112 protein-coding genes, 1 pseudogene and 1 riboswitch (2 of these 114 only partly in view) are annotated in these 111,297 nt (G+C 65.5%); of the genes and pseudogenes, 72 read left to right on the forward strand and 41 right to left on the reverse strand.

Annotated elements, in window-relative coordinates; genetic code table 11:
• A protein-coding gene (locus AZSP09_RS07775; RefSeq protein WP_172974719.1) for a tetratricopeptide repeat protein crosses the window boundary here: on the reverse strand, positions 1-1,515 show its 5' portion. The gene continues 36 nt to the left of window position 1, outside the view; only the first 1,515 of its 1,551 coding nucleotides appear in the window; the start codon lies at positions 1,513-1,515; the stop codon falls past the left edge of the window.
• A gap of 335 nt (positions 1,516-1,850) precedes the next feature.
• Between AZSP09_RS07775 and AZSP09_RS07780 the strand changes: the two genes are divergently transcribed.
• From AZSP09_RS07780 to AZSP09_RS07860, 17 genes and pseudogenes are all read left to right on the forward strand, one after another.
• Positions 1,851-2,837: an ABC transporter substrate-binding protein gene (locus tag AZSP09_RS07780; RefSeq protein WP_152089678.1), complete on the forward strand. Its 987-nt coding sequence runs from the start codon at positions 1,851-1,853 to the stop codon at positions 2,835-2,837.
• A 4-nt stretch (positions 2,838-2,841) separates the two neighbouring features.
• On the forward strand, positions 2,842-3,660 hold the full coding sequence (locus AZSP09_RS07785; RefSeq protein ID WP_014238471.1) for an ABC transporter permease: 819 nt from the start codon (positions 2,842-2,844) through the stop codon (positions 3,658-3,660).
• Between the two features lie 2 nt (positions 3,661-3,662).
• Positions 3,663-4,454 (forward strand): ABC transporter ATP-binding protein, encoded by a 792-nt coding sequence (locus AZSP09_RS07790; RefSeq protein WP_152089679.1) that lies wholly within the window; start codon positions 3,663-3,665, stop codon positions 4,452-4,454.
• Positions 4,455-4,597: 143 nt separating this feature from the next.
• On the forward strand, positions 4,598-6,430 hold the full coding sequence (locus AZSP09_RS20585; protein ID WP_152089680.1) for a sensor histidine kinase: 1,833 nt from the start codon (positions 4,598-4,600) through the stop codon (positions 6,428-6,430).
• Positions 6,431-6,449: 19 nt separating this feature from the next.
• The gene (locus AZSP09_RS07800; protein WP_152089681.1) at positions 6,450-6,809 is read left to right on the forward strand and encodes a 5-carboxymethyl-2-hydroxymuconate Delta-isomerase; all 360 of its coding nucleotides are present in this window, start codon (positions 6,450-6,452) and stop codon (positions 6,807-6,809) included.
• Positions 6,802-8,148: a sigma-54-dependent transcriptional regulator gene (locus AZSP09_RS07805; RefSeq protein WP_269473828.1), complete on the forward strand. Its 1,347-nt coding sequence runs from the start codon at positions 6,802-6,804 to the stop codon at positions 8,146-8,148. Before AZSP09_RS07800 ends, AZSP09_RS07805 begins: the two co-directional genes overlap by 8 nt.
• Before the next feature lie 94 nt (positions 8,149-8,242).
• A complete protein-coding gene (locus AZSP09_RS07810) occupies positions 8,243-9,412 on the forward strand; it encodes an ATP-binding response regulator (protein ID WP_172974720.1) in 1,170 nt (389 codons plus the stop codon).
• On the forward strand, positions 9,409-10,038 hold the full coding sequence (locus AZSP09_RS07815) for a response regulator (RefSeq protein ID WP_014238477.1): 630 nt from the start codon (positions 9,409-9,411) through the stop codon (positions 10,036-10,038). Before AZSP09_RS07810 ends, AZSP09_RS07815 begins: the two co-directional genes overlap by 4 nt.
• Positions 10,039-10,273: 235 nt before the next feature.
• Positions 10,274-10,633 (forward strand): response regulator, encoded by a 360-nt coding sequence (locus AZSP09_RS07820; protein ID WP_130459035.1) that lies wholly within the window; start codon positions 10,274-10,276, stop codon positions 10,631-10,633.
• Positions 10,634-11,190: 557 nt separating this feature from the next.
• Positions 11,191-11,490: pseudogene (locus AZSP09_RS20730) on the forward strand (methyl-accepting chemotaxis protein); the annotation flags it as partial.
• 295 nt (positions 11,491-11,785) lie between these two features.
• On the forward strand, positions 11,786-12,154 hold the full coding sequence (locus AZSP09_RS07830; RefSeq protein WP_014238480.1) for a response regulator: 369 nt from the start codon (positions 11,786-11,788) through the stop codon (positions 12,152-12,154).
• Positions 12,155-12,164: 10 nt separating this feature from the next.
• Positions 12,165-12,479 (forward strand): STAS domain-containing protein, encoded by a 315-nt coding sequence (locus AZSP09_RS07835; RefSeq protein ID WP_014238481.1) that lies wholly within the window; start codon positions 12,165-12,167, stop codon positions 12,477-12,479.
• Complete coding sequence (locus tag AZSP09_RS07840) at positions 12,476-14,695, forward strand: chemotaxis protein CheA (protein ID WP_152089685.1); 2,220 nt, start codon at positions 12,476-12,478, stop codon at positions 14,693-14,695. Before AZSP09_RS07835 ends, AZSP09_RS07840 begins: the two co-directional genes overlap by 4 nt.
• 58 nt (positions 14,696-14,753) lie before the next feature.
• Positions 14,754-16,925: a methyl-accepting chemotaxis protein gene (locus tag AZSP09_RS07845; protein WP_152089686.1), complete on the forward strand. Its 2,172-nt coding sequence runs from the start codon at positions 14,754-14,756 to the stop codon at positions 16,923-16,925.
• 11 nt (positions 16,926-16,936) lie between these two features.
• The gene (locus AZSP09_RS07850) at positions 16,937-17,455 is read left to right on the forward strand and encodes a chemotaxis protein CheW (RefSeq protein ID WP_152089687.1); all 519 of its coding nucleotides are present in this window, start codon (positions 16,937-16,939) and stop codon (positions 17,453-17,455) included.
• Between the two features lie 15 nt (positions 17,456-17,470).
• Positions 17,471-18,730 (forward strand): two-component system sensor histidine kinase NtrB, encoded by a 1,260-nt coding sequence (locus AZSP09_RS07855; RefSeq protein WP_152089688.1) that lies wholly within the window; start codon positions 17,471-17,473, stop codon positions 18,728-18,730.
• A gap of 245 nt (positions 18,731-18,975) precedes the next feature.
• Entirely contained in the window at positions 18,976-19,608 is a 633-nt protein-coding gene (locus AZSP09_RS07860; RefSeq protein WP_152089689.1) for a hypothetical protein, read from the forward strand.
• A gap of 103 nt (positions 19,609-19,711) precedes the next feature.
• Here the strand turns inward: AZSP09_RS07860 and ssb are convergent, their stop codons facing one another.
• Both ssb and AZSP09_RS07870 read right to left on the reverse strand, forming a co-directional pair.
• The gene (ssb, locus tag AZSP09_RS07865; RefSeq protein ID WP_014238487.1) at positions 19,712-20,206 is read right to left on the reverse strand and encodes a single-stranded DNA-binding protein; all 495 of its coding nucleotides are present in this window, start codon (positions 20,204-20,206) and stop codon (positions 19,712-19,714) included.
• A gap of 31 nt (positions 20,207-20,237) precedes the next feature.
• Positions 20,238-21,416 (reverse strand): MFS transporter, encoded by a 1,179-nt coding sequence (locus AZSP09_RS07870; protein ID WP_152090856.1) that lies wholly within the window; start codon positions 21,414-21,416, stop codon positions 20,238-20,240.
• 337 nt (positions 21,417-21,753) lie between these two features.
• On the opposite strand from AZSP09_RS07870, the gene aspA reads away from it, so the two are divergent.
• The 13 genes from aspA (at position 21,754) to AZSP09_RS07935 (ending at position 36,694) form a co-directional block, all read left to right on the forward strand.
• On the forward strand, positions 21,754-23,172 hold the full coding sequence (gene aspA, locus AZSP09_RS07875; RefSeq protein WP_152089690.1) for an aspartate ammonia-lyase: 1,419 nt from the start codon (positions 21,754-21,756) through the stop codon (positions 23,170-23,172).
• Between the two features lie 92 nt (positions 23,173-23,264).
• Entirely contained in the window at positions 23,265-24,578 is a 1,314-nt protein-coding gene (locus AZSP09_RS07880; RefSeq protein ID WP_152089691.1) for a dicarboxylate/amino acid:cation symporter, read from the forward strand.
• Positions 24,579-24,598: 20 nt separating this feature from the next.
• Entirely contained in the window at positions 24,599-24,949 is a 351-nt protein-coding gene (locus AZSP09_RS07885; protein WP_152089692.1) for a GlpM family protein, read from the forward strand.
• Positions 24,950-25,061: 112 nt separating this feature from the next.
• A complete protein-coding gene (locus AZSP09_RS07890) occupies positions 25,062-25,829 on the forward strand; it encodes a sulfite exporter TauE/SafE family protein (protein WP_152089693.1) in 768 nt (255 codons plus the stop codon).
• A gap of 74 nt (positions 25,830-25,903) precedes the next feature.
• Positions 25,904-27,787 carry a sensor histidine kinase gene (locus AZSP09_RS07895; RefSeq protein ID WP_152089694.1) on the forward strand — a complete coding sequence of 628 codons (1,884 nt, stop codon included), beginning with the start codon at positions 25,904-25,906 and terminating at the stop codon, positions 27,785-27,787.
• The gene (locus AZSP09_RS07900) at positions 27,784-29,133 is read left to right on the forward strand and encodes a sigma-54-dependent transcriptional regulator (protein WP_152089695.1); all 1,350 of its coding nucleotides are present in this window, start codon (positions 27,784-27,786) and stop codon (positions 29,131-29,133) included. Before AZSP09_RS07895 ends, AZSP09_RS07900 begins: the two co-directional genes overlap by 4 nt.
• 127 nt (positions 29,134-29,260) lie before the next feature.
• Positions 29,261-29,722: a type IV pilin protein gene (locus AZSP09_RS07905; protein ID WP_014238495.1), complete on the forward strand. Its 462-nt coding sequence runs from the start codon at positions 29,261-29,263 to the stop codon at positions 29,720-29,722.
• The gene (locus AZSP09_RS07910) at positions 29,671-30,285 is read left to right on the forward strand and encodes a GspH/FimT family pseudopilin (protein WP_232058868.1); all 615 of its coding nucleotides are present in this window, start codon (positions 29,671-29,673) and stop codon (positions 30,283-30,285) included. Before AZSP09_RS07905 ends, AZSP09_RS07910 begins: the two co-directional genes overlap by 52 nt.
• A complete protein-coding gene (locus AZSP09_RS07915) occupies positions 30,279-30,656 on the forward strand; it encodes a type IV pilus modification PilV family protein (RefSeq protein WP_014238497.1) in 378 nt (125 codons plus the stop codon). The genes AZSP09_RS07910 and AZSP09_RS07915 overlap by 7 nt, the downstream gene beginning before the upstream one ends.
• Positions 30,657-30,674: 18 nt before the next feature.
• Positions 30,675-31,796, forward strand: coding sequence for a PilW family protein (locus AZSP09_RS07920; protein WP_014238498.1), 1,122 nt, complete (start codon positions 30,675-30,677; stop codon positions 31,794-31,796).
• Between the two features lie 4 nt (positions 31,797-31,800).
• Entirely contained in the window at positions 31,801-32,433 is a 633-nt protein-coding gene (locus AZSP09_RS07925; RefSeq protein WP_050804331.1) for a pilus assembly PilX family protein, read from the forward strand.
• A 35-nt stretch (positions 32,434-32,468) separates the two neighbouring features.
• Positions 32,469-35,972 carry a pilus assembly protein gene (locus AZSP09_RS07930; RefSeq protein WP_152089696.1) on the forward strand — a complete coding sequence of 1,168 codons (3,504 nt, stop codon included), beginning with the start codon at positions 32,469-32,471 and terminating at the stop codon, positions 35,970-35,972.
• A gap of 53 nt (positions 35,973-36,025) precedes the next feature.
• Positions 36,026-36,694 carry an energy transducer TonB gene (locus tag AZSP09_RS07935; RefSeq protein WP_152089697.1) on the forward strand — a complete coding sequence of 223 codons (669 nt, stop codon included), beginning with the start codon at positions 36,026-36,028 and terminating at the stop codon, positions 36,692-36,694.
• 1 nt (position 36,695) lies between these two features.
• Here the strand turns inward: AZSP09_RS07935 and ispH are convergent, their stop codons facing one another.
• From ispH to tsaE, 8 genes are all read right to left on the reverse strand, one after another.
• On the reverse strand, positions 36,696-37,625 hold the full coding sequence (ispH, locus tag AZSP09_RS07940) for a 4-hydroxy-3-methylbut-2-enyl diphosphate reductase (protein WP_130459046.1): 930 nt from the start codon (positions 37,623-37,625) through the stop codon (positions 36,696-36,698).
• An 83-nt stretch (positions 37,626-37,708) separates the two neighbouring features.
• Complete coding sequence (locus AZSP09_RS07945) at positions 37,709-38,152, reverse strand: FKBP-type peptidyl-prolyl cis-trans isomerase (RefSeq protein ID WP_130459047.1); 444 nt, start codon at positions 38,150-38,152, stop codon at positions 37,709-37,711.
• A complete protein-coding gene (locus AZSP09_RS07950; RefSeq protein ID WP_152089698.1) occupies positions 38,152-38,712 on the reverse strand; it encodes a sulfite oxidase-like oxidoreductase in 561 nt (186 codons plus the stop codon). Before AZSP09_RS07950 ends, AZSP09_RS07945 begins: the two co-directional genes overlap by 1 nt.
• Positions 38,713-38,727: 15 nt before the next feature.
• Entirely contained in the window at positions 38,728-39,228 is a 501-nt protein-coding gene (lspA, locus tag AZSP09_RS07955) for a signal peptidase II (protein WP_014238505.1), read from the reverse strand.
• Positions 39,221-42,013: an isoleucine--tRNA ligase gene (gene ileS, locus AZSP09_RS07960; protein WP_152089699.1), complete on the reverse strand. Its 2,793-nt coding sequence runs from the start codon at positions 42,011-42,013 to the stop codon at positions 39,221-39,223. The genes lspA and ileS overlap by 8 nt, the downstream gene beginning before the upstream one ends.
• Positions 42,014-42,039: 26 nt before the next feature.
• Complete coding sequence (locus tag AZSP09_RS07965; RefSeq protein ID WP_152089700.1) at positions 42,040-42,963, reverse strand: bifunctional riboflavin kinase/FAD synthetase; 924 nt, start codon at positions 42,961-42,963, stop codon at positions 42,040-42,042.
• Between the two features lie 225 nt (positions 42,964-43,188).
• On the reverse strand, positions 43,189-44,556 hold the full coding sequence (locus AZSP09_RS07970) for an N-acetylmuramoyl-L-alanine amidase (RefSeq protein ID WP_152089701.1): 1,368 nt from the start codon (positions 44,554-44,556) through the stop codon (positions 43,189-43,191).
• A complete protein-coding gene (tsaE, locus tag AZSP09_RS07975) occupies positions 44,505-45,032 on the reverse strand; it encodes a tRNA (adenosine(37)-N6)-threonylcarbamoyltransferase complex ATPase subunit type 1 TsaE (RefSeq protein ID WP_152090858.1) in 528 nt (175 codons plus the stop codon). Before tsaE ends, AZSP09_RS07970 begins: the two co-directional genes overlap by 52 nt.
• Here tsaE and queG point away from each other — a divergent pair, their 5' ends adjacent.
• Positions 45,033-46,169: a tRNA epoxyqueuosine(34) reductase QueG gene (gene queG / locus AZSP09_RS07980; RefSeq protein ID WP_232058869.1), complete on the forward strand. Its 1,137-nt coding sequence runs from the start codon at positions 45,033-45,035 to the stop codon at positions 46,167-46,169.
• 7 nt (positions 46,170-46,176) lie between these two features.
• On the opposite strand, the gene AZSP09_RS07985 is transcribed toward queG, so the two are convergent.
• From AZSP09_RS07985 to AZSP09_RS08005, 5 genes are all read right to left on the reverse strand, one after another.
• Entirely contained in the window at positions 46,177-46,602 is a 426-nt protein-coding gene (locus tag AZSP09_RS07985; RefSeq protein WP_152089702.1) for a J-domain-containing protein, read from the reverse strand.
• A 12-nt stretch (positions 46,603-46,614) separates the two neighbouring features.
• Complete coding sequence (locus AZSP09_RS07990; RefSeq protein ID WP_152089703.1) at positions 46,615-47,463, reverse strand: sulfurtransferase; 849 nt, start codon at positions 47,461-47,463, stop codon at positions 46,615-46,617.
• Positions 47,463-47,819 carry an STAS/SEC14 domain-containing protein gene (locus AZSP09_RS07995; protein WP_014238513.1) on the reverse strand — a complete coding sequence of 119 codons (357 nt, stop codon included), beginning with the start codon at positions 47,817-47,819 and terminating at the stop codon, positions 47,463-47,465. The genes AZSP09_RS07990 and AZSP09_RS07995 overlap by 1 nt, the downstream gene beginning before the upstream one ends.
• 93 nt (positions 47,820-47,912) lie before the next feature.
• On the reverse strand, positions 47,913-48,770 hold the full coding sequence (locus tag AZSP09_RS08000; protein WP_130459055.1) for a DMT family transporter: 858 nt from the start codon (positions 48,768-48,770) through the stop codon (positions 47,913-47,915).
• Positions 48,771-48,880: 110 nt separating this feature from the next.
• Positions 48,881-49,990, reverse strand: coding sequence for an aromatic ring-hydroxylating oxygenase subunit alpha (locus tag AZSP09_RS08005; RefSeq protein WP_014238515.1), 1,110 nt, complete (start codon positions 49,988-49,990; stop codon positions 48,881-48,883).
• Between the two features lie 146 nt (positions 49,991-50,136).
• Here AZSP09_RS08005 and AZSP09_RS08010 point away from each other — a divergent pair, with 146 nt between their 5' ends.
• From AZSP09_RS08010 to folE2, 4 genes are all read left to right on the forward strand, one after another.
• Positions 50,137-50,403: an exodeoxyribonuclease VII small subunit gene (locus tag AZSP09_RS08010; RefSeq protein WP_152089704.1), complete on the forward strand. Its 267-nt coding sequence runs from the start codon at positions 50,137-50,139 to the stop codon at positions 50,401-50,403.
• Between the two features lie 47 nt (positions 50,404-50,450).
• Positions 50,451-51,359 carry a polyprenyl synthetase family protein gene (locus tag AZSP09_RS08015; protein ID WP_197739070.1) on the forward strand — a complete coding sequence of 303 codons (909 nt, stop codon included), beginning with the start codon at positions 50,451-50,453 and terminating at the stop codon, positions 51,357-51,359.
• Between the two features lie 43 nt (positions 51,360-51,402).
• A complete protein-coding gene (gene dxs / locus AZSP09_RS08020) occupies positions 51,403-53,256 on the forward strand; it encodes a 1-deoxy-D-xylulose-5-phosphate synthase (protein WP_152090861.1) in 1,854 nt (617 codons plus the stop codon).
• A 93-nt stretch (positions 53,257-53,349) separates the two neighbouring features.
• Complete coding sequence (folE2, locus tag AZSP09_RS08025) at positions 53,350-54,147, forward strand: GTP cyclohydrolase FolE2 (protein WP_152089705.1); 798 nt, start codon at positions 53,350-53,352, stop codon at positions 54,145-54,147.
• 215 nt (positions 54,148-54,362) lie between these two features.
• Here the strand turns inward: folE2 and rplS are convergent, their stop codons facing one another.
• From rplS to AZSP09_RS08050, 5 genes are read right to left on the reverse strand one after another with little or no spacing between them, the layout of a single operon-like run.
• On the reverse strand, positions 54,363-54,734 hold the full coding sequence (rplS, locus tag AZSP09_RS08030) for a 50S ribosomal protein L19 (RefSeq protein ID WP_014238520.1): 372 nt from the start codon (positions 54,732-54,734) through the stop codon (positions 54,363-54,365).
• Between the two features lie 16 nt (positions 54,735-54,750).
• The gene (trmD, locus tag AZSP09_RS08035; protein WP_152089706.1) at positions 54,751-55,560 is read right to left on the reverse strand and encodes a tRNA (guanosine(37)-N1)-methyltransferase TrmD; all 810 of its coding nucleotides are present in this window, start codon (positions 55,558-55,560) and stop codon (positions 54,751-54,753) included.
• A 37-nt stretch (positions 55,561-55,597) separates the two neighbouring features.
• A complete protein-coding gene (gene rimM / locus AZSP09_RS08040) occupies positions 55,598-56,146 on the reverse strand; it encodes a ribosome maturation factor RimM (RefSeq protein ID WP_152089707.1) in 549 nt (182 codons plus the stop codon).
• Positions 56,147-56,152: 6 nt separating this feature from the next.
• Positions 56,153-56,404 carry a 30S ribosomal protein S16 gene (gene rpsP / locus AZSP09_RS08045; RefSeq protein ID WP_014238523.1) on the reverse strand — a complete coding sequence of 84 codons (252 nt, stop codon included), beginning with the start codon at positions 56,402-56,404 and terminating at the stop codon, positions 56,153-56,155.
• A gap of 35 nt (positions 56,405-56,439) precedes the next feature.
• Positions 56,440-56,721 carry a hypothetical protein gene (locus AZSP09_RS08050; RefSeq protein WP_152089708.1) on the reverse strand — a complete coding sequence of 94 codons (282 nt, stop codon included), beginning with the start codon at positions 56,719-56,721 and terminating at the stop codon, positions 56,440-56,442.
• A gap of 201 nt (positions 56,722-56,922) precedes the next feature.
• Between AZSP09_RS08050 and AZSP09_RS19940 the strand changes: the two genes are divergently transcribed.
• The 4 genes from AZSP09_RS19940 to AZSP09_RS08065 all read left to right on the forward strand — a co-directional run bounded on the left by AZSP09_RS19940 (position 56,923) and on the right by AZSP09_RS08065 (position 58,086).
• Positions 56,923-57,099, forward strand: coding sequence for a hypothetical protein (locus tag AZSP09_RS19940; RefSeq protein ID WP_172974721.1), 177 nt, complete (start codon positions 56,923-56,925; stop codon positions 57,097-57,099).
• Positions 57,099-57,296, forward strand: coding sequence for a hypothetical protein (locus AZSP09_RS08055; protein WP_152089709.1), 198 nt, complete (start codon positions 57,099-57,101; stop codon positions 57,294-57,296). The genes AZSP09_RS19940 and AZSP09_RS08055 overlap by 1 nt, the downstream gene beginning before the upstream one ends.
• A gap of 179 nt (positions 57,297-57,475) precedes the next feature.
• Positions 57,476-57,790 (forward strand): hypothetical protein, encoded by a 315-nt coding sequence (locus tag AZSP09_RS08060; RefSeq protein ID WP_152089710.1) that lies wholly within the window; start codon positions 57,476-57,478, stop codon positions 57,788-57,790.
• Between the two features lie 80 nt (positions 57,791-57,870).
• On the forward strand, positions 57,871-58,086 hold the full coding sequence (locus AZSP09_RS08065; RefSeq protein WP_152089711.1) for a hypothetical protein: 216 nt from the start codon (positions 57,871-57,873) through the stop codon (positions 58,084-58,086).
• A 148-nt stretch (positions 58,087-58,234) separates the two neighbouring features.
• Here AZSP09_RS08065 and AZSP09_RS08070 read toward each other — a convergent pair whose 3' ends face one another.
• A complete protein-coding gene (locus AZSP09_RS08070) occupies positions 58,235-58,540 on the reverse strand; it encodes a hypothetical protein (RefSeq protein ID WP_152089712.1) in 306 nt (101 codons plus the stop codon).
• A gap of 12 nt (positions 58,541-58,552) precedes the next feature.
• Positions 58,553-58,771, reverse strand: coding sequence for a hypothetical protein (locus AZSP09_RS08075; RefSeq protein ID WP_152089713.1), 219 nt, complete (start codon positions 58,769-58,771; stop codon positions 58,553-58,555).
• Between the two features lie 434 nt (positions 58,772-59,205).
• On the opposite strand from AZSP09_RS08075, the gene AZSP09_RS08080 reads away from it, so the two are divergent.
• The 9 genes from AZSP09_RS08080 to AZSP09_RS08120 all read left to right on the forward strand — a co-directional run bounded on the left by AZSP09_RS08080 (position 59,206) and on the right by AZSP09_RS08120 (position 67,933).
• Positions 59,206-59,469: a hypothetical protein gene (locus tag AZSP09_RS08080; protein WP_152089714.1), complete on the forward strand. Its 264-nt coding sequence runs from the start codon at positions 59,206-59,208 to the stop codon at positions 59,467-59,469.
• Positions 59,466-59,705, forward strand: coding sequence for a major capsid protein (locus AZSP09_RS08085; RefSeq protein ID WP_152089715.1), 240 nt, complete (start codon positions 59,466-59,468; stop codon positions 59,703-59,705). Before AZSP09_RS08080 ends, AZSP09_RS08085 begins: the two co-directional genes overlap by 4 nt.
• A gap of 118 nt (positions 59,706-59,823) precedes the next feature.
• Positions 59,824-61,197: a hypothetical protein gene (locus AZSP09_RS20135; RefSeq protein WP_197739071.1), complete on the forward strand. Its 1,374-nt coding sequence runs from the start codon at positions 59,824-59,826 to the stop codon at positions 61,195-61,197.
• Positions 61,198-61,199: 2 nt separating this feature from the next.
• The gene (locus tag AZSP09_RS08095) at positions 61,200-61,553 is read left to right on the forward strand and encodes a DUF2523 family protein (RefSeq protein WP_152089716.1); all 354 of its coding nucleotides are present in this window, start codon (positions 61,200-61,202) and stop codon (positions 61,551-61,553) included.
• Positions 61,550-62,542: a zonular occludens toxin domain-containing protein gene (locus AZSP09_RS08100; RefSeq protein ID WP_172974722.1), complete on the forward strand. Its 993-nt coding sequence runs from the start codon at positions 61,550-61,552 to the stop codon at positions 62,540-62,542. The genes AZSP09_RS08095 and AZSP09_RS08100 overlap by 4 nt, the downstream gene beginning before the upstream one ends.
• Positions 62,539-63,768 (forward strand): type II secretion system protein GspD, encoded by a 1,230-nt coding sequence (locus AZSP09_RS08105; protein WP_152089718.1) that lies wholly within the window; start codon positions 62,539-62,541, stop codon positions 63,766-63,768. The genes AZSP09_RS08100 and AZSP09_RS08105 overlap by 4 nt, the downstream gene beginning before the upstream one ends.
• A 140-nt stretch (positions 63,769-63,908) precedes the next feature.
• The gene (locus AZSP09_RS08110) at positions 63,909-65,243 is read left to right on the forward strand and encodes a hypothetical protein (protein WP_152089719.1); all 1,335 of its coding nucleotides are present in this window, start codon (positions 63,909-63,911) and stop codon (positions 65,241-65,243) included.
• Between the two features lie 23 nt (positions 65,244-65,266).
• On the forward strand, positions 65,267-66,178 hold the full coding sequence (locus AZSP09_RS08115) for a tyrosine-type recombinase/integrase (RefSeq protein WP_152089720.1): 912 nt from the start codon (positions 65,267-65,269) through the stop codon (positions 66,176-66,178).
• A gap of 228 nt (positions 66,179-66,406) precedes the next feature.
• Positions 66,407-67,933 (forward strand): hypothetical protein, encoded by a 1,527-nt coding sequence (locus AZSP09_RS08120; protein WP_152089721.1) that lies wholly within the window; start codon positions 66,407-66,409, stop codon positions 67,931-67,933.
• Here the strand turns inward: AZSP09_RS08120 and AZSP09_RS08125 are convergent.
• The gene (locus AZSP09_RS08125) at positions 67,930-68,760 is read right to left on the reverse strand and encodes a YihY family inner membrane protein (protein ID WP_014238525.1); all 831 of its coding nucleotides are present in this window, start codon (positions 68,758-68,760) and stop codon (positions 67,930-67,932) included. The two genes, AZSP09_RS08120 and AZSP09_RS08125, sit on opposite strands and share 4 nt — an antisense overlap.
• A gap of 84 nt (positions 68,761-68,844) precedes the next feature.
• Between AZSP09_RS08125 and AZSP09_RS08130 the strand changes: the two genes are divergently transcribed.
• On the forward strand, positions 68,845-69,207 hold the full coding sequence (locus AZSP09_RS08130; RefSeq protein WP_014238526.1) for a DUF2069 domain-containing protein: 363 nt from the start codon (positions 68,845-68,847) through the stop codon (positions 69,205-69,207).
• A gap of 63 nt (positions 69,208-69,270) precedes the next feature.
• Here the strand turns inward: AZSP09_RS08130 and AZSP09_RS08135 are convergent, their stop codons facing one another.
• The 4 genes from AZSP09_RS08135 to AZSP09_RS08150 form a co-directional block, all read right to left on the reverse strand.
• Entirely contained in the window at positions 69,271-70,812 is a 1,542-nt protein-coding gene (locus tag AZSP09_RS08135) for a 2-isopropylmalate synthase (RefSeq protein ID WP_152089722.1), read from the reverse strand.
• A 166-nt stretch (positions 70,813-70,978) separates the two neighbouring features.
• Complete coding sequence (locus AZSP09_RS08140) at positions 70,979-74,086, reverse strand: efflux RND transporter permease subunit (protein WP_152089723.1); 3,108 nt, start codon at positions 74,084-74,086, stop codon at positions 70,979-70,981.
• 4 nt (positions 74,087-74,090) lie between these two features.
• Positions 74,091-75,242 (reverse strand): efflux RND transporter periplasmic adaptor subunit, encoded by a 1,152-nt coding sequence (locus AZSP09_RS08145; RefSeq protein ID WP_152089724.1) that lies wholly within the window; start codon positions 75,240-75,242, stop codon positions 74,091-74,093.
• A 16-nt stretch (positions 75,243-75,258) separates the two neighbouring features.
• Entirely contained in the window at positions 75,259-76,515 is a 1,257-nt protein-coding gene (locus tag AZSP09_RS08150; RefSeq protein WP_152089725.1) for a TolC family protein, read from the reverse strand.
• 76 nt (positions 76,516-76,591) lie between these two features.
• On the opposite strand from AZSP09_RS08150, the gene AZSP09_RS08155 reads away from it, so the two are divergent.
• Both AZSP09_RS08155 and AZSP09_RS08160 read left to right on the forward strand, forming a co-directional pair.
• Entirely contained in the window at positions 76,592-77,302 is a 711-nt protein-coding gene (locus AZSP09_RS08155; protein ID WP_152089726.1) for a response regulator, read from the forward strand.
• On the forward strand, positions 77,286-78,674 hold the full coding sequence (locus tag AZSP09_RS08160; RefSeq protein ID WP_014238532.1) for a sensor histidine kinase: 1,389 nt from the start codon (positions 77,286-77,288) through the stop codon (positions 78,672-78,674). The genes AZSP09_RS08155 and AZSP09_RS08160 overlap by 17 nt, the downstream gene beginning before the upstream one ends.
• Position 78,675: 1 nt before the next feature.
• On the opposite strand, the gene pssA is transcribed toward AZSP09_RS08160, so the two are convergent.
• The 5 genes from pssA to ilvB form a co-directional block, all read right to left on the reverse strand.
• Positions 78,676-79,440, reverse strand: a complete 765-nt coding sequence (gene pssA / locus AZSP09_RS08165; RefSeq protein ID WP_014238533.1) for a CDP-diacylglycerol--serine O-phosphatidyltransferase — start codon at positions 79,438-79,440, stop codon at positions 78,676-78,678.
• A 12-nt stretch (positions 79,441-79,452) separates the two neighbouring features.
• Entirely contained in the window at positions 79,453-80,097 is a 645-nt protein-coding gene (locus tag AZSP09_RS08170) for a phosphatidylserine decarboxylase (protein ID WP_014238534.1), read from the reverse strand.
• Between the two features lie 138 nt (positions 80,098-80,235).
• A complete protein-coding gene (gene ilvC, locus AZSP09_RS08175; RefSeq protein WP_014238535.1) occupies positions 80,236-81,252 on the reverse strand; it encodes a ketol-acid reductoisomerase in 1,017 nt (338 codons plus the stop codon).
• 29 nt (positions 81,253-81,281) lie between these two features.
• A complete protein-coding gene (gene ilvN / locus AZSP09_RS08180; protein WP_014238536.1) occupies positions 81,282-81,773 on the reverse strand; it encodes an acetolactate synthase small subunit in 492 nt (163 codons plus the stop codon).
• A 17-nt stretch (positions 81,774-81,790) separates the two neighbouring features.
• Complete coding sequence (gene ilvB / locus AZSP09_RS08185; RefSeq protein ID WP_152090862.1) at positions 81,791-83,491, reverse strand: biosynthetic-type acetolactate synthase large subunit; 1,701 nt, start codon at positions 83,489-83,491, stop codon at positions 81,791-81,793.
• Positions 83,492-83,707: 216 nt separating this feature from the next.
• Between ilvB and AZSP09_RS08190 the strand changes: the two genes are divergently transcribed.
• From AZSP09_RS08190 to AZSP09_RS08205, 4 genes are read left to right on the forward strand one after another with little or no spacing between them, the layout of a single operon-like run.
• Positions 83,708-84,247 carry an RNA polymerase sigma factor gene (locus tag AZSP09_RS08190; protein WP_232058891.1) on the forward strand — a complete coding sequence of 180 codons (540 nt, stop codon included), beginning with the start codon at positions 83,708-83,710 and terminating at the stop codon, positions 84,245-84,247.
• Positions 84,244-84,615, forward strand: coding sequence for a DUF3619 family protein (locus tag AZSP09_RS08195; protein ID WP_165397465.1), 372 nt, complete (start codon positions 84,244-84,246; stop codon positions 84,613-84,615). Before AZSP09_RS08190 ends, AZSP09_RS08195 begins: the two co-directional genes overlap by 4 nt.
• Positions 84,612-85,337 (forward strand): DUF3106 domain-containing protein, encoded by a 726-nt coding sequence (locus tag AZSP09_RS20140; RefSeq protein WP_197739072.1) that lies wholly within the window; start codon positions 84,612-84,614, stop codon positions 85,335-85,337. The genes AZSP09_RS08195 and AZSP09_RS20140 overlap by 4 nt, the downstream gene beginning before the upstream one ends.
• Entirely contained in the window at positions 85,337-85,816 is a 480-nt protein-coding gene (locus AZSP09_RS08205) for an RDD family protein (RefSeq protein WP_152089728.1), read from the forward strand. Before AZSP09_RS20140 ends, AZSP09_RS08205 begins: the two co-directional genes overlap by 1 nt.
• Before the next feature lie 97 nt (positions 85,817-85,913).
• Here the strand turns inward: AZSP09_RS08205 and lptG are convergent, their stop codons facing one another.
• Together lptG and lptF are read right to left on the reverse strand one after the other, a co-directional pair.
• Positions 85,914-87,020 carry an LPS export ABC transporter permease LptG gene (gene lptG, locus AZSP09_RS08210; RefSeq protein WP_152089729.1) on the reverse strand — a complete coding sequence of 369 codons (1,107 nt, stop codon included), beginning with the start codon at positions 87,018-87,020 and terminating at the stop codon, positions 85,914-85,916.
• On the reverse strand, positions 87,017-88,102 hold the full coding sequence (gene lptF / locus AZSP09_RS08215) for an LPS export ABC transporter permease LptF (RefSeq protein ID WP_152089730.1): 1,086 nt from the start codon (positions 88,100-88,102) through the stop codon (positions 87,017-87,019). The genes lptG and lptF overlap by 4 nt, the downstream gene beginning before the upstream one ends.
• A 101-nt stretch (positions 88,103-88,203) precedes the next feature.
• Here lptF and AZSP09_RS08220 point away from each other — a divergent pair, with 101 nt between their 5' ends.
• The 4 genes from AZSP09_RS08220 (at position 88,204) to AZSP09_RS08235 (ending at position 93,573) form a co-directional block, all read left to right on the forward strand.
• On the forward strand, positions 88,204-89,700 hold the full coding sequence (locus AZSP09_RS08220) for a leucyl aminopeptidase (RefSeq protein ID WP_130459068.1): 1,497 nt from the start codon (positions 88,204-88,206) through the stop codon (positions 89,698-89,700).
• 15 nt (positions 89,701-89,715) lie between these two features.
• Positions 89,716-90,147, forward strand: a complete 432-nt coding sequence (locus AZSP09_RS08225) for a DNA polymerase III subunit chi (protein ID WP_014238545.1) — start codon at positions 89,716-89,718, stop codon at positions 90,145-90,147.
• Positions 90,144-90,635, forward strand: a complete 492-nt coding sequence (locus AZSP09_RS08230; protein ID WP_043798442.1) for a hypothetical protein — start codon at positions 90,144-90,146, stop codon at positions 90,633-90,635. Before AZSP09_RS08225 ends, AZSP09_RS08230 begins: the two co-directional genes overlap by 4 nt.
• Positions 90,636-90,735: 100 nt before the next feature.
• Positions 90,736-93,573, forward strand: coding sequence for a valine--tRNA ligase (locus AZSP09_RS08235; RefSeq protein ID WP_152089731.1), 2,838 nt, complete (start codon positions 90,736-90,738; stop codon positions 93,571-93,573).
• 183 nt (positions 93,574-93,756) lie between these two features.
• On the opposite strand, the gene pabB is transcribed toward AZSP09_RS08235, so the two are convergent.
• From pabB to AZSP09_RS08250, 3 genes are all read right to left on the reverse strand, one after another.
• Positions 93,757-95,577, reverse strand: coding sequence for an aminodeoxychorismate synthase component I (gene pabB / locus AZSP09_RS08240; RefSeq protein WP_152089732.1), 1,821 nt, complete (start codon positions 95,575-95,577; stop codon positions 93,757-93,759).
• A gap of 62 nt (positions 95,578-95,639) precedes the next feature.
• On the reverse strand, positions 95,640-95,867 hold the full coding sequence (locus AZSP09_RS08245) for a sulfurtransferase TusA family protein (RefSeq protein ID WP_014235129.1): 228 nt from the start codon (positions 95,865-95,867) through the stop codon (positions 95,640-95,642).
• Positions 95,868-95,947: 80 nt separating this feature from the next.
• The gene (locus tag AZSP09_RS08250; RefSeq protein ID WP_152089733.1) at positions 95,948-97,435 is read right to left on the reverse strand and encodes a M48 family metalloprotease; all 1,488 of its coding nucleotides are present in this window, start codon (positions 97,433-97,435) and stop codon (positions 95,948-95,950) included.
• Positions 97,436-97,477: 42 nt separating this feature from the next.
• On the opposite strand from AZSP09_RS08250, the gene moaC reads away from it, so the two are divergent.
• Genes moaC through soxZ form a run of 3 tightly spaced genes read left to right on the forward strand, consistent with a single transcriptional unit; the run spans position 97,478 to position 98,802 of the window.
• Positions 97,478-97,972 (forward strand): cyclic pyranopterin monophosphate synthase MoaC, encoded by a 495-nt coding sequence (moaC, locus tag AZSP09_RS08255; RefSeq protein ID WP_130459073.1) that lies wholly within the window; start codon positions 97,478-97,480, stop codon positions 97,970-97,972.
• A gap of 32 nt (positions 97,973-98,004) precedes the next feature.
• Positions 98,005-98,475: a thiosulfate oxidation carrier protein SoxY gene (gene soxY, locus AZSP09_RS08260; RefSeq protein WP_152089734.1), complete on the forward strand. Its 471-nt coding sequence runs from the start codon at positions 98,005-98,007 to the stop codon at positions 98,473-98,475.
• 9 nt (positions 98,476-98,484) lie between these two features.
• Entirely contained in the window at positions 98,485-98,802 is a 318-nt protein-coding gene (gene soxZ / locus AZSP09_RS08265; protein WP_014235133.1) for a thiosulfate oxidation carrier complex protein SoxZ, read from the forward strand.
• A gap of 85 nt (positions 98,803-98,887) precedes the next feature.
• Here soxZ and AZSP09_RS08270 read toward each other — a convergent pair whose 3' ends face one another.
• Positions 98,888-99,091 (reverse strand): cold-shock protein, encoded by a 204-nt coding sequence (locus AZSP09_RS08270; RefSeq protein ID WP_014235134.1) that lies wholly within the window; start codon positions 99,089-99,091, stop codon positions 98,888-98,890.
• Between the two features lie 312 nt (positions 99,092-99,403).
• On the opposite strand from AZSP09_RS08270, the gene clpS reads away from it, so the two are divergent.
• The 5 genes from clpS (at position 99,404) to AZSP09_RS08295 (ending at position 105,411) form a co-directional block, all read left to right on the forward strand.
• Positions 99,404-99,721, forward strand: a complete 318-nt coding sequence (clpS, locus tag AZSP09_RS08275; protein ID WP_014235135.1) for an ATP-dependent Clp protease adapter ClpS — start codon at positions 99,404-99,406, stop codon at positions 99,719-99,721.
• The gene (gene clpA, locus AZSP09_RS08280) at positions 99,722-101,977 is read left to right on the forward strand and encodes an ATP-dependent Clp protease ATP-binding subunit ClpA (protein ID WP_152089735.1); all 2,256 of its coding nucleotides are present in this window, start codon (positions 99,722-99,724) and stop codon (positions 101,975-101,977) included. It begins immediately after the preceding gene.
• Between the two features lie 98 nt (positions 101,978-102,075).
• Positions 102,076-102,567, forward strand: a complete 492-nt coding sequence (gene rraA / locus AZSP09_RS08285) for a ribonuclease E activity regulator RraA (RefSeq protein WP_152089736.1) — start codon at positions 102,076-102,078, stop codon at positions 102,565-102,567.
• Positions 102,568-102,991: 424 nt separating this feature from the next.
• Complete coding sequence (gene aceA, locus AZSP09_RS08290) at positions 102,992-104,302, forward strand: isocitrate lyase (RefSeq protein ID WP_014235138.1); 1,311 nt, start codon at positions 102,992-102,994, stop codon at positions 104,300-104,302.
• Between the two features lie 221 nt (positions 104,303-104,523).
• Positions 104,524-105,411 (forward strand): DMT family transporter, encoded by an 888-nt coding sequence (locus AZSP09_RS08295; protein ID WP_172974723.1) that lies wholly within the window; start codon positions 104,524-104,526, stop codon positions 105,409-105,411.
• A 1-nt stretch (position 105,412) separates the two neighbouring features.
• Here the strand turns inward: AZSP09_RS08295 and AZSP09_RS08300 are convergent, their stop codons facing one another.
• Entirely contained in the window at positions 105,413-105,895 is a 483-nt protein-coding gene (locus tag AZSP09_RS08300; RefSeq protein WP_152089738.1) for a thioredoxin domain-containing protein, read from the reverse strand.
• 125 nt (positions 105,896-106,020) lie between these two features.
• Positions 106,021-106,125: riboswitch (glycine riboswitch) on the forward strand.
• Between the two features lie 265 nt (positions 106,126-106,390).
• On the opposite strand from AZSP09_RS08300, the gene AZSP09_RS08305 reads away from it, so the two are divergent.
• Both AZSP09_RS08305 and AZSP09_RS08310 read left to right on the forward strand, forming a co-directional pair.
• Positions 106,391-107,005, forward strand: coding sequence for a trimeric intracellular cation channel family protein (locus AZSP09_RS08305; RefSeq protein WP_014235141.1), 615 nt, complete (start codon positions 106,391-106,393; stop codon positions 107,003-107,005).
• Between the two features lie 134 nt (positions 107,006-107,139).
• Positions 107,140-107,571 (forward strand): CBS domain-containing protein, encoded by a 432-nt coding sequence (locus AZSP09_RS08310; protein ID WP_152089739.1) that lies wholly within the window; start codon positions 107,140-107,142, stop codon positions 107,569-107,571.
• Positions 107,572-107,610: 39 nt separating this feature from the next.
• Here AZSP09_RS08310 and AZSP09_RS08315 read toward each other — a convergent pair whose 3' ends face one another.
• Complete coding sequence (locus AZSP09_RS08315; RefSeq protein WP_152089740.1) at positions 107,611-108,519, reverse strand: LysR family transcriptional regulator; 909 nt, start codon at positions 108,517-108,519, stop codon at positions 107,611-107,613.
• 139 nt (positions 108,520-108,658) lie between these two features.
• Here AZSP09_RS08315 and AZSP09_RS08320 point away from each other — a divergent pair, with 139 nt between their 5' ends.
• The 3 genes in view from AZSP09_RS08320 to aceB are tightly spaced (at most 52 nt apart) and all read left to right on the forward strand, a layout consistent with a single transcriptional unit that may run on beyond the window.
• Positions 108,659-109,348 carry a haloacid dehalogenase type II gene (locus tag AZSP09_RS08320; RefSeq protein WP_152089741.1) on the forward strand — a complete coding sequence of 230 codons (690 nt, stop codon included), beginning with the start codon at positions 108,659-108,661 and terminating at the stop codon, positions 109,346-109,348.
• A complete protein-coding gene (locus AZSP09_RS08325) occupies positions 109,348-110,133 on the forward strand; it encodes a sulfite exporter TauE/SafE family protein (protein ID WP_014235145.1) in 786 nt (261 codons plus the stop codon). Before AZSP09_RS08320 ends, AZSP09_RS08325 begins: the two co-directional genes overlap by 1 nt.
• Before the next feature lie 52 nt (positions 110,134-110,185).
• On the forward strand, positions 110,186-111,297 hold the 5' portion of the coding sequence (aceB, locus tag AZSP09_RS08330; RefSeq protein ID WP_152089742.1) for a malate synthase A. Its footprint extends 487 nt past the window's final position; the window shows 1,112 of its 1,599 coding nt (coding positions 1-1,112); the start codon lies at positions 110,186-110,188; the stop codon falls past the right edge of the window.

The raw sequence follows: 111,297 nt of genomic DNA on the forward strand, positions 1-111,297 counted from the left end.
TTGGGCCACGGCGCTGTCCCAGTCGCCCCAGGCCGGCTGGCGGAAGAGGCGCAGGCTGGCGTACCAGGGTGTCGCCGCCCCCTGCCGGCCCCAGCGCCATTCGCCGCCGTGCTGCAGCAGCAGCCAGCAGGGGCGGCCGAGGGCGCCGGCCAGATGGGCCACCGCCGTGTCCACGCTGATGACCAGGTCCAGCTGCTGCACCAGGGCGGCGGTGTCGGCCCAGTCCTCCAGCCATTCATCCACCCGCTGCAGCTGGAGCAGGGCGGCCAGGGTTTCCTGGTCGGCGGCCGGGATCATCTGCTGCAGGCAATAGAAGCGGCGCCCCGGCCCCAGCAGGGGCTGCAGCTGCGCCAGGGCAAGTTTGCGGCCGGCATCGCCGTCGGCCTTGGCCGACCACACCAGGCCGATGCGCCTGCCCTGGAAGGCAGGCAGGACGGGCATCCTGGCGGCACGCTCCGGGGATGCCCGCAGATAGGGCGTCCCAGGCCCTTCTTCGGGACGGCACAGGCCCAGGGCCAGGGGCAGGCTGAGCAGGGGACAGTGCAGGTCGTGGGGCGGCAGGTCGCCGCCCATGGGCAGAATCTCGATTCCCGGCCCCAGGCTGGCAGCCAGGGCGGCCAGGGACGGAGGCAGCAGCAACAGCACCCGGGCGCCGAGGGCCGCCACCCGGGGCACGTAGCGCAAGAACTGCAGGGTGTCGCCCAGGCCCTGCTCGGCCCACAGCAGCACGGTCCGCCCCTCGGGGGAATGGCGGCCCAGCCACAGGGGAGCATTGCTGGGCAGCCAGGCGTCGGCCATCTGCCGGGTTTCCCAGCGCCATTCGTAGCGCTGCCAGCCCTGGCGCCAGCGCCCCAGGGCGAAGCAGCAGTGGGCCTGCTCCACCAGGGCCTCCGGGTGGTCGAGATGGAAGCACAGCAACTGCTCGTAGCTGGCGAAGGCGGCCTCCCAGCGGCCCAGGGCCTGCAGCACCCGGCCCCGCTGCAGGCGCACCTGGAGATTGCCCGGCTCCCGCTCCAGGGCCCGGTCCAGGGCCGCCAGGGCTTCCTCGTGCCGGTACAGGGCGGCCAGGGCCGCGCCCCGGCGGGCCTCCAGACCCCAGCAGCGGGGATCGAGCCGGCGGGCCTGGTCGAAGTCGGCCAGGGCGGCAGCCGCCCGGCCGGCGCCGAGGCGGATGTTGCCCCGCAGCACATGGAAATCCACGTTGTCCCGGTCGATCTCCAGCAGGGTGCCGTAGTGCTCCTCCGCCTCCTGCTGCAGCTGGCGGCACTGGGCCGCCGCCTCGCCGTCGTCCGGGGCGTCGCGCAGGTAGCGGCCGTAGGCGGCGATGGCTTCCTCGTAGCAGCCCAGCTCGCCCATCAGGCGGGCGCAGTTGAGGTGCAGGGGATAGAGCCGGGGATTGACCGCCAGGGCCTGCTGCAGGCAGCCCAGGGCGGCCTCGGTGCGGCCTTCCTGGCGCAGGCTGGCGCTGCGCCCCACCAGGGCGATGATCTGTTCCAGTCCGTCGATGTGCGACATGCGTTGCCGGCTCCCCGTGCTTGCCATGACCGGCGCCGCCGGCTGCGCCGGGACGCCACCGGGGCATTCTTGGCCCGGGGGATGTAAATACGGGTTAAGCCCCGGGTAAATCCGGGTTAAGACGACGGCCAGCCCCGTGCGGAATCCCGGAACGGCCGCCCCGGGGCGTGCGGCTTTCCGGAAAGTCTGGGGAGGCGCGGCACCCCGACGCCGAGCCAAATCTCTGCAAAAACAATCGCCTGCAAACTTTTCCGGCAGATGGCACGGTCCCTGCAAACAGGAGCCTCACAACCCGGCACTGCCGCCGGGGACATCCACCCTGTGAGGAGACTTCCATGCAACAACGCAAAGTTCTGGCTGCGGCCGTCACCGCCCTCTGTGCTTCCGCCCTGCTGGCCGCCGCGCCGGCCCAGGCGGAGGACGTGGTGCGCCTGGGCAACCTGAAGTTCGCCCACTACGGCGCCGTGTCCTACATGAAGGAGCTGTGCGCCAAGTACGATCTGAAGGTGGAGGAACGCATGTTCCCCAAGGGCCCGGACATCATGCCGGCCATCGTCGCCGGTGAGGTGGACATCGCCGCCCTGGCTTCCGACGGCGCCATCTCCGGCCGCGCCAACGGCGTGCCCATCTATACCGTGGCCGGCTTCGCCAAGGGCGGCGCCCGCCTGGTGGCCGGCGCCGATACCGGCATCAGGGACATCCAGGGCCTGAAGGGCAAGAAGGTGGGCGTCACCCGGGGCGGCGCCCACGAGCTACTGCTCTACGCCGAACTGGAAAAGGCCGGCCTGACCTGGTCCGACAAGCCGGGCAAGGACGTGCAGATCGTCTTCCTCGCCTTCGCCGACCTCAACCAGGCCCTGGCCGCCAAGCAGATCGACGCCATGTGCCAGTCCGAGCCCCAGTCCTCCCAGGCCCTCAACAAGAAGTTCGGGGTGGAGATCATGAAGCCCTACAACACCGCCATGGGCGAGCCGGTGCGCCTCCTGGTGATGACCGAGAAGCTCTACAACGAGAAGAAGGACGTGGCCCAGCGGGTCATGAAGTGCTTCGTCGAAGCCACCGCCCTGTTCAACAAGGACATGGCCCTGGCCGAGAAGTACGTGCGCGAGCAGATGTTCAAGGGCCAGATCAGTTCCCAGGACTTCAAGGACGCCATGGACAACGCCGATTACACCTACGACGTTTCCCCCGAGCACATCGACATCACCACCTCCTTCATGCAGAAGTACGGCGTCGGCCGCATGGCCAAGCCGCCCAAGGCTGCCGAGTGGGTCAAGCTGGACCTGCTGCAGAAGGCCAAGACCGAACTGAAGGTGAAGTAAGGCCATGCTGAAGAAACTGCAAGCCTTCGCCCACGGCGCCCTGGTGCCGGTGCTGGTGCTGATCCTGTGGGAGGCCGGCTCCCGGGCCGGCCTCTTCTCCGAGGTGCTGCTGCCCTCCCCCAGCGCCGTGGCGGTGAAATGGTGGGCCTACCTGCTGCCGACCCAGGACTACGTCCCGGGCAGCGGCAGCTACTTCACCTGGCTCATTTCCGGCGAGTTGCTGCACGACGCCTATTCCAGCCTCTACCGGGTCATCGTCGGCTTCATCATCGGCGCCGGCCTGGCCCTGCCCCTGGGCCTGGTGATGGGCGCCAACAACCGCATCTACGACCTGTTCAACCCTCTGGTGCAGATCCTGCGGCCGATCCCGCCCATCGCCTACATCCCGCTGGCAATCCTGTGGTTCGGCCTGGGCAACCCGCCGTCCTTCTTCCTCATCGCCATCGGCGCCTTCTTCCCGGTGCTGATGAACACCATCGCCGGGGTGCGCCACGTGGACGGCATCTACCTGCGGGCCGCCCGCAACCTGGGGGTCAATTACTGGACCATGTTCACCCGGGTGATCCTGCCCGCCTCCACCCCCTACATCCTGGCCGGGGTGCGCATCGGCATCGGCACCGCCTTCATCGTGGTGATCGTCTCCGAGATGATCGCGGTGAACGACGGCCTCGGCTTCCGCATCCTGGAAGCCCGGGAGTTCATGTGGTCGGACAAGATCATCGCCGGCATGATCACCATCGGCCTGCTGGGTCTGGCCATCGACACCGCCGTCAGCCGCCTCAACAACCACCTGCTGCGCTGGCACCGCGGCCTGGAGCACTAACCATGAGCGACATCCTGATTAAGGACGTGCAGAAGGTCTTCAAGACCCCCGGCGGCGACGTCACCGCCCTCAAGGACATCAACCTCACCGTCAAGCAGGGCGAATTCGTCTGCCTGCTGGGCCCTTCCGGCTGCGGCAAATCCACCCTGCTCAATGCCGTGGCCGGCTTCCAGCCGCCCTCGGCCGGCGAGATCGTCATCGAGGGCAAGAAGATCCTCACCCCGGGCCCGGACCGGGGCATGGTGTTCCAGGAATACGCCCTCTTCCCCTGGATGACCGTGGCCCAGAACATCGCCTTCGGCCTGCAGATCCAGAAGAAGGAGAAGGCCGAGATCGACCTGACGGTGGACCAGCTGTTGGACCTGCTGCACCTGAAGGACTTCCGCGACCGCTTCCCCAAGGACCTCTCCGGCGGCATGCGCCAGCGGGTGGCCATCGCCCGGGTGCTGGCCCTGGATTCGCCCATCATGCTCATGGACGAGCCCTTCGGCGCCCTCGACGCCCTCACCCGGCGCAACCTGCAGGACGAACTGCTGCGCATCTGGGAGAAGCTGAACAAGACCATCCTCTTCGTCACCCACTCCATCGAGGAGTCCATCTACCTGGCGGACCGCATCGTGGTCATGACCTACCGCCCCGGCACCATCAAGCGGGACCAGTACGTCACCATGCCCCGGCCCCGGGACCCCTCCAGCCACGAGTTCAACGAGTTGAAGCGGGAGCTGGGCCGCCTGGTGATGGAGGAGCAGCAGCGCCACGCTGCCGACGAGCTGAAGCTGGCGGCGATGGACTAGGCACCGCCGCGGGGGGCGGCGCTGCCGTCCCCCGCTTTTTTTCCCCGCTTTTCCCGTCTCCCTTCCTTTGCGTCTGGCCGCCGCCGGGTCCGGGCATTAGCATAGGCGGCTGCCTCCCAACCCTGACCGCGCCCCCACCCACCGTGTCCCTGCCGCCCCTGCCCGCCCCCGCCACCTCCAGCCGCCGCCGGCTGCTGCTGGGCACCGCCCTGCTCGCCGCCTGCCTGGTCTTCGGCTGGCTCGCCTACCAGGTGGCCCTGACCATCTTCCTCGATGGCGAACGGCAGAACGCCGCCCGCCACCTGGAGTTCTACGCCCTTTCCCTGGAAGCCACCCTGGCCCGCTACGAGGCCCTGCCCGGCCTGCTGGCCCTGGAACACAAGCTGCACGAACTGCTGGCCCAGCCCGCCGGCAGCGCCCAGGCCAAGGCCGCCAACGCCTATCTGAAGACCGCCCAGAGCGGCGCCGAGATCAGCGCCGCCTACCTCATTGACCGCCGCGGCCACACCCTGGCCGCCAGCAACTGGGACAAGGCGGGCAGCTTCGTCGGCCACAACTACGCCTTCCGTCCCTATTTCCGGGAAGCCATCAAGGGCAGCCTGGGCCGTTTCTACGGCGTCGGCGCCACCACCGGCGAACCGGGCTACTTCCTCGCCGCCCCGGTGCGGGACGGCAGCCACGGCCCCATCGAGGGCGTGGTCACCATCAAGGTGAACCTGGCCCCCTTCGAATCCGCCCTGGCCAGGAGCGGCGACACCGTGCTGCTGGCCGACGACGAGGGCGTCATCTTCCTCGCCCCCAAGGCCGAGTGGCGCTACCGCACCCTGGCCCCCCTCTCCCCCCTGGCCCGGGAACGGCTGGCGGCCAGCCGCAAGTACGGCGACAGTCCCCTGGAACCCCTCATCAGCGACCGGGCCCTGGAAGACGGCAGCGTGCGCCTGGCGGTGACCGACCGGCGCCCCCGGGACCTGCTCATGGAGAGCCAGGCGGTGGGCCACCAGGGCTGGCGCGTGGTGCTCCTCACCGACCCGGCGGAGGCCCGCCGCAGCGCCCTCGGCGCCGGTTTCACCGCCGCCTTCGCCCTGGCCTTCGTGCTGGCCCTGGCGGCCCACCAGAACCTGCGCCGCAAGCGCCGGGCCGAACTGCACCAGGCCCATGCCGCCCTGGAGGCGGCCATCGCCGAACGCACCGCCGACCTGACCCGCAAGGTGGAAGCCCTCAAGCAGGCCGAGGCGATCCTGCACCAGACCCGGGACACGGCGGTGCAGGCCGGCAAGCTGGCGGTGCTGGGCCAGATGTCCGCCGGCATGAGCCACGAACTGAACCAGCCCCTGGCCGCCCTGCAGACCTTCTCCGACAACGCCGTGGCCCTCATGGACCTGGGCCGCCTGGAGGAAGTGCGGGAGAACCTGGCCATGATCCGCCAGCTCACCGCCCGCCTGGGGCGCATCGTCACCCAGCTCAAGTCCTTCTCGCGCAAGGGCCCGGCGGAAAAGAGCCCGGTCCCCGTGGCCCGGGCCGTGGACAACGCCCTGCTGATCCTGGAACCGCGGCGGCGGGAGCTGCAGGCCGCCATCCAGGTGGCTCCCATCGCCCCGGAACTGGCGGTGCTGGCCGACACCACCCGCCTGGAGCAGGTGCTGGTGAACCTGCTGCGCAACGGCCTCGACGCCATGCAGGAGCGGCCGGCACCGCGCCTGCACCTGCAGGCCGAACGGCGGGGCTCCCAGGTGCGCATCGCCATCCGCGACGAGGGCCCGGGCCTGCCGCCGGAGGTCCTGGCCCACCTGTTCGAACCCTTCTACACCACCAAGCCCGTGGGCGAAGGCCTGGGCCTGGGTCTGGCCATTTCCCTGGCCATCGTCGAAGGCTTCGGCGGCCGCCTGGAGGGCCGCAACCGGCCGGAAGGCGGCGCCGAATTCGCTATCATCCTGGAAGCCGCCAGCGGCACCCAGCCAAACCCCACCCCCGCCTGACCCGCCCCGGAACCACGCCATGCCCCACCTGACCCTGGAATACAGCAGCAACCTCTCCCTGGACCCGGCCGCCAGCCTCGCCGCCCTCAACCGCTGCCTGGCCGACTCCGGCCTCTTCGAGGAAGCCGACATCAAGAGCCGGGCCCTGGCCCTGGAGATATTCTGCGTCGGCACCGCCGCCACGCCCCGGGCCTTCGCCCATGCCAAGCTGAGCCTCATGCCGGGGCGCAGCATGGACACCAGGAAGCAGCTGGCCGACAGCCTGCTGGCCGCCCTCTCGCCCCTGGTGCAGGCGGCACCGGGCACCGAGCTGCAGCTGTGCGTGGAGCTGTTCGAGATCGACCGGGCCAGCTATGCCAAGGAGAGCAGCCGTGTCTGAGGCCGCCGCCCTGCCGGTCTTTCTCGTCGAGGACGATCCGGCCGTGCGCATGGGCAGCGCCCAGGCCCTGACCCTGGCCGGCCTGGAGGTGCGCAGCTTTGCCGATGCCGAGGGGGCCCTGGCGGCCCTGGCCGCCGAACTGCCCGGGGCCGTGGTCAGCGACGTGCGCCTGCCGGGCAGGGACGGCATCGCCCTGCTGGGGGAGTTGCGCCAGCTGGACCGGGAGCTGCCGGTGATTCTGGTCACCGGCCACGGCGACGTGGCCATGGCGGTGCAGGCCATGCGCGACGGCGCCCACGACTTCATCGAAAAGCCCTTCACTTCCGAACATCTGGTGCGGGTCACCCGCCAGGCCCTGGAGAAGCGGGCCCTGCTGCTGGAAAACCGGCGCCTCAAGGAAGCCCTGCCGACCCAGGACGGCCTGCCGGTGATCGGCCAGACCCCGGCCATGCAGGAGGTGCGCCGTCTGGTGGCGGCCCTGGCCCCCACCGATGTGGACATCCTCATCAACGGCGAGACCGGCAGCGGCAAGGAAGTGGTGGCCCGGGCCATCCACAGCGCCTCCGGCCGGCGCGGCCCCTTCGTCGCCATCAACTGCGCCGCCCTGCCCGAGAGCGTCTTCGAGAGCGAGATGTTCGGCCACGAGGCGGGAGCCTTCACCGGCGCCGGCAAGCGGCGCATCGGCAAGATCGAATACGCCCACGGCGGCACCCTGTTCCTCGACGAAATCGAGTCCATGCCCCTCAATCTCCAGGTCAAGCTGCTGCGGGCCCTGCAGGAGCGCAGCATCGAGCGCCTCGGCGGCAATGCCCCGGTGGCGGTGGATTGCCGGGTGGTGGCCGCCTCCAAGGCCGACCTCAAGGCCCTGGCCGAGGCCGGCCAGTTCCGCGCCGACCTCTACTACCGGCTCAACGTGGTCAGCATCGACCTGCCGCCCCTGCGCCAGCGCCAGGAAGACATTCCCCTGCTCATGGGCCACTTCCTGCAGCAGGCGGCCAAGCGCTTCGGCCGGGAAGTGCCGGCCTGGGGCCCGGCCGAACTGGCCCGCTGGCAGGCCCAGCCCTGGCCGGGCAACGTGCGGGAGCTGAAGAACGCGGCGGAGCGCTTCTGCCTGGGCCTGGACCAGCCCCAGGCGGCATCCCCGGCGGGCAGCGCCCCGGGGGCCGAGCTGCCCCTGGCCCGGCGCCTGGAGCTGGCGGAACAGGGCTTCATCGAGGCCGCCCTGGCGGCCTGCCACGGCAATGTGGCCCTGGCGGCCGAGCGCCTGCAGCTGCCGAAGAAGACCCTCTACGACAAGCTGGCCCGCCTGCAGATCGCCGCCGACACCTTCCGCCGCTGAAGCCGCCGTCGAGCCCCTTGCCGGGCCCGGTCCGATGCCGTCAAAATGGGCGGCACAAGAAGCGGCCCCCAGGGCCACAAACCGGGAGGCTCCCGTGCCTGCGCGATTCGACAACGGCATCACCGGCACCATCCTGCTGGCGGACGATTCCGCCCTGGACCGCCATCTGTTCACCCAGCTGCTGCAGCGCTACGGCCACACGGTGCACGCCGTGGCCGACGGGGCCCAGGCCCTGGCCGCCCTCGACGGCCTGCAGCCGGACCTGGTGCTGCTGGACATCCGCATGCCCGACATGAGCGGGCTGGAGTTGTGCGCCAAGCTCAAGGCCGACCCGGCCACCCGGGACATTCCGGTGATTTTCATCAGCGCTGCCAGCGCCGTGGAGGATCGCATCCAGGCCTTTTCCAGCGGCGGCGTGGACTACATCGGCAAGCCCATCAAGAGCGAGGAAGTGCAGGCCCGGGTCACCACCCACCTGACCCTGCGGGCCCTGCGCCGCACCCTGGAACTGCGGGTGCAGGAGCGCACGGCGGAACTGGAAGTGGCCAACCGGCACCTCAGCGAGGAGATCACCGAACGCCGCCGCATGGCCCAGGAACTGCTCGAATCCCGGCAGCAGCTGCGGGACCTGGCCGCCCACGGCGAAGCCGCCATGGAGCAGGAGCGCAAGCGCATCGCCCGGGAGATCCACGACGAGCAGGGCTCCATGCTGACCGCCCTGAAAATGGACCTGACACTGCTGCGTCGGGAGCTGGGCGACGCCCCGCCGGCCATCGGCCAGCGCCTGGACACCATGCAGCACCTGGTGGAGGAGGCGGTGCGGGTGATGCGCCAGGTGGCCTCCCAGCTGCGTCCGGCGGTGCTCAACCTGGGCATCCTGCCGGCCCTGGAATGGCTCACCGAAGAATTCCGCCAGCGCACCGGCATCGCCTGCCACCTGCTGGCCGGGGACGACATTCCCCTGGACGACAGCCGGGCCACCACCCTCTTCCGCATCGTCCAGGAATCCCTCACCAACGTCACCCGCCATGCCGAGGCCAGCCAGGTGGACATCGGCCTGAGCCTGGAGGCGGAGCACATCCGCCTGGAGATCGCCGACAACGGCAAGGGCTTCGACCCCAGCCAGGTGGGCGGCAACTCCTTCGGCCTGCTGGGCATGGGCGAGCGCCTGGAGGCCCTGGGCGGCAAGCTGCGCATCGTCAGTGCCCCGGGCCGGGGCACCCGCCTGCACATCACCATTCCCCTGGCGGAGGAACTGCCATGATCCGCATCCTGCTGGCCGACGACCACAGCATCGTACGCAGCGGCCTCAAGCAGCTCCTGGCCACGGAAGCCGACCTGGAGGTGGCCGGCGAGGCCAGCCAGGGCAGCGAGGTCCTGACCCGGCTGCGCCAGGGCGGCATCGACCTGCTGCTGATGGACATGTCCATGCCCGGCATCAGCGGCCTGGACCTGATCCGCCGCGCCCATACGGAAGCGCCGGAGGTCCCCGTCGTCGTCCTCAGCATGCACAACGAGAGCCAGCTGGTGTCCCGGGCCCTGCGCGCCGGCGCCAGCGGCTACGTGACCAAGGACAGCGACCCGGCCATTCTCCTGGCGGCCATCCGCAAGGTGGCCAGGGGCGGCCGCTTCATCGACCCGGCCCTGGTGGACGCCATGGTCTTCGGCGCCCCGGAAGAGGCGCCGCCCCACGAGGCCCTCTCCGACCGGGAATTCGAGGTGCTGCAGCTGCTCAGCCAGGGCCTGGCCCTGGCCGCCGTGGGCGAACGGCTGCACGTCAGCGCCAAGACCGTCAGCACCCACAAGACCCGGCTCATGCAGAAACTCGGCATCGACAACAATGCCGAACTGGTGCGCTACGCCCTGCGCCACGGCCTGGGCCGGCCCTAGGCCCCGCCTCCGCCCTGTCGTTGCGCTGCCCGTTTCACGCCCTCCTCCCCGCCTCCTTCCCGCTTCCCCCTCCCATCCCCGACATGGCCGGCCCGCTGACGCGGGCACTCCCCTTGTAGGGTTTACCTGACCCCCGAATCAGGCTTGCCCTAAATCACATTCCGCCGTTGCCGACGGCGGCGCTTTGGCGTCTGGCGTGAAATACACCCATCGCAGCACGCCACGGACAAGCGCCATGAAAATCCTCATCGTCGAAGACTCGAAGCTGGTCAGCGAACGGCTGCGCCTGGCATTCGCCGACCTGCCCCGGGTGGAAACGGTGGTCACCGATCGCATCGACATCGGCCTGCGCCATTTCCGCCTGTTCCGCCCCGAACTGCTGATCCTGGACATCGAGGTGGCCGACGGCAGCGGCATGTCCCTGCTGGGCAAGGTGAAGCTGGAAGCGCCGGCCACCATCGTCGCCATCTTCACCAACCATCCCGGCTTCCGCCGCCGCTGCGCCGCGGCCGGCGCCGATTTCTTCTTCGACAAGTCCTCCGACTTCGAACCCCTGGCCAGTACGGTGCGCCACCTGGCGGAGGCCCGCCAATGAGCGCCCCCACCACCTGGACCCCGCTCGGCCTGGGACTGGCCGGCGCCGCCTGGTCCCTGGGCCAGGGCGGCAGCACGGCCGGCGGCATCGGCGGCGCCCTGCTGCTGGCGCTCGCCGGGGCTGCTGGCGCCTGGTACGGCCGGCAGCACAGCCGCCTGCTGCAGGAACGGCTGGCCGCAGCCCTGGCGGCCGGCGCCCGGAGCGAGGCGGAGGAACGCCAGCGCCAGGCGGGACTGACCGCCCAGGTGCACAGCATCGAGGGCCACATCCTGCCCATCTGGCGCAAGCAGCTGACCCTGGTCGGCGAGCAGACGGAAACGGCCATCGCCGCCCTCTCCTCCCGCTTCGCCGGCATCGTGGACGGCCTGGAAGCCAGCGCCCGGGCCTCCGACGCCTCGGTGGGCGGCAACCTGCTGCAGACCCTGGAGCACAGCCGCCGGGAACTGGATGCCCTGCTGGCCACCCTGGCCGGGCTGCTGGCCAACAAGCGCCGCATGCTGGAAGAGATCGGCCGCCTCGCCGCCTTCACCGACGAACTGGATGCCATGGCCCAGGGGGTCGGCCGCATCGCCGGCCAGACCAACCTGCTGGCCCTCAACGCCGCCATCGAGGCGGCCCGGGCCGGGGACGCAGGGCGCGGCTTCGCCGTGGTCGCCGACGCGGTGCGAGAGCTTTCCAACGAATCGGCCGGCACCGGCCGGCGCATCGCCGACAAGGTGCAGCTGGTCAATGAGGCCATCCACGGCGCCCTGCAGGCGGCGGACCAGGGCGCCCTGGCCGACGAGCAGGCCCTAGGCCAGGCCCAGCAATCGGTGGCGGGAATCCTCGAAGGTTTCCAGCGCGTCACCGGCGACCTGGCGGACACCGCCAACACCCTGCGCCGGCAGCACCAGGGCATCCAGCAGGAAGTGGCCGAATCCCTGGTCTCCCTCCAGTTCCAGGATCGCATCGGCCAGATGCTGGGCCACGTCCGCCAGGACATGGAAAGGCTGGAGCGGCACCTGGCCACCGGGCCGGAACACCTGGACGCCCAGGATTGGCTGGACAACCTGGCCAGCACCTACACCACGGCCGAGCAGCACGCCGTGCATGGCGGCAAGAGCAGCCAGGCACCGGCCGACTCCGACATCACCTTCTTTTAGGACCGCCCCCATGGCAAAGACAATTCTCATCGTCGACGACTCCGCCTCCCTGCGCCAGGTCGTCAGCATTGCCCTCAAGGGGGCCGGCTACGAAACCCTGGAAGCCTGCGACGGCCAGGACGGCCTGAACAAGCTCAAGGGCCAGAAGGTGCACCTCATCATCAGCGACGTGAACATGCCGGTGATGGACGGCATCACCTTCGTCACCGAGCTGAAGAAGCTGCCGGAGCACCGCTTCACCCCGGTCATCATGCTCACCACCGAAGCCGGCGACAGCATGAAGCAGCGGGGCCAGGCGGCGGGCGCCAAGGCCTGGGTGGTGAAGCCCTTCCAGCCGGCCCAGATGCTCACCGCCGTGACCAAGCTGGTCATGCCCTGAGGAGCGCGCCATGGAGATGAAGACCCATTCCGCCGACGGCGTCATGCACCTTGCCCTGCAGGGCGAATTCACTATCTACGACGCCGGCATCAAGGACGAGCTGCTGGCCCTGTGCGCCGGCCCCCGGGTGGAGATCGACCTGAGCCAGGTCAATGAGATCGACAGCGTCGGCGTCCAGCTCCTGCTGTTGGTCCTGCGCCAGGCCCAGATGCAGCAGCGCAGCCTGCGCCTGGTGGCCCTGCACCCGGCCGTCAACACTATGTTCGAGCTGTACGACCTGCACCAGACCTTCGGTCTCGACAACAACGGGGAGCTGCCGTCGTGAGTACCGATGACGTCCTGCAAACCTTTGTCGCCGAAGCCCGGGAACTGCTGCTGGGCATGGAGGATTCCCTGCTGGCCCTGGAACGGGACCCGCGGGACGGGGAGGCCATCTCCGCCACCTTCCGCGCCATCCACACCATCAAGGGCTCGGCCGGGCTGTTCAGCCTGGACCAGCTGGTGGCCTTCGCCCACGTGGCGGAAACCCTGCTCGACCTGGTGCGGGACGGCCGCGTCGCGGTGGACGGGGACCTCATCGCCCTGCTCCTGGAGTGCAGCGACTACCTGGGCTTCCTCATCAACCAGATTGCCGGCGACGAGGTAGCCGACGCCGCCGCCCAGGAAGCCCGCAGGCCCGCCCTGCTGGCCCGTCTCCAGGCATGCATCGCCAGTAGCGGCGCCCCTTCTGCCTCCCAGGCCGAGAGCCCCCGGCAGGCCCCGCCGAGCGCAGCGCCGGCCGCCGGCGAGGTGGCGGACCCGGTGCATAACGATGCCTGGCACATCTCCCTGCGCTTCGGCCCCGAAGTCCTGAAGAACGGCATGGACCCGGCCTCCTTCCTGCGCTATCTAGGCACCCTGGGGGAAATCGCTCACATCACCACCCTGTGGCAGCAGATGCCGGCGCCGGAAGCCATGGACGCGGAAAGCTGCTACCTGGGCTTCGAGCTGGATTTCCGCAGCGAGGCCAGCCGGGAAGCCATCGACAGCACCTTCGACTTCGTCCGGGACGATTGCCGCATCACCCTCCTGCCGCCCCGCAGTTCCATCGACGACTACCTCAAGCTCATCGCCGAGGCGCCGGAAGGGCTGGAGCGCCTGGGCGAGATCCTGGTGGCCAGCGGCGCCCTCAGCCAGGCCGAGCTGGAACGGGCCCTGGAGAGGCAGCGCCAGGCGGCCCCGCCGGCCCTGGGAGAGATGCTGATCCAGGAAGACGGCATTCCCGCCCCCGTGGTCCAGGCCGCCCTGGAAAAGCAGGCGAAAGGCCGGGAGAACCGCTCCGCCGCCACCCGCTTCATCCGCGTCGATGCGGAAAAGCTGGAGGACCTGATCAACCAGGTGGGGGAACTGGTCATCGCCGGCGCCTCCGCCACCCTGCTCTCCCAGCGCAACGGCGATACCGCCCTGATCGAAGCCATGGCCCAGGTGGGCCGCCACGTGGAAGAGATCCGGGACCGGGCCCTGTCCCTGCGCATGGTGGAGATCGGCGAATCCTTCAACCGCTTCCCCCGGGTGGTACGGGACGTTTCCCGGGAACTGGGCAAGGACATCGAGCTGGTCATCACCGGCGCCGAGACCGAGCTGGACAAGACCGTGGTGGAGAAGATCGGCGACCCCCTCATGCATCTGGTGCGCAACTCCATGGACCACGGCATCGAATCCATCGAAGAGCGCCTGGCCCGGGGCAAGCCGGCCCAGGGCCGCCTCAGCCTCCACGCCTACCACGAGTCCGGCAGCATCGTCATCGAGGTGGCCGACGACGGCGGCGGCCTGAAGCGGGACAAGATCCTGGCCAAGGCCATGGACCGGGGCCTGGTGGCGCCGGGCCAGGCCCTCACCGACCGGGACGTCTTCAACCTCATTTTCGAGCCCGGCTTTTCCACCGCCGAGCAGGTCACCAACCTCTCCGGCCGCGGCGTCGGCATGGACGTGGTCCGCCGCAACATCAGCGCCCTGCGCGGCAGCATCGACATCGAGAGCCAGGAGGGCGTGGGCACCACCATGCGCATCCGCCTGCCCCTGACCCTAGCCATCATCGACGGCTTCCTCATCCAGGTGGCGGACAGCGCCTTCGTCCTGCCCCTGGACCTGGTGCAGGAATGCATGGAACTGCCCGACGGGGAGCGCCTGCAGAGCCGGGGACAGAGCAGCCACTACCTGGACCTGCGCGGCGAGGCCCTGCCCTGCCTGCGCCTGCGCAACCTGCTCAACCTGGAAGGGGAAAGCAGCCAGCGGGAGAACGTGGTCATCGTGCAGTACGGCAACCGCCGGGCCGGCCTGGTGGTGGACCGCCTGCTGGGCGAGTTCCAGACCGTGATCAAGCCCCTCGGCCAGATCTTCCGCCACCTGCGCGGCTTCTCCGGTTCCACCATCCTCGGCACCGGCGAGGTGGCCCTCATTCTCGACGTACCCACCCTGGTGCACGACGCCAGCGGCCGGGAAGCCCGCTTGTTGGGCGAAAGCAACGCCGGCCAAGCCATCGGCAGCAAACAGCCTGCCTAGATTCAGCCCCCACGACGCCACATCCACAGACCGATTTCTTCGCCCGAAGGAGCATGCAATGACCCTCAAACAACGCCTCATCCTGCTGATCAGCAGCGCCGCCCTCGGCCTGATCGTCCTCGCCGGACTCTCGGCCTACCAGATCGAGCGGGTGTTCACCATCACCAACTACTCCAACGTCAATTCCTTGCCCTCGGTGCAGGTGCTGCAGGAAGCCTACGTACCCCTGGCCAATGTCCGGGCCCTGATGTGGCAGCACATCACCCAGGAAGATAAGGGCCGCATGGCTGAGGTCGAAGCCCGTATCAGCACCAACATGGGCAACCTCGAAGAGGCGCTGAAGCGCTACGAGGGCTTCATTTCAGACGAGAAGGACCGGCAGATGCTGCGCGACGACCGGGAGGCTCTGGAGGCCTATCGTCAGGTGCGCGAGCATGCGCTGACCCTCTCCCGGGAAAACCGCCTGGCCCAGGCCCGGGACTACCTCCTGGCCAACCAGGCCGCCATCACCCGCATCAACGACGCCTTCGTCGCCCACCTGCAATACAACCTTGACCTGGGCACCCAATCGGCCAAGGAGGCCGAGAAGGTTAGCGGCTCCGCCGAACTGCAATCCGCCGTACTCAGCGTGCTGAGTCTGGTCCTGGTGTTGGGCCTGGGCATTGTCATCATGCGCTCCGTCTCCCGCCAGCTCGGTGCCGACCCCGCCGTGGTGGCCGCCTGCGTCAATCGGGTGGCCCAGGGCGACTTCTCCCAGGAAATCGCTCTGGACGGCGTGGAAAAGGATGCGCTGCTGGCCAACGTGGCCCGCATGCAGGACACCATCCGCACGCTGATCAATGACATGAACCACATGAGCCGCGAACACGAGCTGGGCGACATCGACGTGGTTGTTCCCGCCGACAAGTACCAGGGTGGCTTCCGCGTCGTGGCCGATGGGGTCAACGGCATGGTGGCAGGACACATCGCCGTGAAGAAGAAGGCCATGGCCTGCGTCGCCGAGTTCGGCAAGGGCAACTTCGAGGCTCCCATGGAAAAACTGCCGGGCAAGAAGGCCTTCATCAACGACACCATCGAGCAGGTGCGCACCAACCTCAAGGCCCTCATTGAGGACACCTCCACCCTGGCTACCGCCGCCCTCCAGGGCCGCCTGGAAACCCGCGCCAATGCTGAACGCCATACCGGCGACTTCCGCCGCATCGTGGTCGGCATCAACGACACCCTGGATGCCATCGTCACCCCGCTCAACGAAGCCATGCGGGTACTGCAGTCGGTGGAGCAGGGCGACCTGACCCAGAGCATCAATGGCAACTACCACGGCAAGCTGCAAGACCTGAAGGACTGCGTCAATAGCATGGTGGGCCGCCTCAGCACCGTGGTCGCCGAAGTGCGCACCGCTGCCGACGCCCTCAGCAACGCCAGCGAGCAGATCTCCGGCACCTCCCAGGCCCTCTCTTCCGCCGCTTCCCAGCAGTCCTCCAGCGTCGAGGAGACCAGCGCCTCCATGGAACAGATGAGCAGCTCCATCAACCAGAATACGGAGAACGCCAGCGTCACCGACGGCATCGCCAGCAAGGCCTCCACCCAGGCGGTGGACGGCGGCAAGGCCGTCACCGACACCGTGGCCGCCATGAAGTCCATCGCCGCCAAGATCGGCATCATCGACGACATCGCCTACCAGACCAACCTGCTGGCCCTCAACGCCGCCATCGAGGCGGCCCGGGCCGGGGACCACGGCAAGGGCTTCGCCGTGGTCGCCGCCGAAGTGCGCAAGCTGGCCGAACGCAGCCAGGTGGCGGCCCAGGAAATCGGCCAGGTGGCGGGCAACAGCGTCTCCCTGGCGGAACACGCCGGCAAGCTGCTGGACGAGATCGTCCCCTCCATCAAGAAGACCTCCGACCTGGTGCAGGAAATCACCGCGGCCTCCAAGGAACAGGCCCTGGGCGTCGGCCAGATCAACAGTGCCATGTCCCAGCTGACCCAGACCACCCAGCAGAATGCGGCTTCCTCCGAGGAACTGGCGGCGACAGCCGAGGAAATGACCGGCCAGGCCGAGCAGTTGCAGCAGCTGATGGGCTTCTTCAACACCGGCCACGGCACCACCCAGCGCAACGTGCAGGTACGTGGCACCAAGAAGTCCGGCCAGGCACCGCGCCAGGCATCCCGGCAGGAAAGCTGGGAAAGCGCTTCTGCCGAAGTGGAAGCTGGCGGCGACTTCGTCCAGTTCTAAGGAGAATGGCCATGAACGCACCAGTCACCGCCGCTCCCGAGAGGGAGTCGGAAGCCCGCACCCAGTGCCTCACCTTCCAGCTGGGCAATGAGCTGTTCGCCGTGGGCATCCTCAACGTCCGGGAAATCATCGAGTACGGCCACCTGACGGTGGTGCCGATGATGCCCGACTCGGTCCGCGGCGTGATCAACCTCCGCGGCGCCGTGGTTCCGGTGATCGACCTGCGCCGCCGCTTCGGCCACGCACCGACCGTGGTCGGACGGCGCACCTGCATCGTCATCGTCGAGACCCCCACCGCCGAGGAAACCCAGGTGGTGGGCATCATGGTGGATGCGGTGAACGAGGTCCTGGACATCCCGGACACCCAGATCGAACCGCCGCCGGCCTTCGGCACCCACCTGCGCACCGATTTCATCCGGGGCATGGCCAAGATGGACAAGGGTTTCATCCTGGTCCTGGATCTCAACCACGTGCTGGCCGAGGACGATTTTCACGCGCTGGTCCAGGACAGCGAATGCGCCGCGGCCTGAGCAGGGAGGAACTCCATGGAACCGGACCACAACTCCGCCGGGGATTCGCAGCAGCAACAGGTGCTGGCCGCCTTCGCCCGCTGGAGCCGCACCTACGAACTGATCCTGCACTCGGCCAGTGAAGGCATCTTCAGCCTGGATACCAACGGCTGCATCACCTTCGCCAACCCGGCAGCCTCGCGTCTGCTGGGCTGGCCGGTGGAGGACATGCTGACCCGGCCGGTGGCCGCCGTGCTCTATGGCGACAAGCCCAATCCCCTGGCGGGGGAGGCGGAGTTCCAGCACCGCCGCCAGGTGTTCCTGCAGCGGGACGGTTCCAGCATCGTCGTCGAGTGCAACCAGGCCCTGATCCTGGAGGAGGACCAGACGGTCGGCGCCGTCCTCATGTTCAACGACATCAGCGAGCGGGAACGGGCCGAACGGGCCCTGCAGGACACCCTGTCCTCCCTGGAACAGACCAATCGCCGCCTGACCCAGACCCACGACCAGCTGCTCCATGCCGAAAAGCTGGCCGCCATCGGCCAGCTCGCCGCCGGCGTGGCCCACGAGATCAACACGCCCCTCGGCTACATCCAGAGCAACCTGGGCGCCATGGCCCGGCACCTGGAGGACCTGCTGACCCTGGTGGACGCCTACGAGAGCGCCGCCGCCGGCCAGCAACCGCCCGGCCGGGAGCGCATCGACCTGGACTTCCTGCGCCAGGACGCCCCCCAGGTGCTGGCCGAAACCCGCCAGGGCATTTCCCGGGTGAGCACGGTGGTACGCCATCTCCTGGAGTTCTCCAGCACCTGCGCCAGCGGCGAATGGCGCCAGGCCGACCTGGAAGCCATCTGTCGCACGGCGGCGGAACGGGCCTGCCAGAAGCGCCACAACTTCCGCCTGGAACAGCGCTACGACGCCCTGCCGCCGCTGCACTGCCTGCCGGAACGGCTGCAGCAGGCCCTGGAAAACCTCATCGACAATGCCCTGCTGGCCATCCCGGCCGAAGGCATGGTGCGCCTGCACGGCAGCTGCCCCGACGGCCGCCAGATCTGCCTGACGGTGGAGGACAACGGCTGCGGCATCGCGCCGCAGCATCTGGAAAGCATCTTCAATCCCTTCTTCACCACCCGGCCGGTAGGTTCCGGCGAAGGCATGGGACTCTCCGTCGCCGACACCGTCGCCCGTCTCCACGGCGGCAACATCGAGGTGGAAAGCAGCCCGGGCCTGGGCAGCCGCTTCACCCTATGCCTGCCACTTCAAAACAACATTCCTCAGGCAAAGGCAGCCGAATGATCAACCCAGGCCGTTGGTGCAACTTGAATGCAAGCCAATCGCCTCGTAATCAGTGGGGATGAGAGCAAGCCAACGCCAAAACATACCAAAGTCATATTGCAATAATCCGGCGACAGACTATTGTTTTCCAACTGCCGTCTGCCCGCTTCTCAACCGCTCAGACGGCGGGTCACCGGACTTCCCTGGATTGCCTTCATCATGGCCCCCCAGCCTCCGGCCTGTGCAAGATCACCAAGGAGGCAAACATGAGCAAGACCAACTACATCATCAGGAACAATCCCAACAACGGCCCGCTGGAAGCATTCACCATCGGCCCCAATGCCGAACTCTGGCATTCGTGGCAGTCGCCCACCGGCCCCGGCGGCTGGAGCGGATGGTCCAGCCTGGGCCGCCCAGCCGGCATCTTCATCAGCCAGCTGGAGGTGATCGGCAACGCTAGGGACAGCGGCCCCTTGGAAGCCTTCGCTGCAGGCTCCGACGGGGCCCTCTGGCATATCTGGCAGGGCGGCGGCCAGAAGGACAACTGGAGCAACTGGGAATCCCTCGGCTCCCCCAGTCCCAAAGCCCTGATCACCTCGGTGGAAGTGGTGGAAAATGCCGGCAAGGGCACCCTGGAAGCCTTTTCCATCGCCACCGATGGCGCCCTCTGGCACAACTGGCAATCTCCCAACGGCCCGGGCGGGTGGAATGGCTGGTCGTCCCTGGGACAACCGCCGGGCGGCATTGCCATCGGCCAACTGCTGGTGGCCGAGAACGCCGGCACCAGCGGTCCCCTGGAAGCCTTCGCCCTGGGTTCGGACCGGGCCCTGTGGCACATCTGGCAGGGTGGCGGCCAGAAGGACAACTGGAGCAACTGGGAATCCCTCGGCGTGCCCTGACCTGGACGGGCACCGTTCCCACACCGGCGTGCCGGTTGCAATGAAAAAGCCCGGAATCCGTAACGGATTCCGGGCTTTTTCATTGCAAGAGACTGGACGGCTCTTAGAAGGGAATGTCGTCGTCCATGTCGTCGAAAGACGGGGCCTTCTTCTTCGGCGCAGAGGCAGCGGGAGCGGAGGAACGGGGGCTGAAATCGCCGCCACCGAAGTCGTCGCCGCCGCCGTAGGAGGCACCGCTGCCGCCACCTTGGCCGCCCTGGCCGCCACGGCCGCCGAGCATCTGCATTTCGGTGGCTTCGATTTCGGTGGTGTAGCGTTCCTGGCCGTCCTTGTCCTGCCACTTGCGGGTACGGATGCGGCCTTCGATATAGACGGAAGAACCCTTCTTCAGGTACTGGCCGACGATCTCGGCCAGCTTGCGGAAGAACACCACCCGGTGCCATTCGGTGGCTTCACGCTTCTCGCCGGAATTGCGGTCCTTCCAGGTTTCGGTGGTAGCCAGGCGGACAGTGGCCACAGCGTCACCGTTGGGCATGTAACGGGTTTCCGGATCGGCCCCCAGATTGCCCAAAAGAATCACTTTATTGACTGCAGCCATCGATGTTTCCCCAATAGTAAAAATGTTGAATTCAGGCCGGGCGCTGCTGGGCGCGGACCGGCGGCTTCATGGTCAGCCCCAGGGCCAGCCAGACGAGACTCAGGATTCCGGTACACCACCACACCGCATCGCCCCCCAGACGTTGCGCCAGCATACCGCCGACGGCGCCGCCAAGGAACAACCCGAGAGACTGGGTCGTATTATAAATGCCAAGTGCCGCTCCCTTGGCTTCCGCCGGTGCGATACGGGAAATCAGGGAAGGCTGGGTCGCTTCCAGGATATTGAAGGCGACGAAAAAGGCGGTCAACAGCAGGGCCAGGGGCCACAGGCCCTGGCCGAAGAGGCCGAAACCGACCTGCACCAGGAGCAACAGGACCACGGCGCCGTTAAAGACCATTTTCATGCGGCCGTACTTCTCCGCCGCGATCACTGCCGGCACCATGAAGGCGAAGGAAACCAGCACGGCAGGCAGATACACCTTCCAGTGCTCGGCCAGGGGCAGGTCGCCGGTCTTGACCAGGGCGGCGGGGATCAGCACCCACATGGCGGTCTGGGTCAGGTGCAGGACGAAAACGCCGAAGTTGAGACGCAGCAGCTGGGGATGGAACAGCACGTCGGCAAAGCGGGTGCGGCCGCCATCCACCAGCACCTTGGGCGCCGGCGGCACCACCTTGTACAGGGCGACGATGGCCAGCAGAGCCAGCCCCCCGGTGAGAGCGAAGATGCCGGCCATGCCGATGGCGGCGTAGAGCAGGGGGGCCGCCACCAGGGAGAGGGCGAAGACCAGGCCGATGGAGGAGCCGATCATGGCCATCACCTTGGTGCGGTGCTGCTCCCGGGTGAGGTCGGCGGCCAGGGCGGTGACGGCGGCGGAAATGGCGCCGGCTCCCTGCAGCACCCGGCCGGCGATGATCATGGGCAGGTCGTCGGCGGCGGCCGCGATGAAGCTGCCCAGGGCGAACAGCAGCAGACCGAAGACGATCACCGGCTTGCGCCCGAAACGGTCCGAGGCGATGCCGTAGGGAATCTGGAACAGGGCCTGGGTGGCCCCGTAGATGCCGATGGCCAGGCCCACCAGCAGGCCATTGTCGCCACTGGGCAGGGTGTGGGCGTAGACGGCGAAGACCGGCAGGATGAGGAACAGGCCCAGCATGCGCAGGGCAAAGATGGAGGCCAGGCTGGCGCCGGCGCGGCGTTCCTCGGGGGTCATGGCATCGCCGGCGGGAGCGGCAGCGGTCAGGGGCTTGGCGGACACAGGGAGCAGGTAGGGATGGGGGGAAGAAGCAGGGGCGAATCTTAGCAGGTTTGCCCGGCGCCACGAAAAGCGCCGCAGCCCCACGGAGCCGCCGCCGGCCCATTCGTTCGGATTTCCGAACGCCATACCCGGCCCTTGTCCGGAAAGCCGAACGACACCCCCAAAACGACGGTCAAAATCCCATAAAAAAACAAGCAACTAAAAACCAGACTCGGCCCCCTCCCGATGGCACGGCCCGTGCTGAAGAACAGGGACCGCCGCCGAGCGGGCACATCAGAACAGAGGAGACACCATGAACCAGCCACACCGCGTCGAACACGACCTGCTGGGCGACCGCAAGGTCCCGGCCGAGGCCTATTACGGCGTCCATACCCTGCGGGCGGTGGAGAACTTCCCCATCACCGGCACCCCCATCTCCATCTACCCGGACCTGATCCGGGCCCTGGCCCAGATCAAGCTCGCCGCCGCCAAGGCCAACCAGCAGCTGGGTCTGCTGGACGCTCCTCTGGCCCAGGCCATCGTCGCCGCCTGCCAGGAGGTGATCGCCGGCAAGCTGCACGACGAGTTCGTGGTGGACGTCATCCAGGGCGGCGCCGGCACCTCCACCAACATGAACGCCAACGAGGTCATCGCCAACCGGGCCCTGGAAATCATGGGCCACGCCAAGGGCGAGTACCAGCACCTGCACCCCAACCAGCACGTGAACATGAGCCAGTCCACCAACGATGTGTACCCGTCGGCGCTGAAGCTGGCCACCTACGTCGGCATCTTCCGCCTGGTGGACGCCCTGGCCTACCTGCGCCGCACCTTCGAGCGCAAGGCCGAGGAATTCAAGGACGTGCTGAAGATGGGCCGCACCCAGCTGCAGGACGCGGTGCCCATGACCCTGGGCCAGGAATTCTCCACCTACGCCGTGATGCTGGGCGAGGACGAGGAGCGGCTGAAGGAAGCCGCCCTCCTGATCCGGGAAATCAACCTGGGGGCCACCGCCATCGGCACCGGCATCAATGCCCACCCGGACTACGCTCCCCTGGTCTGCCGCCTGCTGGCCGAGACCAGCGGCGTGCCGGTCATCACCGCCCCCAACCTGGTGGAAGCGACCCAGGACTGCGGCTCCTTCGTGCAGCTTTCCGGCGTCCTGAAGCGGGTGGCGGTGAAGCTGTCCAAGACCTGCAACGACCTGCGCCTGCTCTCCTCCGGTCCCCGCGCCGGCTTCGGCGAGATCAACCTGCCGCCGCGCCAGGCCGGCTCCTCCATCATGCCGGGCAAGGTCAATCCGGTGATCCCGGAAGTGGTGAACCAGATCGCCTTCGAGGTCATCGGCAACGACCAGACCGTCACCTTCGCCGCCGAGGCGGGCCAGCTCCAGCTCAACGCCTTCGAGCCCATCATCGCCCACAGCCTGTTCAAGAGCGTCAATCACCTGCGTCAGGGCTGCCTGACCCTGGCCGACCGCTGCGTGGACGGCATCACCGCCAACCGGGATGCCCTGCGGGCCCGGGTGGAGAACTCCATCGGCATCGTCACCGCGCTGAACCCGTACATCGGCTACGCCGCCGCCACCTCGGTGGCTGCCGAAGCCCTGGAATCGGGCAAGGGCGTGGCCGAGATCGTGCTGGCCCGGGGCCTCATGAGCCGGGCCGAGCTGGACGACGTGCTGCGCCCCGAAGTGCTGACCCAACCCCGCGCCCTGCCCCACCGCCAGGGCTGAAACCGTTTGCGCCGGCAGCCCGCTGCCGGCCCCGTTTTTTTTCTGATTTTTACTGATCTTGACCGCCGCCCCCGCGGCAACGGAGCCCTTCGATGAAAATGAACAAGCTCACCACCTGGATCGTCCTGGCCATGCTGGCCGGGGTCGGCGTCGGCTATGCCTGCAACACCATGGCCCCCGACGCCGCCAGCGCCAAGGAAATTGCCGGCTATTTCAGCATCCTCACCGACATTTTCCTGCGCCTGATCAAGATGATCATCGCCCCCCTCATCTTCGCCACCCTGGTGGCGGGCCTGGCCAACATGGGCGACGCCAAGGCTGTCGGCCGCGTCGGCGGCCGCGCCCTGGGCTGGTTCATCTGCGCCTCCTTCTGTTCCCTCTTCATCGGCCTGCTCTTCGCCAATGTGCTGCAGCCGGGCCACGCCTTGAGCGTGCCCCTGCCCGAGTCCGCCGCCGGCCTCAACCTGAAAACCTCGGCCCTCAACCTGAAGGACTTCATCACCCACGTCTTCCCCAAGAGCATCATGGAAGCCATGGCCGGCAATGAAGTGCTGCAGATCCTGGTCTTCGCCGTGTTCTTCGGCCTGGCCCTGGGCCACCTGCACAACCAGGCCGCCCGCTCCCTGGTGAACACCATGGACGAAGTGGTGCACGTGATGCTGAAGGTCACCGACTACGTCATGCGCTTCGCTCCCTTCGGCGTCTTCGGCGCCGTGGCCGGTGCCATCACCACCAACGGCCTGGGCATGCTGCTGGTGTTCGGCAAGTTCATGGCCAGCTTCTACATCGCCCTGGCCGCCCTGTGGGCCCTGCTGATCCTGGCCGGGTTCATCGTCCTGGGCAAGGATGTGTTCCGTCTCATCAAGCTGGTGCGCGGCCCCCTGCTGGTGGGCTTCTCCACCGCCTCCAGCGAGTCCGTCTATCCCAAGCTGATGGAACAGCTGGAAAAGTTCGGCATCAAGACCCGCGTCACCGGTTTCGTCCTGCCCCTGGGTTATTCCTTCAACCTGGACGGCTCCATGATGTACACCACCTTCCTGGCCCTGTTCATCGCCCAGGCCTACGACATCCCCATGAGCCTGACCGCCCAGATCACCATGCTTCTGGTGCTGATGGTCTCCTCCAAGGGTATCGCCGGTGTGCCGCGGGCCTCCCTGGTGGTGGTGGCCGCCGTGCTGCCCATGTTCAACCTGCCGGAAGCCGGCCTGCTGCTGGTGCTGGGCATCGACCACTTCCTCGACATGGGCCGCACCGTCACCAACGTGCTGGGCAATTCCATCGCCACCGCCGTGGTGGCCAAGTGGGAAGGGGCCATCGACCCGGTGAGCGAGGAGCTGGCCGAGGCCGAGGAATCCCTGCCGGTGCCGGAAGACGATTCCCTGGTCACCGCCAAGGCCGCTGCCTGATCCGTCCGGCCGGAGCCCACATGTTCGCCCTGTTCCTGAAGAGCCTGCTGGGGGCCCTGGCCGTCCTGCTCATTGCCCTGCTGTCCCGCAGCAAGAGCTTTTTCATCGCCGGCCTGGTGCCCCTGTTCCCCACCTTCTCCCTCATTGCCCACGCCATCGTCGGCAGTGAGCGGGGCGGGGCGGCCCTGCGCACCACGGCCATTTTCGGCCTGTGGTCCCTGCTGCCCTATGGGGTCTATCTGCTGGTGGTGGCCTGGCTCAGCCTGCGCTGCAGCCTGAGTCTGACCCTCGCCAGCGCCACCGCGGCCTGGCTGGGTAGCGCCGGCCTGCTGCTCCTGGCCTGGAGCCGCCTGTTCCCGCAAGGGAACTGAAGCATGTCGCGGGAGGCGCCCGGAACTGACCGGGGGCCGCCCGCCAAACGTTGTTTTATCCCTCCGCTTTAGGCCCGGCATACAATGCCGGGCACTTTTTTCCTTTATCGCCATGGATATCAACTGGTTCCTCCTCGCTCCCGCAGCCTTTTTCGCCGGCATGGTCGATGCCGTGGTGGGCGGCGGCGGACTGATCCAGATTCCCGTACTGCTTTCCCAGTTTTCCCAGACGGCCATCCCCACCCTCTTCGGCACCAACAAGGTGTCGTCCATCGCCGGCACCGGCGCCTCCCTCTGGCGCTACGCCCGGGCCGTCCCCATTCCCTGGGCCGTGGTCCTGCCGGCCACCCTGGCCGCCCTGGTGGGCGCCTGGCTCGGCGCCGCCGTGGTCGCCTGGCTGCCCCGGGAGGCCATGCGCCCCCTGGTGCTGGTGCTGATGCTGGCGGTGGCCATCTACACCTTCCGCCGCAAGGACTTCGGCCATAGCGCCAGCCGCGAGCTGGTGCCCGCCGACCGCTGGCGCGGCGCCCTCCTGGGCCTGACCATCGGCTTCTACGACGGCTTTTTCGGCCCCGGCACCGGCAGTTTCCTCATCTTCGGTTTCGTCCGCCTGTTCGGCATGGACTTCCTCAAGGCCTCGGCCAGCGCCAAGGTCATCAACGCCGCCACCAACCTTTCCGCTATCGCCTTCTTCGCCAGCCACGGCCCCATCCTGTGGACCGTGGGCCTGATCATGGCCGCCTGCAACCTGGCCGGGGCCCAGGTCGGCACCCTGCTGGCCCTCAAGCGGGGCGCCGGCTTCGTGCGCCAGGCCTTCCTCGTCGTGGTGGCCGTGCTCATCGTCAAGCTGGCCTGGGACATGTTCGCTCCGGCCGCCTGAGCCCCCGCAAAGGGCCCGGGACCGGCATAATCCGGAAATCCGAACGGGGCTTCCCGCCACCACCGCCACGCTCCATGCCACCCAGCCAGCGCCTCTTCCGCCTCGCCATCCTGCTCCTGGGCTTCGCCGCCCTGGTGGGCGGCACCAGCCTGCTGGCCTTCCGCTTCAGCCTGGCCATGGGCCTGGCCGAACTGCAAGCCACGGGCCGGCACCGGCTGGACCTCTACGCCACCAGCCTGGAGCGGGAAATCGACAAGTACGCCTACTTCCCCACCACCCTGGGGCTGGAAAAGGACGTGCTGCACCTGCTCACCACCCCCAAGCCCACGCCGGCCCAGATCGAGCAGCTCAATCTATACCTCGAGCAGCTCAACGAGCGGGCCGGCACCCTTTCCATCTACGTCCTCAACGTCAATGGCCGGGTCATGGCCACCAGCAACTGGCGCCGCCCGGATAGCTACCTGGGGGAAGACCTCTCCTTCCGCCCCTATTTCCGCCAGGCCATGGATACGGGCAGCGGCCGTTTCTTCGGCATCGGCACCACCCGGGGCGAGCCGGGTTACTACCTGACCTCGGCCTTGACCAACGCCCAGGGCACGGTGGGCGTGGCAGTGCTCAAGGTGGGCCTGCAACAGCTGGAAAAGACCTGGTCCACCGTGGAGGCTCCGGCCCTGGTAGCGGACGAGAACGGCGTGGTCATCCTGGCCTCGGTGCCGGACTGGAAATTCACCACCCTGAAACCCCTGGACGATGCCACCCGCCGTGCCTTCGACCAGACCCAGCAGTACAACCGCCGCGCCCTCAACCCCCTGGGGGTGGTGGAGCTGGCGGAACTGGACCACGGCGCCCGTCTGGTGCGCCTGCCCAAGGCCGGGCCGGAGATGGTTTCCATGTTCCCGGTGGCCGGCAAATTCCTGGCCCAGACCCAGCCCCTGCCGGGCACCCCCTGGACCATCACCGTTTTCTCCCATCAGGAGCAGGTGCGCGAAATCGCTGCCAACCGGGCCGCCCTGGCCGGCATCGGTGCTGCCTTCCTGTGCATCCTGGCCCTCATGTTCAACGAACGCCGCCGCCATGTGCGGGACCGGCTGGCCGCCCGGGAAGCCCTGCAGAAGGCCCACGACGAGCTGGAACGCAAGGTGGAGGAGCGCACGGCCGACCTCTCCGCCGCCAACACCCGCCTGCAGGAAGAAGTGGCGGAGCGCACCCGGGCCGAACGCACCCTGCGCGCCGCCCAGGACGAACTGGTGCAGGCCGGCAAGCTGGCGGTGCTCGGCCAGCTCTCCGCCGGCGTCGCCCACGAACTGAACCAGCCCCTGGCGGCCCTGCGCACCCTTTCCGGCAACGCCCGCAAATTCCTCGCCCGGGGCGACCAGGAAACCGCCGGCAGCAACCTGGAGCGTATCGGCGAACTGGTGGACCGCATGGGCCGCCTCACGGGCCAGTTGAAGTCCTTCGCCCGCAAATCCACCGGCAAGCCCCAGGCTGTGCCCATCCGCCGGGCGGTGGAGAACGCCCTGTTCCTGCTGGAACAGCGCCTGCAACGGGCCGGCGTGGTGGCCTGCATCGACCTGCCCGAGGAAGAGCTGCTGGCTTGGTGCGACCCCAACCGGCTGGAACAGGTGCTGGTCAACCTGGCCGCCAATTCCCTCGACGCCATGGCCGGCCGTCCCCAGCAGGCCCTGGATATCAGCGCCCGGCGCCAGGGCGAGCGCATCGAGGTGAAGGTACGGGACCAGGGCCCGGGCCTGGACGAGGAAGCCCGCAGCCACCTGTTCGAGCCCTTCTTCACCACCAAGGAAGCCGGCAGCGGCCTGGGCCTGGGCCTGGCCATTTCCGCCGGTATCGTCGCCGATTTCGGCGGCAACCTGACGGGGGACAACCACCCCGATGGCGGCGCCGTGTTCACCCTGGACCTGCCGGCCGCTCCCGCTGCCGCCCCTGGAGCCCCCTCATGAGCCAACAAGACTCCCTGCAAGTACTGCTGGTGGAAGACGATCCGGACGTGCGTCTGGGCTGCGAACAGGCCCTGCAACTGGAAGACATTCCGGTGAGCAGCGTCGATAGCGCCGAGAAGGCCCGCCGCCGCCTGACCCGGGACTTTCCCGGCATCGTCGTCAGCGACATCCGCCTGCCGGGCATGGACGGCATGGCCCTGCTCAAGGAGCTGCAGGCCATCGACCCGGAGCTCCCGGTGGTGCTCATCACCGGCCACGGCGACGTTTCCCTGGCGGTGCAGGCCATGAAGGGCGGCGCCCACGACTTCATCGAAAAGCCCTTCTCCCCCGACTACCTGGTGGAAGTGGTGCGCCGCGCCCTGGACAAGCGCCGCCTGACCCTGGAGGTACGGCAACTCAGGGCCCGCCTGGAAAGCCGGGATACCCTGGAAGCCCGCCTCATCGGCCGCTCCCCGGCCATGGTCAAGGTGCGCCAGCTGGTGGCGGACCTGGGCAACAGCGCCGCCGACATCCTAATCTTTGGCGAGACCGGCACCGGCAAGGAACTGGCGGCCCGCTGCCTGCACGAAGCCGGCCCGCGGCGGAACGGCAACTTCGTCGCCATCAACTGCGGCGGCCTGCCCGAAACTCTCTTCGAGAGCGAAATCTTCGGTCACGAGGCCGGCGCCTACACCGGCGCCGCCAAGAAGCGCATCGGCAAGATCGAGCACGCCAGCGGCGGCACCCTGTTCCTGGACGAAATCGAGTCCATGCCCATGGCCATGCAGATCAAGCTGCTGCGGGTGTTGCAGGAACGCAGCCTGGAACGCCTGGGCTCCAACACGCCCATTCCCGTGGATTGCCGGGTGATTGCCGCCACCAAGGCGGATCTCAAGGAACTCTCGGACCAGGGCCGCTTCCGCGCCGACCTCTACTACCGGCTGAACGTCGCCACCTTGCCCCTGCCGCCCTTGCGGGAGCGGAGGGAGGACATTCCCCTGCTGTTCGAACACTTTCTGCTGCAAGCCGCCGCCCGTCACGAACGGCCGGTGCCCGCCGCCGATCCAGCGCGCATGGGGTCCCTGCTGGCCTATGACTGGCCGGGGAATGTGCGGGAATTGCGCAATGTAGCGGATCGTTGCGTGCTGGGGATTGAGGCGGGGGTGGCCCCGTTCACCGCGGAGTCGCCCGCTCAAAAGCGCTCCCTGGCCGAAACCGTGGACAGTTTCGAACGGGCCCTCATCACCGAAGCCCTTGAAAGAAACCAGGGCAGTTTGGCGCGGACCGCGGAAGACCTGAGAATCGCCAAGACCACGCTACACGACAAAATCCGGAAATACGGCCTGGCCAACCAGCCATCGGGCTAACGGGTGACCGGGGCCGGGACTGGCAGGGGAAACCACTCATCAAGGTAAACTTGCCGATAGTCGGCAGGAATTGTATTAATCCCCGCCATATTCCAAATTAATGCTAAACGACCCGTAGGAGCTTCCCATGCCCAATGCCCCGCTTTCCTACCTGCCGCCCACCAATACTGGAAGTTCCCGGCAAGCAGGATTTTCTCTTATCGAACTCATGGTCGTGGTGGCCATCATTGCCATTCTGGCAGCCATTGCCATCCCGGGTTATCAGGACTACATCGTCCGCAGCCGCTTGACCGAGGCGACCTCCCTTCTCGCTGCCAAGCGGGTCCAAGTCGAGCAGTTCTATGACAACAACCGGACCTACGTTAACGCTCCCGGTTGTGCCGACGATGCCACCAGCAGCAAGAGTTTCACCTTCTCCTGTGCCAATGTGGCAGCCAACACCTATCGCCTTGAAGCGACTGGGAAGAGCACCATGTCCGGCTTTACTTTGCGGATTGATCAGGACAACAACCGCTCCACTCCTAGCGCAGGCTCCGGGTGGTCAGCGAACAACAACTGCTGGGTCACCAAGAAGGACGGATCGTGTTAGGCAGAGCCCCCCGCCATCTGCCTTTTGAGGCAGGTGCGACACTGATTGAGTTGGCTGTTGCACTGGTCATCTTGGCGATCTTGCTGACGTTCGGCATGCCAAGCTTTTCCGAATGGATTCAGAACGCCCAGATCAGAACAGCAAGCGAAACGGTGATGACCGGCATTCAATTGGCCAGGAATGAAGCAGTCAAGCGCAATACAGCGGTTGAATTCGTCTTGGGCAATCCCGGGGCACAGGGCGGAACAGGCTGGACAGTAAGAGAAGCCGCCAGCGGCACCATCATCCAGCAGACCACAGCGGGAGAAGGATCGCGCAATGCCATCCTGACGCCAACGCCAGGAGACGCCACGACAATCACCTTCAACAGCCTTGGCCGCCTGCCGGTTGCGATGTTGAACCTTGATGGATCTTCGATCATCACCAGAATAAATGTCGACGTACCGGAATCGGTACTGGCAGCAGACAAATCCAACGACATGCGCATCACCATCAGCACCGGAGGACAAGTCCGCCTCTGCGACCCCCACATCAGTGCTACGGGAGATCCCAGATCATGCTGACCCTCACTCCCCACCAACAACGCGGCTCGGTTCTACTGGAAGGACTGATTGCGGTACTGATTTTCTCTTTTGGCATCCTGGCGATCGTCGGCCTGCAAGCAGCCTCAACGAAAGCTGTCACCCAGGCAAAGAGCCGGGTCGACGCAGCATTCGTTGCCAATCAACGCATTGGTGAGTTGTGGGGAGACCGGGACAATTTGGGTGCGTATGCCGAAAGCAAAAAAGAGATCGATGCCCTGCCTAACGGAAAGCGCACCACAGAAATCAACGGCACGACCGTTACGGTAACCGTGGAATGGAAGATGCCGGGCGATGCATCGTCAAACACGTATTCCACCGTTGCCCAAATCGTTGGCAATCCACCGATTTGAGCGGCGTAGGAGAGTCACATGAGTCGGCATAACAAAAGCAGGGGTTTCGGCCTAGTTGAGATCATGGTGGGCATGGTCATCAGCATGATTGCCTCCATCGTGGTGTTCCAGGTATTTGCCTCCGCCGAGCGCCAGAAGCGGGGAACCACAGGTGCAGCCGACGCCCAAACCAACGGCGCCCTGTCCTTGAGCATGGTGGAAAGTGACGTCAAAGCAGCTGGTTGGGGCCTCGACGCACACACGTTCTCAGACTGCGACCGCGTCTTCAGTTATATCGATGACGGGGTATCCGCGCCCGGGGCAGTCCCGAATTTGCTCACGCCGGCCGTCATTTCTGAAGGTGGAACCGGGCCGGATCAGATAAGCATCCGTTACTTCGACAACCCTGCCAATGCGAACTACAAGTTTGCACTGACTGCGCTGACCACCAAGCCAGCGGCAGGCTCGGAATCCATGCGCGTCCGCAGTCTGTACGGCTGCACACCGACAGTTGCGGTACCAAAACCGCTAGCCCTCATTCAGCAGAGCGGCACCTGCACCTTGGTGCAAATCACCAAGGTAGAAAAGCCTACGCTGACCATCTGGACGGAAAGCGGCCTGGGCGCTCCTTCCTACAATCCACCGGGAGCCTATAAGCTTGCCAATGCTTGGCCGGCATACGACAAGGGAGCGGACTTGCAGTGTTTCCCGCAACTCAGCCAGAAGACCTACCGCATTACCAATGGGCAACTCGAATTGCAGGAACCGGACGCAAACGGGGTTCTCCAGACCTTCCAGATCGCTCCCGACATCCTCAGCCTGCAAGCCCAGTACGGCATCACGGACGTCTGTGCCGGCACTCCGTGCCCCCAGAAAATCACCGACTGGGTAGATGCAGGAGGAGCCTGGGCGGCCCCCCTGAGCAATGCCAACTCAAAGCGGATCAAGGCGTTGCGCGTCGCCGTCGTGGCGCGCAGCGCAGAGTATGAGAAGCCAGGTTCCGACGGAACCTGCAAAACAACGACAGAAGAAGCTGTGGCTGCCTGGTCTTCCTGGGCCAAATTTGACATCACCACATTCCCGGCTGATTGGCAGTGCTACCGTTACAAGGTGTTCGAAACGGTGGTGCCGCTACGTAACGTCATTTGGGGCAACGTGTGAGGACATGACCATGCCCAACCATATTCCGCCTTCACCACGAAGCCAGGAAGGCCTGGCCCTGTTTGTCGCCCTCATTGTGCTGGTTGCCATGTCGATCGCCGGCGTTGCCCTGATCCGTTCGGTGGATACAGGCACGTTGATTGCCCGCAATCTGGCATTTCAGCAGAGCGCCACCCTGAGCGGCGACCAGGGGATTGAGACGGCCCGCACGTGGCTATTGAACAACTCCAGCTCCCTCACCGGGGACCGACCTGGCAATGGCTATTACGCCACCAGCCAGGACATGCTGGACCTGACCGGCAACGTGACTCCCGGCGACACCAGTGACAACGTCAATTGGGACGGTCAGGGAGGCCCCACCACTCCCACTTGCCAAGCCAAGGACAGCGTTGGCAACACCGTCTGTTATGTCATCCACCGCCTGTGCGACACCACTGGTCCGTTGGACTCATCCACCTGTTCCACGCGGCAGTACATTCGCACAGATAGTAGCAAGGGGGTGGTCGGAGGCCTTTCGAACTACCAACCCCCCTCCTGGGACCCGGAAATTGCCTCAATGGGCGTATACCGCGTCACCATCCGGGTTTCCGGGGCGCGAAACAATATCAGCTACCTACAGGCCTTCATCGTCATTTGAGTTGCATTCGGTCGACGCACTCCAAGGAGTCGAACATGAACAAATCTCCCGTTTTATCCCCCTCGGTCCGCCTGCTTGCACTCGCCCTGGGCTGCACCCTGACAGCCACTCCCATTGGCATCGGTGCCGCGGAAACGCCGCTAGCCGACATTCCCCTGGCCAACGCCACTACCGAGAACATTCTGCCGAATATCTATTTCATCCTGGACAACTCGGGCAGTATGGACTGGGATTACATGCCCGATTACGTCAATGGCAGCTATTGCCGCAGTACGGGAACCAGTCTGACCAGTTGTACTAACGGCGATGCTCCTTATTATCTAAGCGCGTTCAATCGGGTCTATTACAACCCGATGGTGAACTACACTCCGCCTAAGAACGCCGACAATAGCGACAAGACCAATTACACCACCTGGACCAATGTCCCTTATGACGGTTACGGTATCCAGAGCGGCAGTTCGATCAACCTGGTTACCAACTATCCGGAACGAGTCGCCTGTAAAAATGGATGGGATGACGTCAACGGCAGCAACTGCGTATCCCAGATCGATGGCGCCAATGCCTATAGCTATCCCAACGGCACCTATAGCAACATCAAGACCCGCTACGGCGGCCCGTTCTACTACACGGCCACCGTCGAATGGTGTTCTGCCCAGGAAAGCAGCGGCCCGAGATTCGGCAAGGCCGGCACCTGTCAGTCCCAGAAATCCTCGACTTACAAATATGTCCGCTACAGCAACTGGAAACGGGTGAATATCGTTCCCAGCACCACCAGCTATCCCGGCCCCAACGGAACGACACGCACCTACGCCCAGGAGATGACCAATTTTGCCAACTGGCATGCCTGGTACCGGACCCGGATGCAGATGACCAAGACCGCCGTTGGACAGGCATTTGCCGATATCCGCGGCACCCCCAATACCAGCGACCCCCTCGACAAGAACTATTTCCACGCACGGGTCGGTTTTTCCACCATCAGCGACAAGGGGGCCACCGACAGCAATACTTTCCTGGCCATCAACAATTTTGACACCACCCAGAAAAACACCTGGTTTACCCGTTTGTACAAGGGAGACCCATCCGTAAACACACCGCTCCGGGGCGCCTTGGCCAAAGCAGGTCGAATTTATGCTGGCAAGCTGGGAGCGGACCCCATCCAGTATTCCTGCCAACGTAACTTCACGATTCTCTCGACCGACGGCTACTGGAATACCAACGACGAAACGTCTACCTATGGACCAACCAAGGAAGACGGAAAAACAGTGGTCGGCGATCAGGATGGAGTCGCTACTGCGACACGGCCTTCCTTCGACGCGCTGAAGAAAAGCAGCACCCTTGCCGACGTAGCCTACTACTACTATCACACCGACCTGCGTACCGACATGCCGAACAATGTTCCGCCGGCTGGTACCAAACTGGAGGAGGACGATGTAGCCACGCATCAGCACATGACCACCTTCACCATCGGTCTCGGTGTGGATGGCAACCTGACCTATCAGGATGGCTACAAGACGGCCACCTCCGGCGCCTACTACGACATCAAACAAGGCACCAAGAACTGGCCGGACCCATTGGATGCCTCGGATGAAGACCGTATTGACGATCTCTGGCATGCAGCCGTCAATGGCCGCGGCACCTACTTCAGCGCCCGCAACCCGGAAGCTCTGGTCAACGGCCTGGCCAGCGCGCTAGGGGCCATGGAGGCCAGCAGCGGCTCCGGCGCCGCAGCAGCAACGTCAGCCCTGGAACCGACGGCTGGGGACAATTACATCTATGTTGCCAATTACCGCACCGTTGCCTGGGAAGGCGAGTTATCTGCCTACACCATTGACCTCAGCACCGGCAACATATCCGCCAATGCCACCTGGAAGGCATCTCCTCAGCTCAACAGCAAAATTCCCGCCGTCGGCAACACCGACACCCGGGCTATTTATACCTCCAGTGGCAGCACCCTCAAGGCGCTGGAATGGGCCAATCTGACTGCGGCGCAAAAAGCATATTTTGATAACACCAAGCTCAGCCAATACCTGGACTGGAGTGCTGCCGACAAAAGCACGGCGACCGGCGAGTTGATGCTGAATTATGTCCGCGGACACAACCGCTACGAGGACCAGGAACGGGACGTGGCTTTTGGCAGCTACAACCGCCTCTACCGGGATCGCTCCACCGTCCTCGGCGATATCGTTCACGGCCAGCCGGTCTACGTACAGACTCCTTCCCTGGAGTTCCTGGATGCGGGCTATGCCGAGTTCAAGGCCGCCCAGGCAGGCCGGACCGGCATGGTTTATGTCGGCGCCAACGACGGCATGCTGCATGCGTTCGACGCTGCCACCGGTGCCGAGAGCTGGGCCTATGTACCGCCCATGATCATCAAGGACCTGTGGCGCCTGGCGGACAAGGACTACGCCACCAACCATCGTTATTTTGTCGATGGCCCCATCATCGTCACCGATGCATTCGTTGGCGGTAGCTGGAAAACCATATTGATCGGTGGATTGGGGAAAGGGGGGCGAGGGTACTATGCATTGGACGTAACAATCCCAAGTTCGCCCAAAGTGCTGTGGACATACTCTGCCGATAACAACCCAAATATGGGCTACAGCTACGGCTCCCCCTTGGTATCCAAGGTAGATGGGCGCTGGGTGGCCTTGTTGCCCTCCGGCTATAACAACATTCCCGAAGGTTCCAATTATCCGACCGCTGATGGCAAGGGCTATATCTTCATGGTGGATGCAGGTACCGGTGCCCTGATCAAGACCCTCTCGACCAACACGGGTAGCTCCGGCAATCCCAGTGGCCTCGGTCGCATCAACGTCAAGGCCGACGATTTTGCCAAGGACAATACCGCGGTGGCTGCCTATGGCGGCGACCTCTTCGGCAACATGTGGCGCTTCGACCTGTCAGCAGGCACAGTCTCCCCGATCATGACCCTCGGCTCGTCCCAAGCCATCACCGCTGCACCCGAGATTGGTGAAATTGACGGCAAAACGGTTCTTTTCTTCGGTACCGGCCGCTATCTGGGACAGGATGACCTGGACAACCCGGCCTCCCAGTCCTTTTATGCAGTAAAAGACGATGGCACAAGCACCATCAGCCGGGGCTCCATGGTTGCCAAGGTAGCCAACGGCACTGAGGTTGGCGGACCGGAGGTCAATTGGAACATCCATGGCGGCTGGTACCTGGATTTGCCGATGGGCAAAGAACGGGTCTATCTCAATGCCCAGCTCTTCTTCGGTACCGTCATGTTCTCCAGCATCGTTCCCGAAGCCAGTGCCTGCCAGCCGGGGGGCTCCAGCCAGCTTTATTTCCTGGACTACAAGAGCGGCGGCGGCGTAGACGGCGGCCGAGCCATCTACACCTTCACCTCGCCCATCGTCGGCCTGACTGTGATCAAACTGCCGGGGGGAACACCCAAAGTATTCACCATCACTGCCGACGGCAATCTCAAGGGCGGGGCAATGACCCTTCCCATCAGCACCGGCAACGGCGGCGGCAATCTCAGTGGCAATCGCATGATGTGGCGGGAGTTGGCCAACTGACCCTCCGCAGTCACTCTCCGGAAACAACCACATTACGCCCCGCAAGGGGCGTAATGCTTCTTCCCCTGATGCATCGACAACCGCTGGCCTCGGCCCTACTTCTTTCCTGCTGTCTGCATGTCTTGCTGCTGAGCCTCCCGCCGGGAACACTCGGTGACAGTCCTCGCCTTGCGCTTGGATTGGAAGCCAAACTTGGCAATGCATACACACCACTGCAAGTCCGGCTGGGGTTGACTGCCCCGCTCCCACCCATACGGGCATTAGAGGACAAACTACGCTTGCAGGCGCCGCCAGCCGCGGCGCCACAACTGACAACCGCCCCAGAAGTCGTTGAGAAAAATGCACAGGGAGGCGGTTCCGACGGCGCCAGTTCATCCGAGGGCGGGAAACCGGAAATCGGCATTCCGGTACCGTACTACTACCCCCCGGCGGAAGTGACCCAACGTCCGCACGTTGCCAGCCCGATCGATACCAGCGTGGTGGATGACGAAGAGGGGGCCGGCAAAGCCATTCTGGTGCTCTACATTAACGAGCAGGGCAAAGTGGACAAGGTGGAAACGGAAGCCACCCATCTCAGTGAGCGACTGAATGCCCTGGTCGCCCAGCAGTTCGAATCGGCCCGATTCCTGCCGGCAGAAAAGGACGGACAGCCGGTGAAGAGCCGGCTGCGCATTGAAGTGACGATTCGCCCCAGGCCGCCTCAAACCACGGCGGCCCCCTAAATCAGTTGCCCAGCAGTTCCTTGGGCAGGGGGAAGTTCACCTCCGGCTCCCCATCCCCCAACTGGCGCACATTGCCGGCGCCCAGCGCCTGCAGGCGGGAGATGACCCCCTGTACCAGGGTCTCCGGTGCGGAGGCGCCGGCGGTGACGCCAATGGTGTTCACCCCCTGCAGCCATTCGGCCTCAATCTGCTCGGCCCCATCCACCAGATAGCCCCGCACACCGCGCAGCTTGGCCACTTCGAGCAGGCGGTTGGAATTGGAGCTGTTGCGGGAGCCCACCACGATCACCAGGTCGCAGGATTCGGCCAGATGCTTCACCGCATCCTGGCGGTTCTGGGTTGCATAGCAGATGTCGTCCTTGCGCGGTCCTGCGGCATCGGGGAAACGCCCGCGAATGGCCTGGATGACGTTGGCGGCGTCGTCCACCGACAAGGTGGTCTGGGTGACGAAGCCCAGCTGCTCGGGGAACCGCACCATCAGCTGGTCCACATCCTCCCGGGTTTCCACCAGGTGCATGCCGCCATTGACGCTCTGCCCCATGGTGCCCTCGACTTCGGGATGGCCCTTGTGGCCGATCATGATGACTTCCCGCCCCTGTTCCCGCATCTTGGCCACCTCGTTATGCACCTTGGTGACCAGGGGACAGGTGGCGTCGAACACCTTGAGGCCGCGCCGGTCGGCTTCCTCGCGCACGGCCTTGGCGACGCCGTGGGCGCTGAAGATGACCGTGGCACCGGCAGGCACTTCGTCCAGTTCCTCGACGAAGACGGCGCCCTTGGCGCGCAGGCCGTCCACCACGAACTTGTTGTGCACCACTTCATGACGCACATAGATGGGCGCGCCGAAACGCTCCAGGGCCCGTTCGACGATGGCGATGGCCCGTTCGACGCCGGCACAGAAACCGCGGGGATTGGCGAGGATGACTTCCATGGATGACTCTCAGTTGGGCCGGGAGCCGCAGCTCCCGGCACCGGGGGTTGGACGCGGCGGGGCCAAGGCCCCGGGGCAAGCCTTTAGAGGATGCCGATGATCTCCACCTCGAAGCGCACGGACTTGCCGGCCAGGGGGTGGTTGAAATCGAAGAGGGCGTGGCTTTCCGTCAGTTCCCGCAGGAAGCCGGCGAACTCGGCACCCTCGCCGTCGTTGAACTCCACCACGGAGTTTTCCTTCAGTTCCATGCCCGGCGGCAGGGCTTCCCGGGCGATGCGCTCCACCAGCCGGGGATTGTGTTCGCCGAAGGCCTGGGCCGGTTCCAGCAGGAAGACGTGGCGCTGTCCGGCCACCTGGCCGAGCAGGCACTTCTCCAGGTTCTCCGCCAGCTGGCCGCTGCCCATCTGCAGGGTGGCGGGCTTCATGTCGAAGGTGTTGAGAATCTCGCTGCCGTCACCGGTGGTGACGCGGTAGTGCAGGGTGAGAAAGCTGTCCGGCTGGACCGTTGCTTGATCGACTTGGCTCATCAGGAATACCGCTCTTCTTTCCAGGGATCTGCTTCGTTGTGGTAGCCGCGCACTTCCCAGTAACCGGGACGGTCTTCGGCGTGGAATTCGATGCTGGAGAGCCATTTGGCGCTCTTCCAGGCGTAGCGTTTGGGTAGCACCAGGCGCACCGGGCCGCCGTGTTCGACGGACAAGGGGGCGTCGTCCACCGTGTGGGCCACCAGCACGTCGTCGTCCAGCAGCGCCGCCAGGGGCACGTTGGTGGTATAGCCGTCGTAGCTGTGCAGGGTGACGTGGCGGGCTTCCGCCAGGGGGCCGGCCAGATTCACCACTTCCCGGGCCAGCACACCCTCCCAGGGCACGTCCAGCCGGGTCCAGGTGGTGACGCAGTGGAAATCGCTAGTCCGCTGCACCTGGGGCATGGCCAGCAACTGTTCCCAGTCCAGCACCACTTCCTGGGTCACCAGGCCGAACAGGCGCAACTGCCAGTTTTCATGGTGGATGTCGGGATGGATGCCCAGGTCCAGCACCGGAAAATCGGTGACGTGGCGCTGGCCGGGAGGAATGCGGTGGTCGCTCATGAACGGGCCCTGACGTTAGGAAGCGGAAGAATCCGGATTCCCTTGGACAGGTTTACGCCGGATTTGCTCCCAGGCCAGCAAAATTGCCCCCACGGTGATGGCGCAGTCGGCCACGTTGAAGGCCGGGTAGTACCAGCCGGCCACGTGGAACTGCAGGAAATCCACCACGGCGCCGAAACGCACCCGGTCGATGACGTTGCCCAGGGCACCGCCCATGATCAGGGTCAGGGAGAAGCACAGCAGGCGCTCGGCCAGGTGCTGGCGCAGCATCCAGGCGATCCAGCCGGACACTCCCAGGGCCAGCAGGGTGAAGAACCAGCGCTGCCAGCCGGGCTGGTCGGCGAGGAAGCTGAAGGCGGCGCCCCGGTTGAAGACGAAGACCCAGTCGAAAAAGGGCGTCACGGTGACCGTGTCGCCGTAGTTCAGGCTCGCCAGCACCGCCCATTTGGAGAGCTGGTCGAGAACGATGACCAGGGCCGCCAGCCCGTACCAGCGGCCCAGGGAGGACTTAGGCACGTTCGCGTACCTCGCCCTCGCCGTGCAGGTTGCTGTCGCAACGGCCGCACAGTTCGGGGTGTTCCGGGTTGCTACCCACGTCCTCCCGGTAGTGCCAGCAGCGCTCGCACTTCTTCTGGGTGGAGGCCTCGGCGGCGATGGCATCGGCGCCCTGGGCCACGCTCACCTTGGAGCAGATGAGGACGAAGCGCAGGTCGTCGCCCAGGCTGGCCAGGGCCGCGTACTTGTCGCCCTCGGCGCTGATCCGCACTTCGGCCTGGAGGGAGGAGCCGATCTTGCCTTCCTCGCGCAGGGCCTCCAGGGCCTTGGTCACTTCGCCGCGCGCCTCCCGGATCAGGGTCCACTTGGCCAGCAGCTCACCTTCGCCGGCCTGGGCCGGCAGGTCGTGCCAGGTGTGGAACATGATGGACTGGTCCGCATCGCCAGAGAGGATCTGCCACACTTCCTCGGCGGTGAAGGAGAGGATCGGCGCCATCAGGCGGATGAAGCTCTGGGTCACGTGCCACAGGGCGCTCTGGGCCGAGCGGCGGGCCTTGGAGGCCGGCGCCGTGGTGTACAGGCGGTCCTTCAGGATATCCAGCCAGAAGCCGCCCAGGTCCTCGGAACAGAAGGTCTGCAGGGCCTGTACCACGCGGTGGAACTCGTAGCGGTCGTAGTCGGCCTGGGCCTGGGTCTGCAGCTGACGGGTCAGGGCCAGGGCGTAGCGGTCGATCTCGAACCAATCGGCCACCGGCAGCATGTCCTTGGCCGCATCGAAGTCGGCGATGTTGGCCAGCAGGAAACGCAGGGTGTTGCGGATGCGGCGGTAGGCTTCCACCACCCGGGCCAGGATTTCCTTGGACATGGCCAGCTCGCCGGAGTAGTCCGTGGCGGCCACCCACAGGCGCAGGATGTCGGCGCCCATCTTGTCCGAGACTTCCTGGGGCAGGATGGTGTTGCCCAGGGACTTGCTCATCTTGCGTCCCTGCTGGTCCACCGTGAAACCGTGGGTGAGCAGGGCCTTGTAGGGCGGATGGCCGTCGATGGCGGCGCCGGTGAGCAGGGAGGAATGGAACCAGCCCCGGTGCTGGTCCGAGCCTTCCAGGTAGAGGTCGGCCCGGGGGCCGGTGGCGTGGCCGTCGTTATGGGAGCCCCGCAGCACGTGCCAGTGGGTGGTGCCGGAGTCGAACCAGACGTCCAGGGTGTCGCTGATCTTTTCGTACTGGGCGGCCTCGGCCCCCAGCAGTTCGGCCGCATCCAGCTTGAACCAGGCTTCGATGCCTTCCTTCTCCACGCGCTGGGCCACTTCCTCCATCAGCTCCACGGTGCGCGGATGCAGTTCCCCCGTTTCCTTGTGCAGGAAGAAGGGAATGGGCACGCCCCAGTTGCGCTGGCGGGAGATGCACCAGTCGGGCCGGTTGGCGATCATGGATTGCAGGCGGGGCTTGCCCCAGGCCGGATAGAAGGCGGTGGCCTCGACCCCGGCCAGAGCCTTTTCGCGCAGGGACTTGCCATCCGTGGGCAGGCGGTCCATGCCGACGAACCACTGGGCGGTGGCCCGGTAGATCACCGGGGTCTTGTGGCGCCAGCAGTGCATGTAGCTGTGGCTGACATTGCCGTGGGAAAGCAGGCAGCCCACTTCGGACAGCTTGTCGCAGATGGCCTGGTTGGCCTTCCAGATGGAGAGGCCGCCGAAGAAAGGCAGCTCGTCCACATAGACGCCGTCGCCCTTGACGATGGAAATGATCTCGTCGTTGCCGCGGCCGTAATGGCGCCAGGCGTTGAAGTCGTCCACGCCGTGGGCGGGGGCGCAATGAACGATGCCGGTGCCCGCATCCAGGCCCACGTAGTCGGCCAGGTAGACGACGGAAACCCGGTCATAGAAAGGATGGCGGAATTCCAGGCGCTCCAGGGCCTTGCCCTTGACGGTCGCCAGCACCGTGCCTTCGCAGCCGTAGCGCTTCAGGCAGTCGGCCACCAGCTCCTTGGCCAGCACCAGCAGGCGGTCACCCGCGTCCACCAGGGCGTACTCGTGTTCGGGGTGGATATTGAGGGCCTGGTTGGCGGGAATGGTCCACGGGGTGGTGGTCCAGATCACGGCATAGGCCGGCTTGGGCAGGGCGTTGAGGCCGAAGGCGGCGGCCAGCTTGGGGGCATCGGCTTCGCTGACGGGGAAGGCCACGTCGATGGTGGGGGACTTCTTGTCGGCGTATTCCACCTCGGCCTCGGCCAGGGCGGAGCCGCAGTCGAAGCACCAATTGACGGGCTTCAGGCCCTTGAAGACATAGCCCTGCTTGACCATCTCGGCCAGGGCGCGGATCTCGCCGGCCTCGTTGGCGAAGTTCATGGTCAGGTAGGGGTTGTCCCAGTCGCCCAGCACGCCGAGGCGGATGAATTCCTTCTTCTGCACTTCCACCTGCTCGGCGGCGTAGCTGCGGCACAGTTCCCGCACCTTGTCGGCGGGCAGGTTCTTGCCGTGGGTGACTTCGATCTTGTGCTCGATGGGCAGGCCGTGACAGTCCCAGCCCGGCACGTAGGGTGCATCAAAGCCGGCCAGGGTCTTGGAGCGGACGATGATGTCCTTGAGGATCTTGTTCAGGGCGTGACCCAGGTGCAGGTTGCCGTTGGCGTAGGGAGGGCCATCGTGCAGGATGAACTTGGGCCGGCCGGCGCAGATCTCGCGAATCTTCTGGTACAGCTTCTTTTCCTGCCATTGCTGCACCCACTGGGGCTCCCGCTTGGGCAGGTCACCGCGCATGGGAAAGGGAGTGTCGGGAAGATTCAGGGAGTTCTTGTAGTCAGCCATAACAGCCTCAAATGCCTAAGGTTTTCTTAACGCTGGAAAAATGCGCGGGCGGCTTCCGCGTCCTGGCCGATCTGGGCCACGAGCGCGTTGAAGTCGGGGAATTTCATCTCGTCCCGCAGCTTGTGCAGGAAGGAAACGGAAAGGTGGGCGCCGTAGATGTCGCCGTCGAAATCGAAGAGGTGCACTTCCAGCAGGGGCTGCAGCTGGCCGCCCACGGTGGGACGCACCCCCAGGTTGGCCACCCCGTTGAGGGGCCGGCCGGCAGCGCCGGTGACGCTCACGGCGAAGACGCCGGTGAGCGGCAGGGGATTGTGCTTGATGCGGATGTTGGCGGTGGCAAAACCCAGCTGGCGCCCCAGCTTCTGGCCGTGCACCACGCGACCGTCGATGCTGTAGGGACGACCCAGGAGACGGGCGGCCCGGGCCATGTCGCCGGCCGCCAGGGCCTCGCGCACGCCGGAGCTGGAAGCCCGCTCGCCGCCCTGCACCACGCTCTCCATGGCCTCCACCTGGAAGCCGAAGGAGGCACCGGCGGCCTGCAGCAGGGCGAAATCGCCGGCCCGGCGGGCGCCGAAGCGGAAGTCGTCGCCGATGATGAGGTGGCGCACCCTGAGACAGCGCACCAGCACCTGCTCGATGAACTCGTCCGCCGTCAGGGCCGCGAAGACGGTGTTGAAGGGGCTGACGCAGGTGAGGTCGGCGCCGTAGTTCTGCAGCAGTTCCAGCTTCTCGCGCAGGGTGGTGAGCCGGGCCGGGGCCGAGGCCGGGTCGAAGAACTCACGGGGATGGGGCTCGAAGGTCAGCACCGCCGCCGGCAGGCCGCAGGCCCGGGCAGCCTGGCCGACGCGGGCAAGCAGGGCCTGGTGGCCAAGATGCACGCCATCGAAATTGCCGATGGTCAGCACCGTGGCACTGGGGGCCGGGGTTTTAACGCCGCGCAGGACGAGCATGGTGGAAGCCGGAATCCTTCTTATGCCCCGGGCGGGGCGCGAAAAAAGGCTGAATTATAACGGTTTTACCCCCGTCCTGCGGCACCGCCGCCCGCTCCGGGAGAGAACCGCCACAGGGGGCTGCCCGCCAGGGCAGAAGGGACGGCCCTGGACGGCATGGCCTGCCTGCAAAGGCCGTCCCGCCTGCCTCTCCGGGCAGGCATCAGAGACGGTGGGGACTTGGGCTCAGTCGAGCCGGGCCAGCCTGGATTTGGCCAGGGGCGGATTCTTGGCGAAGTACTGGCGGATGCCCTTGAGCATGGCCTCGGCCATGCGGTCCTGGTAGGCGTCGTCGTTGAGGCGCTTTTCCTCTTCCGGATTGCTGATGAAGGCCGTCTCCACCAGGATCGAGGGAATGTCCGGCGCCTTCAGCACGGCAAAGCCGGCCTGCTCCACGCTGGCCTTGTGCAGGGCGTTGATGCCACCGAGCTCCCCCAGCACGGCCTTGCCCAGCTTGAGGCTGTCGTTGATGGTGGCGGTCTGGGAAAGGTCCAGCAGGGTGCGGGCGAGGAAGGGGTCCTTGACGCCGATGTTCACGCCGCCGATGAGGTCGGCCTCGTTTTCCTTCTGGGCCAGCCAGCGGGCCTGGGAACTGGAGGCGCCCCGCTCGGACAGCACGAACACGGAGGAACCCCGGGCATCGGGCTTGATCCAGGCGTCGGCATGGATGGAAACGAAGAGGTCGGCCTGGACCCGTCGGGCCTTCTGCACCCGCATGTGCAGGGGCACGAAGAAATCCGAATCCCGGGTCAGCACCGCCCGCATATTGGGCTCGGCGTCGATCTTGGCCTTCAGGCGCTTGGCGATGGACAGCACCACGTCCTTCTCGTGGCTGCCGCCCTTGCCCACGGCCCCCGGGTCTTCGCCGCCGTGGCCCGGGTCCAGGGTGATGGTGACGAGACGATCCACCACCGGCTTGGTGTTGCGCTTGGCCGGTTCCGCCGGCCGGGCTTCCTGGGCGCGGCCCGGGGCCTGCTGGGTCTGGGACGGCGCCTCGGCCACCGGTTCGCGCCGGCCGGCCTCGGCGATGGCATCCAGCCCGTCGCCGTCCTTCTTGTCCAGCAGGGACAGCAGGGGATCGGGCGGATTGGCCGGATAGACGTCCAGCACCAGCCGGCTGCCGTACTCGCCCACCGGCTTCAGGGAAAAGACCTGGGGCTGCACCTCGGTCTTCAGCTCCATGACCAGGCGCACCACGCCGGGCTTGAAGCGGCCGGCCCGCAGCAGCTTGATGTAGGGATCGTCCGGCGCCACCTTGTTGGAGAGGCCGTCGAGGACGCTGTTGAATTCGATGCCCTCGATATCCACCACCAGACGCTCGGGATTCTTCACCGAGAACTGGGTGAACTTCAGGGGAGCGCCACCCGGGGCGTCATGCTCCAGGGTGACCCGGGTGTAATCGGCGGCGGGCCACACCCGCACCGAGAGAATGGAGGGCGACTTGCCGGCGGCGGCTCGGGCCAGGGGCGTGACGAGCAGGACCAGGGCGGCCCCGCCGGCCTTCAGCAGGGCCCGGCGTCGCTCGACAGGCGGGACATGAGAGCGTTTACGCATTGCTCACCTCCCGGAGAATGGGGTTGCAGCAGGAGATCACGGCCGTCATCGTCGCGGAAGCGGAAAGCCAGGACGAGATCGGGCGGCGGCACAAAGCCCGCGGCTTTGTCCGGCCATTCCACAAGGCACAGGGCCCCTTGGCGGAAATAATCATCCAACCCAGCATCGACAAACTCTTCCGGCGACTCGAAACGATAAAAATCAAAGTGATACAAGTATAAGCTCGAAAGTTTGTAAACTTCAACCAAGGCGTAGGTCGGGCTCTTCACCGGACCGGTGTGGCCCAGGGCCCGCAGCAGGGCCCGCACCAGGGTGGTCTTGCCCGCCCCCAGGTCCCCTTCCAGGTAGATCACCAGGCCCGGCCCGGCGGCCTGGGCCAGGGCGGCCCCCAGAGCCTGGGTCGCCGCTTCGTTCGCCAGCAGCAGACTTTGGCCTGGATTAAGGGATTGGGCAGCAGATTCGCTATGATCGGGCATATGGAACCAACGGAAGAAATGCAGCAAACGGGAGCCGGCACCCCCGCCCGCCCGGCGGCGGCAGGAGAAGCGACCCCGGACTGGCCCGGACTGGCCGCCCGCCTCAAGGCCTGGGGCCGGGAACTGGGCTTTGCCGAAGTGGCCATCGGTCGGGCCGAGATCGGCGAGGCCGGGCAGCGGCTGCTGGCCTGGCTCGAGCAGGGGCGCCACGGGAGCATGGATTATATGGCCAAACACGCCCCCCTGCGGCTCGATCCGGGCCAGCTGGTGCCCGGCGTGCAGACCGTCATTTCGGTGCGCCTGCCCTACCTGCCCCGGGGCGCCGAGCCCGAGCAGGTGCTGGCCGATCCGGCCCTGGGCTATGTGTCCCGCTACGCCCTGGGGCGGGACTACCACAAGGTCATCCGCAACCGCCTGCAGAAGCTGGCGGACCGGCTGCAGGCCGAGATCGGCGACTTCGGCTACCGGGTCTTTTCCGACTCGGCCCCGGTAATGGAGGTGGAATTTGCGCGTAAGTCCGGCCTGGGCTGGCGCGGCAAGCACACCCTGCTGCTGACCCGGGAGGGCTCCTGGCATTTCCTCGGCGAAATCTACACCGACCTGCCCCTGCCGGCGGATGCCGAGGTGAGCGATCACTGCGGCGCCTGTACCCGCTGCATCGACGTCTGCCCGACCCGGGCCATCATCGCTCCGTACCAGGTGGATGCCCGCCGCTGCATCTCCTACCTGACCATCGAGCTGGACGGCGCCATGCCGGAGGAACTGCGGCCCCTGCTGGGCAACCGCATCTACGGTTGCGACGACTGCCAGCTGTTTTGCCCCTGGAACCGCTTCGGCCAGCTGGGCGATGTGGAATTCACCCCCCGCCAGGGCCTCGATTCGGCGCGGCTCTCGGCCCTGATGGCCTGGAGCGAGGCGGATTTCCTCGAACGCATGGCCGGCAGCCCCATCCGCCGCATCGGCATTGAACGCTGGCGGCGCAACATCGCCGTGGCCCTGGGCAACGGCCCGGCGACGGAGGAAGCCAGGACGGCCCTGGCCGCCCGCCGGGAGGACGACTCCGCCGTGGTGCGGGAGCACGTGGCCTGGGCCGAGCGACAGCTGGAAAAGAAAACGCCGCCCACGGGCGGCGTCTGAAGCCTCTTCAGGCGGCGGGCCCGCGGCCTCCGCCGTCCCCTTCGCCCCTCTTCTCCCCATCCCCCACGCTTCCGGCGAAGCGCGCCTTGAGGCGCTCCCAGTAACGGTCTTCCAGGGACAGATTGACGGCGGCGCCACGGGCCAGGCTCAGCTGGCTCATCAGCAGGCAGAGGCGCTGCCAGGCGGGACCGCGCTCCACCTCGTCGAGCAGTTCCAGTTCGGCACGCAGTTGGGCGATCTCCCGCCGCAGCCCCACTTCCGGCGGGGCGTAGCCGGCATTCTTGAGGATGCGCTGGGCCAGGCGCTGGTCTTCCGGCACCAGCAGGTCGTCGCCCAGTTCCAGGGGCTGGCCGCTGCCGGGCAGGTCCGACAGCTCGCCCTTGGCCAGGGCCTCGTTGATGCGCTGTTCCGCCAGCAGTTCGAAGGCCAGCACCGCCCTGCCCTTTCAGCGCTCCACCGGCCGTGCCGGATCGGCGCACCACTCGCTCCAGGAGCCGGCGTAGAGCCGGGCACCGGGCAGGCCGGCGATTTCCATGGCCAGCAGGTTGTGGCAGGCGGAAACGCCGGAGCCGCACTGGTGCACCACCTGTTCAGGAGCGAAGGCGGCCAGGGCCTCTGTCCACTCCTGGCGCAGCTGGTCGGCCGGCTTGAAGCGGCCGTCGGGCCCCAGGTTGTCGCGGAAGAAGCGGTTGCGGGCGCCGGGGATATGGCCGCCCACCGGGTCGATGCTTTCGTTTTCGCCGCGGAAACGGTCCGGCGCCCGGGCATCGACGATGACCCGGTCCGGCCGGCCCAGGCCGGCCAGCACCTGGTCGGCGTCCAGCACCCAGTCCCGGGGCGCGGGCGTGAAGGTGCGGGCGGCAGGCTCGGGCATCTCGGCGCTCAGGGCGCCGCCGGCGGCAGTCCACGCGGACAGGCCGCCGTCCAGCAGGGCCACGGCCTCGTGGCCGAGCCAGCGCAGCAGCCACCACAGGCGCCCGGCCATCATGCCGCCGCAGTCGTCGTAGGCCACCACCTGGACCCCGGGGCCGATGCCGGCCCGGCCCAGGGCGGCGGCCAGGGTGGCGATATCAGGCAGGGGATGGCGGCCGTTGCGGCCGTTTTTCGCAGAGGAAAGGTCCCGGTCCAGATGCAGGAAGACGGCTCCGGGAATGTGCCCCCGGGCGTAGGCAGCCTCCCCGGCGGCCGGGTCGGCCAGATCATGGCGGCAATCCACCACCACCCAGGCCGGATCGCCCAGGCGGGCGGCCAGGGTGGCCCCATCCACCAGGGTGGTGTGGACGGCCGCAGGCATCAGATGACGTCCTGTTCGGCCAGCCAGGCCTTGGCTTCGGCTTCGTCAGAGAAGACGCGGATGCTGGCATCGACGAAGGCGCGGGAGAGCCAGGCGCTCCAGGTCACCCACTGGCTCTCGGTGATGACGGCGATGCGCTCGAAATCGTTGGCGTGGGCCTTGGAGAAGCGGATTTCCTCCAGGGCCGTGTCCAGGGTCACGTCGGCCATCTGGCGCAGATCGAAAAAGAGATTCACCGGGCCCTCGAACTTCACCTTGAAATTCACCAGTTCCTCGAACTCCTTGTAATCGGCCAGGGTGAATTCACCGAAAACGGCGACGGAAACCAGGTTGTCCTGGTGGTCGGTAACGATCATGGCTTGCTCCGTGTTGTTATGTGGATATGAGTTTAACTTGGAATGGGGCGGCCGGCGCAGCCATGGGCGGGCCCGGCGGCGCCGGGTGCCGGCCTAGTCCTGCTCCGCCGGATTGGCCCGGGAGAAGCGGGTGGCGGCCATGCCGGAGAGGACGATGATGGCGATGGCCAGCCAGGCGGCGAGGGAAAGCACCTCGCCCCAGAAGAGCATGCCGAACAGGCTGGCGAAGACCACCGCCGTGTAGGCCAGGCTGGCCGCCACCAGGGTGCGGCCCCGGCTGTAGGCCCGGGTCATGGCCAGCTGGGCCAGGGTGGCGAAGATGCCTACCCCCAGCAGCAGGCCGGCGCCGCGCAGGGTCAGGGGATGAAAGCGGAAGAAGAGCATCCACAAGCCGGCGCCGAGGGTGGACAGCAGGGAGAAGTAGAACACCGTGCGCCACTCCGGCTCCCCCTTCTGCCCCAGTTCGCGCACGTTGTAATAGGCCAGACCGGCGAGGACGCCGGAAGCCAGGCCCATCAGGCCGCCGGCCAGCTGGTCCGCATGGAAGGTGGGCTGCAGCAGCAACACCACCCCGGCAAAGCCGGCCACCAGGGCACCCACCAGGCTGGCTGGCAGGCGGGCACCGGAGAGGCCGGCGAGGAACAGGGCCAGGAACAGGGGCGAGGTGTAGTTGAGGGTCACCGCCGTCGCCAGGGGCAGCCAGGCGATGGCGTAGAAGTACAGCATGAGGGAGATGAAGCCGGAGACGCCCCGGTAGATCTGGAATTTCCAGTGGGGAGTGCGCGGATCGAGGCGTCCCCAGAGCATGGAGGCGCTCATCAGGGCCAGGGCGATGGCGTTGCGGTAGAAGACGATTTCCGCCGGGGAATAGCCCGCCTCGGCCGCCAGCTTGACGCACACGCCCATGCAGGCGAACAGGAATGCGGCGGCGACCATCCACAGGGATTGCATGGGCAGGAGATCCTTCGGCGATGAAGCCGGAAAAACAACGCCGCAGAAAACGGCGCGGGGGAAACAAAAGGGGCGCCCGCAGGCGCCCCGATGCTTGGGCTGGGAGAATTCTACTTCAGGTGGGGCTCGACGATGCGGCGGTAGAACTCATGGAAGTGCTGCATGCCGTCCTCGGTGGGAGACTGGTAGGGACCCACTTCGTTACGACCTTCCTTGAGCAGCTGCCAGCGGCCCCGGTCCATGCGCTCGCCGATGTCGTCGTCCTCGATGGCGGTTTCCATGTAGGCAGCCTGCTCGGCCTCGATGAATTCCCGCTCGAACTCGACGATTTCCTCGGGGTAGTAGAACTCCACCACGTTCATGGTCTTGTTCACCGACTGGGGGATGAGGGTGGACACCACCAGCACGTGGGGATACCACTCCACCATCACATTCGGGTAGTAGGTCAGCCACACGGCGCCCTGCTTGGGCTGCTCGCCCCGGGCGCCATAGAAGTCCTTGACCGCCTTCTGCCAGCGGCCATAGGGGGCGGAGCCGACCTTGTCCAGGTTGGTGATGCCCACCTTCTGCACGGAATACCACTCGCCGAACTGCCAGGTCAGGTCGTCACAAGTGACGAAGTTGCCCAGACCGGGGTGGAAGGGCACCACGTGGTAGTCCTCCAGGTACACCTCGATGAAGGTCTTCCAGTTGTAGTTGCACTCGTGCATCTCGACCCGGTCCAGCTTGTAGCCGGTGAAGTCGAATTCGCCCGCCACGTTCATGCCAGCCAGGTCGGCCTGGGCGTTGCGCGGCCCCTTGAAGAGCAGGCCGTTCCAGGAATCCAGCTTGCGCTTGTTGAGGTTGAGGCAGGGATTGGCAGGGAAGTGGGGCGCGCCCTTGAGGCTGCCTTCGCTGTCGTAGGTCCAGCGGTGGATCGGGCAGACGATGTGCTCCGCATTGCCGCTGCCCTGCAGCATGATGGCCTGGCGGTGGCGGCAGATGTTGGACATGTCATAAACCCCGTCCGGCTGGCGCACCAGCATGCGGCCGTGGTCGCGCCACTCCATGGTGCGGTAGTCGTGCACATTGGGCACCATCAGCTCGTGGCCGACGTACCCCGGGCCCTGCTCGAAGAAGAGTTTCATCTCCAATTCGAACATTTTTTCGTCGAAATACCATTCGACGGGGAATTGGCTAACGGCAGGAGCCAGTTTGGTGCTGGATGCGATGTCGGACATGTCCACACCTCCGGAAAAAGGCAATGGGTGAAAAATGAAGCAAAATCAACGAAGGCGGGATTCTACCCCGGCGCAAATTTGACCAAAAGCCCCGTGATACGGTATTTTTTGCATTTCCACCGGTTATTGATATGGATCAATCGCCCATGCCCGCTTCCACCAGCGCCGGCGGCCAGACCGGAACCCCTCCCGGCTCTCCCTCCTCCCCCTCCTTCGAAGAAGCCCTCGCCGACCTGGAGCGCATCGCCCAGGCCATGGAAAGCGGCAACCTGTCCCTGGAAGAATCCCTGTCCGCCTACAAGCGCGGCGTCGAACTGCTGAAACTGTGCCAGGGCCAGCTGGCCGATGCGGAACAGCGGGTGCAGGTCCTGGAAAGCGGTACACTGAAGGACTTGAACAGCCCCGAGGCCTGAAGGCACGGCCCCACCTGCGCCTTCGCACCTCTTCTCCAGGTTTTCCCATGGCATCTTCCGACGCTTCCGCCCTGCCCTTCCCTGACTGGATGGCCCAGACCCAGGCCCGCACCGAGGCCGCCCTGGGCCGCTTCCTGCCCGCCGCCGAGACCATCCCCCAAGGCCTGCACGACGCCATGCGCTACAGCGCCCTGGGTGGCGGCAAGCGGGTCCGCCCCCTGCTGGCCTTCGCCGCCGGCGAACTGTGCGGTGCCACGGCGGAAGCCCTGGACTGCGTCGCCTGTGCGGTGGAGATGATCCACGTCTACTCCCTGGTGCACGATGACCTGCCCTGCATGGACGACGACGTGCTGCGCCGGGGCCGCCCCACCTGCCACGTGCAGTACGACGAGCCCACCGCCCTGCTGGTGGGGGACGCGCTGCAGTCCCGGGCCTTCGAGATCCTGGCCACCCAGCCCTGGCCGAGCCCGGCCCAGGGCCTGGAACTGGTGCGCCTGCTGGCCCACGGCAGCGGCTCCTGCGGCATGGCCGGGGGCCAGGCCATCGACCTGGCCTCCGTCGGCAAGAGCCTCGACCAGCCCCAGCTGGAACTGATGCACGCCCTGAAGACCGGGGCCCTGATCCGGGCCGCCGTGCTCATGGGCGCCCACTGCGGCACGCCCCTGGCCGCTGCCGAACTGGAGCGCCTGGACGCCTTCGCCAAGCGCGCCGGCCTGCTCTTCCAGGTGGTGGACGACATTCTGGACTGCACCGCCAGCACCGCCACCCTGGGCAAGACCGCCGGCAAGGACGAGGCCGCCGACAAGCCCACCTACGTCCGCCTGCTGGGCCTGGAAACGGCCCGCCAGCTGGCCGACGACCTGCGCCGCGACGCCCTCGGCGCCCTGGAGGGCTTCGGCCCCCGGGCCCGGCGCCTGATCGAACTGGCCCACTACATCACGACCCGCAAGTTCTAGAGCGGGCCTTCGCGCATCCACCGAATTCGAGCGCCGCACCATGATGACCGCCACACCCCTGCTAGACACCATCGACAGCCCGGCCCAGTTGCGCCGCCTGGACAAGCGCCAGCTGCCCCAGCTGGCAGAAGAACTGCGCACCTTCATCGTCGAGTCGGTGTCCCGCACCGGCGGCCATCTCTCCTCCAACCTGGGCACGGTGGAACTGACCATCGCCCTGCACTACGTCTTCGACACCCCGGAAGACCGGCTGGTGTGGGACGTGGGCCATCAGACCTACCCCCACAAGATCCTCACCGGCCGCCGCGCCGGCATGGCCAAGCTGCGCATGCACGGCGGCCTCTCCGGCTTTCCCAAGCGCTGCGAATCGGCCTACGACACCTTCGGCGTCGGCCACTCCTCCACCTCCATCTCCGCCGCACTGGGCATGGCCCTGGCGGCCAAGCAGAAGGGGGAAAACCGCAAGGCGGTGGCCATCATCGGCGACGGCGCCATGTCCGCCGGCATGGCCTTCGAGGCCCTCAACAACGCCGGTGTCGCCGACGCCAACATGCTCGTCATCCTCAACGACAACGACATGTCCATCTCGCCCCCGGTGGGAGCGCTGAACAAGTACCTGGCCCGGCTGCTCTCCGGCGGCCTCTACTCCGCCGCCCGCCGCGCCGGCGAAAAGGTGCTGGGCGTGGCCCCGCCCCTGCTGGAACTGGCGAAACGGGCCGAGGAGCACGTCAAGGGCATGCTCACCCCGGGCACCCTGTTCGAGGAGCTGGGCTTCAACTACATCGGCCCCATCGACGGCCACGACCTGGATGCACTGGTGCCCACCCTGCAGAATCTGAAGGGTCTCAAGGGACCCCAGTTCCTCCACGTCATCACCAAGAAAGGCCAGGGCTACAAGCTGGCCGAGGCCAACCCGGTGCTCTACCACGGGGTTTCCAAGTTCCAGCCGGAAGTGGGCATCCAGAGCGGCAAGGGCGGCGGCAAGCTGACCTACACCCAGGTCTTCTCCGACTGGCTGTGCGACATGGCGGCGGCCGAGCCGCGCCTGGTGGGCATCACCCCGGCCATGGGCGAAGGCTCCGGTCTGGTGCGCTTTGCCGAGCTGTACCCGGAACGCTATTTCGACGTCGGCATCGCCGAACAGCATGCCGTCACCTTCGCCGCCGGCCTGGCCTGCGAGGGCCTGAAGCCGGTGGTGGCGATCTACTCCACCTTCCTGCAGCGGGGCTACGACCAGCTGGTGCACGACGTGGCCCTGCAGAATCTGCCGGTGGTCTTCGCCATCGACCGGGGCGGCCTGGTGGGCGCCGACGGTGCCACCCACCACGGCGCCTTCGACCTTTCCTTCATGACCTGTATCCCCAACCTGGTGATCATGGCCCCGGCGGACGAGGACGAATGCCGCAAGATGCTGACCACCGCCATGGGCATCGACGGCCCCAGCGCCGTGCGCTATCCCCGCGGCGGCGGCAGCGGCGTGACGCCGGAAACGGCCCTCACCGCCCTGCCCGTGGGCAAGGGCGAGATCCGGCGCCAGGGCAAGGGCGTGGCCCTGCTGGCCTTCGGCAGCATGGTGCAGGCGGCCCTGGGGGCCGGCGACGTCCTGGATGCCAGCGTCGCCAACATGCGCTTCGTCAAACCCCTGGACCGGGAGCTGCTGGCCGAGCTGGCGCGGAACCACGAGCTGCTGGTCAGCGTCGAAGAGAATGCCCTGATCGGCGGCGCCGGCAGCGAAGTGGCCCGGGCCCTGGAAGAGATGGGCCTGACCGTGCCCCTGCTGCGCCTGGGCCTGCCCGACCATTTCATCGACCACGGCGACCAGAACCTGCTGCTGGCCGAGCTAGGCCTGGACGTGGACGGCATCGTCCGCCAGGTACGGCAACGGCTCGCCGCCTGAAGGCCGGGAACGCGCGCCCCCATTGGCTCACCGCCCGGCTGGAAGGCGCATCCCGATTGCCTCTCCGCCCGGCCCACTGCAGATAAGCCCGCCATGACTACTTCCCAGACTCCCATTCCCGACGTCCAGAACAGCGAAGACACCCGCCGCATCGCCATCAACAAGGTGGGCATCCGGGCCATCCGCCATCCGGTGAAAATCCGCGACAAGGGCGGCGACGTGCGCCACACGGTGGCCAGCTTCAACATGTACGTGGGCCTGCCGCACAACTTCAAGGGCACCCACATGTCCCGCTTCGTGGAGATTCTCAACAGCCACGAACGGGAAATCTCGGTGGAATCCTTCCCCACCATGCTGCAGGCCATGGCCGCCCGCCTGGAGGCCCGCAGCGGCCACATCGAGATGAGCTTCCCCTACTTCATCGCCAAGACCGCCCCGGTCTCCGGCGTGCCGAGCCTGCTCGACTACGACGTCACCCTGATCGGCGAAATCGCCGACGGTCGCATCACCTCCACGGTGCGGGTGGTGGTGCCGGTGACCAGCCTGTGCCCCTGCTCCAAGGAAATCTCCAACTACGGCGCCCACAACCAGCGCTCCCACGTCACCGTCACCGCCCGCCTCAACACCTTCCTCTGGATCGAGGACCTGGTGCAGATGGTGGAAGCCCAGGCCTCCTGCGAACTGTTCGGCCTGCTCAAGCGGCCGGACGAGAAGTGGGTCACCGAGCGGGCCTACGACAATCCCAAGTTCGTCGAGGACATGGTGCGGGACGTGGCCGCCCGCCTCAACGAAGATCCCCGCATCGACCACTACGTGGTGGAATCGGAAAACTTCGAGTCCATCCACAACCACTCCGCCTACGCCCTGATCGAGAAGGACAAGCGCGCCTGATAGCGCAAAACATTGCGAACCATTCTTGATAACACCTAACTAACCCGGCGAGTCCCCGGGGCGGGACACCAAGCCGAGGAGCCGCAATGTCAGGCAAGTGCTGCAAGAAGGGTTGCAAGAAATGTCCCTGGCGCAAGAAGAAGTAGCGCCGGAGGAATTCAGGCATAAAAAAAGGGCGCCTTGCGGCGCCCTTTTCATAGCAACGGCCAAACAGCTTAGCCGCGCTTGAGGACCAGCTTTTCCTTGATGCGGGCGGACTTGCCGGAACGGTCGCGCAGGTAGTACAGCTTGGCACGACGCACGTCGCCGCGACGCTTCACTTCGATGGAAGCGATCAGGGGGGAGTAGGTCTGGAAAGTCCGTTCCACGCCTTCGCCGGAGGAAATCTTGCGCACGGTGAAAGCGGAGTTGAGGCCGCGGTTGCGCTTGGCGATGACCACGCCTTCGTAGGCCTGGACCCGCTTGCGGGTACCTTCCACCACGTTCACGCCAACCACCACGGTGTCGCCGGGGGCGAATTCGGGGATGGTCTTGCCGGCGGTCAGGCGGGCGATTTCTTCTTGTTCCAGTTGTGCAATCAGGTTCATGTGAGTACTTCCTAAGTTAAGAACTGCTTTTCATCTCACCGCATTGCTCCGCTTGCGCTTCTCTTTCGAGTTTGCCGAGGAGTTGCGTAATTTCCTTGGAAAGCTTTTTGCCTCCCTCGGTCTGTTGCGTCAGCCATTTGGCGTACAGCTCCGGGCGACGCTCCCGGGTCCGCGCCAGCGACTGTTTCAGTCGCCAGCGGCGAATGTCCTTGTGGTGGCCGGACAACAGCACCGGCGGCACCGGCATTTCTGCATACACCTCGGGGCGGGTGTAATGGGGGCAATCCAGCAGTCCGTCCACGAAGGAGTCCTGCTCGGCCGAGGTGGCATCATTGAGCACCCCCGGCAATTGCCGCACCACGGCATCCATCAGGGCCATGGCCGGAATCTCGCCGCCCGAGAGGACGAAATCCCCGATCGACACTTCCTCGTCAACGCAGCGTTCGATCAGACGCTCGTCCACTCCCTCGTAGCGGCCGCAAAGCAGGATCAGACCCGCTTCTTCCTTCAGCCGCATGACGCTGGCGTGAGTCAGGGGGCGCCCCTGGGGTGACAGATAGATCACCCGGGGCTGGGCCACCCCATTCTGCCGCTGGGACTCCTTGGCCGCCGCAATGGCTTTTTCCAGAGGCTCAGGCAGCATCACCATGCCCGGGCCGCCGCCATAGGGGCGATCGTCCACGGTCCGGTAATTGTTGTCGGTGAAATCCCGCGGGTTCCAGGTGTTCAACACCCAGCGCCCGTCCTCCAGGGCCCGACGGCTGATGCCGAAGTTGGCCAGGGCGGCGAACATCTCCGGAAAGAGGGTAACGACGTCGAAACGCACGCTCAACCGATCCTCGGAGGCGAAGCCGGGCGGACTTTCACCAATCCTTTTCCCACTCGACGCGAATGCGGTGGTCAGACTGCTCCACCGCCAGCACCACCGCGGCAACGAAGGGCAGCAGACGCTCCTCCCCGTCTTCGGCGGCGACGCGCAACACGTCGTTGGCCCCGGTTTCGATCAGCCCGACCACCTGGCCCAGCTTCTCGTCGCGGGTATTGACCACGTCCAGACCGATCAGATCGGTCCAGTAAAACTCGTTTTCCGACGTAGCCGGCATCGCTTCCCGGGGAGCGCCCACCAGAAACCCTTGCAGGGCCTCGGCGGCATTCCGGTCGTCAACGCCTTCAAGCCTTGCAACCAGCCCGTCTCCGTGCCAGCGGCATTGCTTCAACTTGCAGGAGCGCCATTGTGCCAAAGGCACTTCGGCCGCCCCGTCCCCCTTCTCCGTTGCCACCCACCACTCGGGCATTTTGGCCCAGGCGAGGGGATCGTCGGCGAAGGGGTGGATTCTGACCCAGCCCTGGATACCGTAGGGGACGGTGATCTTCCCCAGGACGATGACCGGGTTGGTATCAGTTGCCGTCACGCTTTATCAGGCAGCCTTGGCAGCGAACTGCTTGACCAGGCGGGCCACGGTCGGGGACAGCTGGGCGCCGTTGTCGGTCCAGTAGGTCAGGCGATCCATCTTGATCACCAGGCCTTCGGCATTACCGGAGGCCACGGGGTTGTAGAAACCCACACGCTCGACGAAACGGCCGTCGCGACGGTTACGGGAATCGGTAACCACCATGTTGTAGAAGGGGCGCTTCTTGGCGCCGCCACGGGCAAGGCGAATGACAACCATCGTTGTTCTCTTCCGAAATCAGAAAAAGGGCAAGATTATAACAATAAATCTTTTGTTTGTGAAACAAGGCTTTGCCAGTAGGTTTTTTGCGCTTCCGTCCTGGCTCGTTCGGCTTCAATTTGGGCGATTGCAGCGTCCCTGTCTATTTTGGCCAGTTCCGCTAATCGGTAGATTGCGTATGTGTCGGGCTTGCTTCGTCCGTGCCGATAACCGCTGATTGTGGCGCGTTCTACTTCAATGGTTTTCGCAAGGGCGTAGTCGCTAGGAATACGTGCAACTTCTCTAGCGCGGTCTAGCAGTCGGTCTACTGCGCTCATGGTTTTTCCCCAGTTGTTTGTGACCTGTTGAATGCTACATACGTATATTTGTCTTGACAACGTATAGAGCTTCATACACCATTCGCCTATGACGTATGAAGCCATAGACGTACATGGCAATTACCATGCGATTTTTGGTTTGCCGCTTATCCACATAGGACCAGAAGTGCGGCAGCCAGGACAAATAGGGAGCGAAAAAAAATGATCCTCGCCGCCGTACCCGTTTGTAGCCTCCGTCATGCCGCCCACAAAGGCTCCGGCAAATCCCGTGTCCGTCGCATCAATTTTGGGTACTTCTCCGATGGCCGGGGCCGTCTCTGGGTCGGTCTCATTGAGCTGGTCCGCGTCGAAGTCCTGGATACCGTGCGGATCAACTAATGACCCCCGTCGTCCATCAACTCCCCGCCGTGCCCCTCATGCACTGGCAAGCCTTCGCCCGCTCCGTGGGCCTGGATGAAGACGTAGTGCGCGGCCTCTGCGACAAGGGCCACCTTCCCGTCCTCAAGATAGGCAAGCACCGTTTTGTAAATCTCGCGGTGCTGACCCGCACTTGCCTGGAGGCCAAAGACAACTAACACGAGCTGGTGTTTAGGCAGGTGTGCCGGGGTCGCCCAAAAGTCCCGCCTTACCGCCCTTAGGCGTTGCCAAAGGTCCGGCACACCTCCCTAAACGCCAGCTCAGATTAAACCGCTCCCGGGCCAACACCCCACCCGGATAGGCGGACTTTAGCGGGGTGCTTTTGAAAGGATTCACCATGGAAATGCGCGCAACTGCCAAGCTCAACATCCTGGGCGCCTCCCGCTTTGACTTTGACGGTATCCAGGGCGTCAAAGTGTTTGCCCAGAAGGATTCCGACCCTACCAACTTGAACGTCATCGGTATTGAGGTCGTCGAGTTCTCCGCTGACTTCGGCCTGTTCGAGTCCCTGCGCGGCTATGGCTTCCCCATGGAGTTCAATTGTGACCTCCAGTTTGGCCGTGCTTCCAAAGGCAAGGCCGGCGCCAAGATCGTCGCTCTCCAGCCCGTCAAGGGCGCTGCTCCCTCCACCCCGGCCAAGGCCGCCGCCTAAGTCCTTTCCAATGCGCCCCACTGTCGCCCTGGTGAATTCGGCCGGTGGCGATGGTGGCGGACCTTGACCCGGGATTCCCCATGACTACCCCCGACACCTGCGTCACTGCGGCTCAGATCGCCACCGATACGGCGGCCGCCTTCGGTCCCGTAATTGAGCAATTGATTCTGTTGTCCTGGATGTGGGCCGCCGTCTTCTTTTTCCTCGGCGGGGTGTTCGGTCCTGCCGTCGCTCATGCGGTCCTGGTTGTTGCCCGCGTCGTATGCCGTCGCATTCGCCGTATGAGGGCTGCGTAATGCTCCGCTCGTTCGCCCTGGCGCTATTTCTGGCCTTCCTGCTGTATTGGGTGGTAGTCAGGCCAGTGGCGAACGCCGGCAGGGCAGTCGGGTATAACCCCGCCGCCCAACTACTCGAGGCTCGTCAATGAGCCGTCGAGCTTCCCTCTTAGATCAGATTCAGACGGCGCTGGCCCTTTGCGGCCAAAGCCTCAATTTCCAGCCGGAAAGCCTGGGCCATAGCCCGGCCTTCGGAATATCCGAAGAAGCCAAACAGCGCCTGGGCGGCCTGCCGCGCCGCGTACTGGGCAGGCCGCCCCTTCCGCTTCCGGTTGTGGCTGCGGTCAATGAGCTGCGCGGCTGCCCGCATCATGTGCCGGGCCAGGACCGCCGGAGCGGCCTTAGCCTTAGAAAAGTCCAGTTTCAACTGACGGGCCAGGAATTCGGCCGTCTTTTGGTAGGCGCGGTTGAGCATGGCAAATCCCCCTCAGATATGCAGACCCAGGGCGCGGTAGATGCGCTGGGCGACGTTCACCGGAACGGCGGCAGCCTTGGCGGCCCGCTTGGCGTCCTCGGCCCGCTCGGCCTGGATGATGACGGCCTCCCACTGGGCCATCGTCATGCGCTTGCCGCAAGCGAGGCAACGGACGCGGCCATTGCGATAGGAACGGGCGGTTTCGTGTCCGCAGGTGTTGTGCTTGGTCATGGTCAGGGCTCCCAGGTCAAAGATTCGGAAAGTGCGGTGCGCTTCCTTTCCAAAGACAGCCCGAAGGGCGATGCCGCCTGCTGGGTAGGGGACCCGTCAAGGGGAACGTGGAATAAATGGGGGGGCCCAACGGCTTCATCGTTGGGGGCAAACGTTTATGCCGCGAAAGCCCCTTTACGGGGATGCCCAGTAGGCGAACCCAGGACGAACGCAACGCGCCCAGTTGAGCCAGCTAGAACGGGGTTTGTTCTAGCTGGTGATTTACTGGGGCCTGGAAGTCGTTTTTTGACTTCCAGGATTCGGCCCGTTGCGCACAGTCGGGGCTTGCCCCGCGCATGCGTGGCGACGGTTGATAACCGCAAAGGCGCACCGCGCCCCGCCCAGTCGTATCAAAGCGGCCGCGGGGCCGCGCTCCACCCTGGGAGCGCCTAACCATGCCCCTCTGCCTCCAGCAAAACCCCGACAACACCCTGTCCGTTGTCCTCCCCCAGCCCGTAGAGCCCTCCACTTGTTCTGTGGTGGCCCTCTCCGGCGCGGAATTCGTCAGTGTCCAGGAAAGCCCCTGGAACCTGACAGTAGAGCAAGCCGGCCAGATCGGCGGTGCCATCACCCTGGTCTGGGCGATTGCATGGGCTTGGCGGTTATTCGCCGCCATGGTCCATCCATCATCTCAACCTCAAGAAAAGGAAATGTCATGAAGCGCAAATTCAATGCTGTTGCCGAAGCCACCCGCCGTAACGCCCAACGCCTGGGCGTCGTCGCCTCCGGTGTCGCCCTGGCGGCTCTCCCGGGTCTGTCCCAGGCCGCTATCGATGTGACCGATGTGGTCACGGAAATTAAGGCCACCGTGACCCCCATCAACCTGCTCGGCGCCGCCGTGCTGATCGTTCTGGTGACTGCCGCCGCCTACAAGTGGGTCCGGCGCGGTCTGTAAGCCACCAGTGAGGGGCGGGAATTTCCGGATGCGTCACGCAAGCGGAAATTCCCGCCCCTCCTCTTTTTGGGGAGTGCGTTGTGGGACTCTGGTTATTGATTGCAATCCTGGGGGCGGCATGGATCATCTTCGCGCCCTAGTCGTTTTCCTCCTAGCCATGGCCGCCAGTCTGCCGGCCTTCGCTGCCACCAAGAATTACAACAGTAGAGAAAATGCCGAAAAGGCGTGTGAAGCCCAACGCGCCGGGGATAGCGGTTGGCGTTGTCCTGGTAGCGGATCGTCTATCCTTCTCCAGCGATATGAGGGGGTCTATGGTTGGACCACTATTAAGGCCACCTTCACCTATGAGGCCGACGGTGATTGCTCTCCCCAGGACACCGCCCCCGATGGGCAATGTATTCCACGATGCAAGTCGGCCTCCCACCTTAACGCCGACAAAACCGCCTGCGTCCCTGATTGCCCCCTTCGTCAGTCCAAAGATTCCTCGGGCGCCTGTGTTGCAGATACCCCGCCCACTGCCGGTTCCGCCGTTCCCAGCAATGCCGATAACGGTCGCCCTGGTGAGTTGGGCAGCGACAACAGCGGCGTAACGTCTAATCAGAATTTGCCCGGCGGCACCGGTTGCGTGGGCGGGTGGGAATTCACCTATGACGGCGCCGTTTGCACTCCGCCCGATGGCTCTGGGAATTACAACTGCATCAATTACGGCTCCCGCTATACGGGCAATACCTGTGAGTCCGAAGAAATAACCCCGCCCGCTGGTTCTGCCACTCAATGCCTTTCCCCTGCGGTTCCCAATGGCTCTAGCTGCTCTTGCCCGGCTGGTTACACTGCCGGCACCATTACGGTGGGGGCCTCAACACAAGTTACTTGCGCCCCTTCTACCGGCACAGGTACCGGCACTGGCGGCACAGGTACGGGCACTGGAGGTACTGGCACTGGTACAGGTGGTACGGGTACTGGTGGCACTGGAACCGGAACGGACAATGGCGGGGGCGGCACTGATCCGGGCACCGGCGGTACCGGCACCGGCGGCACTGGTACTGGCACTGGTACGGACCCCGGCACTGGCAGTTACAACTCCGTCGATTGTGGCGTACCTCCCATCTGTAGCGGCGACGCCGTGCAATGCGGCATTTCCCTTGAAGCGTGGCGCACCCATTGCAAGCTCGGTGAAATTCACCAGAAGGGAGCGTATGACGCCCTAATGGATGGCGTCACGCCCGGCGGTTCGGCTGCGGATATTGCCGATGGCAAGAAAGCCAAAGATGGCATTTCGTGGGATGTAGTCGAAGAGTTCGAAAAGAACCGCAAAACCTATCTTCAGTTTTCCTCCTATTGCCCCGGTCCCATGATGGTTGAGTTGATGGGTGGTCAGAGCGTAACCATTGACCCAAGCGTCCTCTGCTCCTTCGGCAAGTTCATCAAGCTGATCATGCACATCATGGCTTACATGTTTGTTGCCCGGATCATCCACAAGACGATGGTGTAAAGATGGCAATCTTCCTTGCTCCCATTGGCGCGTCCGTTGCTGGCGGCCTGATCGCCGGGCTTGTCCAGTTCTTCGCCTCCCGCGCTGGCACCATGCTTGCCGGCCTCGGGCTTACCTATATCGGTGTCCGTTCGTGGCAGGCATTCCTGGGCTATGTCATTTCCGATATCCAGCTCGTCGTAAATTCCCTGCCTTCTGGTGGCGGTGGTAGCGGTGGCGGTTATGACTATGCCGCCTTGGCAATTCAGGTTGCCTCGTACGCCGGCCTATTCGATGCCCTCAACATCATCATCAGCGGTTACATGGCTGCCGGCTCGTTGGTGGGTATGAAAGTCATAATGGGGCGCCTCAAGTGATTACGCTCCTTACTGGCCTGCCAGGTAACGGTAAGACTCTCCGGGCGTTGCAGATGGTCGAAGAGTTGTGCCGCAAGGACAATAGGCCGCTCTTTGTTATGGGGATCGAGCTAACTGACGAATTCCCCATTCCGTGGGAAGTGGTTCCTCCCGTCAAAGAATGGACCGAAGTCCGTCCTCTCAAAGAGGACCCGTCCCTCTCGGCACCCCATTTCACCTTCCCTGAGAATGCCGTCATTCTCATTGATGAATGCCAGAAGGTTTGGCGGCCTCGGTCCTCGTCGTCCGTCCCGCCGCCAACGGTGCAAGCTTTTGAGACGCACCGCCATGAAGGCATTGATTTTGTGTTGATGACGCAACACCCCTCTTTCATTGATGTGGCAATCCGTCGCCTGACGAATCGCCATATTCATATGGTCCGCGTGTGGGGCGCCCAGGCAGCCAACATTCACGAATGGCAGCAGGTCAAAAACAACCCCGAGGACGTTCGGACCAATAGCCAGGAAAAGCCGTGGATTTTTCCGAAGCATATTTACAAGTGGTACCGCTCCGCCAAGGCGCATACCTATAAATTCCGCCCCCCGCTTCGGGCCTTGTTGCTGATCGTTGGTCCCGTCGCCCTGGTCTATCTGTGCTGGGCCATCTATAGCTGGTTCGCCCATCGCAACGATAAGCCGGCTGCTGATCCGGCCACATCCAGCGCCAGTAGTTCACCTGCTTCGTCTAATCCGCCCAATTCGCCCGCTAGTGCGCTGTCTGCATACCTGCCTCGCGTTCCTGGCCTCCCCCATACCGCACCTCGTTATGACCAGATCACCCAGCCGGTAGATGCCCCAGCGCCTGCCGGCTGCGTCTCTGTGGGTAGCAAGTGCAGTTGCTTTAGTTCTCAGGGCACGGTCTTGGATATCAGCCCGGATATGTGCAATGCCTTGGTCCGTACTGGCTATTTCAAGGATTGGAATAACGAAGTTCGAAAGGATTTCAAATGATCCGCATGGTGTTACTCCCCCTCTTCCTGGGCATGTGGCTTCCGGCCCAGGCCGATATATCGCTCCGGTTCGATTCCGTTCCGGTGTCCCAGTTGGCTAAAGCGGTGTTCGGCGAAGTCCTGCAAAAGCCCTATGTCATTGAAGATGATGTCAGTAAGCGCACGGTGTCCATGCAACTACAAAACGTGCCTCTCGGCGTTGTGGCAATGACCGTAGCCCGGGTGCTGGAGGGCTCCCATATTGAAGTGAAGGAAGAAGCCGGCGTGTTCTTCATCGGGCAGCGCAAAGAGGATGAATTGGTGATTTACCAGCCTCGGCACCGTAGCGCTGCCGCACTTCGTTCTTTGATCGCCCAAGCCTTTTCCCAGGCAGATATTAGTCAGGCAAAGACTGTTCGCCCTGCATCTGCCAAAGCTGAAGCCACCACAACGCAATCCTCTACCTCCAATGGCGCCAGCTTCCAGACTGCGCCAACTGTTCAATCGGGATCTGTGAGTGCTGAGGATCTGCAATATGTCGTTCTGCGTCTGCCACCAGCTCATGCCCGGGCAGTCCGTGATTTGCTGTCGCTTATCGATACTCCAGCTGATCAGCTCTATGTCCGGGCCGTTGCCTATGACGTAACAACCGATAGCGCATCGGGTACTTCCGTTGATCTGGCGCTATCCCTACTTGGCAGCAAGTTCGGCCTTTCCCTCTCCGGTGGTTCTCTCAACAACGCCCAGGCCGTGACCTTCAAATCGGCCACCGTCGAAGCCGTGGCTAGGGTGCTGGATTCGGATAACCGCTTTAAGGCAGTTTCCCGGCCTGCCTTGCGTGTTCGCTCCGGGGGCCATGCGCGGTTCTCTGTTGGGCAGGAAGTGCCGACCCTAGGCGGTGTGACAACGAACGTCGGCGGCGCTACCCAGGCCATTGTCTATCGGTCTGCCGGGGTGATTTTCGATGTAGAGCCCGTTGTGAGGGATGGCGGCGTTGATCTGACGGTCAAGCAAACCATTAGCGATTTCCGCACAACTCAAACTAGCCAGATCAATAGCCCGACTCTCAACAAGCGGGAGCTATCTACGGACCTCAATGTAAAACCCGGTGAGGTGATTGTGTTGGCCGGGCTGGATAGCGAAGAGGACAACCAAGGTGGGCGCTCCTTCTTCGGTATTCCGTTGGGCAATACGAAAACCAACACTCAGCGCCAAACCCTACTGCTGCTGGAGGTGCAGGCTTTGTAGGCCAGGGCGGGGGGTGCCCCAGGGGCCAGCGGCCCCCAGGGCACCCCCGCCCGGGAGACGGGCCTGTAGCACGTCTCACAGAAAGGTAGAAAAACACTCGTTACACCACATTGCACCACTATGTAACACAAAGGGCGGATATGAATAAGAAGCTGAAAGCGTGGGAGCGCTACTCCCTGGAAAGCCTCGCGGATAACACTACGGATTCCCGGGGCCGTCTGTTTCTCTCTGAGCTGGGCCAAGTTAATCTGGAAGGCGTCCAGGTGCTGCACAGCGGCCTGGATACCATCAAGCAACTGTATTCCGGGGAACTGCGCCTCGAGCTGCTGCAAGAGGTCGAGCGCCTATACGGCGAAGGCTTCGGGGAATGCCTGGAAGTGGGCGGGCATGTCTGGATGCTCGGCTCTGGTGGGGCCTCCGGTTACCAGTTTCGGCTGCAAAATTCCGACCTGGGCCTAATCGTGTTCCTCAAGTCCCGCTACGCCGAAAACGATAAGGCGTTTTCCCACCTCAAAATCGAGTGCTCCCCCCACTGGCTCCATGCTCGGTCTGTCGAGACGATGAAGCGGGAGCTAGACTCCCTTGCCGATTGCTTCCTGTGCGGTCAGCAAGGCTCCGGGGTCGCCGTTCATATGTGCGTCGATGTGCAGGGCTGGGCGCCGCCTGCAAACCTCTCAGATCGCCTTGTGACCCGTGCCCGCCGTGTCCTCTCCCATGACTCCTGCAAAGTGCTGTACTGGGACATGGGCGAAGTAGCCCTACGCTACAACCAAGGCCAGTCCTATCTGTTCGGCTCGGCCTCGAGCGTCCAGATGGCCGTCTATCGCAAAGACGTCCAGGCCAAGGCCATAGACAAGCTGGATTTCTGGCAAAGCGTCTGGAACAAGGCAGCAGGCAACGAGCTGGAACAAAGCGCCTATGACCCCAGCGCCCCTGTGTGGCGCATCGAGGTCCGCTTTCATCATTCTGTCCTGGCCGACTTTGGCCGGGGTGCAGCGGCCCAGCTCGAATACGGCGCAAGCCTTCAGCAAGGCATTTGGAGCCACATTCAGGGGGTGTCCGGCCACCTGACCGGCCTCTGGCAATACGGCCTCAACAGCTTCCGCCTGGAAGCCCAGGGCGAGAAAGCTAGCCAACGTTACCTAGACCCCTTCTGGCAATTGCTCCTAGACGACGTGCTGTTCTTGAAGCCTGTCGGTGAGCTGCTCTACAAGCGAGTGAAGAAGACGCCCGGCCTGGGCAATGAAAAGAATCTCATGCTCGCCGTGGGCAACCTGTTGAGCGTGTATGCCCGCAACCGCTTCACGCCAAAGCAGGCTTTTAACTGCCTCAAGTCATCCGGCATCTATGACGATTTGTGCGCCTACATGGAGCGCAGGGCCAATGCCGACTATCGCAATTTCCGGGAGTCGGACCTATTCGAGTTCGTGGCGAAGGCCCTACAGTTGCGGACCCTCTTGGGTAAGGCTGCCTGATAGCGGTTAGAATTCCCGCCGTCATGCAATCGGATATCCCGCTTTCTCTCTTTGTCTCGAAGTATCTAAGCGCAATTCAAAGCCGTCTGCGCTCTCATGGTCAGATCGCTAGGCGACTGAATCGGTTCGTTGTGTACTTTGGGCCGTCTCGTGCCCTGGATAGCATCAGGCGTACGCATCTTGCCGATTATGTGGAGTGTCGGCAGTCCTCCGGTGTATCTCCGGCCTCTATCAATGTGGAAATTGCGTCGTTTTCGGCTGCCTGGAATTACTGCGTCAAGCGTTGGGAATTGACGTTACCTAATCCGGTTGTTGGTCTTTACTTCCGTTCCTCTCCTGGCCGGCTTCGTTACCTTGAGCATGAAGAAGCTGCAAGGCTTGTCCAGTGCGCGGCTCTTACTCGTTCTCGCGTTCTTCCGTTCTTCATTTCCCTGGCACTACATACGGGATGCCGGAAAAATGAGTTGCTTCAGCTCAAATGGAAAAGCGTTGATTTCCATCGTTCCATCATCACGATAGAGGCGGAAACCACGAAAACGGGCAAGCGTCGTTACCTTCCAATGAACAGATCGGCGCGGGATGCTCTCTTGAGCTTGTCTCGTCGATGTGAAGAGGTCGGCTCGTCGTCTGCGTTCGTGTTTGTGAAAAGTGATGGGCAGCCGTGGCGTTACCCTGATAGGGCATTTCGCAAGGCGCTTGAGCTGGCGGGCATAAAGGACTTTACCGTGCATGACCTACGTCATACGTTCGCGTCCTGGCTAGTATCTGAGGGGGTGGAACTGATAAAGGTCAGGGACCTTTTGGGGCACTCGTCAATTCGTATGACTGAGCGTTATGCACATCTCGCGCCGTTTCGGCTGCATGATGCTGTTGCGGTGTTAGATGGCCTGCAAGGCAATAGGGGCGCGGTGGTTAAGCAAATGTCGATGTTTTAACAATAAACCGCGGCAAAACAAGCAATAAAACAAGCCCCTACTTTGCCCCGGCGGAAACGGGAAACAAATCCGCCCCGCCCCCGCCGCCTGGCGGCCGGGAACTCCCCGGAAACGCCCGCCTGTCGGGCAAATCCCTGGAGATGGCGACACGGCACGCTATAATCCACGCACCTTTACACTCCCGCGGGCGCCCTTGAGCCGGCGCCGCCGCCCCTGACCGACCACGCCATGAGCGAACCGTCCTCCGTTCCCCCGGAAACCGCGCCGCCCCCCCTGGGCATCACCGCCATCATCGAATGGCTGGGACTGCCGCCGTCCGGCGACCTGGGGCAGGAGCTGACGACCCTCAAGGGCCACCTGCTGGCCATGGAGGACACGGCGGCCAGCGCCCAGCAGCGCCACCGGGTCCTGGACCTGATCCACGCCCGCAGCGTTACCGCGGTGGCCCGGCTGACCCCCAGCCTGGACGAGGCCGGCCTGCCCCTGCCGCGCAAGCTGCGTGCCCTGGTCAAGTCCGCCCAGGAACTGCTGGAACTGCTGGCCCGCAACTTCCTTGCCATCCTGCAAGACCAGGTGGACGAACACCTGGTGAAGGGCCTGCGCCAGCCCCAGGACGTGATTCTCTGGCGCGCCCAGCACCTGCTCAAGCAGCACCTGCTGATCAGCGCCCTAGTAGCCTCCCCCGCCGCCGTCGGCATCTGGGAAGCCGCCCACCGCACCTACGCCCTGGCCCGGGAACGGGGCCTGCAGGGGCAACCGCCCGAAGGCACCGCCTCCAGCATCGAGAACGAATACGCCAGCACCCTGCTCCTGGCCTGCGCCCAGCCGGCCTCCTTCAGCGCCCGGGAACTGGAATTCATTGCCGACATCGCCCAACGGCACGGACACCGGCTGGAATTCCTCAGCATCACCGACGAGCGCCACCGGGGCCTGTTCTGGATCGACCCCAACCGGGACAGCCCGGCCGTAGCCCTGGCCCGCCGCCTGCCACCGCCGGAAACGCCGGTGCTGTGGTTCTCCTGCGACCAGCTGGCCCATTTCCTCGAGCGGCAGCTGCACACCCTGGAATCCGGCAGCCAGCGGACAGGCGCCAGCGAACTGCCCGAATTCGCCGCCACCTTGAGCGGGCGCAGCGTCCTGCGCCGCCTCATCCGCTTCTGGGGCAACCCGGCCCGGCGGCGCTTCCCGCGCCGGCGCCAAAGCTACCGGGTGACCCTGCACGCCGGCCTGGAACCCCTGGCCGGCCTGCTGCGCGGCCCTTCCCTGGAAGAAGGCGAAGGCTCCTCCTGGATGATCACCAACGAAAGCCCGGACGGCTACGCCCTGATGCACCTTGCCGGCACCTCGGAAAAGCTGGAAGTGGGCGACGTGGTGGCCCTCAAGCCGGAAAACCATCCGCCGGGCCGCGGCGGCTGGCAGGCCTGCATCGTACGCTGGGCCCTCTCGGAAAATCCGGAGCACCTGGAGATCGGCCTGCAGATCCTGGCCCCCAAGGCCCTGCCCGCCACCATCGCCCTGCCCGGCGAGAATGCCAGCGCCCACCCCCATGTCCTGGTCCTGCCCGCCGTTCCGGGCCTGCGGCCCAACGACTCCCTGGTGACGCCGGCCGGGCTGCTGCCGGCGGACCAGGGTCGCTTCGTGCTGCTGGTGGAACGGGACAATCTGGAAATCAAGGAAGTGCGCACCACCAGCCTGGACGAACAGACGGCCCGGGTGGAGATTTTCTCCATCGCCGTCGAGGAACAGCCGGACTAGCCTCCCGGCGGATTGCGGCGGTGCAGGGTGGCGGCCAGCAGGGCGCCCAGCAGCACCACCAGCCAGGACAGGTACAGCCACACCAGGAAGATGGGTACGGCGGCGAAGGCGCCGTAGATCAGGGTATAGGACGGCACCTTGGCCAGGTAGAACTCGAAGCCGCGCTGCATCAGGGTGATGGCCAGGGAGGCGAAGGCCCCGCCCCAGATGGCATGGCGCAGGCGCACCGGCACATTGGGTACGGCGAAATAGAGGAAGGCGAAGAACCCCCCCAGCAGTACCGCCGAAAGGGCCTTGAGCAGGGCGTTGCGCACCCAGAGCGCCTCGTTGAAGAAGCCCAGGGAGGCCGTCACCACGTAGGAGGTGACGCCGAAGACGGCGCCGAGCACCAGGGGCCCGAGCAGGGCGATCACCAGATAAAGTTTCAGCCGCCGCCCCGGGGAACGGGAGACGCCGACCTGCCAGACGTGGTTGAGGGCCCGCTCGATGGTCAGCATCAGCACCAGGGCCGTGCCGGCCAGCACCATGACGCCGAGCCAGGTCAGGCGATTGACCTTCTGGGAAAAGATCAGGGTGTACTTGGCGATCACCACGCCGGCCTTGTCCGGCAGCAGGTTGGCCACCAGGAAGGTGTTCACCTGATCCAGGATCACCGGGAAGAAGGGCAGGTCCGAGAGCACGGCCACCACCAGGCCCACCAGGGGCACCAGGGACAGCAGGGTGGTGTACGCCAGGCTGGCGGCGGTCTGGGTGAAGCGCTCCTCCCGGAAACGTCTGAACATTTCCGGCAGCATGCCTTCCCGCTGGGAGTAACGTCGTCTGGCCATCGCCACCATCAAATAGGAAAAAACCCGGGACAGGCCGCCCCGACACCGCCGCTATAATAGCCGACCCCGCCTGGAAGCCCCGTCATGGAAAAACGCCTCGTCCTCATCGCCAGCACCCTGCTGATCGCCCTGATCTTTCTCTGCCTGGCCTGGGAGCTATGGCTGGCGCCGCTCAAGCCGGGTGGCTCCTGGCTGGCGCTGAAGGCGGTGTTCCTGCTGCCGCCCCTGTTCGGCATCCTCAAGGGGCGCCGCTACACCTACCAGTGGAGCTCCCTCTTCATTCTCTTCTATCTGGCCGAAGGGTCCGTGCGGGTCACCTCCGACCAGGGCCTGACCCAGTGGCTGGCGGGCATCGAAACCCTGCTCAGCCTGGCCTTCTTCGCCTGCGTCGTGGCCTACGCCCGCCTCACCCGCCCATCCAAGCAAAAGGCCCCCACCGCAGGGTGAGGGCCCGGGCCGGGCGCTGCCCGGCCGCTGCTGCGCTTGGCCGACGCGGCCAGTTCAGCCCATTCAGATGTCGCCCTGGGGATTGAGCTTTTCCAGGGAGGAGTGGAGCTTGTTGAGGGCGTTGAGATAGGCCTTGGCCGAGGCGATGACGATATCCGTATCGGCCCCCTGGCCGTTCACGATGCGCCCGCCCTTGGCCAGGCGCACGGTCACTTCGCCCTGGGCATCGGTGCCGGTGGTGATGGCATTGACCGAATAGAGCAGCTGCTCGGCGCCGCTGGCAGCAATTTTCTCGATGGCCTTGAAGGTGGCATCCACCGGACCGCTGCCCGTGGAAGCCGCCTTGTGCTCGGCGCCGCCGACGGCAAGGGTGACGGCGGATTCGGGAATCTCGCCGGTCTCGGAGCAGACCTGGGAATAGACCAGCTTGTAGTGCTCCTGCTCCGGGGTCACGGTCTCGTCGGAAACCAGGGCCTGCAGATCCTCGTCGAAAATCTCGTGCTTCTTGTCGGCCAGTTCCTTGAAGCGGGCGAAGGCGGCGTTGAGGGCCTCTTCGCTGGGCAGGTCGATGCCCAGTTCGGCCAGGCGGGTCTTGAAGGCGTTGCGGCCGGAGTGCTTGCCCAGCACCAGCTTGTTCTGGGACCAGCCCACGTCTTCGGCCCGCATGATCTCGTAGGTTTCCCGGTGCTTGAGCACACCGTCCTGGTGGATGCCGGATTCGTGGGCGAAGGCATTGGCGCCGACGATGGCCTTGTTCGGCTGCACCGGGTAGCCGGTAATCTGGGACACCAGCTTGGAGGCGGGCACGATCTGGGTGGTATCGACCCGGGTTTCCACCGGGAAGATGTCGGCCCGGGTGCGGGTCGCCATCACCACCTCTTCCAGGGAGGCATTGCCGGCCCGTTCGCCCAGGCCGTTGATGGTGCATTCCACCTGGCGGGCGCCGGCCAGCACGGCGGCCAGGGAATTGGCCACGGCCAGGCCCAGGTCGTTGTGGCAGTGCACGGACCACACCACCTTGTCGGCACCGGGCACCCGCTCGATCAGCTGGTGGATGGTCTCGGCGAACTGGCTGGGCAGGTTGTAGCCCACGGTGTCGGGCACGTTGATGGTGGTGGCGCCGGCCTTGATCACGGCCTCGAAAATGCGGCAGAGGAAATCGATCTCGGAGCGGCCCGCATCCTCGGCGGAGAATTCCACGTCGTTGGTGTATTCCCGGGCCCAGCCGATGGCCTTGACCGCCTGCTCCACCACCTGGTCCGGACTCATGCGCAGCTTCTTCTCCATGTGGATCGGGCTGGTGGCGATGAAGGTGTGGATGCGGCCCCGGGCGGCGGGCTTGATGGCCTCGCCGGCGCGGCGGATGTCGTTCTCGTTGGCCCGGGCCAGGGAACAGACGGTGGAATCCTTGATCGCCTCGGCGATGGCGTGGATGGCGTCGAAGTCGCCGGGAGAGGCGGCGGCGAAGCCGGCCTCGATCACGTCCACCCGCATCCGCTCGAGCTGGCGGGCCACCCGCAGCTTCTCTTCCTTGGTCATGGAAGCGCCGGGGCTCTGTTCGCCGTCGCGCAGGGTGGTGTCGAAAATGATCAGCTGCTGTTTCATGGTCTCTCTCCGGAATCTGCCGCCGCTGGAATTATTTGCGCAGGGGAAAGGATTCTAGCGCACCGCGCCGCCAAAGCGGGATGCCCTGCAAGGCAGAAGGGACGCCACTGTCGGGCATGGATGCCCGGAGAGGGCCGTCCCTCCTGCCTCCCCGGGGAGTGCCACCTCAGTTTTCCTCGGTCCGGCACAGGGCCGGGAACAGCAGCGGCAGCAGGATCAGGGTGAAGATGGTGGCGGAGACGATGCCGCCGACGATGACCACGGCGAAGGGCCGCTGGGTCTCGGAGCCGATGCCGTGGGAGAGGGCCGCCGGCAGCAGGCCCAGGCCGGCCATCAGGGCCGTCATGAGGATCGGGCGCAGGCGGCCGACGGCGCCTTCCCGCACCGAAACGGCGACGCTCTGGCCGTTGCGCACGCCTTCGAGGAACTGCTCCACCATGATCACCCCGTTCTGCACCGAGATGCCGGCCACGGCGATGAAGCCGACGGCGGCGGAGACGGACATGTGCAGGCCGGCAGCGGCCAGGCCGAGAATGCCGCCGACCCAGGTGAAGGGCACCATGCCCAGCACCAGCAGGGCGAAGGGCATGGAGCGGAAGGCCCAGAACAGCAGCACGAAAATGCCCAGCACCGAGAGGGGCACGATCACCGCCAGGCGCTTGGTGGCCCGCTGCTGGTTCTCGAACTGGCCGCCCCAGGTCATGCTGTAGCCGCTGGGCAGATGCACCCGCTCCTTGACCTTGGCCATGGCCTCGGCGACGAAGCTGCCCTGGTCCCGCCCCAGCAGGTTGGCCTTCACCGCCACATAGCGGCCGCCGGCCTCCCGGGCGATGCGGGCCGGGCCCTGGCGCACTTCCACATTGGCGATGGCGGCCAGGGGTATGGTGCCGGGGTCGGCCAGGGAGGGATGGTCGCTATGGGGCAGGGCAATGGGTAGGTCCGCCACGTCGTCCACCGCGTCCCGGTATTCCTTCTCCAGGCGCACCACGATGTCGAAGCGGCGGTCGCCGTCGTAGAAGACCGCCACGGCGCTGCCGGCCAGGGCCGTCTGCACCGTGGCATTGACGTCCTGGGCGCTGATGCCGTAGCGGGCCATACGCTCCCGGTCCAGGGTGATGTCCAGTTCGGTCTGGCCGCTGACCTTGATGGCGGCCACGTCGGCGGCGCCGTGGATGGCACCGAGCACGCCCACCACCTGCTCCGCCTTGTCCTCCAGGATGTCCAGGTCGGGGCCGAAGATCTTCACTGCGATCTCCCCCTTCACCCCGGAAATGGATTCCTGCACGTTGTCCTCGATGACCTGGGAGAAGTTGGTGGGCACCCCGGGAATGGCCCGGATCTTCCCGCTCATGTCGGCGATGAGGGCCTCCTTGCTGGGGAAGCGCCACTCGTTGTGGGGCTTCAAGTCCGCCAGGATTTCCATGTTGTTGGGGCCCTTGGGGTCGGTGCCGTCGTCGGGACGGCCGACGTGGGCGATGACCTTGCTCACCTCCGGATAGGAAAGCAGGATGCGCCGCACCTCCTGCTCCACCTCCTTGGTCTTGGCCAGGTTGGTGGCCGGCGGCAGGGTCACGGTGAGCCAGATATTGCCCTCGTCCAGCTTGGGCAGGAACTCGCTGCCCAGGTGGGGCACCAGGGCCAGGGAGAGGGCCAGGATGAGGCCGGAGCCGACCACGATCTGCCGCCGCCGGCCGTCGGCCCACTGCATCAGGTCCCGGTAGCGCCCCTGCAGGCGGTGCATCCAGTCCAGGTGCTTTTCCGCCAGGTTGTGCTGCTTCAGGTAGAAGGAGGTCAGGGCCGGGGTCAGGGTCAGGGTCAGCAGGATGGCGCCGATGATGGCGAAGGAGAGGGTGTAGGCCATGGGGGCGAAAATCTTCCCCTCCACCCGCTCGAAGGTGAAGATGGGCAGGAAGGCCAGGATGATGATGGCCTTGGAGAAGATGATCGGGTGCCCCATCTCGATGGCGGTGTGCTTCAGGGTCAGCATGCGCCACTGCAGGGTGCCGTGCAGGGGGTTCTTCTCCGGCTCGCCCATGGCCAGGCGCACCATGAGGGCCTCCACCAGCACCACGGCGCCGTCGATGATGATGCCGAAGTCCACCGCCCCCAGGGAGATGAGATTGGCCGCCACGCCCTTGGTATGCATCATGACGAAGGCGGTGAGCAGGGACAGGGGAATCACCACCGCCACTACGGCGGCGGCGAACCAGGAGCGCAGGAACAGGATCAGGATGCCCACCACCAGCACCGCCCCCACCAGCAGGTTTTCACTGACGGTGTGCACGGTGTGCTTGACCAGTTCGATACGGTCGTAGATGGGCACCAGGCGCACGCCCGCGGGCAGGCGCTCGCCGACCCGGGCCATTTCCTCCTTGAGGGCGGCGGAGACCTTGATGGCGTTCTGGCCCTTGCTCATCTGCACGATGCCCTGCACCACGTCGTCCCGCTCGTTGAAGGAGACGATGCCGGAGCGGGTGCGGGGGCCGATCTCCACCCGGGCCACGTCGCCCACCAGGATGGGCTTGCCGTCCCGCACCGCCACGGTGACCCGGGCGATGTCGTCCACCTTGGACAGCAGGCCGATGGAACGCACCACCAGGGCCTCGTCGCCGCGGCGCATGATGCCGCCGCCGGCGTTGGCGTTGTTGCTGGCCAGGGCCTGGGAGACCTGGTCGATGCTGACCGCGAACTTGCGCAGGCGGGCCGGGTCGATGCGCACCTGGTATTCCTTCACCGCGCCGCCGAAGCTGACCACGTCGGCCACCCCGGTGACCCGGCGCAGGGCCGGCCGCACCACCCAGTCCTGCAGGGCCCGCACCTCGTGCAGGGGCATGTCGGCCGGGGCCTCGAAGACATAGCGGTAGATTTCCCCCACCGCCGTGGTCAGGGGCGCCAGCCCGGGCTGGGCACCGGGCGGCAACAGCACGTTCTGCAGCTTTTCCGTCACCTGCTGGCGGGCGAAATAGTCGTCCGTGTTGTCGGCGAAGGTCAGGGTGACGATGGACAGGCCGGTAATGGAAACGGAGCGCAGCTGGGTCATGCGCGGCACCCCGTTCATCTCCCGCTCGATGGGCAGGGAAATGCTCCGTTCCACTTCCTCCGGCGCCAGGCCCGGGGCCTGGGTGACGATGTTGACCTGCACGTCCTGCACGTCGGGGAAGGCCTCGATGGGCAGATTGACCACGGCGTAGCCGCCCACGGCGATCAGCACCAGGACGCCGACGATGACGAACAGGCGCTGGGCCAGGGCGAAGGTAACCAGGCGTTCCAGCATGGCCTCAGTTCCCGGCCAGTTCGGCGTTGAGCAGCAGGGCGCCGGCGGTGACCACCCGCTCCCCGGCCTTCAAGCCGCTTTCGACGAAGCTGCTGTCGTGGCCGCGGAAGGCCAGCACCACTTCGCGCCGGGCCACCACCCCCGGCTCGGATTCGACGAAGAGATAGGTGTGCAGGCCTTCGGTCACCAGGGCGGTGTTGGGCACCTTAGGCAGGCGCCGGTCCGGATTCTCCGGCACGATGCGGGCGAACATCTCCGGCTTCAGGCGGCGTTCCGGATTGGCCACGGCGCAGCGCACCGGCACCCGGCGGGACTGGGGATCGAGCACGTCGCCGATGGCCTCCACCGTGCCGGGAAAGCGCTGTTCCGGATAGGCGTCCACGGCGATGGAAACGGCCTGGCCCACCTTCAGCTTGCCCAGGTCCTTTTCCGTCAGTTCGGCCATGACCCACAGGGAGCGGGGATCGCTGACCACGAACAGGGGCGCAGCGCCGTCGGGGCGGACCTCGACGCCGGGGCTGGCCTGGCGCTCGGTGACGATGCCGGCCAGGGGCGTGCGCAGGGCGAAACCGCTCTCCCCGGCCAGGGGCGAGAGATTGCGCAGGCGGGCGCGGCTGCGCTCCACTTCGGCTTCGGCCGCCCGGTAATCGTTCTGGCTCGCCTCCAGGTCCTTGCGCGCCACCACTTCCAGTTCGTACAAGGCCTTGCTCCGCTCCAGGGCGGAGCGCTTGGTCTCCCGGTCCGACTCGGCCTTGCGCAGGTCGGCGTAGTCCGGCACGTCCAGGGTCAGCAGGGGGGCGCCGGCCTTGACCGTGTCGCCGGCCTGGGCCAGCACCTTCAGCACCCGGCCGCTGGTGGGGGCGAAAATGCGGGCGGTACGGTTCTCGTCGTAACTGACCCGTCCGGCCAGGGGTTCCAGCAGGGGCACCGGCAGCTCGGGCGCGGCTTCGATGCGCAGGTAGGCCAGCTGGGGCGCCCCCGGCGGGAAGCTGATGCTGTGGTTGGTATTGAGGGCCGGCTTGGCCAGGGGCGCCGGTCCGGCCGGCGGCGCGGCCGGACGCAGGACCAGCACGGCCGCCACGGCCAGGGCCCCGGCGATGCCCAGGGGGAGCAGGACTTTTTTCTGCAGCAGGGGGGAGTGCTTCAGGGGCTTCATGGGCGTTCCTTTTGTTCTATTGGCCCAGGACCGCCTGCCAGGCGGCCAGGGCTTTGGCGTATTCGGCCCGGAGAATGGCGGCATCGAGGCGCACGGCGCGCAGGGTGCGGCGGGCGTCGAGCAGGTCGAGCAGGCCCAGGGCGCCGCGGCCGTAGGCATATTCACTGGCGCTGGCGACCCGCTCGGCCTCGGCCAGCAGGCCGTCCTCGAGCCGCTGGCGGCGCTCCCGGGCGGCGCCCAGCAGGGATTCGGCCTGGGCCACCTCGCCCAGGGCCAGAGCCCGCACCTGTTCCTCCTGGGTGCGGGCGGCCAGCAGTTCGGCCTCGGCCCGGGCGATCTCGCCCTCGTAGGCATGGCGCAGAAACAGGGGCACGCTCAGGCTGACCCCGTAGGTGTTGTTGGGCGATGCGTCGCCCGGGGGAAAGTGTTCGAACTGCACGCCCACCGTCACATCCCGGCTGCGGGCGGCCCGCGCCAGTTCCCGGGCGGCTTCGGCAGCCTTGACCCGGGCCCGGGCGGCGAGAACGTCAGCCCGGTTCTCCAGCTCGGGACGGCGGGCGGTGACCACCTCGCCTTCGCTGCGGGGCCAGGGCTCCGCCGCCCGCAGGCTGGCGGCCTCGGATTCCTTGCCGATCAGGTAAGCCAGGCTCTGGCGGGCCCGCTCCAGGTCGGCCTGGGCCGCCCGGGCCTCGTTCTCGGCGCGGCCGGCCTCGATGCGCAGGCGGGAAACGTCGGCGCCGGCCACATCGCCGACCTTGAGGCGCATCTCCGCCGCCTTGACGCTGCGCCGGTAGAGTTCGCCGCTTTCTTCGGCCACCTGGCGGCGCTCCTGGGCCAGACGCAGGTCCCAGTAGGTGACCCGCAGCTGGAAGCGGCTCTGCCGCTGCACCTCCGCCAGGCCCTGGCCGGCGGCTTCGAGGGCGGCGCCGGCCACCTGCTGGCGCAGCTCCCGCTTGTCGCCCCGCTCGATCACCTGATCCAGTCGCAGCACCGAATCCACCCGCTTCTGCCCCAGGCTGCCGGCACCGATGCCGCTGCGGGGGTTGATGGAGGAGGTGGACAGGCTGAACTGGGGATTCGGCACCTGGGCCGCGGTGAGGCTATCCGCCTGGGCCGCCTGCACGCCCTCCCGGGCCAGCCGTACTTCCCGGTTGTGGGCCAGCCACAGGGCCTCGGCCTGGGCCAGGCCCAGCTCCTGCAGGGGCTCGGCAGCACGCAGTGAGGCGGGACCGGTCGCCAGCAGGGCCAGACAGATGAGGAGGGAACGTGACATCGAAGCGGCCTGCAGTTTCTCGATACCTAGGAGGCTGGTATCGTATTGCCCCTTACTGACCAACTACTGACGCCCCATGCGCATTCTCCTGGTGGAAGACGACGAGTTGCTGGCCGACGGGCTGGTGAAGGCTTTGCGGCAATCGGGCTACGTCACCGACTGGACCCGGGACGGCAAGCAGGCCGACAGCTGGCTGACGGACCAGAACTATGACCTGGCCATCCTGGACCTGGGCCTGCCGGGAATGGAAGGCAGCGAGGTACTGCAACGGCTGCGCGGACGCAAGCTGGCGACGCCGGTGCTGATCCTCTCGGCCCGGGAGGCCCTGGAGGAACGGGTGCGCCTGCTGGACCTGGGAGCCGACGACTACCTGGTCAAGCCGGTCGCCCTGTCCGAACTGGAAGCCAGGGCCCGGGCCCTGATCCGCCGCGGCCGCACCCAGCCGGACCCGGAGCTGCGCCTGGGCAAGCTGCGCCTGGACACGGTGGGCAAGCGGGCCTGGCTGGGGGAGGAGCCCCTGGACCTGACCGCCCGGGAGTGGGCGGCCCTGGAGTTCCTAGTCAGCCGGGCCAACCGCATCGTCAGCAAGGAACAGATCATGCAGTCCCTCTACAGCTGGGACGAGGACATCACCCCCAACGCCATCGAGAAATTCATCTCCCGCCTGCGGGTCAAGCTGGAGACCGGGGGCATTTCCATCCGCACCGTGCGCGGCCTGGGCTACTACCTGGAAAAGCCGAAGGACGAGGAAGGCGCGGACGCGGCCAGCGATGATCCGCCAGCCTAGCCTGCGGCGCCTGCTGCTGATCTGGCTGCTGCCGGCCATGCTGGCCCTGGTGGCGGCCGGCGGCCTGATGGCCTACGGCATCGCCCTGCGTTCCGCCACCTGGGCCTACGACCGGGCCCTGCTCGACACCTCCCTGGCCCTCTCCGGCCAGATCCACATCGTCAGCGGCCACCCGGTGCTCAACCTGCCGTCCCAGGCCCAGGAAATCCTCCTCACCGACCGCTACGACAACGTCTTCTACGAGGTCATCGGCCCCCAGGGCGAATCCGTCGCCGGCCACCGGGGCATTCCGCGCCCGCCCCAGCAGCTGCCCGAGGACGGCCGCATCTACTACGACGGCTGGTTCCACGACCGGGAAGTGCGGGTCGCCGCTCTCTTCGTCCTGCGCGAAGGCATTCCCCTGCTGATCCTGGCGGCCGAGACCCAGACCAAGCGGGACAACCTGGTACGGGAAATCCTCACCTCCATGCTGCTGCCGGAACTACTGCTGGTGGCGGCCACCCTGGGCCTGGGCTGGCTCGGCATCCGCCACGGCCTGAAGCCGGTGGAGGACCTGCGGGAGCAGCTCTCCCAGCGCTCCCACCACGATCTCAGCGCCGTCTCCTCGGACCGGGTGCCCCGGGAAATCGGCCCCCTGGTGGAAGAACTGAATCATCTGCTGTCCCGCCTCGACGGCTCCCTCTCGGCCCAGCGCAATTTCGTCTCCGACGCCGCCCACCAGCTGCGCACGCCCCTGGCCGCCCTGCAGGCCCAGGCGGAACTGGCCCTGCGCCGCCTCAACGGCCCGGCCCCGGCCCAGACCGGGGAACTGCGGGCCGAGCTGGAACGCATCCTGGCCGCCACCCGGCGCCTCACCCACCTGGCCCACCAGCTGCTGGCCCTGGCCCGGGCCGAACCGGGCGGCGAGCAGGCGATGAAGCCCCTGGATCTGGTGGAAGTGGTGCACCAGTGCGCCGAGACCTGGCACCCCCGGGCCCTGGAACGCAACATCGACCTGGGTTTCGACCTGGCGCCGGCTCCCCTCCTCGGCCACCCGCGGCTACTGGAGGAGCTGCTGAGCAACCTCATCGACAACGCCATCCATTACACGCCCGCCGGCGGCAGCGTCACGGTGCGCACCTTCGCCCGGGACGGGGCAGCCGTGCTGCAGGTGGACGACACCGGCCCGGGCATTGCGCCGGAGCAGCGGGAAAAGGTGTTCGAGCGCTTCCACCGCATCAACGGGGAACAGAATCCGGAAGGCTGCGGCCTGGGCCTGGCCATCGTCAGGGAGATCGCCAAACAGCACGGGGCCGACGTCTGGCTGGACGAGGCCCCGGTGCTGGGAGGTGCGCGGCTGGAAGTGAGCTTCCCGCCGCCACCCGGAAGGTGAATCAGAGGGGAGTGGAGGCGGGCTTGCGCCGCAGCAGGCGCAGGCCGGAGAGGGCGTAGCCGGAGAGGGCATAGACCACGAACAGGCCGAACAGCACGCCCGGGGGATACATGAAGACCAGGGCGAAGGCGAGGACGATGGCACCGACGAAGATGAAGGGCACGCTCTTGCGCAGGTTGATGTCCTTGAAGCTGTAGAAGCGGCAGTTGGTGACCATGGAGACGCCGGCGAAGATGGTCAGGATGCAGGCGATGACCCGCACGTCGCTGCCGACGATGTCGTTGTCCAGCATCAGCCAGACAAAGCCCGCCACCAGGGCGGCCGCAGCCGGGCTGGGCAGGCCCTGGAAGAAGCGCTTGTCGATCACTTCCAGGGTGGTGTTGAAGCGGGCCAGGCGCAGGGCGGCGCCGGCGCAGTAGATGAAGGCGGCGATCCAGCCCAGCTTGCCCATGCCGCGCAGGGCCCACTCGTAGATCACCAGGGAGGGCGCGGCGCCGAAGGAAACCATGTCGGACAGGGAATCGTATTCGGCACCGAAGGCGCTCTGGGTATGGGTCAGGCGCGCCACCCGGCCGTCCAGCCCGTCCAGCACCATGGCCACGAAAATAGCCACGGCGGACTGTTCATAGAACCCGTTCATGGCCTGGACGATGGCGAAGAAGCCAGCGAACAGGGCGGCGGTGGTGAACAGGTTGGGGAGGACGTAGATGCCCCGGCGTTTCAATTCCGGGTTGAAGAGGACCTTGCGGGGTTTCAGTTCGGACATTTTTTCTGTGAATTACGCCAACTCGGCAAGAACGGTGGAGGAAGCATACACCTTCTCCCCGATGCTGGCCTTGATGCGGGCATCCAGGGGCAGGTACACGTCCACGCGGGAACCGAAGCGGATAAAGCCGTAGCGCTGGCCCCGGGCCAGCTGCACGCCGCCATCCACGTAGTTGAGGATGCGCCGGGCCACCAGGCCGGCCACCTGCACGGAGGTCACGTCCTGGCCGTCGGCGGTCTTGATCCACAGGGCGCAGCGCTCGTTCTCGACGGAGGCCTTGTCCAGGGCGGCATTGACGAAGGCGCCCGGGTTGTACCACTTCTGTTGCACGGTGCCGTCCACCGGGCTGCGGTTGGAGTGCACGTTGAAGACGTTCATGAAGACGCTGACCTTCACTGCCTCACGGTTGAGGTAGGGGTCCAGGGCCTTTTCCACGGCGACGATGCGGCCGTCGGCAGGGGCCACGATGGTCTTGGCGCCGCCGGCGATCTTGCGCGCCGGGTCGCGGAAAAACTGCAGCACGAAGAGGGCGATGATCCACAGGGGCACGGCCACGTAAACCGGGGCAAAGGCGCTGCCGGCAAGGGCCGCCACCACGGCGATGGTCAGGAAGGGCCAGCCTTCGCGGGCGATGATGGGATGGGGATAGTTGTTCAAGGACGCGCTCTCAGGGCTGTTTTGCGGACGCTCCGGCCGGGGCCGCAGCGTGAAGACGGGAGTTGCAACGAAACCGGGGCGGAGCCCCGGAAAGCGCGTGCAGCCTGCGCCTCCGGTTAGCTCCGCCCCGCGCCAGTCTTAGTTCTTGGACTGGTCCACCAGCTTGTTCTTCTTGATCCAGGGCATCATGTCGCGCAGCTTGGAACCGACCTGCTCGATGGGATGATCGGCGGTCAGGCGGCGGCGGGCGGTCATGCTGGGGTAGCCGGTCTTGCCTTCCAGGATGAACATCTTGGCGTATTCGCCGGTCTGGATGCGCTTCAGGGCGTTGCGCATGGCGTAGCGGGACTCTTCGTTGATGACTTCGGGGCCGGTCACGTACTCGCCATACTCCGCGTTGTTGGAGATGGAGTAGTTCATGTTGGCGATGCCGCCTTCGTACATCAGGTCCACGATCAGCTTCAGCTCGTGCAGGCACTCGAAGTAGGCCATTTCGGGAGCGTAGCCGGCTTCCACCAGGGTCTCGAAGCCCATCTTCACCAGTTCCACGGCGCCGCCACAGAGCACGGCCTGTTCGCCGAAGAGGTCGGTTTCGGTCTCTTCACGGAAGTTGGTTTCGATGACGCCCCCCTTGGTGCCGCCGTTGGCAGCGGCGTAGGACAGGGCGATGTCCTTGGCCTTGCCGGTCTTGTCCTGGTACACGGCGATCAGGGAAGGCACGCCGCCGCCCTTCAGGTACTCGGAGCGCACGGTGTGGCCAGGGCCCTTGGGGGCGACCATGATGACGTCCACGTCTTCGCGGGGCACCACCTGGTTGTAATGCACGTTGAAACCGTGGGCGAAGGCCAGGGCGGCGCCCTTCTTCAGGTTGGGTTCCACGTCGGCGTAGTACACGGCGGGGATGTTCTCGTCGGGCAGCAGGATCATGACCACGTCGGCGCCCTTGACGGCCTTGGCGATCTCTTCCACCTTCAGACCGGCCTTTTCGGCCTTGGCCCAGGAGGCACCGCCCTTGCGCAGGCCGACGGTGACCTTGCAGCCGGAATCCTTCAGGTTCTGGGCGTGGGCGTGGCCCTGGGAGCCGTAGCCGACGATGGTGACTTTCTTGCCCTTGATGAGGGAGAGGTCGGCGTCCTTGTCGTAATAAACTTTCATTTTTTTCCTTTCGGGTTCAAGGGCTTGCTTCAAACTTTGAGAATGCGGTCGCCGCGGCCGATGCCGCAGACGCCGGTACGCACGGTTTCGAGGATCAGACCGGCATCGAGGGCGGCAATGAAGGAGTCCAGCTTGGCGCCGGTGCCGGTCAGCTCGATGACGTAGGTCGAATCGGTGACGTCAATGATACGGCCGCGGAAGATATCGGCCATACGCTTCATCTCTTCGCGGTCCTTGCCGGTGGCGCGGACCTTGATGAGCATGAGTTCCCGCTCGGAATGAGCGGCTTCGGAAAGATCCACCACCTTGACCACGTCCACCAGCTTGTTGAGCTGTTTGGTGATCTGTTCCAGCACATCTTCTGACCCCGTGGTAACGATGGTCATGCGGGACAGGGAGGCATCCTCGGTAGGAGCCACGGTGAGGGATTCGATATTGTAGCCGCGGGCGGAGAACAGGCCCGCCACCCGGGACAGGGCGCCGGCTTCGTTTTCCAGCAGGATGGAAATGATGTGTCGCATGGTTCTCTACTCCGGGCTCACAGGTCTTCGGACAGGATCATTTCGGACAGGCCCTTGCCGGCCGCCACCATGGGGTAGACGTTGGCTTCGGGGTCGATGATGAAGTCCATGAACACCAGGCGGTCCTTGTATTCGGTGAAGGCCTTCTTCAGGGCCGGCACCACGTCCTCGGGCTTCTCGATGCGCATGCCGACGTGGCCGTAGGATTCGGCCAGCTTGACGAAATCGGGCAGGGAAGTGACGTAGGACTGGGAGTAGCGCTTGGAGTAGAACATCTCCTGCCACTGCCGCACCATGCCCAGCATGCCGTTGTTGAGGTTGATGATCTTCACCGGCAGTTCGAACTGCTTGCAGGTGGACAGCTCCTGGATGCACATCTGGATGGAGCCTTCGCCGGTGATACAGGCCACCTGGGCGCCCGGATTGGCGAAAAGCACGCCCATGGCGTAGGGCAGGCCCACGCCCATGGTCCCCAGACCGCCGGAGTTGATCCAGCGGCGGGGCTTGTCGAACTTGTAGTACTGGGCGGCGAACATCTGGTGCTGGCCCACGTCGGAGGTGATGAAGGCTTCGCCCTGGGTCACCTCGTAGAGCTTCTCCACCACGTACTGGGGCTCGATCAGGTCGCCCTGCTTGTAGCCCAGGCTGTTCTTGGCCCGCCAGCCGTCGATCTGCTGCCACCAGTCGGAGACGTCGGGAGCCGGCTTGGCGCCGTCGTCCAGCAGCTTGAGCAGCTCGTCCAGCACATCGGGCACGTTGCCGACGATGGGCACATCCACCTTGACCCGCTTGGAAATGGAGGAAGGATCGATATCCACATGGATGATCTTGCGCGGCACGCCGCCAAAATGCTCGGGATTGCCGATCACCCGGTCGTCGAAGCGGGCACCGATGGCCAGCACCACGTCGGCGTGCTGCATGGTCATGTTGGCCTCGTAGGTGCCGTGCATGCCCAGCATGCCGACGAACTGCTTGTCGGTGGCCGGGTAGCCGCCCAGGCCCATGAGGGTGTTGGTGACCGGGAAGTTGAGGCGTTTGGCCAGCTTCACCAGCTTCTCGGAGGCGTCGGAGAGGACCACGCCGCCGCCGGTGTAGATGATGGGCTGCTTGGCTTCCAGCAGCATCTGCACGGCCTTCTTGATCTGCCCCAGGTGGCCCTTGACCACCGGGTTGTAGGAGCGCATCTGCACGGAGGCCGGATATTCGAACTCGCACTTGTTGGCGGTGATGTCCTTGGGGATATCTACCACCACCGGGCCGGGACGGCCGGTCTTGGCGATGTGGAAGGCCTTCTTCATGGTGGAGGCCAGGTCCTTGACGTCCTTCACCAGGAAGTTGTGCTTGACGCAGGGGCGGGTGATGCCCACGGTGTCGCATTCCTGGAAGGCATCCTGGCCGATGTAGTAGGTCGGCACCTGGCCGCACAGCACCACCATCGGGATGGAGTCCATATAGGCCGTGGCAATGCCGGTGACGGCATTGGTGACGCCGGGACCGGAGGTCACCAGGGCCACGCCGACCCGTTCGGAGGAGCGGGAATAGGCATCGGCAGCATGGACGGCAGCCTGTTCATGGCGTACCAGGATATGCTTGATGTCGTCCTGCTTGAACAGTTCGTCGTAAATATGCAGCACCGAACCGCCAGGATAGCCGAACACATAGTCGACCTTTTCTTCCTGAAGGCACCTGATTACAATCTCCGCACCGGTAAGCGTCATTTTTATGGCCTTACGTAAGTCGCTCGAAAAACCTGCTACGTTAATGGCTCGCCCCGGATTGGTCAAGGTAAAATACCCGCCCAAGGCCAGTAAAAGCCCGCCATTCAGCCGCACCCCGAGGCCCGCATCCAGGCCGGGCGCAGGCCGGAAAAACAAGCCCCGCACAGCGGGCAATTATCTCCCCGACTAGGATTCATTCTGGCTACACCACGCGAACTGTCGGATTTTCTCGCCGGCGTCGAACGCCGGGCCTTCAAACAGGCCCTGTTCGCCGTGCGTGACGAAGAAGCTGCCCTGGACCTGGTCCAGGATGCCATGATGCGCCTGGCCGAGAAATACGGCGACCGGCCGGCAGAAGAATTGCCGATGCTGTTCCAGCGCATCCTGCAAAATGCCATCCGGGACTATTACCGCCGCAGCAAGGTCCGCTCCATGTGGACCACCCTGCTCTCCTCCCTGACCCCGGGGGACGACGAGGACAGCGACCCGCTGGACACCCTGGAGGTGGAAGACAAGGCCGGCGACAGCCCGGAGGGCTCCCTGGAACAGTCCCAGGTCCTGGCCGTCATTGAAGCAGAGATTTCCCGCCTACCCGGACGTCAACGGGAGGCCTTCCTCATGCGTTATTGGGAAGATATGGACGTCGCAGAGACGGCGGCAGCCATGGGATGCTCCGAAGGGAGCGTCAAGACCCATTGCTCCCGGGCCACCCACACCCTGGCCGCCGCATTGAAAGCAAAAGGAATAACCCTATGAACGAACAGCACTTTGCCTACCAGATACGGCGGCATCTGAACCAGGAGACCATGGCGCTCAGCCCGAGCATCACGGATCGCCTGGCGGCAGCCCGTAGCCAGGCGCTCGCCCACCAGCGGGTGGCCGCCCACGCCCCCATCCTGGCCGGCCTGGGTTTCCACCTGCACCTGGACGGCTTCCGCCCCAAGCACATGCTGGCCGCCCTGGCCCTGGTCGTCGGCCTTTCCTCCGGCATGCTGTGGCAGGCCGACGAACAGATGAACGAACTGGAAGACGTGGATAGCGCCCTGCTGGCCGACGATCTACCCCTGGACGCCTACACGGACCAGGGATTTGCCGCCTGGCTGGACCAGAACCCTGACGAATGACCGGTAAGCCGGCCTCCTTCCCCTTCCTGCTCTTGCTGGCCCTGCTGGCAGGCTTGGTTGCGCCCGCCGGCGCCCAGACCCCCGGCACCACCGCCGTGGTCGCCACCCCGCCCCAGCCGGCCTGGCAGGAGCTGGACCAGACCCAGCAGCAGATTCTTGCCCCCCTGGCGGAGGACTGGAACCGGATGGAGAACTACCGGCGCAAGAAGTGGCTCGGCATTGCCGCCCGCTATCCGCGCATGGCCGAGCAGGAACAGGAGCGGGTCCAGCGGCGCATGCGGGAATGGGCCAACATGACCCCCGAGCAGCGCAAGGAAGTCCGGGAAAAGTACAAAAACATCAAACAGTTGCCGCCAGAACGCAAGAACACGGTGAAGCAGAAGTGGGAAGAGTACGCCAACCTGTCGGAAGAGCAGCGCCTGCAGCTCAAGGAAGCAGGCGCCGCCCGGCCGCGCCAGGCGGCGCCCCAGGGCATCGGCAAGGTCTTTACCACCCTGCCCCTGCGCAGCCTCGCCCCCCTGTCGCTGCGCCCGGCCCCGGCCACCCCCCATCCCAGACCGACGCCCCCCGCCCTGCCTAACGGCAAAAAGGTGCTGGGCAAAGGCGGCATCCCCCAATTGCCCCATCCGCCCCAGATTCTGCGCATTCCGGGCGACGGACAGATTCCCTCCCTGCTGCCGCCCATGCCGAAGCGGGCGCCGGCACCCAGCCGCAAGCCCTGATGACTTCCCGCCCCGACTCCACCCTGGCCAGCGGCCAGGGCAAGCCTGCCGCCCCCGACCAGCGCAGCCCGGCCAGCCTGGTCCGCCGCCTGGCCAGCATGCTTTACGACACCCTGCTGGCCCTGGCCGTACTTTTCCTCGCCTGGCTCCTGCCCCATATCCTGCTGGGGCTGGTGGGCAAGGTCATGGCACACCCCGCCCTGCTGTGGGGTCACTTCTTCCTGGCCCTGCTGCTCTACTTTGGCTGGCTCTGGCTCCATGGCGGCCAGACCCTGGCCATGAAGACCTGGCGCATCCGCCTGGTGAACGCCAACGGCGGCGGCATCCAGCCCCTTCAGGCCCTGTTGCGCTACCTGCTGGCCTGGCCCAGCCTGGGCTTTTTCGGCGCCGGCCTGGTGTGGGCCCTGTTCGACCGGGACGGCCAGTTCCTGCATGACCGACTGGCGGGAACCCGCCTGGTCAATAGCAACCACGCCTGAACCAGGGCAGCAGACAGGCTGCCAGCGGACAAAAGGAAACCGGGCTCAGGGCCCGGTTTCTTTTTGTCCATACGCAGGAACCTCCTGCCGCCTGCGCCTAACGCCGTTCGACCCACCACATCATGCCCATCGCCGCCAGGAGGAACATGGCGGACGGCGTCACCGCGCTGGAGAAGGGCGGCCAGCTGTTGATGATGCCCAGGTTGGAAAAAAGGCCGTTGAGCATGTGGAAGAACACCCCCAGCATGACGCCGGAGAAAATTTTCAGGCTGACGCCGCCCACCCGGTTGTGGCTGTAGCCGAAAGGCAGGGCCAGGGCCACCATCACCAGGGCCGCCAGGGGATAGACCACCTTCTTCCACAGGGCGATTTCGTAACGCTGGGTCTTCTGCCGGTTGTCGGAGAGGTGCTTGATGTAGGACGTCAGGTTCCACACCGACATGCGCTCCGGGACCACCAGCAGCACCGAGAGAATGTCCGGATTGAGGGCCGACTGCCACATCACCTCGTCCTGGTGAGCCACCCGGCCCCGTACCGGCTGCCCCTTGGCGTCGTACTCCAGGATGGTCTGTTCCACGCTGTTGAGGCGCCATTCGCTGGTGGGCAGGTATTCGCCCTCCTTGGCCTCGCTGACCATCTGCAGCCGCTGCTGGTCGTCGAACTCGTAGATGCGGATTCCCAGCAGCTTGGCTTCCGGCGTCACCGTGCGCACGTTGATGAAGCGGTTTTCGTCCTTGACCCACAGGCCGGTACGGAAATCGGCGGAAAGAGGCATTCCCAGGGCCTGCAGGCGGATGCGCTGGCCCAATTTCTCCGACGGCGGCGCCAGGAACTCGCCGATGAGGAAGGTGAGGAAGGCAAACAGGGCCGCCACCCGGAACAGAGTCATCAGCAACTCCCGGGTCGACATACCGGAAGCCCGCAATACGGTGATTTCCGAATGCCGTGCCAGGGTGGACAGGGCAAAGAGGGAGCCGATCAGAACGGCGATGGGCATCAACTCGTAAATGCGGCCGGGCAAGGTCAGGACAACAAAAATGATGGCATGCTGGATGTGATAGGTACCCCTGCCGATGCTCCCCAGTTCGTTGATCAGGTCGAAAAAGCCGAAGAGGGCGAGAAATGCCGCCAGCACCAGCAAAGTGGCAAAAAACACCTCACGGAAGAGGTAGCGCTGATAGGTCTTGCCGAGAGGAAGCTTCATTTACGCAGCCGCAGGAAAGAGAACACCGCGATGCGGCGGAAGAACAGCAGGGGCAACAGGGCCGCCATCAGCACATGCACCAGCCACCAGCCGGTGGCGAAGGAAAGGCGCCCCTGGGCCACCCAGGCCTGGCTGACGGAGAGCAGGTTGCTGTAGATGGTGAAGGTGAGCAGGGCCAGGATCATGTTGGCGGAACGGCCGGCCCGGGGATTGACGAAGCTCATGGGAATGGCCAACAGGGCCAGCACCAGTGCGGACAAGGGCACCCCCACCCGCCACAGGAATTCGGCCATGTAGCCGGGACTGCCGTTTTTCAGCAATTCCCTGGTGGACGTGTTTTTCGGCGTCTTTTCGATACCCTGGCTTTCCTTGGTGTCGACCCGTAGGGCATAGCGCACGAATTCCAGCACCCGGAACTCGGGAATGCCGGGCGTCACTTCATAACGACGGCCATGCTCCATGACCATGAAACGGTCGCCGTTTTCCATCTGCTCGGAATGCCCGGTGGCGGCCATCATGACCCCCAGTTTCTGGTGCTGCATGGAACTGACGAAAATGTTGCGCACCTGGGTCGAATCGTCCGCCACCGCCTCGACGAACACCACGCGCTGGGAGGAACTGGCTTCCTTGAAGGCCCCCGGGGATACCTGGGCCGTGTCGTCCCGGTTCTGGCCGGTCAGCTTCTGCCGGTACTCGGCGCTCATTTTCAGGGCCCAGGGCGAAATCAGCAGGGACAGCAGGGCGATGCTCACCACCACCGGCAGGGTGAAGGTCAGCACCGGCCGCACCCAGGCGGTGAGGGACTGGCCCGAAGCGAACCACACCACCATTTCCGAATCCCGGTAGCTGCGGGACAGGGTCAGCAGGATGGCCATGAACAGGGTCAGGGACAGCAGCACCGGCAGGGAATTGAGGGCGGCGAAGCCGAGCAGGGCCACCACGGCCTCGGATGCGACCTGGCCGGCAGCGGCCTGGCCCAGCAGGCGGATCAGCTGGGTGGTCAGGAGAATGGCAAAGAGAGCGATAAACACGCCCAGGGCCGCCTGGGTAAATTCACGCCGCACGGCGCGCTGGAAAATCATGCTTTGACTTTGCCGAAAGGAAACGGTGATAATCGACGCTGAATTTGCGGTTTAGCTACTTTTTTGCCGATTTATCACAAAGTTACGGATAGGAGCGGACGGTGGAATTTAGCATAAAAAGCGGTAGTCCGGAAAAGCAGCGCAGCGCCTGTGTGGTGGTCGGAGTTCACGAACCGCGCAAGCTGACCCTGCCGGCGGAACTGCTGGACAACGCTGCCCGCAGCTATATTTCCGACATCATTCGCCGCGGCGACATGGAAGGCAAGCTGGGCTCCACCCTGCTCCTGCACAACGTGCCCGGCACCCTGTGCGACCGGGTCCTGCTGGTGGGCCTGGGCAAAGAGAAGGAATTCCGGGAAAAGGAATACTGCCAGGCCGTGCGCACGGCGGTGAAAACCCTCAATGAAACCGGCTCCTTCGACGGCGTCGTCTTCCTCACCGAAATTCCGGTCAAAAAGCGCACCGTCAGCTGGCGTGTGCGCCAGGCCGCCATCGTCGCCCAGGAAACGGTCTACCGCTTCGATCAGCTGAAGAGCAAGAAGGACGAAGTCCGCCGCCCCCTGCGCAAGCTCACCTTCGCCGTCGAACGGCGCAACGAACTGACGCCGGCCGAAGAAGCCCTCAACCAGGGCCTGGCCATCGCCGAGGGCATGGCCCTGGCGAAGAACCTGGGCAATCTGCCGGGCAACCTGTGCACCCCCACATACCTGGCCGAGCAGGCGACCGCCATGGCCCAGGAACACGGCCTGGAATGCCAGATCCTGGAAAAGGCCGAGATGGAAGCCCTGGGCATGTTCAGCCTGCTCTCCGTCGCCCGCGGCTCCCACCAGCCGCCCAAGTTCATCGTCCTGCAGTACAAGGGCGGCAAGAAGGAAGAGAAGCCCCTGGTGCTGGTGGGCAAAGGCATCACCTTCGACACCGGCGGCATTTCCCTGAAGCCGGCCGCCGAAATGGACGAGATGAAGTACGACATGTGCGGCGCCGCCAGCGTCCTCGGCACCATCAAGGCCGCCGCCCTGATGAAGCTGCCGGTGAACCTGACGGTGATCGTGCCGGCTACGGAGAACATGCCCGGCGGCAGCGCCACCAAGCCCGGCGACGTGGTCACTTCCCTCTCCGGCCAGACCATCGAAGTCCTCAACACCGACGCCGAAGGCCGCCTGGTGCTGTGCGACGCCCTCACCTACGCCGAACGCTTCGAGCCGGAAACGGTGATCGACGTGGCCACCCTCACCGGCGCCTGCGTCGTCGCCCTGGGCGCCGTGGCCACCGGCCTCTTCAGCAACAACGACAGTCTGGCCCGGGAACTGGCCCACTGCGGCGACGAGGCCTTCGACCGGGCCTGGCACATGCCCCTGTGGGAGGACTACCAGGAGCTGCTGAAGAGCAACTTCGCCGACATGGCCAACATCGGCGGCCGTTACGCCGGGGCCATTACCGCCGCCTGCTTCCTCGCCCGTTTCACCAAGAAATTTGAGTGGGCCCACCTGGACATCGCCGGCACTGCCTGGAAGTCCGGCGCCGACAAGGGCGCCACCGGCCGCCCCGTGCCCCTGCTCACCCATTACCTGCTGAAGCGGGCCGGCAAGCTGGATTAAGGCAGGCCCACGACCATGACCCGGGTGGACTTCTACTACGACGTGCCGAACAAGCTGGCCATCGCCGTCAAGCTCGCCCACAAGGCCTTTTCCCAGCGCCTGCCCCTGGCCATCTACACCTCCCAGCCCCCCGTGGCGGAGCAGATCGACCGCCTGCTGTGGACCCAGCCGGCCCTGGGCTTCCTCCCCCACTGCCGGGCCGACGCGCCCCTGGCGGCGGAAACGCCGGTGCTCATCGCCGAGACGCCGGCCGCCCTGGAACGCCTGCCCCAGGACGAGCTGCTGATCAACCTGGACGACGAGGTGCCGCCCGGCTTCGCCCGCTTCAAGCGCCTCATCGAGATCGTCGGCCGCGAAGAGGAAGACAAGACGCCCGGCCGGGCCCGCTTCAAGTTCTACAAGGATCGGGGCTACGAAATCAACCGCCACGACCTTTCCGCCAAATGAGCGACTTCATGAACGGCAACGACGGCACCCCGCCCCCGCCGACGGGCAACTCCAGCGTCATCCCCTTCCCCCCGCGCCGCCGCAGCTTCGTCGCCGCCCCGCCTCCACCGCCGCCCCCGGCGCCGGCCGGCCCCCTGGATCTGGACCTCTCCGACCTGGTGCCGGAAGGCGATGACGACATTCCGGTGCTCACCGAAGTGGTGGATCTGGCCTCGGTCAGCGCCGACGCCCCCGACGAGAAGGACGCCGGCCCCGACCTGGAGGCCCTGCGGGAAACCCTGGCCGACGCCCTGGCGGCCGAACTGGCCCATTCCATCGAGCAACGCCTGGCCTCCGAGCTGCCCAGCCTGGTGGAAGCCACCCTGGCCGGCCTGCAGGACGACCTCAAGGCCGGCATCATCGCCGCCACCGAAGCCGCCCTGAAGGACTTCATCGCCCGCCGGCAACAGCTGCAGCTGCCCTTCGACCCGCCCGCCCCGGGCAACTGAACGGGCCGACCGGCCCAAATCTCCGGACAAGCAGACCGGGAGCGCCCGCCGCTTCCGGTATAATTGCGCCCTTTCCTTTCGCCCCAATCCCCTGATTCCTATGGAACTCGCCAAAAGTTTTGAGCCGGCAGCCGTCGAACGCCACTGGTACCCGCTCTGGGAAGAACGCGGCTACTTCGCCGCCGGCCTGGACACCAGCAAGCCCGCCGACCAGTCCTTCTGCATCCTGCTGCCGCCGCCCAACGTCACCGGCACCCTGCACATGGGCCACGGCTTCAACCAGACCATCATGGATGCCCTCACCCGCTACTACCGGATGAAGGGCCACAACACCCTGTGGCAGCCGGGCACCGACCACGCAGGCATCGCCACCCAGATCGTGGTGGAGCGCCAGCTGGACGCCCAGGGCATTTCCCGCCACGACCTGGGCCGGGAGAAGTTCCTGGAGAAGGTGTGGGAGTGGAAGGAATACTCCGGCGGCACCATCACCCGCCAGATGCGCCGCATGGGCACCAGCCCCGACTGGAAGCGGGAACGCTTCACCATGGATGCCGGCCTCAACAAGATCGTCACCGAATCCTTCGTCCGCCTCTACAAGGAAGGTCTCATCTACCGCGGCAAGCGCCTGGTGAACTGGGACCCGAAGCTGCACACTGCCGTCTCCGACCTGGAAGTGGTGCAGGAGGAGGAAGACGGTTTCATGTGGCACATCCGCTACCCCCTGGCGGACGGCAGCGCCACCCTGACCGTGGCCACCACCCGGCCCGAGACCATGCTGGGCGACACCGCCGTCATGGTCCACCCGGAGGATGAGCGCTACAAGCACCTCATCGGCAAGATGGTGAAGCTGCCCCTGACCGACCGGGAAATCCCGGTCATCGCCGACGCCTATGTGGACATGGAATTCGGCACCGGCGTGGTGAAAGTCACCCCGGCCCACGACTTCAACGACTACGCCGTGGGCCAGCGCCACAACCTGCCGATCATCAGCATCCTGACTCTGGATGCCAAGATCAACGAGCACGCCCCCGAGAAGTACCGGGGCCTGGACCGGTTCGATGGGCGCAAGGCCGTGGTGGCCGACCTGGAAGCCCTGGGCATCCTGGAAAAGACCGACAAGCACAAGCTCAAGGTGCCCCGCGGCGACCGTACCGGCGTGGTCATCGAGCCCATGCTCACCGACCAGTGGTTCGTCGCCATGAGCAAGCCCGGCGAGGACGGCAAGTCCATCACCGAGAAGGCCCTGGACGTGGTGCAGTCCGGCGAGATCAAGTTCTACCCGGAAAACTGGGTGAACACCTACAACCAGTGGCTCAACAACATTCAGGACTGGTGCATCTCCCGCCAGCTGTGGTGGGGCCACCAGATTCCCGCCTGGTACGGCGTTAACGGCGAAGTCTTCGTCGCCCACAACGAGGAAGAAGCCCGGGCCCAGGCCGACGCCGCCGGTTACGCCGGCCAGCTGACCCGGGATGCGGACGTGCTCGACACCTGGTACTCCTCCGCCCTGTGGCCCTTCTCCACCCTGGACTGGACGCCCGAGTATCCGGCCAAGTCCAACCCGGCCCTGGACCTCTACCTGCCCTCCTCCGTGCTGGTCACGGGCTTCGACATCATCTTCTTCTGGGTGGCGCGCATGGTCATGATGACCAAGCACATCACCGGCAAGATCCCCTTCAAGCACGTCTACGTGCACGGCCTGATCCGGGACGGCGAAGGCCAGAAGATGTCCAAGTCCAAGGGCAACGTGCTGGACCCCATCGACCTCATCGACGGTATCGACATCGATGCCCTGGTGCAGAAGCGCACCACCGGCCTGATGAATCCCAAGCAGGCCGAGAGCATCGCCAAGAAGACCAAGAAGGAATTCCCCGAAGGCATTCCCGCCTTCGGCACCGACGCCCTGCGCTTCACCTTCGCCAGCCTGGCTTCCCCCGGCCGCGACATCAAGTTCGACCTGAACCGCTGCGACGGCTACCGCAACTTCTGCAACAAGCTGTGGAACGCCACCCGCTTCGTGCTGATGAACGTGGAAGGCCACGACCTGGCCCTGGAGCACCAGCAGGCCGCCGGCGGCGCCTGCAGCGCCGATGCGCCGCTGAAGTTCAGCTTTGCCGACCGCTGGATCGTCAGCCACCTGCAGAAGGTGGAGCAGGAAATGGCCAAGCACTTCGAGGAATACCGCTTCGACCTGCTGGCCCAGACCCTCTACCGCTTCATCTGGGACGAGTTCTGCGACTGGTATCTGGAAATCGCCAAGGTGCAGATGAACGGCGGCACTCCGGAAGAAGCCAAGGCCACCCGCCGCACCCTGGTGCGGGTGCTGGAGACCATCCTGCGCCTGGCCCACCCGCTGATCCCCTTCATCACCGAGGAACTGTGGCAGGCCGTGGCCCCCATCGCCGGCCGCAAGGACGCCGAGTCCATCATGCTCACCCGCTACCCGGAAGCCAACCCGGCGAAGCTGGACGAGGCCTCGGAAGCCCAGGTGGCCCTGCTCAAGGAACTGGTGGGTGCCTGCCGCAACCTGCGCGGCGAGATGAACATGTCCCCCGCCACCAAGGTGCCCCTGCTCGCCGTCGGCGACAAGGAAGCCCTGGCCCGCTTCGCCCCCTACCTGGCGGCCCTGGCCAAGCTCTCCGAAGTGCAGATCGTGGACGACATTGCCAGCGACGAGCCAGCCCCCGTGGCCGTGGTCGGCAACTTCCGCCTGATGCTCAAGGTGGAGATCGACGTGGCCGCCGAGAAGGAGCGCCTGAGCAAGGAAATCGCCCGTCTCGAAGGGGAGATCGCCAAGGCCCACGCCAAGCTCTCCAACGAGAGCTTCGTCGCCCGGGCCCCGGAAGCCGTGGTGGCCCAGGAGAAGGAACGCCTGGCCAACTTCAGCGCCACCGTGGACAAGCTCAAGCCCCAGCTGGAAAAGCTGAACAAGGCCTGAGCCGGCCCGCTCCCCCCAGAAAAACGCCCCGGTTGAGCCGGGGCGTTTTTGTTTTCGGGCTTGGGTAAGCTGAAGCCCTAGAGGTATTGCAGGCACTCGGCCTGCGAGGCAATAGGCACGCCATTTCTGGCAGGACATCGCTGGCGAATGCCGTCCTTGCTTGCCCCCAGGGCAAGTGGCCTTTCAGCCCTGGGACGCCAGCGTCACCGGCACCAGCCCCCGCAGGGCGTTGCCCATGTACAGCGCTTCGGCCCGGGCCAGGTCGGCCAGGGTCAGCACCCGTTCCCGGGCCTCGCCGGATTCCAGCAGGCGCCGGCGCAGGATGCCCGGCAGCAGGCCGCAGGCCAGGGGCGGGGTGTAGAGTACGCCGTCGAGGCGGACGAAGACGTTGCTGCGGGCACCCTCGCAGACTTCGTCCCGCTCGTTGAGGAAAAGGGCATCGAAGCCGCCGGGCAGGGCCATGACCCGCTGCAACTCCCCATCGTAGAGGGCCCGGGCGGTGGTCTTGTGGCGCAGCAGGTAGCGGCGGGAATCGAGACGGTGGGGCGAGAGATGGACCTGCCACGGCCCCGGGGAGGACTCCAGGGGCACGGCCTGCCGCTGCAGGGTGCCGGCCTTGTTGAGGCTCAGGCGCACGCGGAAGCGCCCCCGGGGATGGGCCGTGGCCAGGGCCGCCAGGGCCTGGGCCACGCTGGCGTCGTCGTGGGCGAAGCCCAGGGCCTGGGCCGAGGCGGCCAGGCGCTGGCGATGCAGTTCACCGTCGGGGAAGGCGCCGTCATCCAGACGCAGGGTCTCGATCAGTTCCAGGCCCGGGTCCAGGTCGGTGAGGAAGCGGGCCTTGAGCAGGCATTCCCGGTACTCGGCGGCGGGCTCGGAGTCGGTGACGATGCCGCTGCCCACACCCATGACGCCGCGCCCGTCGGCTCCCAGTTCCAGGCTGCGGATGGCCACGTTGAGGCAGAAATCCCCGTCCGGCGCCAGCAGCCCCAGGCTGCCGGTGTACAGGCCCCGGGGCCCGACTTCCAGTTCCTCGATGATTTCCATGGCCCGCAGCTTGGGCGCGCCGGTGATGGAACCGCAGGGAAAGAGGGCCGCCAGGGTCTCGCCCGGGCCGACACCCGGGGCCCGGGCGCTGACCGTGGAGGTCATCTGGAAGACGCTGGGGTAGGTCTCGATGGCGAACAGCTGCTCCACCCGCACCGAGCCGGTCTGGGCCAGGCGCCCCAGGTCGTTGCGCAGCAGATCAACGATCATCAGGTTTTCCGCCCGGTCCTTGGCCGAGGCCGCCAGGGCGGCCCGGTTGGCCGCATCGCCGGCCTCGTCTGCCCCCCGCGGCGCGGTGCCCTTCATGGGCCGGGTACGCAGGGTGTCGCCGCGGCGCGCGACGAACAGTTCGGGGGACAGGGAGAGTATCCGCCGCTCCGCTGTCAGCACCAGACCGCCCAGGGGCGTCGGCTGGCGTTGCCGCAGACGGGCGTAGAGGGCCAGGGGATGGCCGTAGGCATGGAAATGCAGGGGAAAGGTGAAATTGACCTGGTAGCAGTCGCCAGCGGCGATGTAGTCCCGGATGCGCTGCACCGCCGCGGCATGGGCGGCTTGGTCCAGCCCCGGCGCCAGCTCGGCGATACCGCAGGCGGTCTGGTCTGCCGGCAGGGCCGCCACCTGGTCCGCCAGCCAGTTCCGGGCGGCATCGGCGTCAAGTCGTTGCGCCGCGGCGAAAAGCCACAGGTGGCCTCGGGGCGCTGGGCTGTCGGGCAGGAGATGCGGGCATCCCGCCTTGCCCGGCTGCAGCAGGCGCCCCAGTTCGTAATCCAGGGCCAGCACGGCCCACCAGCCCCGGGCGGCGCCATCCTTGGCGGCGGCCAGCCCACGCTCCAGGTCCTGTAAGGTGTGCAGGGCATGGGTCTGTCGCAGGTCAGTGCACAGCCGGGCGCCGCCCTCCTCTTCGAGGAAGGCGAAGGCGGCGGCCTCGACGGGGCCCGGGGACGGCGGGGTCAGGGACAACGGGGAAGGGGAACAGGAAGCGGCAGGAACGGCAAGGAGGCCGCCGCACCGGACGGCAGGGCCTACTTGCGCTTGAAGAGGAAGGTGAACACCCGCTCCTCTTCGCCGGAGGCCAGCAATTCGTTGCCGGTCTGCTTGGCGAAGGCCTGGAAGTCCTTCACCGCCCCCGGGTCCGTCGCCAGGACGCGCAGCAGCTGGCCGCTCTGCATTTCCGCCAGGGCTTTCTTGGTACGCAGGATGGGCAGGGGGCAGTTGAGGCCCTTGACGTCGAGTTCGCGATCGGGGGTCATGGCAGGCGGGATTCAGGAGAAAGGCAGGCCGCCATGGTAGCGGCCCCCCGGGGCCTTGCCAAGCCGCCGGGAAGGCCGGCCTAGCGCTTCTGCCGGGCTTCCTCTTCCTGACGGGTGCGCAGCTCCCGCAGGCGGGCATCCACCACGGACTGCTCGTAGAAATTGCCGTCGCCGGAGCGCTGGGCCATCTGCAGCTGGTCGATGGCCGGCAGCAGCTGCCCCTGCAGGGCATAGGCCTCGGCCAGGGCCTGGTGCTGCTGCAGCCGTCGGCCCAGGGCCGAGGCGGTCTTGGCCTTCAGGCTCCACAGCTTGTAGTCGCCGGTGTACAGCTGCAACTGGCCGTCCAGATAGGCCAGGGCCTCGGCCGGACGCTTGTCCGCCAGCAGGGCCTCGCTGTAGCCGTACATGAGGGACTTGGCGAAGGGGGCATTGCGCAGGGCGCTCTTGTAGATGGCGATGGCGCCGGCCACGTCACCCTGGGCGCTGCGGCTCTCCGCCGCCAGATTGTCCAGCATCGGCGAAGTGACCTTGAGCCGGCGCAGATTCTGGATTTCCTGTTCCACCGCGGCGTAGTTCCTGGCCCGCAGCTGGGCATGGGCCAGGCCGAAGCGGATGCCGGCCTCGTTGGCGAACTTGCGTTCCTTGAGCAGGTGCTCCAGGTCCGCCACCGCCTCCCTGGGCGTGCCCAGCTGGGCACGCAGCTTGCCGCGCACCAGGTGGAAATCCAGGCTGTCCGGCACCTGCTTGTAGGGCGTCTTCTGGGCCCGGTTCTGCATGTCGGCGATCCGCTCCACCGTCAGGGGGTGGGTGCGCATGTAGGACGGGGCATTGTTCTCGTAGAGGCGGGAAGCCTGCTGCAGGCGCTGGAAGAAATCTCCCATGCCGCGCACGTCGAAGCCGGCCTTCTCCAGGGTCTGGAAGCCGATGCGGTCCGCCTCCCGCTCGAAGTCCCGGGAGAAACCGAGCTGGGACTGCACCATGGCCGCCTGGGAGCCGACGATGGCGGCGGAGGCCGCATCCGGGTTCTTGCTGGCGGCCAGCAGGGCCAGGGCCATGGCGGCCATGGCGACAATGGAGTTCTGCTTTTCCTTGGCGATGCCCCGGGCCAGGTGATGCTGGGTGACGTGGGAGATTTCGTGGGCCAGCACCCCCGCCAGTTCCGATTCGCTCTGGGCCGAGGTGATCAGGCCCGTATTCACCCCCACGTAGCCGCCGAAGGTGGCGAAGGCGTTGATGGTGGGGTCCTTCATGACGAAGAAGGTGAAGCCGAAGCCCGGATCGGGACTGGCCGCCGCCAGACGCTGGCCCAGCTGGTCCACGTAGGCGGCGATTTCCGGATCGTCCAGGTATTGGGGATCGCGCAGGCGGATTTCGTTGAGGATGCTCTCCCCGACCTTCTTCTCCAGCTGGGGCGGAATGTCGCTCTGGGAGGAGTCCCCCAGGTCCGGTAGACCGTCCGCCAGGACCGGCGGCATGGCACCGAGGAGAGCGGCCACCAGCATGGTGGCGAGGGCGCCGCGCCGGACACGCCGGGGGCGGGAAGGCTGGGTTCGCGGGGCAAAATTCATGGTGCTATGATACCGCGCTTCCCTTGCCCGTTCCCTGACGCCATGGCCGCCGAAACAACCTTTACACAATTTACCCATTTCGACGCCGGCGGCCAGGCCCACATGGTGGACGTGGGCGACAAGGCCGAAACCCAGCGCCGTGCCATCGCCACCGGCCGCATCCTGATGGAACCGGCCACCCTGGCACTGATCCGGGACGGCAACGCGAAGAAGGGCGACGTCATCGGCATCGCCCGCATCGCCGCCATCCAGGGCGCCAAGCGCACCGCCGACCTGATTCCCCTGTGCCACCCCATCGCCCTCACCCGGGTGGCCGTGGACTTCGACATCGATGCCGCCGCCAATGCGGTGGAATGCACCGCCACCACCCAGTGCACCGGCCGCACCGGGGTCGAGATGGAAGCCCTCACCGCCGTCAGCGCCGGCCTGCTCACCATCTACGACATGTGCAAGGCCGTCGATCGCGGCATGCGCATCGAAGGCATCCGCCTGCTGGAAAAGGCCGGCGGCAAATCGGGCCTGTGGCAGGCCGAGTGATCCTCCGACAGACTTCTTACCCAAGAGACCCCATGGACGCCATCCGCCGTCATCTCCTGCAAAGCGCCGCCCGGGGCGGCCTCGCCGTCGCCCTCCTGGGGGCCGGCCTGCTGCGCCCGACCCGGGTGCTCGCCGCCGACTGGAACCAGCCGGCCTTTGCCGCCACCACCCTGGGCGAAGCCCTCAAGGCCTACGGCACCTCGCCGGTGCCCGACAGCAGGGAAGTGCAGATCGTCGCCGCCGACGTCGCGGAGAACGGCGGCAATGTGCCGGTGGAAGTGCTGGTCAAGCTGCCCGCGGTGCAGAGCATCGCCCTCTTCGTCGAAAAGAATCCCTTCCCCCTGGCCGCCAGCATCGAGCTGGCGCCGGGCGTCCTGCCCTACCTCAAGGTGCCCCTCAAGCTGGCCGAATCCACCCGGGTCAAGGCCGTGGTCAAGGCCGGCGGCAAGACCTATGTGGCCACCCGGGAAATCGGCGTCACCATCGGCGGCTGCGGCGGCTAGGAGAAGGAAATGGCAGAACCCATGAAAATCCGCGCCACCCACCAGGGCGAATTCACCGAAGTGAAGGTGCTCTTGCAGCACCCCATGGAAACCGGCCAGCGCCGGGACCCGAAAACCGGCAACAACCTGCCGCCCCACTTCATCCAGACCTTCAGCCTGGCGGTGAACGGCAAACCCATGGTCCAGGCCCAGCTCAACACCTCGGTGGCGAAAAACCCGGTGCTCACCTTCCGCCTCCAGGGCGTCAAGGCGGGCGACCGGCTGCAGGCCCAATGGCATGACAACAAGGGCGACAGCCGCAGCGACGAGGCTGTCGTCGGCGCCTGACTCCGGACCAGCATCCGGCACTACAAAACAAAAAAGCCCGCCTGGATGCCAGGCGGGCTTTTTCTTGGTGCAAATCCTGTGGGGCTTAAGCCTTCTGGATGTTGGACGCTTGCTTGCCCTTAGGACCTTGGGTGACGTCGAAGCTGACCTTCTCGCCTTCCTTCAGGGTCTTAAAGCCATTCATGTTGATGGCGGAGAAATGAGCGAACAGATCTTCGCTGCCATCATCGGGGGTAATGAAACCAAAACCCTTGGCGTCGTTAAACCATTTGACGGTACCAGTTGCCATATGTGCTACTTCCTTCTTGAATAAATCTTAAAACGGGAACTACTGTGCGTTGACTCCCCGACTGGCATGTTTGGTTTTCAAGACCGTGCGTGCGCCGTGCCAGAGTGTTTAAAGAATCCGGCAATTACTTGAAGCCAAACACAGCCGACGTTGTACGCTAAGTTGTTTGCATACGTCAAGCTATTTTGCGCCCCCCGCCGCCCATTTGCCCCGGACCCGGCGAAAGGCCTTGATAGACGGGGCTCCGGGCCAGTAAATACGGGCCTTGGCCAAGAGTGTTGCAGAATGCCCAAAGCCGATTAGAATCGGTCCATGGCGATACAGCATGAAAACAATCAGGGCAGCGTGGCCCTGGAAAAGAAGAGTTCCAAGGTCAAGCCGCCACCGATGTATAAGGTGCTGCTTTTGAACGACGATTTCACCCCCATGGACTTCGTCATTCTGGTGTTGCAAAAGTTTTTTGCCAAAGATCGAGAACAAGCGACGCGAATCATGCTCAAAGTCCATAACGAGGGGCGGGGATTGTGCGGGGTTTACCCCCGGGACATCGCCGCCACCAAGGTGGATCAGGTTGTTGCATTTGCACGCCAGCATCAGCACCCCCTGGTGTGCGTTATGGAGGAAAACTGAATGATCGCGCAGGAACTTGAAGTCAGCTTGCACATGGCCTTCGTCGAGGCTCGGCAAAAGCGCCACGAATTCATCACCGTCGAGCATCTGCTGCTGGCGCTGGTGGACAATCCTTCCGCCGCCGAGGCTCTGCGCGCCTGCTCCGCCAATGTGGAACAGCTGCGGCGGGACCTGCAGACCTTCATCGACGAGCACACCCCCACGGTGACCGGCGAGGACGAGATCGACACCCAGCCGACCCTGGGCTTCCAACGCGTCATCCAGCGCGCCATCCTGCATGTGCAGTCGTCCGGCAAGAAGGAAGTGACCGGCGCCAACGTGCTGGTGGCCATCTTCGGCGAGAAGGATTCCCACGCCGTGTTCTTCCTGCAGAAGCAGGGGGTCACCCGGCTCGACGTGGTGAACTTCATTTCCCACGGCATCAGCAAGTCGCCCCAGCCGGCCAAGGCGGAAACGGAACAGGAGACGGACGGCGACAACCGCCCCGAAGCCGGCCCCCTGGAAAGCTACACCATCAACCTCAACGCCCAGGCGCTGCAGGGCAAGATCGATCCCCTCATCGGCCGGGACAAGGAGGTGGAGCGGGTGATCCAGACCCTCTGCCGCCGGCGCAAGAACAACCCGCTGCTGGTGGGCGAAGCCGGTGTGGGCAAGACCGCCATCGCCGAGGGCCTGGCCCGCCGCGTAGTCGAAGGGGACGTGCCGGAAATTCTGGCCAAGGCCCATGTCTATGCCCTGGACATGGGCGCCCTGCTGGCCGGCACCAAGTACCGGGGCGACTTCGAGCAGCGCCTCAAGGGCGTGCTCAAGGCCCTGCAGGACAATCCAGACGCCATTCTCTTCATCGACGAGATTCACACCCTGATCGGCGCCGGCGCCGCTTCCGGCGGCACCCTGGATGCCTCCAACCTGCTCAAGCCGGCCCTCTCCGGCGGCCAGCTGAAGTGCATCGGGGCCACCACCTACACCGAGTACCGGGGTATTTTCGAGAAGGACCACGCCCTTTCCCGCCGTTTCCAGAAGATCGACGTGAATGAGCCCTCCGTGGCCGAAACCGTGGAAATCCTCAAGGGTCTGAAGACCCGCTTCGAATCCCACCACGGCATCAAGTATTCCAGCGCCGCCATCAACTCGGCGGTGGAGCTGGCGGCCCGTTTCATCACCGACCGCCACCTGCCGGACAAGGCCATCGACGTCATCGACGAGGCCGGTGCCGCCCAGCGCATCCTGCCCAAGTCGCGGCAGAAGAAGATCATCGGCAAGCCGGAGATCGAGGAGATCGTTGCCAAGATCGCCCGCATCCCCTCCAGCCACGTTTCCAACGACGACAAGGCGACCCTGAAGAACCTGGAGCGGGACCTGAAGGCCACCGTTTTCGGCCAGGATGCGGCCATTGACGCCCTGGCCAAGGCCATCAAGATGGCCCGTTCCGGCCTCGGCGCCCCGGGCAAGCCCATCGGCGCCTTCCTCTTCTCCGGCCCCACCGGCGTCGGCAAGACGGAAGTGGCCAAGCAGCTCGCCTACTTCCTCGGCGTGGACCTGACCCGCTTCGACATGTCCGAGTACATGGAACGGCATGCCGTCTCCCGCCTCATCGGCGCGCCCCCCGGCTATGTGGGTTTCGACCAGGGCGGCCTGCTGACCGAAGCCGTCACCAAGAAGCCCTACTGCGTGCTGCTGCTGGACGAAATCGAGAAGGCCCATCCGGACATCTACAACATCCTGCTGCAGGTGATGGACCACGGCACCCTGACCGACAACAACGGGCGCAAGGCTGATTTCCGCAACGTAGTCATCATCATGACCACCAACGCCGGCGCCGCCGAGTTGCAGAAGCCGTCGGTGGGCTTCACTTCCAGCAAGGAAGTGGGCGACGAGATGGTGGAGATCAAGCGCCTGTTCACGCCGGAGTTCCGCAACCGGCTGGACGCCACCATTTCCTTCAAGCCCCTGGACCACGACATCATCCTGCGGGTGGTGGACAAGTTCCTCATGCAGCTGGAAGAGCAGTTGCACGAGAAGAAGGTGGAAGCCGTATTCACCGACGCCCTCAAGGACATGCTGGCGGAGCGGGGCTTCGACCCGCTCATGGGGGCCCGGCCCATGGCCCGCCTGATCCAGGACACCATTCGCGCCGCCCTGGCCGACGAACTGCTGTTCGGCCGCCTGGCCCACGGCGGCAAGGTCACCGTGGATGTGGACAAGGAGGGCAAGGTGAAGCTCGAATTCGCCAAGGAGGCGGAAGCGGTAGCCTGAGTCCGACCCGACCCAAAAGGCTGCGCCCCTTCCGGCGCAGCCTTTTTTTTGCCTAGAATCCGGAACCGCCAACCACCACCAGAAAATCAGGAGACCCCATGAGCTTCACCACCCCGGACCTGTGCGATGCCAACGAAGCCGCCATCGGCCACACCCTGCGCGTCGTCGCCCCCATGTTCAAGGCCTACGGCGGCCGTGCCCGCTTTTCCGGCCGCATCCACACCCTGAAGATTTTTGAGGACAACTCCCTAGTGCGCGAGGCCCTGGGCCAGCCCGGACAGGGCAAGGTGCTGGTGGTGGATGGCGGCGGCTCCCTGCGCTGCGCCCTGGTGGGCGACCAGCTGGCCGTGCTGGCCCAGAAGAAAGGCTGGGAAGGCATCGTCGTGTATGGCTGCATCCGGGATTCGGCCGAGATCAACCGTACCGACCTGGGGGTGCGCGCCCTGGACACCCACCCCCAGAAAAGCATCAAGAAGGGCGTCGGCGACCAGAACATCGACGTCACCTTCGGCGGCGTCACCTTCAAGCCGGAGGAATGGATCTACGTGGATGAAGACGGCGTCATCGTCTCCGCCACGCCCCTGCTGTAAGCGACACCGCCCTGCCGGGGCCGTCCGCCGGGACGGCCCCACCCTCTCTGTTCCTCTTCCCCTCGCCCTCCTCCATCCCGCCTGCGCGGCCCGCGGGCACCCACCGTTTTCTCAGCGGCGGCCGGCCATTTCCACGACCTGACAATGCCCACGGGTTTTCCCCAATTCCTTTGAACAGGAAAGCCGGAGTCATCCCGCACTGCCCACCCAATTCATTTCACTGCCGCGAATATCGTTTCATATAGCGGAACGCGATTTGCAACACCATAAAAATACAGGGAAAAATATTGTCTTGTGTCTTATATAAGACATGTGTTGCTGTGCAAAATCGGCGCTATACTTTTTTCCCATCGGAGCACAGGAAACGTCACCCCGACACTGGCCTCCGAATCTTCCGCCAACGCTATTTATAGAGGAACCGAACATGAGCACTCGCGAACAGCAAATCGCCGCCCTGGAAAAAGACTGGGCTGAGAACCCCCGTTGGAAGGGCGTCAAGCGTGGTTATTCCGCTGCTGACGTGGTTCGTCTGCGCGGCTCCCTGCAGCCCGAGTACACCTTCGCCCAGCGCGGTGCCAAGGTCCTCTGGGAAAAGGTCAACGGCGGCGCCAAGAAGGGCTACGTGAATGCTTTCGGCGCCATCACCGCCGGTCAAGCCATGCAACAGGCCAAGGCCGGCCTGGAAGCCGTGTATCTGTCCGGCTGGCAGGTTGCTGCCGACGGCAACACCTCCGAAACCATGTATCCGGACCAGTCCCTGTATGCCTACGACTCCGTCCCCACCATGGTTCGCCGCATCAACAACACCTTCAAGCGCGCTGACGAAATCCAGTGGTCCCGCGGCATCAACCCCGGCGACAAGGAATTCATCGACTACTTCCTGCCCATCGTGGCCGACGCTGAAGCCGGTTTCGGCGGCGTGCTGAACGCCTTCGAACTGATGAAGAACATGATCGCCGCCGGCGCCGCCGGTGTGCACTTCGAAGACCAGCTGGCTGCCGCCAAGAAGTGTGGCCACATGGGTGGCAAGGTGCTGGTGCCGACCCGCGAAGCCGTGGAAAAGCTGATCTCCGCCCGTTTCGCCGCTGACGTCATGGGCGTGCCGACCCTGATCCTGGCCCGTACCGATGCCGAAGCTGCCAACCTGATCACATCCGACTACGACGCCAACGACAAGCCCTTCCTCACCGGCGAACGTACCCAGGAAGGCTTCTTCCGCGTCAAGAACGGTCTGGAACAGTCCATCTCCCGCGGCGTTGCCTACGCTCCCTACGCCGATCTGGTGTGGTGCGAAACCGGCGTGCCCGACATCGGCTTCGCCCGTGAATTCGCCCAGGCCGTGCATGCTGCCTGCCCCGGCAAGCTGCTGTCCTACAACTGCTCCCCGTCCTTCAACTGGAAGAAGAACCTCAACGACAGCCAGATCGCTTCCTTCCAGGAAGAACTGTCCGCCCTGGGCTACAAGTACCAGTTCATCACCCTGGCCGGCATCCACGTCAATTGGTACAACACCTTCAAGTTCGCCAAGGCCTACGCCGGCGGCGAAGGCATGAAGCACTACGTGGAAATGGTGCAGGAGCCCGAATTCGCCGCCCGCGAAGACGGCTACACCTTCGTTTCCCACCAGCAGGAAGTGGGCACCGGCTACTTCGACGACGTGACCACCGTGATCCAGGGCGGCTCCTCCTCCGTCAAGGCCCTGACCGGTTCCACCGAAGAAGAACAGTTCCACTAAGCAGCACCCGCGGGCATCCCGGCCAGGGTCGGGATGCCCGGCAGCAGATCAGTCTGCTGCCATCAGGAATCCGAATTGCATCATCCCTTATCCTCTTGCTTGGGGAACAGGCCGACACCCACAAGGTGTCGGCTTTTTTTATGTGCCGTCACAAAAAGGCCCATGACAGAAGCGGGCCTGCAGGCAAGAATGGCGGCTCCTTCCGCCTTCGCCCCCAGGCCATGAACGCCGCCAGCCTCGCCCGACTGCTCCTGCTCGCCGCCATCTGGGGCGCCTCCTTCCTCTTCCTGCGCCTCACCGTGCCCGCCTTCGGCACCGTGTGGACGGTGGAAGTGCGGGTCATCCTGGCCGCCGCCAGCCTCACCCTGTTCGCCTGGTGGAGCGGCGAGGCCCTGCAGTGGCGCCGGCACTGGCGCCAGTACCTGATCATCGGCCTGTGCAACTCGGCCCTGCCCTTCCTGCTCTTTGCCTATGCCGCCCAGAGCCTGGGGGCCGGCCTGCTCTCCATCCTCAATTCCACCTCACCCCTCTTCGCCGTCATCATCGGCGCCCTGTGGCTGCGCCAGCCCATCCGCGCCGTGACCGTGGCCGGCCTGCTGCTGGGCCTGGGGGGTGTGGCCGTGCTGGCCTGGGACGGGCTGCAGAGCAGCGGCAGTCCCGACGCCTGGCTGCCCATGCTGGCCGCCGCCCTGGCCCCTTCCGCCTACGCCTTCGCCAGCGTGTACAGCCGACACCACGGCCAGGGCATCACGCCCCTGGCCACCACCCAGGGCAGCATGATCTGCGCCGCCCTGCTGGTGCTGCCCCTGGCCGCGCCCCAGGGCCTGCCGGCGGCAGCCACTCCCACCGCCTGGGGCGCCCTGCTGGGCCTGGCGGTGTTGTGCACGGCCTGGGCCTACCAGCTCTATTTCCGGCTGGTGCACGAAGTGGGGCCCCTGGGCGCCCTCTCGGTGACCTTCCTCATTCCGGTATTCGGCGTGCTGTGGGGGGTGTTGCTGCTGGGAGAAAAGCTGGGCGGCCACCTGCTGTTGGGCGGCTCCCTGGTGCTGCTGGGCACGGCCCTGGCCAACGGCCTGCTGAAGTGGCCGCGGCTGGCCCGCCCGGCCTAGGTCAGCGGCTAGCGCGACGCGCCACGACGCCGGCCAGAGCCAGGATTTCCTCGCCTTCGTCGGCGGAAAAGCCTTGCGGCAGGGCCGGCCGGCCGTCACCGGCCAGGGCGGCGGCGACGGAACGGCCCAGGATGGCGCCGTCCGGCAGGATGGGGCCGAAGAAGCGCAATTCGCCGCCCCGGATCACCGCCAGGGTGGGAAAGGTTTCCACATCGAGACTGGGCAGGGCGTCCGCCGCATCCTCGATGTCGATCCAGGCCCAGGCGCCCTCATGGCCCGCCGCGGCGGCCGCCGTGGCGGCCTCGAAGCCCCGGCAGACGCCGCACCAGGCGGCGCAGAGCACCAGCACCACCGGCGCTGCCGGCGCCCCATCGGCGTCGTCGGGCCATTGCAGGTCGGCAAAGCGCAACAGGGAAACGGGGGACTGGGACATGGCGGCAAAGGCCGCCGCAGCGGCCGCGAAGTGGGCGGGGAAGGCGGCCATTGTGCGCCAATCCCGCCGCCCGGGGGAATGGGTGGCGCGGGAAAAGGTGGGGAACCGGGCGCCGGATCACGGATAGCAGGCCCTGCCGCCCGGCATTGCCAAGGCGGCCCCGGGCGCGGATAATCCGCCCTCCCGCAGGAGAGAGGGGCCCTTGCCGCAACTGGCGCCGGGCCTCCGCCGAAGGCGCAAGCTCCCATAATCGCTCAGGCACCAGGAACTGCGGGTTTCGTATTTGCCGTCTGGAGAGCGGCCGGCCGCAACGCGGCGCGGCCCACCGAAGGGGCTAAGCCGGCGCCGTGGGGCGCAGGCCGAAACTCTCAGGTACAAGGACAGGGGGAGAGGCGCATCCGGCAAGGGTCTTCAGCATGGCCTGCCGCCGGACCTTATCTGTAAAGGCGCTTCCGTCATGCCCTGCCACGCCCCAATACCGGCGCACCTGCCGGCCTATTCCCTTTGCTTTGTCGCATCCTGCCTGCCTCTGCGGGGAGGTGTTCCGTGCTGATCACCATCTACCTCATCGCCATCACCGCCGAGGCCATGTCCGGCGCCCTGGCCGCCGGCCGGCGCAACATGGACATCTTCGGCGTCGCCTTCATCGCCTTCGTCACCGCCCTGGGCGGCGGCACCATCCGCGACATGGTGCTGGGCCACTTCCCCATCGGCTGGACCCAGCATCCGCCCTACATCTACCTGGTCATTTCCGCCGGCCTGGTGACCACTCTCTTCGCCCGCTTCATGCACCACCTGAAGACCGTCTTCCTGGTGCTGGACGCCCTGGGCCTCATCGCCTTTTCCCTGATCGGCTGCGAAGTGGCCCTGGGCATGGGCTACGCCCCGGTGGTGGTGATCATGGCCGGCATGATCACCGGCATCTTCGGCGGCATCCTGCGGGACGTGCTGTGCAACCAGGTGCCGGTGGTGTTCCGCCAGGAGCTGTACGCCAGCGTCTCCCTGGCCGTGTGCAGCCTCTACCTGGTGCTGCGGGACCTGGGCCTGGGCACGGAGGCCAACACCCTGATCAGCTTCGGCCTGGGCCTGGCCCTGCGCCTCTGCGCCATCTGGCGCGGCTGGAAGCTGCCCACCTTCTCCTACCGCCAGCGCTGGGACTGATGCCGGCCCGGCCCCGGGAAATCCCCGGGGCCCGCCGATCGATTCTTTTGATGGCCGGAAACCGGCCCCGGGCCGCCGGGTCCATCCCTCATCGCCGGGCTTGACCCACCACAACAACGATGAGGAGACCCACCATGCCCCACCGCAGCATTGCCCACATCATCAGCCAGCAGACCCCGGTCACCGCGACCGCCGACCTTACCGTGCGGGAGGCCTGCCAGCGCATGGCCGCCGCCAGGGTCGGCGCCCTGCTGGTGGTGGAACACGGCTTTCTCACCGGCATCTTCACCGAGCGGGACGCCCTCAACCGGGTCCTGGCCCCGGGGCTGGACCCGGAGCACACCCTGCTGTCCGAGGTGATGACCGCCAATCCCCGCGCCGTGCCACCGGAAAAGCCCCTCTCCTACGCCCTGCACCTGATGCACATCGGCGGCTACCGCCACATGCCGGTGGTGCAGGCGGGGCGCCCCCTGGGCATGGTCTCGGTACGGGACGCCCTGGGGGTGGAAATCTGCGATTTCGAGCGGGACCTGGAATCCCTGGAAAAGATCGCCACCGCCCTGTAGGCCCCGCCTGCCCCGGACTACCGGGCAGGCGCCGACGCCTCAAGCCGGCGTCTGCCAGTAGCCCGGGTTGCCGTAGGTGTTCTTGAGGAAGTCGATGAACAGCCGCACCCGCAACGGCAGATGGCGGCGCTGGGGAAAGACGGCGTAGATGCCCACCGGCGGCGCCGCCCATTCGTCCAGCAGGGACACCAGCCGGCCCGCCGCCAGATCCTCCCCCACCTCCCACACCGAACGCCAGGCCAGGCCGTAGCCGGCCAGAGCCCATTCGTGCAGCACGGCGCCGTCGTTGCACTCCAGGGTGCCCGCCACCTTCAGCACCAGGCTCTCCCCTGCCTTTTCCGGATGGCGGAAGGTCCAGCCCCGCTGCTGACCGAGGGACAGGCAGTTGTGCCCGGCCAGGTCCTCCAGGGCCCGGGGCGTGCCGCGCCGCGCCAGGTAGGCGGGGCTGGCCACCACCACCCGCCGCATGTCCCCCAGCTTCAGGCTCACCAGGCTGGAATCGCTCAGTTCGCCGATGCGCACCGAGAGGTCGATGGCCTCGTTCACCAGATCCACCAGGCGGTCCGTCAGGTCCAGGTTCACCGTCACTTCCGGATTGCCGGAAAGGAAGTCGGCTACCAGGGGCGCCACGTGCTTGCGCCCGAAACCGGCCGGGGCCGAGACCTTGAGGTGGCCGCTGGCCTTGACCCCGCCCAGGCTGACCGAGGCTTCGGCATTGGCCAGGTCGTTGAGGATGCGCTGGCAGTCCTCCAGGAAAGCGCTGCCCTCGAAGGTGAGGGACAGCTTGCGCGTGGTGCGCACCATCAGCTTCACCCCCAGGCGGGCCTCCAGGGCGTCCAGGCGGCGGCCGATGATGGCCGGGGTCACCCCTTCCTGGGCCGCGGCGGCGGAGAGGCTGCCCTTGGCGGCCACGTTCACGAAGGCATTGATCTGCTTGAAGGCATCCATGGCATTACATACTTAAAGTAAAAGATCATTCGCTGCAATCCTAGCTTATCTTTTACCTCGAGCAACAATAAACTGCGATGCGTAGGCTGATCCATAATCTCCGGATCGACCCGCAAACCCCAAGTCCGACAGAGAAAAAATGACCGCCCCCTGCCCGATCAAAGCCATCGCCTTCGACGCCTACGGAACGCTGTTCGACGTTTATTCCGTCGGCGCCCTGGCCGAGCAGCTTTTCCCGGGCAAGGGGGTGGCGCTCGCCGCCCTGTGGCGCGACAAGCAGATCGAATACAGCCGCATCCGCAGCATGAGCGGCCGCTACAAGCCCTTCTGGGAAGTCACCCAGGACGCCCTCATCTATGCCGGCGCCGCCATCGGCGTGGCCATGGGCGAAACGGAACGGGGCCGGCTGATGAGCCAGTACGCCTGCCTCTCCGCCTTCCCGGAAAACCTGCCGGCCCTCAAGGAACTGAAGACCCTGGGCCTGCCCCTGGCCATCCTCTCCAACGGCACCCGGGCCATGCTCGACATCGCCGTCAAGAGCAGCGGCATGGGCGGCATCTTCGACCACATCCTGTCCGTCGAGATGGTGCAGAAATTCAAGACGGACCCGGAGGTGTACCAGCTGGGACCCGACGCCTTCGACCTGCCGGCCCGGGAAATCCTCTTCGTCTCGGCCAACAGCTGGGATGCCTGCGCCGCCACCTGGTTCGGCTACACCACCTTCTGGATCAACCGTACCGGCCAGCCGCCGGAGCAGCTCAACGTCAGCCCCACGGCCAGCGGCCATCGTCTCTCCGACGTGGTGGCCTTCGTGCGGGAGAGCCAGTGATGGAACTCCTCACCATTGCCCTGGTGGGCGGCGGCGCCTTTCTCGCCGGCGGCATGAACGCCATGGCCGGCGGCGGCACCTTCTTCTCCTTCCCCGCCCTGCTCGCCGCCGGGGTGCCCCCGGTCACCGCCAACGCCAGCAACACCGTGGCCCTGTGGCCCGCCAGCCTGTCTTCCGCCTGGGCCTACCGGCGGGAACTGCTGCGGCACAAGTCCTGGGTCATCCTGCTCACGGTGGTGGCCCTGATCGGCGGCCTCGCCGGCGGCCTGTTGCTGCTGGCCACCTCCAACGCCGCCTTCGCCAAGCTCATCCCCTGGCTGCTGCTCACCGCCACGGCCCTTTTCGCCTTTTCCGGCCAGGTCGCGAAGCTGGTGGCCTGGAGCAAGACCCGCCTGGGCCTCCAGGCCGATCCCGATGCCGGGCGCAGGAGCGTCGGCGGAACCCTCTTTCAGCTCGCCGTATCGATCTACGGCGGCTTTTTCGGTGCCGGCCAGGGCATCCTCATGCTCGCGGCCCTGTCGATCCAGGGCCTGGAGGACATGCAGGAGCTCAACGCCATCAAGAACTGGCTGTCGGCAATCAACTACACGGTGTCGGGCCTCACCTTCATCATCGCTGGCGCCATCAGCTGGCCCCACACGCTGCTGATGCTGGTGACCGCCATGGCCGGCGGCTACGCCGGCGCCGCCCTGGCCCGGCGCCTGCCGGCCCTGTGGCTGCGCCGCCTGGTGGTGGCCGTGGGCACCGTGCTGACGATCATCTACTTCGTCAAAACCTATTTCTGAAATTTCCCTTTTCCCGATTACGCATTTTCAACGATTCAAACTAGGAGAGACCATGAGCCTGAACCTGCCCGCCGGTATGCAAATCACCGCTCCCATCCAGCCCCAGTACGAAAGCATCCTCACCCTGGAGGCCCTGGAGTTCGTCGCCAAGCTGCACCGCGCCTTCGAAGGCCGCCGCCAGGAACTGCTGAAGGCCCGCGTCGAGCGCCAGGCCCGCATCGATGCCGGCGAGATGCCCGACTTCCTGCCCGAGACCAAGCACATTCGCGAAGGTGACTGGAAGGTCGCCCCTTTGCCCGCCGCCCTGGAGCGTCGCCGCACCGAAATCACCGGCCCGGTCGAAGCCAAGATGATCATCAACGCCTTCAACTCCGGCGCTGATTCCTACATGACCGACTTCGAGGATTCCAATTCCCCCAACTGGGACAACCAGATCCAGGGTCAGGTCAACCTCTACCAGGCCATCCGCCGCCAGCTTTCCTTCAAGAACGAAGCCGGCAAGGAATACAAGCTCAACGACCAGATCGCCACCCTGCAGATCCGTCCCCGGGGCTGGCACCTGGATGAAAAGCACGTGACCGTGGACGGCCAGCGCGTCGCCGGCGGCATCTTCGACTTCGCCCTGGTCTTCTTCCACAACGCCAAGGAACAGATCGCCCGCGGCGCCGGCCCCTTCTACTACCTGCCGAAGATGGAATCCCATCTGGAAGCCCGCCTGTGGAACGACATCTTCGTCATGGCCCAGGACCACATCGGCCTGCCCCAAGGGACCATCAAGGCCACCGTGCTGGTGGAAACCATCCTCGCCACCTTCGAGATGGAAGAGATCCTCTACGAACTGCGCAACCACTCTGCCGGCCTCAACGCCGGCCGTTGGGACTACATCTTCTCCTGCATCAAAAAGTTCAAGAAGAACAATGACTTCTGCCTGGCCCAGCGCGGCGTCATCACCATGGAAGTGCCCTTCATGCGCTCCTACGCCCTGGCCCTGGTGCAGGCCTGCCACAAGCGCGGCGCCCCCGCCATGGGCGGCATGAGCGCCCTGATCCCCATCAAGAACGACCCGGTGGCCAATGAGAAGGCCCTGGCCGGCATCCGCCACGACAAGGCCCGCGATGCCAAGGACGGCTTCGACGGCGGCTGGGTGGCCCACCCCGGTCTGGT

The sequence above is a fragment of the Azospira sp. I09 genome, from assembly GCF_009177135.1.
GTDB classification, from domain to species: domain Bacteria; phylum Pseudomonadota; class Gammaproteobacteria; order Burkholderiales; family Rhodocyclaceae; genus Azospira; species Azospira oryzae.

Coding starts and splice junctions, on each gene's coding strand:
- AZSP09_RS07780 (WP_152089678.1), top strand. CDS start 1,851: ATGCAACAACGCAAAGTTCTGGCTGCGGCCGTCACCGCCCTCTGTGCT.
- AZSP09_RS07785 (WP_014238471.1), top strand. CDS start 2,842: ATGCTGAAGAAACTGCAAGCCTTCGCCCACGGCGCCCTGGTGCCGGTG.
- AZSP09_RS07790 (WP_152089679.1), top strand. CDS start 3,663: ATGAGCGACATCCTGATTAAGGACGTGCAGAAGGTCTTCAAGACCCCC.
- AZSP09_RS07800 (WP_152089681.1), top strand. CDS start 6,450: ATGCCCCACCTGACCCTGGAATACAGCAGCAACCTCTCCCTGGACCCG.
- AZSP09_RS07815 (WP_014238477.1), top strand. CDS start 9,409: ATGATCCGCATCCTGCTGGCCGACGACCACAGCATCGTACGCAGCGGC.
- AZSP09_RS07820 (WP_130459035.1), top strand. CDS start 10,274: ATGAAAATCCTCATCGTCGAAGACTCGAAGCTGGTCAGCGAACGGCTG.
- AZSP09_RS07830 (WP_014238480.1), top strand. CDS start 11,786: ATGGCAAAGACAATTCTCATCGTCGACGACTCCGCCTCCCTGCGCCAG.
- AZSP09_RS07835 (WP_014238481.1), top strand. CDS start 12,165: ATGGAGATGAAGACCCATTCCGCCGACGGCGTCATGCACCTTGCCCTG.
- AZSP09_RS07845 (WP_152089686.1), top strand. CDS start 14,754: ATGACCCTCAAACAACGCCTCATCCTGCTGATCAGCAGCGCCGCCCTC.
- AZSP09_RS07850 (WP_152089687.1), top strand. CDS start 16,937: ATGAACGCACCAGTCACCGCCGCTCCCGAGAGGGAGTCGGAAGCCCGC.
- AZSP09_RS07855 (WP_152089688.1), top strand. CDS start 17,471: ATGGAACCGGACCACAACTCCGCCGGGGATTCGCAGCAGCAACAGGTG.
- AZSP09_RS07860 (WP_152089689.1), top strand. CDS start 18,976: ATGAGCAAGACCAACTACATCATCAGGAACAATCCCAACAACGGCCCG.
- ssb (WP_014238487.1), bottom strand. CDS start 20,206: ATGGCTGCAGTCAATAAAGTGATTCTTTTGGGCAATCTGGGGGCCGAT.
- AZSP09_RS07870 (WP_152090856.1), bottom strand. CDS start 21,416: ATGACCCCCGAGGAACGCCGCGCCGGCGCCAGCCTGGCCTCCATCTTT.
- aspA (WP_152089690.1), top strand. CDS start 21,754: ATGAACCAGCCACACCGCGTCGAACACGACCTGCTGGGCGACCGCAAG.
- AZSP09_RS07880 (WP_152089691.1), top strand. CDS start 23,265: ATGAAAATGAACAAGCTCACCACCTGGATCGTCCTGGCCATGCTGGCC.
- AZSP09_RS07885 (WP_152089692.1), top strand. CDS start 24,599: ATGTTCGCCCTGTTCCTGAAGAGCCTGCTGGGGGCCCTGGCCGTCCTG.
- AZSP09_RS07890 (WP_152089693.1), top strand. CDS start 25,062: ATGGATATCAACTGGTTCCTCCTCGCTCCCGCAGCCTTTTTCGCCGGC.
- AZSP09_RS07895 (WP_152089694.1), top strand. CDS start 25,904: ATGCCACCCAGCCAGCGCCTCTTCCGCCTCGCCATCCTGCTCCTGGGC.
- AZSP09_RS07900 (WP_152089695.1), top strand. CDS start 27,784: ATGAGCCAACAAGACTCCCTGCAAGTACTGCTGGTGGAAGACGATCCG.
- AZSP09_RS07905 (WP_014238495.1), top strand. CDS start 29,261: ATGCCCAATGCCCCGCTTTCCTACCTGCCGCCCACCAATACTGGAAGT.
- AZSP09_RS07915 (WP_014238497.1), top strand. CDS start 30,279: ATGCTGACCCTCACTCCCCACCAACAACGCGGCTCGGTTCTACTGGAA.
- AZSP09_RS07920 (WP_014238498.1), top strand. CDS start 30,675: ATGAGTCGGCATAACAAAAGCAGGGGTTTCGGCCTAGTTGAGATCATG.
- AZSP09_RS07925 (WP_050804331.1), top strand. CDS start 31,801: ATGACCATGCCCAACCATATTCCGCCTTCACCACGAAGCCAGGAAGGC.
- AZSP09_RS07930 (WP_152089696.1), top strand. CDS start 32,469: ATGAACAAATCTCCCGTTTTATCCCCCTCGGTCCGCCTGCTTGCACTC.
- AZSP09_RS07935 (WP_152089697.1), top strand. CDS start 36,026: ATGCTTCTTCCCCTGATGCATCGACAACCGCTGGCCTCGGCCCTACTT.
- ispH (WP_130459046.1), bottom strand. CDS start 37,625: ATGGAAGTCATCCTCGCCAATCCCCGCGGTTTCTGTGCCGGCGTCGAA.
- AZSP09_RS07945 (WP_130459047.1), bottom strand. CDS start 38,152: ATGAGCCAAGTCGATCAAGCAACGGTCCAGCCGGACAGCTTTCTCACC.
- AZSP09_RS07950 (WP_152089698.1), bottom strand. CDS start 38,712: ATGAGCGACCACCGCATTCCTCCCGGCCAGCGCCACGTCACCGATTTT.
- ileS (WP_152089699.1), bottom strand. CDS start 42,013: ATGGCTGACTACAAGAACTCCCTGAATCTTCCCGACACTCCCTTTCCC.
- AZSP09_RS07965 (WP_152089700.1), bottom strand. CDS start 42,963: ATGCTCGTCCTGCGCGGCGTTAAAACCCCGGCCCCCAGTGCCACGGTG.
- AZSP09_RS07970 (WP_152089701.1), bottom strand. CDS start 44,556: ATGCGTAAACGCTCTCATGTCCCGCCTGTCGAGCGACGCCGGGCCCTG.
- tsaE (WP_152090858.1), bottom strand. CDS start 45,032: ATGCCCGATCATAGCGAATCTGCTGCCCAATCCCTTAATCCAGGCCAA.
- queG (WP_232058869.1), top strand. CDS start 45,033: ATGGAACCAACGGAAGAAATGCAGCAAACGGGAGCCGGCACCCCCGCC.
- AZSP09_RS07990 (WP_152089703.1), bottom strand. CDS start 47,463: ATGCCTGCGGCCGTCCACACCACCCTGGTGGATGGGGCCACCCTGGCC.
- AZSP09_RS07995 (WP_014238513.1), bottom strand. CDS start 47,819: ATGATCGTTACCGACCACCAGGACAACCTGGTTTCCGTCGCCGTTTTC.
- AZSP09_RS08000 (WP_130459055.1), bottom strand. CDS start 48,770: ATGCAATCCCTGTGGATGGTCGCCGCCGCATTCCTGTTCGCCTGCATG.
- AZSP09_RS08005 (WP_014238515.1), bottom strand. CDS start 49,990: ATGTCCGACATCGCATCCAGCACCAAACTGGCTCCTGCCGTTAGCCAA.
- AZSP09_RS08010 (WP_152089704.1), top strand. CDS start 50,137: ATGCCCGCTTCCACCAGCGCCGGCGGCCAGACCGGAACCCCTCCCGGC.
- AZSP09_RS08015 (WP_197739070.1), top strand. CDS start 50,451: ATGGCATCTTCCGACGCTTCCGCCCTGCCCTTCCCTGACTGGATGGCC.
- dxs (WP_152090861.1), top strand. CDS start 51,403: ATGACCGCCACACCCCTGCTAGACACCATCGACAGCCCGGCCCAGTTG.
- folE2 (WP_152089705.1), top strand. CDS start 53,350: ATGACTACTTCCCAGACTCCCATTCCCGACGTCCAGAACAGCGAAGAC.
- rplS (WP_014238520.1), bottom strand. CDS start 54,734: ATGAACCTGATTGCACAACTGGAACAAGAAGAAATCGCCCGCCTGACC.
- rpsP (WP_014238523.1), bottom strand. CDS start 56,404: ATGGTTGTCATTCGCCTTGCCCGTGGCGGCGCCAAGAAGCGCCCCTTC.
- AZSP09_RS08050 (WP_152089708.1), bottom strand. CDS start 56,721: ATGAGCGCAGTAGACCGACTGCTAGACCGCGCTAGAGAAGTTGCACGT.
- AZSP09_RS19940 (WP_172974721.1), top strand. CDS start 56,923: ATGATCCTCGCCGCCGTACCCGTTTGTAGCCTCCGTCATGCCGCCCAC.
- AZSP09_RS08055 (WP_152089709.1), top strand. CDS start 57,099: ATGACCCCCGTCGTCCATCAACTCCCCGCCGTGCCCCTCATGCACTGG.
- AZSP09_RS08060 (WP_152089710.1), top strand. CDS start 57,476: ATGGAAATGCGCGCAACTGCCAAGCTCAACATCCTGGGCGCCTCCCGC.
- AZSP09_RS08065 (WP_152089711.1), top strand. CDS start 57,871: ATGACTACCCCCGACACCTGCGTCACTGCGGCTCAGATCGCCACCGAT.
- AZSP09_RS08070 (WP_152089712.1), bottom strand. CDS start 58,540: ATGCTCAACCGCGCCTACCAAAAGACGGCCGAATTCCTGGCCCGTCAG.
- AZSP09_RS08075 (WP_152089713.1), bottom strand. CDS start 58,771: ATGACCAAGCACAACACCTGCGGACACGAAACCGCCCGTTCCTATCGC.
- AZSP09_RS08080 (WP_152089714.1), top strand. CDS start 59,206: ATGCCCCTCTGCCTCCAGCAAAACCCCGACAACACCCTGTCCGTTGTC.
- AZSP09_RS08085 (WP_152089715.1), top strand. CDS start 59,466: ATGAAGCGCAAATTCAATGCTGTTGCCGAAGCCACCCGCCGTAACGCC.
- AZSP09_RS20135 (WP_197739071.1), top strand. CDS start 59,824: ATGGATCATCTTCGCGCCCTAGTCGTTTTCCTCCTAGCCATGGCCGCC.
- AZSP09_RS08095 (WP_152089716.1), top strand. CDS start 61,200: ATGGCAATCTTCCTTGCTCCCATTGGCGCGTCCGTTGCTGGCGGCCTG.
- AZSP09_RS08105 (WP_152089718.1), top strand. CDS start 62,539: ATGATCCGCATGGTGTTACTCCCCCTCTTCCTGGGCATGTGGCTTCCG.
- AZSP09_RS08110 (WP_152089719.1), top strand. CDS start 63,909: ATGAATAAGAAGCTGAAAGCGTGGGAGCGCTACTCCCTGGAAAGCCTC.
- AZSP09_RS08115 (WP_152089720.1), top strand. CDS start 65,267: ATGCAATCGGATATCCCGCTTTCTCTCTTTGTCTCGAAGTATCTAAGC.
- AZSP09_RS08120 (WP_152089721.1), top strand. CDS start 66,407: ATGAGCGAACCGTCCTCCGTTCCCCCGGAAACCGCGCCGCCCCCCCTG.
- AZSP09_RS08125 (WP_014238525.1), bottom strand. CDS start 68,760: ATGGCCAGACGACGTTACTCCCAGCGGGAAGGCATGCTGCCGGAAATG.
- AZSP09_RS08130 (WP_014238526.1), top strand. CDS start 68,845: ATGGAAAAACGCCTCGTCCTCATCGCCAGCACCCTGCTGATCGCCCTG.
- AZSP09_RS08135 (WP_152089722.1), bottom strand. CDS start 70,812: ATGAAACAGCAGCTGATCATTTTCGACACCACCCTGCGCGACGGCGAA.
- AZSP09_RS08140 (WP_152089723.1), bottom strand. CDS start 74,086: ATGCTGGAACGCCTGGTTACCTTCGCCCTGGCCCAGCGCCTGTTCGTC.
- AZSP09_RS08145 (WP_152089724.1), bottom strand. CDS start 75,242: ATGAAGCCCCTGAAGCACTCCCCCCTGCTGCAGAAAAAAGTCCTGCTC.
- AZSP09_RS08150 (WP_152089725.1), bottom strand. CDS start 76,515: ATGTCACGTTCCCTCCTCATCTGTCTGGCCCTGCTGGCGACCGGTCCC.
- AZSP09_RS08155 (WP_152089726.1), top strand. CDS start 76,592: ATGCGCATTCTCCTGGTGGAAGACGACGAGTTGCTGGCCGACGGGCTG.
- AZSP09_RS08160 (WP_014238532.1), top strand. CDS start 77,286: ATGATCCGCCAGCCTAGCCTGCGGCGCCTGCTGCTGATCTGGCTGCTG.
- pssA (WP_014238533.1), bottom strand. CDS start 79,440: ATGTCCGAACTGAAACCCCGCAAGGTCCTCTTCAACCCGGAATTGAAA.
- ilvC (WP_014238535.1), bottom strand. CDS start 81,252: ATGAAAGTTTATTACGACAAGGACGCCGACCTCTCCCTCATCAAGGGC.
- ilvN (WP_014238536.1), bottom strand. CDS start 81,773: ATGCGACACATCATTTCCATCCTGCTGGAAAACGAAGCCGGCGCCCTG.
- ilvB (WP_152090862.1), bottom strand. CDS start 83,491: ATGACGCTTACCGGTGCGGAGATTGTAATCAGGTGCCTTCAGGAAGAA.
- AZSP09_RS08195 (WP_165397465.1), top strand. CDS start 84,244: ATGAACGAACAGCACTTTGCCTACCAGATACGGCGGCATCTGAACCAG.
- AZSP09_RS20140 (WP_197739072.1), top strand. CDS start 84,612: ATGACCGGTAAGCCGGCCTCCTTCCCCTTCCTGCTCTTGCTGGCCCTG.
- AZSP09_RS08205 (WP_152089728.1), top strand. CDS start 85,337: ATGACTTCCCGCCCCGACTCCACCCTGGCCAGCGGCCAGGGCAAGCCT.
- lptG (WP_152089729.1), bottom strand. CDS start 87,020: ATGAAGCTTCCTCTCGGCAAGACCTATCAGCGCTACCTCTTCCGTGAG.
- lptF (WP_152089730.1), bottom strand. CDS start 88,102: ATGATTTTCCAGCGCGCCGTGCGGCGTGAATTTACCCAGGCGGCCCTG.
- AZSP09_RS08225 (WP_014238545.1), top strand. CDS start 89,716: ATGACCCGGGTGGACTTCTACTACGACGTGCCGAACAAGCTGGCCATC.
- AZSP09_RS08230 (WP_043798442.1), top strand. CDS start 90,144: ATGAGCGACTTCATGAACGGCAACGACGGCACCCCGCCCCCGCCGACG.
- AZSP09_RS08235 (WP_152089731.1), top strand. CDS start 90,736: ATGGAACTCGCCAAAAGTTTTGAGCCGGCAGCCGTCGAACGCCACTGG.
- AZSP09_RS08245 (WP_014235129.1), bottom strand. CDS start 95,867: ATGACCCCCGATCGCGAACTCGACGTCAAGGGCCTCAACTGCCCCCTG.
- AZSP09_RS08250 (WP_152089733.1), bottom strand. CDS start 97,435: ATGAATTTTGCCCCGCGAACCCAGCCTTCCCGCCCCCGGCGTGTCCGG.
- moaC (WP_130459073.1), top strand. CDS start 97,478: ATGGCCGCCGAAACAACCTTTACACAATTTACCCATTTCGACGCCGGC.
- soxY (WP_152089734.1), top strand. CDS start 98,005: ATGGACGCCATCCGCCGTCATCTCCTGCAAAGCGCCGCCCGGGGCGGC.
- soxZ (WP_014235133.1), top strand. CDS start 98,485: ATGGCAGAACCCATGAAAATCCGCGCCACCCACCAGGGCGAATTCACC.
- AZSP09_RS08270 (WP_014235134.1), bottom strand. CDS start 99,091: ATGGCAACTGGTACCGTCAAATGGTTTAACGACGCCAAGGGTTTTGGT.
- clpS (WP_014235135.1), top strand. CDS start 99,404: ATGGCGATACAGCATGAAAACAATCAGGGCAGCGTGGCCCTGGAAAAG.
- clpA (WP_152089735.1), top strand. CDS start 99,722: ATGATCGCGCAGGAACTTGAAGTCAGCTTGCACATGGCCTTCGTCGAG.
- rraA (WP_152089736.1), top strand. CDS start 102,076: ATGAGCTTCACCACCCCGGACCTGTGCGATGCCAACGAAGCCGCCATC.
- aceA (WP_014235138.1), top strand. CDS start 102,992: ATGAGCACTCGCGAACAGCAAATCGCCGCCCTGGAAAAAGACTGGGCT.
- AZSP09_RS08295 (WP_172974723.1), top strand. CDS start 104,524: ATGAACGCCGCCAGCCTCGCCCGACTGCTCCTGCTCGCCGCCATCTGG.
- AZSP09_RS08300 (WP_152089738.1), bottom strand. CDS start 105,895: ATGGCCGCCTTCCCCGCCCACTTCGCGGCCGCTGCGGCGGCCTTTGCC.
- AZSP09_RS08310 (WP_152089739.1), top strand. CDS start 107,140: ATGCCCCACCGCAGCATTGCCCACATCATCAGCCAGCAGACCCCGGTC.
- AZSP09_RS08315 (WP_152089740.1), bottom strand. CDS start 108,519: ATGGATGCCTTCAAGCAGATCAATGCCTTCGTGAACGTGGCCGCCAAG.
- AZSP09_RS08320 (WP_152089741.1), top strand. CDS start 108,659: ATGACCGCCCCCTGCCCGATCAAAGCCATCGCCTTCGACGCCTACGGA.
- AZSP09_RS08325 (WP_014235145.1), top strand. CDS start 109,348: ATGGAACTCCTCACCATTGCCCTGGTGGGCGGCGGCGCCTTTCTCGCC.